We start from the raw sequence: 115,343 nt of genomic DNA, 5'->3' as shown, positions 1-115,343 counted from the left end.
ACTTTATTCGTATTTCCGGCCTTCGGGGCAAAGGCCTCAAGGCAATGCTGCTGGCTCCGGTGCGTATTTTTAACGCCTGGCGTCAGGCGCGCACCATCATGAAGCGCTTTAAGCCAGATGTGGTGCTGGGCATGGGCGGCTATGTCTCGGGTCCTGGCGGGCTGGCGGCGTGGTCGTTAGGCATTCCCGTTGTGCTGCATGAACAGAACGGTATTGCCGGTCTGACCAACAAGTGGCTGGCGAAAATCGCTACCAAAGTCATGCAGGCGTTTCCCGGTGCGTTCCCGAAAGCGGACGTGGTGGGGAACCCGGTGCGTGTGGATGTGCTGGCGCTCCCGCTGCCGGACGCTCGCCTGACGGGCCGTGAAGGGCCGGTTCGTGTACTGGTCGTCGGCGGTTCTCAGGGGGCGCGTGTCCTAAACCAGACGATGCCGCAGGTTGCCGCAAAGCTGGGGGATACCGTGACCATCTGGCACCAGAGCGGAAAAGGCGCTCAGCAGACCGTTGAGCAAGCTTACGCAGACGAAGGCCAGCCGCAGCATAAAGTTACAGAGTTTATCGACGACATGGCGGCAGCCTATGCCTGGGCCGATGTCGTGGTCTGTCGTTCAGGCGCGCTGACGGTGAGCGAAATCGCAGCCGCGGGTCTGCCGGCCCTGTTTGTGCCGTTCCAGCACAAAGACAGACAGCAGTACTGGAATGCGCTGCCGCTTGAGAAAGCCGGTGCCGCGAAGATATTTGAACAGCCACAATTTACCGCCGACGCGGTCGCCACCACCCTGGCGGGCTGGAACAGAGACGCACTGCTGGAGATGGCGCAACGCGCGCGCGCGGCCGCTATCCCTGATGCGACTGAACGGGTGGCAAAAGAAGTGAGCCTGGCAGCCCAGGCTTAACCCTCGCAGCGCGTGTTGCGCTGCACGAATTTTAAGTAGTCGATGGCGTTTAGAGAATGAATACACAACAACTGGCAAAACTGCGTTCAATCGTGCCCGAGATGCGTCGCGTCCGGCACATTCACTTTGTTGGCATCGGTGGTGCTGGCATGGGCGGTATTGCCGAAGTGTTAGCTAACGAAGGCTATCAGATCAGCGGGTCTGACCTGGCGCCAAACCCTGTTACGCAGCAGCTGGCGTCGCTTGGGGCGACTATCTATTTCAACCATCGTCCGGAAAACGTGCGCGATGCGAGCGTGGTGGTGGTCTCAAGCGCCATCTCCTCTGATAACCCGGAAATCGTTGCCGCGCACGAAGCGCGCATTCCGGTGATCCGCCGTGCAGAAATGCTGGCGGAACTGATGCGTTTCCGTCACGGCATCGCCATTGCCGGGACCCACGGTAAAACGACGACCACGGCGATGGTTTCCAGTATTTATGCGGAAGCGGGTCTCGACCCGACGTTCGTCAACGGCGGTCTGGTCAAAGCCGCGGGCGTACACGCGCGTCTGGGCCACAGTCGTTACCTGATTGCTGAAGCGGATGAGAGCGACGCGTCGTTCCTGCACCTGCAGCCGATGGTGGCGATTGTCACTAACATCGAAGCTGACCATATGGATACCTACCAGGGCGACTTCGAAAACTTAAAGCAGACCTTCATCAACTTCCTGCACAACCTGCCGTTCTACGGGCGCGCGGTGATGTGCGTAGACGATCCGGTGATCCGCGAGCTGCTGCCGCGCGTGGGTCGTCAAATCACCACTTACGGCTTCAGTGAAGACGCTGACGTCCGCGTGGAAGAGTACAAACAGATTGGTGCGCAGGGGCATTTCACTCTGGCGCGTCAGGACAAAGAGCTGCTGCACGTCACGCTGAATGCGCCGGGGCGCCATAACGCCCTCAATGCCGCAGCGGCAGTGGCCGTCGCGACGGAAGAAGGCATTGATGATGATGCGATTCTGCGCGCGCTGGAAAGCTTCCAGGGCACCGGTCGTCGCTTCGACTTCCTTGGTGAATTCCCGCTGGACGCCGTGAACGGTAAAACCGGCACAGCGATGCTGGTGGACGACTACGGCCACCATCCGACCGAAGTGGACGCCACCATTAAAGCCGCGCGTGCAGGCTGGCCTGACAAAAATCTGGTGATGGTCTTCCAGCCGCACCGCTTCACGCGTACGCGCGATCTGTATGACGATTTCGCCAGCGTCCTGTCACAGGTAGACACCCTGTTAATGCTGGACGTGTACGCCGCAGGCGAGACGCCGATTCCAGGGGCTGACAGCCGTTCTCTGTGCCGTACCATCCGTGGGCGCGGGAAAGTTGACCCTATTCTGGTTTCTGATCCTGCACAGGTGGCGGAAATTCTGGCACCGGTCCTGACAGGTAACGATCTGATTCTGATTCAGGGCGCGGGAAATATCGGCAAAATCGCCCGTACCTTAGCTGAAATCAAACTGAAGCCGCAAACCCAGGAGGATGAGCATCATGGCTGATAAGATTGCTGTCCTGTCTGGCGGCACCTCCGCCGAGCGCGAGGTTTCCCTGAACTCCGGCGCGGCTGTGCTGGCGGGCCTGCGTGAAGGTGGCGTCAATGCGCACCTGGTCGACCCAAAAGAGGTCGACGTGACGCAATTAAAAGCCATGGGCTTCGATAAAGTCTTTATCGCTTTGCATGGTCGCGGCGGTGAAGACGGCACCCTGCAGGGCCTTCTGGATCTGATCGGCATGCCATACACCGGCAGCGGCGTGATGGCCTCCGCTATCTCTATGGATAAACTGCGCAGCAAGCTGCTGTGGCAGGGCGCGGGGTTACCCGTTGCGCCATGGGTCGCGCTGACGCGTCGCGAATTTGAATTGGGCCTGCCGGATAGCGTTAATACACGCATTGCTGAACTGGGCTTACCGGTTATTGTAAAGCCCAGCCGGGAAGGCTCCAGCGTGGGAATGTCCAAAGTCGACAAAGCTGAAGATCTTTCGTCCGCTTTAGCACTGGCATTTCAACATGATGAAGAAGTTCTGATTGAAAAATGGCTCAGCGGGCCGGAATTTACCGTGGCGATGCTTGGCGAAGAAATTTTACCGTCAATTCGTATCCAACCGGCCGGAACCTTCTATGATTATGAGGCGAAGTATCTCTCTGATGAGACGCAATATTTCTGCCCTTGTGGTCTTGAAGCTGAGCGTGAAGCAGATTTACAGTCCCTGGTGCTTAAAGCCTGGCATGTTCTGGGTTGTCAGGGCTGGGGACGCATCGACGTGATGCAGGACAGTGATGGACAATTTTATCTGCTGGAAGCCAATACCTCTCCGGGAATGACCAGCCACAGCCTTGTGCCGATGGCCGCGCGTCAGGCGGGGATGAGTTTCTCGCAGTTAGTCGTACGCATTCTGGACCAGGCGGGCTGATATGTCTCAGGCTGCATTGAACACGCGCAACCGCGATGACGAGGACGAATACGCCTCTTCACGCCGCAGTAATGGAACGCGTCTTGCAGGCATCATTTTCCTGCTCGGGGTGCTGTGCACCGTGTTTATCAGCGGCTGGATGGTCCTGGGCTGGATGGAAGATGCGCAGCGGTTGCCGCTCTCTAAGCTGGTGGTCACCGGTGAGCGTCACTACACGCGTAACGACGATATTCGCCAGTCAATACTGGCGCTGGGCTCGCCTGGCACCTTTATGACGCAGGACGTCAACATTATCCAGAGTCAGATAGAACGTCTGCCATGGATAAAACAGGCGAGCGTAAGAAAGCAATGGCCTGATGAATTGAAGATTCATCTGGTTGAATATGTGCCCATTGCGCGTTGGAATGATCAGCACATGGTTGACGTCGATGGAAATTCCTTCAGCGTCCCGGCCGATCGTGTCAACAAGCAAAATTTACCGATGTTGTATGGCCCTGAAGGCAGCGAAAACGAAGTGTTACAAGGTTTTCGTGAAATGGGTCAGGTGCTGGCGAAGGACAGGTTTACGTTAAAAGATGCAGCCATGACGGCGCGCCGTTCCTGGCAGCTGACGTTAACGAATGGCATTAAGCTCAACCTGGGGCGCGGGGACACCATGAAGCGTCTGGCGCGTTTTGTTGAACTTTACCCGGTTTTACAGCAGCAGGCACAGACTGACGGCAAACGGATAAGCTACGTTGATTTGCGCTATGACTCAGGCGCAGCAGTCGGTTGGGTACCGGCTCCGGTCGAGGAACCTAATCAGCAACAGAATCAGGCACAGGTACAGGCAGAACAACAATGATCAAGGCGACGGACAGAAAACTGGTAGTTGGACTGGAGATTGGCACCGCGAAGGTTGCCGCTTTAGTAGGGGAAGTTCTGCCCGACGGTATGGTCAATATCATTGGCGTAGGCAGTTGCCCGTCCCGTGGTATGGATAAAGGCGGGGTAAACGATCTTGAATCGGTGGTCAAATGCGTTCAGCGCGCCATCGATCAGGCTGAACTGATGGCAGATTGCCAGATTTCTTCTGTCTATCTAGCCCTTTCTGGCAAGCACATTAGCTGCCAGAACGAAATCGGTATGGTGCCGATTTCCGAAGAAGAAGTGACGCAGGAAGACGTTGAAAACGTCGTGCACACGGCGAAATCCGTGCGTGTCCGCGACGAGCATCGCGTACTGCATGTCATTCCGCAGGAATATGCGATTGACTACCAGGAAGGGATCAAGAACCCGGTCGGTCTTTCTGGCGTACGTATGCAGGCAAAAGTGCACCTGATCACATGTCACAACGATATGGCGAAGAACATTGTAAAAGCCGTTGAACGTTGTGGCCTGAAAGTTGACCAACTTATTTTCGCCGGTCTGGCGGCAAGTTATTCCGTACTGACCGAAGATGAACGTGAACTGGGTGTCTGTGTGGTCGATATTGGTGGTGGTACAATGGATATCGCCGTCTATACCGGCGGTGCGTTGCGCCACACGAAAGTGATCCCTTATGCCGGGAACGTTGTGACCAGCGATATTGCTTACGCTTTTGGTACGCCGCCGAGCGATGCAGAAGCGATTAAAGTGCGCCACGGCTGTGCGCTGGGGTCCATCGTTGGCAAAGATGAGAGCGTTGAAGTGCCGAGCGTCGGTGGTCGTCCACCGCGTAGCCTGCAGCGCCAGACGTTGGCAGAGGTCATTGAGCCGCGCTATACCGAGCTGCTCAACCTGGTCAACGAAGAGATTTTACAGTTACAGGAACAGCTTCGTCAGCAGGGCGTTAAACATCATCTTGCGGCGGGGATTGTATTAACCGGCGGTGCAGCGCAAATTGAAGGTCTTGCGGCCTGTGCTCAGCGCGTATTCCATACGCAGGTGCGTATTGGTGCGCCGCTGAATATTACCGGTTTAACGGATTATGCTCAGGAGCCGTATTATTCAACGGCTGTGGGTCTGCTCCACTACGGGAAGGAATCTCATCTCAGTGGTGAAGCAGAAGTGGAAAAACGCGTCTCAGTGGGGTCGTGGGTCAAACGACTGAACAACTGGTTGCGAAAAGAGTTTTAATTTTTTTAAGAGACCGGAGAGAATTAGCGGTCTCGGGCGACAGGCACAACGGAGAGAGAAATTATGTTTGAACCTATGGAACTGACCAACGACGCGGTGATTAAAGTCATCGGCGTCGGTGGCGGCGGCGGTAACGCCGTAGAGCATATGGTGCGTGAACGCATTGAAGGTGTTGAATTCTTCGCAGTTAACACCGATGCGCAGGCACTGCGTAAGACGGCTGTAGGCCAGACTATCCAGATCGGCGGTGGTATCACCAAAGGGCTGGGAGCAGGGGCTAACCCGGAAGTCGGTCGCAATGCGGCTGAAGAAGATCGTGAAGCGCTGCGCGCTGCGCTGGAAGGTGCGGACATGGTCTTTATCGCAGCAGGTATGGGTGGCGGTACGGGTACCGGTGCAGCACCTGTTGTGGCTGAAGTAGCTAAAGATTTAGGTATCCTGACCGTTGCTGTCGTGACCAAGCCTTTCAACTTTGAAGGCAAGAAGCGTATGGCGTTCGCGGAGCAGGGTATCACCGAGCTGTCCAAGCATGTGGACTCGCTGATCACCATCCCGAACGACAAACTGTTGAAAGTTCTGGGTCGCGGTATCTCCCTGCTGGACGCATTCGGTGCAGCAAACGACGTGCTGAAAGGCGCGGTTCAGGGTATCGCTGAACTGATTACCCGTCCTGGCCTGATGAACGTTGACTTTGCAGACGTTCGCACCGTGATGTCCGAAATGGGCTACGCGATGATGGGCTCTGGCGTGGCAAGCGGTGAAGACCGTGCAGAAGAAGCGGCTGAAATGGCTATCTCTTCTCCACTGCTGGAAGATATCGATCTGTCTGGTGCGCGCGGCGTGCTGGTCAACATTACCGCTGGCTTTGACCTGCGTCTGGATGAGTTCGAAACCGTGGGTAACACTATCCGTGCGTTCGCCTCTGACAACGCTACCGTGGTAATCGGTACTTCCCTTGACCCTGAAATGAACGACGAGCTGCGTGTTACCGTTGTTGCGACCGGTATCGGTATGGACAAGCGTCCTGAGATCACCTTAGTGACCAACAAGCAGACTCAGCAACCGGTAATGGATCGTTACCAGCAGCACGGTATGTCTCCTCTGACTCAGGAGCAGAAACCGGCCGCGAAAGTGGTGAACGACCCAACGCCGCAAACGGCGAAAGAGCCAGATTATCTGGATATCCCGGCGTTCCTGCGTAAGCAAGCTGACTAAGAATTGGCTGGAATTTGGGGATTTGCGCTCTTTGTGCTAAACTGGCCCACCGTTAGTGATATACACTCTCGGTTGGATAGTTAATTTGGCGAGATTATACGATGATCAAACAAAGGACACTTAAACGTATCGTTCAGGCGACGGGTGTCGGTTTACATACCGGCAAGAAAGTCACGCTGACGTTACGCCCTGCGCCGGCCAATACCGGGGTCATCTATCGTCGCACCGACTTGAATCCACCGGTAGATTTTCCGGCCGATGCCAAATCTGTGCGTGATACTATGCTCTGTACTTGTCTGGTGAACGAGCATGACGTGCGGATTTCTACCGTTGAGCACCTGAACGCCGCCCTGGCGGGGCTGGGTATCGACAACATTATTGTTGAAGTCGATGCGCCAGAAATCCCGATTATGGATGGCAGTGCTGCACCGTTCGTCTATCTGTTGCTGGATGCCGGCATCGAAGAACTGAACTGCGCGAAGAAATTTGTACGCATCAAAGAGACCGTTCGCGTCGAAGATGGCGACAAATGGGCTGAATTCAAACCGTACAATGGTTTCTCGTTGGACTTTACCATCGACTTTAACCATCCGGCGATTGATTCCAGCACGCAACGCTATGCGATGAACTTCTCTGCCGATGCGTTTATGCGCCAGATCAGCCGAGCCCGTACGTTTGGCTTCATGCGTGATATCGAATATCTGCAGTCCCGCGGCCTGTGCCTGGGCGGCAGCTTCGATTGTGCCATCGTTGTTGACGATTATCGCGTACTGAACGAAGACGGCCTGCGTTTCGAAGATGAATTCGTTCGTCACAAAATGCTGGATGCTATCGGCGACCTGTTCATGTGTGGTCACAACATCATTGGTGCATTTACCGCGTTTAAATCCGGTCATGCACTGAACAACAAACTGTTGCAGGCCGTCCTGGCAAAACAGGAAGCCTGGGAATATGTGACCTTCGAAGACGAAGCTGAACTGCCGCTGGCTTTCAAAGCACCAAGCATGGTTCTGGCGTAACGGTTCAAACCGTTTCGTAAAAAACTCGACTGGTTAACCTGGTACTCTCTCCGACCAGGAAGACCAGTCGTTTTTATTTTTACCCTTCTTCGTTTGCCCCAGCGTTATCTCTCGTTTGTCTTACGCAGAAAATGTGCGCGTTAGCTGCATTCTTGACCGTTTTTCCCCGCGGCGGCACCTCATTCCTGCTGATGTATATTGGCTTTAGTGGTACTATCTGGGCGCTAAAAAGAATAACTGAACTCAGCCTCTGCGAGGCTGGCTTATTGGGTGGAGCAGGTGAGCGGAATACTGACGCGCTGGCGACAATTTGGCAGACGTTACTTCTGGCCGCATCTCTTATTAGGGATGGTCGCGGCGAGTTTCGGCTTGCCTGCGCTCAGCAACAGTGCCGAAGCGGCGACGCCCGCAAAAACCTCCACCACTAAACACGATTTCAACACGCGGGTTAACTTCACTAACCTCGCGTGGCTTGAAGCCAGTCGCCGCCCAAACTTCACCGTCGATTACTGGCACCAGCACGCTATCCGCACGGTTATTCGCCATCTGTCCTTCGCGATGGCACCGCAGGCCATGCCTGTTGCGGAAGAGGCGCTGCCGGTGCAGGCTCAGCATCTTGCCCTGCTGGACACGCTCAACGCGCTGCTCACGCAGGACAGCCAGCCGCCGGTCATGGTTCGTCAGACAGCGCAGCGTGCGTTTGTCTCGCCTGTTTCATTCTCTGTTTCAACCTGGATTAGCCAGGCTCACGGCATTCGTGCCGGGCCGCAGCGCCTCAGCTAAATTAACTTTTTCAATACCTTAATTTATCTGCCCATAATGGGGCGTTTGAGAATTTATTATGCTAATCAAATTGTTAACTAAAGTTTTTGGTAGTCGTAACGATCGTACCCTGCGCCGTATGCGTAAAGCTGTTGCCGTCATCAACGGTATGGAACCGGCGATGGAGAAGCTCTCTGATGACGAGCTGAAAGCGAAAACGGCGGAATTCCGCGCGCGTCTGGAAAAAGGTGAAACCTTAGAAAGCCTGATCCCGGAAGCGTTTGCTGTCGTGCGCGAAGCGAGTAAGCGCGTATTCGGCATGCGTCATTTCGACGTCCAGCTGCTGGGTGGTATGGTGCTCAACGAGCGCTGCATCGCGGAAATGCGTACCGGTGAAGGTAAAACCCTGACCGCAACGCTGCCGGCTTACCTGAACGCGCTGACCGGTAAAGGCGTTCACGTCGTTACCGTCAACGACTATCTGGCGCAGCGTGACGCCGAAAACAACCGTCCACTGTTCGAATTCCTCGGTATGACCGTCGGCATCAACATGTCCGGCCTGCCTGCGCCAGCCAAGCGCGAAGCGTATAACGCGGACATCACCTACGGCACCAACAACGAATACGGCTTCGACTACCTGCGTGACAACATGGCGTTCAGCCCGGAAGAGCGCGTCCAGCGTAAGCTGCACTATGCGCTGGTGGATGAGGTTGACTCCATCCTGATCGATGAAGCACGTACTCCGCTGATCATCTCCGGCCCGGCTGAAGACAGCTCCGAGATGTACCGTAAAGTCGACAAAATCATTCCACACCTGCTGCGCCAGGAGAAAGAGGACTCGGATACCTTCCAGGGTGAAGGTCACTTCTCCGTAGATGAAAAAGCGCGCCAGGTGAACCTGACCGAACGCGGTCTGGTGAAAATTGAAGAGCTGCTGGTCGCTGAAGGCATCATGGAAGAGGGCGAGTCCCTGTACTCCCCGAGCAACATCATGCTGATGCACCACGTGACCGCTGCACTGCGCGCCCACGCGCTGTTCACCCGCGACGTCGATTACATCGTTAAAGACGGCGAAGTGATCATCGTCGATGAACACACGGGCCGTACCATGCAGGGACGTCGCTGGTCTGACGGTCTGCACCAGGCTGTGGAAGCCAAAGAAGGTGTGGATATTCAGAATGAAAACCAGACGCTGGCGTCTATCACCTTCCAGAACTACTTCCGTCTGTATGAGAAGCTGGCGGGGATGACCGGTACTGCTGATACCGAAGCGTTTGAATTCAGCTCTATCTACAAGCTGGATACCGTGGTTGTTCCAACCAACCGTCCAATGATCCGTAAGGATATGCCGGACCTGGTGTACATGACCGAAGCGGAAAAAATTCAGGCGATCATCGAAGATATTCGCGACCGCACAGCCAACGGCCAGCCGGTTCTGGTGGGGACCATCTCCATCGAGAAATCCGAAGTGGTTTCTCACGAGCTGACGAAAGCGGGTATCAAACACAACGTTCTGAACGCCAAATTCCACGCCAAAGAAGCGGACATTGTTGCGCAGGCGGGTTATCCGGCTGCCGTAACCATCGCCACCAACATGGCGGGTCGTGGTACCGATATTATGCTGGGCGGTAGCTGGCAGGCTGAAGTGGCTGAGCTGGAAAACCCAACGCCAGAACAGATTGCGCAGATCAAAGCCGACTGGCAGGTTCGTCATGACGCCGTTCTGGCTTCCGGCGGTCTGCACATCATCGGTACCGAGCGTCATGAATCCCGTCGTATCGATAACCAGCTGCGTGGCCGTGCGGGTCGTCAGGGCGATGCCGGTTCATCCCGCTTCTACCTGTCTATGGAAGATGCGCTGATGCGTATTTTCGCCTCCGACCGCGTGTCCGGCATGATGCGTAAACTGGGTATGAAGCCTGGCGAAGCGATTGAGCACCCATGGGTCACCAAAGCGATCGCTAACGCACAGCGTAAAGTGGAAAGCCGCAACTTTGATATTCGTAAGCAGCTGCTGGAATATGATGATGTGGCTAACGATCAGCGTCGTGCGATCTACACCCAGCGTAACGAACTGCTGGACGTCTCCGACGTAAGCGAAACCATCAACAGCATTCGTGAAGATGTGTTTAAAGCCACCATCGACGCGCATATTCCACCGCAGTCTCTGGAAGAGATGTGGGATATCGAAGGCCTGCAGGAACGTCTGAAAAATGACTTTGACCTCGATCTGCCAATCAAAGAGTGGCTGGATAAAGAGCCTGAGCTGCACGAAGAGACCCTTCGTGAACGTATCTTTGAAACCGCGCTGGACGTCTACAAGCGTAAGGAAGAGGTTGTTGGCGCTGAAATGATGCGTCACTTCGAAAAAGGCGTGATGCTGCAGACGCTGGACTCCCTGTGGAAAGAGCACCTGGCGGCGATGGACTACCTGCGTCAGGGTATCCACCTGCGCGGCTATGCGCAGAAAGATCCGAAGCAGGAATATAAGCGTGAATCCTTCTCCATGTTTGCCTCTATGCTGGAATCACTGAAGTACGAAGTGATCAGCACCCTGAGCAAGGTTCAGGTGCGTATGCCTGAAGAAGTGGAAGCGATGGAGCAGCAGCGTCGTGAAGAAGCCGAGCGTCTGGCACAGATGCAACAGCTGAGTCATCAGACCGACGACAGCGAAGCCGCAGCGGCGATCGCCGCGCAGACCGGCGATCGTAAAGTGGGTCGTAACGATCCGTGCCCGTGTGGTTCCGGTAAAAAGTACAAGGCGTGCCACGGCCGTCTGAGCTAAGTTCATAAAAAAACAAAAAGGCGCAGAAATCTGCGCCTTTTTTATGGAAGTGACAATATGAAAATACTGCAAATTGCCGTCGGGATTATTCGCAACCCGCAAAACCAAATCTTTATCACCCAGCGCGCTGCCGACGCCCATATGGCGAACAAGTGGGAGTTTCCGGGCGGTAAAATCGAGTCAGGTGAAACGCCGGAAGAGGCGCTGGTTCGGGAGCTTCAGGAAGAGGTGGGGATCACGCCGCTTGGCGCAACGCTGTTTGATAAGCTTGAGTACCAGTTTCCTGACAGGCACATCACGCTGTGGTTCTGGCTGGTGGAAAACTGGGAAGGTGAACCCTGGGGAAAAGAGGGACAGCCGGGTAGCTGGGTGGAACTTCAGGCAGGTGATGCCGAAAAATTCCCGCCAGCTAATGAGCCCGTGATCCTGCGGTTAGTCGCACAACCGTAGGCCTGCCAGGCGAAGCGCCAGCAGGCTTTACAGATTACTGCTGGGTTTCGCTCCAGTCATCGCTGTCCGAGAGATCGCCTTCGCTTGGAATGCGTTTCTCTTCCGCCGCCCATTCGCCCAGGTCAATGAGCTGACAGCGTTTGCAGCAGAATGGGCGGAACGGACTGACTTCGCCCCAGACAACGGTTTTGCCACAGGTTGGGCAGCTTACGGTGGTGACATCAGACATCGGCACTCCTTAACAACAGGCCAGTTCAAAATCGAGACGTTCCGGCACGGTGCCATTTTCACTGTCCAGCGGCATAAAGCGAATCGCAAAGCGGCTTTTATGCCCGGAAATCTGCGGGTAAAGCTGTTCGCCAAGAGACAGGTTGAGACGCAGAAGATCGGCATCATCACCGTTATCCTGGAAGAAACCATTCAGGCTGGTTTGCTTGCGGAACGGCGCAGAGTTACGGATCAGATCGAGGATCAACGACAGCGTCTGGTGCATTGGATCCAGGCTTGCCAGCCAGCTGTTCACCTGTGCGTCACGCTGCGCCTGTGGCATATGTAGCCACATATGCAGCGTCGGCAGGTCGAAGCTACAGCAGCCGCCAGGGATGCTCAGACGCTGGCGCACCAGGCCAATCAGGCGGTCTTCACGCAAAAACTGCCCGACGCGCGGCGCGGCCATCAGGACGGCGCTGCTGCTTTTCAACTGCTGGCGGAGCGCGTCGATACGGCTCTGATCTACGCCGGGGACCTCTGTCCATGCCTGCAATTTACGCTGCTGGCGCTCCAGCTCTTTGAGTAATTCTGTGCGGACATCGCCGCGTTCAATCACATCCAGCAGATCGCCTACGTTGCGGAAGAAGTGCAGCGCCGTGGCATGATCGTTAACAGGCAGATGTTGTGAAAGTTGTTGAATAAGAAATTCGATGCGCAGCCAGGTACGCATTTTTTCGTTGAGCGGATGCTCAAAAAGGATGTGGGTCGACATTATGGTTTTTCCTGTGCAACGGCCTGCGCGGCGAACGTCAGATACTGCGCGTGCAGACGGGCAACATCCGATGCAATGGCATCTGGTGTGCCGTTATTATCAATAACATCATCCGCCACGGCAAGGCGCTGAGCGCGCGTAGCCTGAGCGGCAAGAATTTGTTCAGCATGCTCCCGCGAGACGCGATCGCGCGCCATGGTTCTCTGGATTTGCGTTTCAGGTGAGACATCAATCACCAGAACCCGATCGGCTTTCTTATGCAGCTGATTTTCAACCAGTAGCGGAACCACCCACAGTACATAGGGCGAGCGGGCTGCGGCTATCTGACGCTGAGTTTCCTGGTGGATGATGGGGTGGAGCAGGGCATTAAGCCAGGCTTTTTCCGCAGAATCAGAAAAAATGCATTCGCGAAGCTGACGGCGATTCAGTGTGCCATCGGCACTGATGACTGCCTGACCAAAATGTTCTGCGATGGCTTTTAGCGCGGGTGTATTGGGCTCTACCACCTGGCGGGCAATGATATCGGCATCAATAATCGTGATACCCAAACGAGAGAACGCGTCCGCAACGGTACTTTTGCCACTACCGATGCCGCCGGTTAATGCGACGATATACCCCATTAATTCAAATCCTGGGAATTATTCATTATTAAAATCAGTTGTTTAAAACTCTTAGGTGCGCCAGCAACTGTTTGGTCCTGTTTACCGGCTTTTTACCAGGTAAATTTATAGGATTGTAGCGTAAAAAAAGAGAATTTCGCAGTCTTGCGGAGCAGGTATTAGTGCGTATGATAACGTCACTGGAGTTGTGCTTTTAACATATTTGCCTCTAACCCCAGGAATCCGCACATGCGTATCGAAGAAGATCTGAAGTTAGGTTTCAAAGACGTTCTTATCCGCCCTAAACGCTCTACACTGAAAAGTCGCTCAGACGTTGAACTCGAACGTCAGTTCACCTTTAAGCATTCCGGTCAGACCTGGTCTGGCGTACCGATCATCGCCGCCAACATGGATACTGTGGGAACCTTTGAGATGGCAACCGCCCTGGCACAGTTCGACATTCTCACCGCCGTGCACAAACATTACAGCCCTGAAGAGTGGAATGCGTTTGTTGCGTCCGCGTCTGCTGACGTGGTGAAGCATGTGATGGTTTCTACTGGGACCTCCGATGCGGATTTCGAGAAGACGAAACAGATCCTGAACGCTAACCCGGCGCTCAACTTCGTTTGTATTGACGTTGCGAACGGTTACTCCGAGCACTTCGTGCAGTTCGTCAGCAAGGCACGTGAGGCCTGGCCGACGAAAACCATCATCGCGGGCAACGTGGTGACCGGTGAAATGTGTGAAGAGCTGATCCTTTCCGGTGCAGATATCGTGAAAGTGGGTATTGGCCCGGGCTCCGTGTGCACGACCCGCGTCAAAACCGGCGTCGGTTATCCGCAGCTTTCCGCCGTCATTGAATGCGCCGATGCGGCGCACGGTCTGGGCGGTCAGATCATCAGTGATGGCGGCTGTACCATGCCGGGCGACGTTGCGAAAGCCTTCGGCGGCGGCGCCGACTTCGTGATGCTCGGCGGTATGCTGGCAGGCCACGAAGAGAGCGGTGGTACCGTTGTTGAAGAGAACGGCGAGAAATTTATGCTGTTCTACGGCATGAGCTCTGAATCCGCGATGACCCGTCACGTCGGTGGCGTGGCAAAATACCGTGCGGCGGAAGGTAAAACCGTGAAGCTGCCTCTGCGTGGCCCGGTTGAATACACCGCGCGCGATATCCTCGGCGGCCTGCGCTCGGCCTGCACCTACGTTGGGGCATCCCGCCTGAAAGAGCTGACTAAACGTACGACGTTTATTCGCGTTCAGGAACAGGAAAACCGCGTATTCAACAGCCTGTAATGGCTTCTGCTGGCGCATGCCCGTGCGCCAGCGCTGTTCAGCACTACCCCGCGCTCATCGCATCCCCCAGATGGAAAATCGGCAGATACATTGCCACTACCAGCGTGCCGATGATGACCCCTGTCACAATCAGAAGCACTGGCTCGAGAAGTGCCGCCAGATTATCTGCCCGTTGAAAGGTCTGTTCCGTGTGGTGCCGGGCGAGATTTGCCAGCATGATGTCCAGCGCACCTGACATTTCACCGGTTCGTAAAAGCTGAATACACAGCGGGGTAAAGATGGCCGCTTTCTGAAAGGATGACCAGACGGGGAGACCTTTTTCAATGTCCTCCCGAACGCTGTGGAGTATCCCCCGCCAGTAACAACTTTCAACGGTCTCCTCTGCGCTCTCCAGACCCTGTAAAAAGGGGATACCTGCCTGCTGCGTGAGTGACAGCACGGTAAAGATGTGCCCCAGTTTTTGGCCTTTTGCCAGCGCGCCCATCACGGGCATGTGCATCAGCATGCGCTGCCAGCGAGGATTGTGCCGCAGTGCCCAGGCGGCGGCTAAGGGCGTTAATAACGCGACGAACAACGCGAGGGCATAGGACTGGATAAATGCGGCCATCCCCATGACCATTTGCGTCAGCATCGGGAGCGGCGTGTTAAACGTTTTGTAGATCGCGGCAAACTCGGGCAAGACCAGAATGACCATCGCCAGCACCACGAGTACGGCCAGCGTCAGGACGATCGCCGGGTAGCGTAGGGCCTTTTTCACCTTCTCTCTGAGCTGCTGCTGCGCTTTTTGCTGCTGCGCGAGCTGACGGCAGCACTCCTCCAGTTTCCCTGTGAGCTCACCGGTTTTCACCATAGAGACATGCAGTGGGCTAAACACCGCTGGCCACTTTTTTAGCGACTCAGAAAAGGGGGATCCCTCACTGAGCTCATCGGCAATGCTTTGCAGCAGCGCCTGCCACGGTTTTAACGGATGTTGCTCTGCCAGCATCTGCAGGCTGTGGGACAACGTCAGCCCCGCCTGCAGAAGCGTTGCGAGCTGGCGAAACATCTCGCAGCAGTGATGCGGCCGCCAGCGGTGCCGCTGAGCGCATCGGGTCAGCGCCAGAGGATGGAGATCGCTACGCATCAGCCTGGTGAAGGCGGCAGTGCGGTCTGTGGCCCAGAGTGTTCCGCTTCGGGGTTCTCCTTCTTTGGTGAGCGCTCGCCAGCGCCAGAGCTGATTAGCAGCCATCCGGCATTCCCAGCACGCGCACCAGCTCTTCGATCGTGGTCAGCCCTTGTTCTACGGCCATGCAGCCGTGCTCAAAAAGAGAAATCATTCCCGCCTGCCGGGCACTCGCCTCTATCACTTCGATTCCCGCCCCGCTGGCAATGGCCTGACGCAAGGCATTGTCGATCGCCAGCACTTCAAAAATGGCCACGCGGCCATAAAAACCGTGATAACAGCGATCGCAGCCGGTGGGCTGCCAGCGTGGAAGCGGTCTGGGCCATACGGAGCGCGGTAATTCAGCATGCTCGCTGGCTTCCCGGCGACAGTGCGGACACAAACGCCGGACCAGCCGCTGGGCAATCACCATCGACAGCGCGGAAGATATCATCCAGCGCGCGACGCCCATCTGCTCCAGACGAATCAGGGTTTCCGTCGTTGAGTTGGTGTGCAGCGTTGACAGTACCAGATGACCGGTCTGAGCGGCATTAATGGCAATTTCTGCCGTTTCGCCGTCACGGATTTCGCCGACCATAATGATGTCTGGATCCTGACGCAGCAGCGCCCTCAGCACGCTCTGGAATGTTAAACCCGCCCGGGGATTAATCTGCGTCTGGTTTAATCCCGCAAGGGGGATCTCAATGGGATCCTCTACGCTACAGATGTTGACGTCGGGGGTGTTACGCGCCTGCAGCGCGCTGTACAGCGTCACGGTTTTGCCGCTGCCGGTAGGGCCGGTGACCAGAATCAGCCCCTGCGGCTGGTGGAGGACCTCATTAAAACAGGCCAGTTGTTCTGCGCTCATACCAAGCGCTTTCGGCTCAAGAGCCTGCTGAACCTGATGCAGCAGACGCAGCACAATTTTCTCGCCGCCGCTGCAGGGAAGCGTCGCGATCCGAAACGAGACCGGCGCGTTTGCCAGCTCAATCGTAAACTGACCGTCCTGAGGTAAACGACGTTCTGCAATATCCAGGTTACCCAGCACCTTTAAACGTGCGCTGAACAGGCTGGCCAGCGAGGCGGAAAGCGGAGGCTGGGGGCAAAGCACCCCGTCGATGCGTAAACGGATCTGGCATGCGTGCTCCATCGGTTCGATATGAATGTCGGAGGCGCGCTGGTTGATTGCCAGCTGCAGCGTGTGGTTGAGGATATCCACCGTCGAGTGTGTTTGCGAAACAACGGGCAGATGCGATTGTGACGTTAGCTGCCGGTGTTTTTCCATGCGCTCAGCGCTCCAGCACTCAATATCAATCCGTTTCTGGGTCGCGAAGCGCAGCGCCTCCATGAGTTCAGCCGCGGGGCTGCCCACGACGGCGATGCTGACCATGTCACTGTCGCTGGTGAGCAGCAGAGCGTGATGGCGCTGACAAAGCGCCACGAGTTGATCGGTATTCATTATCCGCTCCTCAGTTATTGTCGAAGCGGAAAACGTCTTCGCAGGCCTGTTTCAGGGCGCTGTCCGCGCTGATGTTGCAGTCGCGCGTCCAGCCCGTCATACCGTTGCCGTCGCTCCACCGTGGCGTCATGGTTACCGTCAGCCCGTTAAGACTCTCCTGTCCTGTTAAGGTCACGGTCCCTTTCGCCACGCTCATTCCTGAAACGTAGCGTGTCGTGGTGGGGGAAGGGATACCGTTACTGCCGGCATCGCAGCTCTCCACGCCACCGTGATCCAGCGCGCAAAGCTCGATGGCCGTGCGGTAGGGAACGAAGGTTTGCAGCATATCGGTCAGCGCCGCCTTGCGCAGGTAGTTCTGATAGGCGGGAACGCCGATGGCGCTCAGGATCGCAATGATGCCAATGACTACCATTAGCTCAATGAGTGTGAAGCCTTGTTGTCTGTTCATATCTGCTCCTTATGCAAAGTTGCGCTACTTTGTCAGCGGGAAAGTGCAGAAACGAGGGACAAAAAAAGGAACGGGAGAGCGCATTCAGAGAATTTATGCCGCGTTGCAGGGAAGAACAGCGGATTTGCGAGCGGGGCTGAAATTCCCCTCTCAGGGCGGAGAGGGGAGAGGAATGACTATTTAAAACGCATCGAGAGGTCGAGAGCGCGAACGTGCTTGGTCAGTGCGCCGACGGAGATGTAATCCACGCCGGTTTCGGCAAATTCACGGATTGTTTCGAAGGTGACGTTTCCGGACACTTCGAGCTGGGCCCGGCCGTTGGTCAGTTTCACCGCCTCACGCATCTGCTCGGTTTCGAAGTTATCGAGCATGATGATATCGGCCCCGGCCTTAATCGCCTGCTCCAGCTCGTCCAGGTTTTCCACTTCCACTTCAACCGGCACATCAGGGTGCAGCCAGAAGGCCTTCTCCACCGCCTGACGCACGGAGCCCGAGGCAATAATGTGGTTCTCTTTAATCAGGAAAGCGTCGGACAGGCCCAGACGATGGTTTGCGCCGCCGCCGCAGAGCACCGCGTACTTCAGCGCGGTGCGCAGGCCCGGCAGTGTTTTGCGGGTATCCAGCAGCTGGGTTCGGGTACCGGCCAGCAGGTCAACGTAGCGACGCACTTCGCTGGCGACGCCGGAGAGCGTTTGTACAAAATTGAGCGCGGTACGTTCGCCGGTCAGCAAGACGCGGGAAGGACCGTCCAGCTCGAACAGCGGCTGGTTTGCCGTAATTGCATCGCCGTCTTCAACGTGCCAGATAATCTGCACATCATCACCCGCCAGCTGGGTAAATACCTCTTCGACCCAACGCTTGCCGCAAAACACGCCCTCTTCACGGGTGATAATGACCGCGTGCGAGCGTGTCTCTTTTGGCAATAATTGTGCGGTAATATCCTTTTCAGCGTTAACGTCACCGCCCAGATCTTCTTTCAAAGCATGGGAGACGCTTGCCGGAATATCCATATTAATACGTTCCAGAAGCGCTTCACGTCGGTGGTCCGGGTTGTAGCGGCGAGGCGGCATGATAAAACTCCAAATTGGTAACGAATCATAATATTGAAACATGCTACTCTGAACCGAGTCATTGCACCATACAGAAGGAGTTCCAGCATGTTGTTAGAAAACGGATGGCTGGTGGATGCGCGGCGTGTGCCCTCGCCGCACCACGATTGCCGCCCGGAGGATGAAAAGCCCACACTGCTGGTGGTTCATAATATTAGTCTCCTGCCGGGTGAATTTGGCGGCCCGTGGATCGATGCGTTATTCACGGGAACTATTGATCCCGATGCTCATCCCTTCTTTGCTGAAATTGCACATCTGCGCGTATCGGCTCACTGCCTGATTCGTCGCGATGGTGAAGTGGTTCAGTATGTTCCCTTTGATAAGCGCGCCTGGCATGCCGGCGTGTCGATGTATCACGGGCGCGAACGGTGCAACGATTTTTCTATCGGGATCGAAATGGAAGGCACGGATACTACGCCCTACACCGATTCACAGTATCAACGGCTAGCGGCAGTGACCCGCACGCTTATCGGACTCTACCCGGCTATCGCCGACAATATCACGGGACACAGTGATATTGCCCCGGAGAGAAAAACCGATCCCGGCCCGGCCTTTGACTGGCCCCGGTTTCGCGCCATGCTCACCGCGTCGTCAGAATAAGGAGATACCATGACGTTGTTTACCATGCTGCTGGTTATCATCGCTGAACGCCTGTTCAAGCTCGGCGAGCACTGGCATCTGGATCACCGGCTGGAGGTGTTATTCCGCCGTATCAAACATTTTTCCATGCTGCGCACGCTGCTGATGATGGCAGGGGTGATGGTCATTACGTTCCTGCTCCTGCGCTCGCTGTACGGACTCTTTTTCAACGTGCCGCTGCTGGTGGTGTGGATCCTGCTTGGAGTGCTGTGCATTGGCGCAGGCAAGGTGCGTTTGCACTATCACGCCTACCTGAAAGCCGCCTCCCGTGACGATGCCCATGCGCGCGGTGCCATGGCGAGCGAGCTGACGATGATCCACGGCGTGCCGCCTGACTGCGACGAGCGCGAATTCCTGCGCGAGCTGCAAAACGCGCTGCTGTGGATTAACTTCCGTTACTATCTTGCGCCGCTGTTCTGGTTTGTAGTGGGGGGGCCGTGGGGACCGGTACTGCTGATGGGGTATGCGTTCCTGCGCGCCTGGCAGACCTGGCTTGCACGTTATCTGACGCCGCATGAACGTTTGCTGTCCGGCATCGATGCCATCCTGCACGTTCTCGACTGGCTCCCCGTGCGTCTGGTGGGCGTAGTGTACGCGTTAATTGGACACGGTGAAAAAGCGCTTCCCGCGTGGTTTGCCTCGCTTACCGACCGCCATACGTCTCAGTACCAGGTGTTAACGCGTCTGGCGCAGTTCTCGCTGGCGCGCGAGCCGCATACAGACAAGATTGAAACGCCGAAGGCCGCTGTCTCCATGGCGAAGAAAACGTCGTTTGTGGTGGTGGTGATCGTGGCGCTGCTGACGATTTACGGCACGCTGGTGTAGGCCAGCGCGCCGCAAAGGCTAAAGCGTATCTGCGGGCGGGATGCCGAAATCAGGCATCCCGTTTTCATTCCAGCGGACAAGCTTCAGTCGGGTATGGCGATTCGGATCGTACAGCGGGTCGCCCTCAATTTCGGTGTAATTCCGCGCGTGATACACCAGCACATCTTCCCCTTCCGGCGTTTGCGTAAAGCTGTTGTGGCCCGGGCCGAACTGGCGGTTCTCATAGCTGGTAACGAACACTGGACGCGGGGATTTGTGCCAGTTTGCCGGGTTTTGCGGATCGGCATTCAGCTCTATCCACAGTAACCCCATGCAGTAGTTCTCGTCGGTGGCGCTGGCGGAATAGCTGATAAACAGCCGATCGCCGTGAACAAGTACCGCCGGGCCCTCGTTGACCCAAAACCCGCGACGCTCCCAGTCATACTCCGGCTTGCTGAGCATCACCGGCTCGCCTTTCAGCGTCCACGGGTTCTCCATTTCACACAGATAAAGATTGGAGTTGCCGGTGATATCCGGCGCTTTTTGCGCCCACAGATACCAGTGTTTCCCCTGATGAACAAAGGTGGTAGCGTCCAGAGCGAAGGTATCGAAAGGCGTTTTGATTTGCCCTTTATCCACCCACGCCCCGGTGAGCGGATCGCCGTCGGCACATTCAATGGCGAACATGCGGTGCTGGAACATTCCGAGCCCGTCGAGCGCCTGGGTGTGCGTCGCAGCAAAATAGATGTACCACTTCCCGTCGATGTGGTGCAGTTCCGGCGCCCAGATTAGCTGGCTCATCGGCCCGGTCTCGGGTTTGCGCCAGACCACTACTTCTTCGGCATGACGTAAGTCTTCCAGCGACGCTGCGCGGCGGATCGCCAGCCTGTCGTACTCCGGCACGGAGGCGATAAAATAATACTGCCCCTCGTGGCGTAAAATGTACGGATCTGCGCGTTGTTCAATAAACGGGTTTGGCCAGGTTTGCATTTGGCTTTCCTTATTTTGTCTCAGCGACTTTGAGTTCCTGATAATCATTCAGCTCGCGGTAGTTATTGCGACGCTTTTCCAGATCGGACTGGATCTGCTTCATGGTTTCGCGGTCCACTTTCAGCAGGCGCACCACGCCCGCAGTAACTAAGTATCCAATGCCGGGAATGACGGTAAAGAGCAGCACGATCCCATTGATGGCGTCCGCGCTCTGCGCTTTTGCGCCCGCGTCATAACCGTACCAGGAGAGCAGGAAGCCGACCATCGCCCCGGCAATCGCCAGCCCCAGCTTCAGGAAGAAGATGTTGCCGGAGAAGCTGATCCCCGTGATGCGCTTACCGGTCTTCCACTCGCCGTAGTCGTCCACGTCGGCCATCAGCGACCAGTGTAGCGGAGACGGGATCTGGTGCAGGATGTTCAGCAGGACGTAGAGCACCACGATGGTGACGGTGGCTTTCGGGTCGAAGAAATAAAAGGCGGTTGAGAAAATCGCCAGAACGATATTGGTCCAGAAGAAGACCTTCAGCTTGCACCAGCGGTCGGTCAGCACTTTTGCCAGCATGCTGCCGAGCATCATGCCGACCACGCCCAGGCTGATAAACAGCGTGGCGAAGTGGGTGCTCTGGCCCATCACCCAGGTGACGTAATACATGGTGGCCGCCATGCGGATAAAGCCCGGGCAGACGTTGCAGAGCGTCAGGAGCAGAATGCGTACCCACTGGTCGTTCTTCCACACGTCTTTCAGATCGTTTTTCAGCTCGTCGTTGCTCTGTACCGCCGGACGCACGCGCTCGCGCACGGTGGCGAAGCAGAACAGGAACATGCAGGTCCCAATCAGCGCCAGGACGGTCATCGCCATCTGGTAGCCTTTGGCTTTGTTATCCCCGCCAAACCAGTCAGCCATCGGCAGCAGCGTTAATGAGAGCAGCAGCGTGGCGATACCGACCAGCACGAAGCGATAAGACTGGCAGGCCACGCGTTCTTTTGGATCGTTGGTGATCACCCCGCCCAGCGAGCAGTAGGGAATGTTGATGGCCGTATAGGTCAAAGAGAGCAGGAAGTAGGTGACAAACGCATAGATAACTTTGCTGTTATAGCTCCACTCCGGCGTGGTGAACATCAGAATGCTGAACAGCGCGTAGGGGAAAGCGATCCACAGCAGCCATGGACGAAACCGACCATATTTACTGCGGGTTCGGTCAGCAATCGCGCCCATGATCGGGTCCGTTACGGCATCAATCACGCGCACGGAAAGCAGCAGCACGCCGACCAGTGCAGGGGCAAGGCCAAAAATATCCGTATAAAAATAGTTAACAAACAGCATGATGGCGCCGAAGATGATGTTGCATCCCGCGTCGCCCATCCCATAGCCGATCTTTTCTTTTACTGACAGTGTGTTGTTATCCATCGACAGCTCTCCGGTTTACGGTATGGAGAGAATTATTCGCTGGCAAAGGAATATATGCGTTGCAGTATCAGGGCGGTGATATGGATAAAAGCGCTGTGGGCGTGAAAGTGTGAGGGAGGTAACAACGCGCGGCACCCGCAAAAGCAGGCGCCGCGGAGAGGGGCTTAGTGTGCCTTCATGGCTTTACGGCTTTTCTGACTGAAGAGATAGCCCACGCCAAGGATCGCAATCCAGACCGGGATCAGGTAGACGGAAATCGCCATTCCCGGCGTGATCAGCATGATCACCAGCACGGCCGCCATGAACACCAGGCACACCCAGTTGCCCAGCGGATAGAGCAGGGCAGGGAAGCGCGTGGTGACGCCCTGCTGCTGTTTTGCGCGGCGGAACTTCATGTGCGCCAGGCTGATCATCGCCCAGTTGATGACCAGGGCAGAGACCACCAGTGCCATCAGCAGGCCAAATGCCGATTCCGGTGCCATGTAGTTAATGAGTACGCACAGCGCGGTCACGACCGCCGAAACCAGAATTGTGTTTACCGGCACGCCGCGTTTATCGACGTTGAGCAGCGCTTTTGGCGCGTTCCCCTGCTGGGCCAGGCCGAACAGCATGCGGCTGTTGCAGTATACGCAGCTGTTGTAAACGGAGAGCGCGGCGGTCAGCACCACGATGTTCAGGGCGTTCGCGACAAAGGTGTCGCCCAGCTCGTGGAAGATCAGCACAAACGGGCTGGTGTCGGCGGTCACGCGCGTCCACGGCAGCAGGGAGAGCAGCACGGCCAGCGAGCCCACATAGAAGATCAGAATGCGATAGATAACCTGGTTAGTGGCTTTTGGAATGCTCTGCTCCGGGTTGTCGGCTTCAGCGGCGGTGATGCCCACCAGCTCGAGGCCGCCGAAGGAGAACATGATAATGGCCATCATCATTACCAGGCCGGTCATGCCGTGAGGCAGGAATCCGCCCTGTTCCCAGAGGTTGCGCACGGTGGCCTGCGGGCCGCCGTTGCCGCTGAACAGCAGCCAGCCGCCAAAGATAATCATCGCCACTACGGCAATCACCTTAATAATGGCAAACCAGAACTCCATTTCCCCGAATACTTTTACGTTGGTCAGGTTAATGGCGTTAATAATGACGAAGAAAGCCGCTGCGGAGGCCCAGGTTGGGATCTCGGGATACCAGAACTGAATGTATTTCCCGACGGCGGTAAGCTCGGCCATGGCAACCAGAACGTACAGCACCCAGTAGTTCCAGCCCGAGGCGAAACCGGCAAAGCTGCCCCAGTATTTATAGGCAAAGTGGCTGAAGGAGCCTGCGACCGGCTCTTCAACCACCATTTCACCCAGCTGGCGCATGATGAGAAAAGCTATGAAACCCGCAATCGCGTAACCCAAAATAATGCCGGGACCGGCTGACTGGATAACGGATGCGCTGCCCAGAAACAGGCCGGTACCAATCGCACCGCCCAGTGCGATGAGCTGTATATGGCGGTTTTTAAGCCCGCGCTTTAGCTGATCGCCGTGCTGTTGAGCTTCCATTTGAAACCTCGTGTGTGGTTGTTATGTTCACGCTGTGCGTGTGTAATTATGAAAATCCATATTCTGTATTTATTTCTTTACGGTTAACGAGACCGAAAAAAGCGGGAATGACTTCCGTAAGCGCAAGAATAGTGGTAAGTGCCTGCGAATGCACCTGCTTTATGAAGGGGTGATGACGACTTGAATAAAAAGAAAGCATTTGTAAATCGGCCCGCTCATTCTTCCTCACCCAACCTATAGAATAGAAATGCGCCGTAAGTGGGCGAATTTTCATTATTTGCCTTGTTGAATCGCTTCAGATTGCAAAAACCCTCGTTTCATTATGGTTAAAACTCCCTCTTTGTGAGTAATCAACTCATTTGTGCAAAGTTACATTTCTGAAACGTTATTTCTGTAAGGTTGTTAAAATGTGCAGGGTTTACTGATTTCAATCAAAACCAATATGGACAGAAGGTGAATACTTTGTTACTTTAGCGATACGAAATAGAAATTGGTAAGACCAATTGACTCCGGGCAAAAAGGCGTAAGACAGGGAATATGGCCTACAGCAAAATTCGCCAACCAAAACTATCTGATGTGATTGAGCAGCAGCTGGAGTTTTTAATCCTCGAAGGGACTCTGCGCCCGGGTGAGAAACTTCCGCCAGAACGCGAGCTGGCAAAACAGTTCGACGTTTCACGTCCCTCTCTGCGTGAGGCGATTCAACGTCTCGAAGCAAAGGGCTTGCTGCTTCGTCGCCAGGGCGGCGGAACCTTTGTGCAAAACAGCCTGTGGCAGAGCTTCAGCGATCCGCTGGTAGAACTTCTCTCTGACCACCCAGAATCCCAGTTTGACCTGCTTGAGACCCGTCACGCGCTTGAAGGTATTGCGGCCTATTACGCCGCCCTTCGCAGCACTGATGAAGATCGCGTGCGTATCCGCGAACTGCATCAGGCCATTGAACGGGCACAGCAGTCCGGCGATTTAGACGCCGAGTCCAGCGCCGTCGTCCAGTATCAAATCGCCGTCACCGAAGCGGCCCACAACGTGGTGCTCCTCCATCTGCTACGCTGCATGGAGCCGATGCTGGCCCAGAACGTTCGTCAGAATTTTGAATTGTTGTATGCCCGTCGGGACATGCTCCCACTGGTAAGCAACCATCGCACCCGAGTATTCGAGGCGATAATGGCCGGGGAACCGGAGCAGGCGCGCGAAGCGTCGCACCGCCATCTGGCTTTCATTGAGGAAATCTTGCTGGACCGCAGCCGTGAACAATCGCGTCGCGAACGTTCATTACGCCGCATACAGCAACGAAAGGATTAAGCGCCAGGTACTTTTAGAGCGCGGCAACTAAACGCAGAACCTGTCTTATTGTGCTTTTGGTTGTTCAAATAGTTCGGGTTATATCGCGGCGGCAAGCGCGCGAATCCCCGGGAGCATAGCGAACTATGTGACCGGGGTGAGAAAGCGCAGCCAACAAAGAGATAACCCGAAATATTAAGAACAAAGAGCACAATGGGACAGGTTCCAGACAAATCAACGTATTAGATAGATAAGGAATACCCCCATGTCAGAACGTCTCCAAAATGACGTGGATCCGATCGAAACTCGCGACTGGCTACAGGCGATCGAATCGGTCATCCGTGAAGAAGGTGTTGAGCGCGCTCAGTATCTGATTGATCAGCTGCTTTCTGAAGCCCGCAAAGGCGGTGTGAAGGTTGCTTCAGGTGCAGGGGCTAGCAACTACGTAAACACGATTGCCGTCGAAGACGAACCGGAATACCCGGGCAATCTGGATCTGGAACGTCGTATCCGTTCTGCAATCCGCTGGAACGCCATCATGACCGTTCTGCGCGCATCCAAGAAAGACCTGGAACTGGGTGGTCACATGGCGTCCTTCCAGTCTTCTGCGACCGTTTACGAAGTGTGCTTCAACCACTTCTTCCGTGCAGCGAACGAGAAAGACGGCGGCGATCTGGTGTACTTCCAGGGCCACATCTCTCCGGGTATCTATGCACGTGCATTCCTGGAAGGTCGTCTGACTGAAGAGCAGATGAACAACTTCCGTCAGGAAGTTCACGGTAAAGGTCTGTCTTCTTACCCGCACCCTAAACTGATGCCTGAATTCTGGCAGTTCCCGACCGTATCTATGGGTCTGGGCCCAATCGGTGCGATCTACCAGGCTAAATTCCTGAAATACCTGGAACACCGTGGTCTGAAAGACACCTCTGAGCAGACCGTTTACGCCTTCCTGGGCGACGGCGAAATGGATGAGCCAGAATCCAAAGGTGCGATCACCATCGCAACCCGTGAGAAGCTGGACAACCTGTGCTTCATCATCAACTGTAACCTGCAGCGTCTGGATGGTCCGGTAACCGGTAACGGCAAGATCATCAACGAACTGGAAGGCATCTTCGCAGGTGCTGGCTGGAACGTGATCAAGGTCATGTGGGGCGGTCGTTGGGATGAACTGCTGCGTAAAGATACCAGCGGTAAGCTGATCCAGCTGATGAACGAAACCGTTGACGGTGACTACCAGACCTTCAAATCCAAAGACGGTGCCTACGTTCGTGAGCACTTCTTCGGTAAATATCCTGAAACCGCAGCACTCGTTGCTGACTGGACTGATGAGCAGATCTGGGCCCTGAACCGTGGTGGTCACGATCCGAAGAAAGTCTACGCTGCACTGAAAAAAGCGCGTGAAACCAAAGGTAAAGCGACTGTAATCCTGGCCCATACCATCAAAGGTTACGGCATGGGTGATACCGCAGAAGGTAAAAACATCGCTCACCAGGTTAAGAAAATGAACATGGACGGCGTGCGTTATATCCGCGACCGTTTCAACGTTCCAGTGACCGATGAGCAGGTAGAAAACCTGTCTTACATCACCTTCCCGGAAGGCTCTGAAGAGCACAAGTACCTGCACGAACGTCGTCAGGCGCTGAAAGGCTACCTGCCAGCTCGTCAGCCAAACTTCACCGAGAAGCTGGAACTGCCAGCGCTGGAAGACTTCTCTCAGCTGCTGGAAGAGCAGAACAAAGAGATCTCCACCACTATCGCTTTCGTTCGTGCCCTGAACGTGATGCTGAAGAACAAGTCGATCAAAGATCGTCTGGTTCCAATCATCGCCGACGAAGCGCGTACTTTCGGTATGGAAGGTCTGTTCCGTCAGATCGGTATCTACAGCCCGAACGGCCAGCAGTACACCCCGCAGGACCGTGAGCAGGTTGCATACTACAAAGAAGACGAGAAAGGTCAGATTCTGCAGGAAGGTATCAACGAGCTGGGCGCAGGCGCATCCTGGCTGGCTGCTGCGACCTCTTACAGCACCAACAACCTGCCGATGATCCCGTTCTACATCTACTACTCCATGTTCGGGTTCCAGCGTATCGGTGACCTGTGCTGGCAGGCAGGCGACCAGCAGGCTCGCGGCTTCCTGGTAGGCGGTACCTCCGGTCGTACGACTCTGAACGGTGAAGGTCTGCAGCACGAAGATGGCCACAGCCACATTCAGTCTCTGACTATCCCTAACTGTATCTCTTACGACCCGTCTTACGCGTACGAAGTGGCAGTCATCATGCATGACGGTCTGCAGCGCATGTACGGTGAAGCGCAAGAGAACATTTACTACTACATCACCACCCTGAACGAAAACTACCACATGCCGGCAATGCCAGCAGGTGCCGAGGAAGGTATCCGTAAAGGTATCTACAAACTCGAAACCCTCGAAGGTAGCAAAGGTAAAGTTCAGCTGCTGGGCTCCGGCTCTATCCTGCGTCACGTACGTGAAGCAGCGCAGATCCTGGCGAAAGACTACGGTGTGGGTTCCGACGTGTACTCTGTGACTTCCTTCACTGAACTGGCGCGTGATGGCCAGGATTGTGAGCGTTGGAACATGCTGCACCCAATGGAAACTCCACGCGTTCCGTACATCGCTCAGGTGATGAACGACGCGCCAGCGGTGGCGTCTACTGACTATATGAAACTGTTCGCTGAGCAGGTTCGTACTTACGTTCCAGCTGATGATTATCGCGTTCTGGGTACTGACGGCTTCGGTCGTTCTGACAGCCGCGAAAACCTGCGTCACCACTTCGAAGTTGATGCTTCTTACGTGGTTGTAGCAGCACTGGGCGAACTGGCTAAACGTGGCGAAATCGATAAGAAAGTGGTTGCGGACGCAATCACCAAATTCAACATCGATGCAGAAAAAGTTAACCCGCGTCTGGCGTAAGAGGTAAAAGAATAATGGCTATCGAAATCAATGTACCGGACATCGGGGCTGATGAAGTTGAAATCACCGAGATCCTGGTCAAAGTAGGCGACAAAGTTGAAGCTGAACAGTCGCTGATCACCGTAGAAGGCGATAAAGCCTCTATGGAAGTCCCGTCTCCTCAGGCTGGCATCGTTAAAGAGATCAAAGTCTCTGTTGGCGATAAAACCGAGACCGGCAAACTGATCATGATTTTCGATTCCGCCGACGGTGCAGCAGCAGCTGCACCTGCGCAGGAAGAGAAGAAAGCCGCTCCGGCCGCCGCTGCTCCAGCAGCTGCCGCGAGCGCGAAAGAAGTGAACGTGCCTGACATCGGCGGTGACGAAGTTGAAGTCACTGAAATCCTGGTGAAAGTGGGCGACACCGTTGCGGCTGAGCAGTCACTGATCACCGTAGAAGGCGATAAAGCCTCTATGGAAGTGCCGGCTCCGTTCGCGGGTACCGTTAAAGAGATCAAGATCAACACCGGCGACAAAGTGTCTACCGGGTCGCTTATCATGATCTTCGAAGTGGCGGGTGCTGCACCTGCACCTGCTGCTGCGCCTGCGCAGGCCGCTGCTCCGGCTCCGGCTGCTGCACCAGCAGCTGCTGGCGGCGCGAAAGACGTGAACGTACCGGACATCGGCGGTGACGAAGTTGAAGTGACCGAAGTGATGGTGAAAGTGGGCGACAAAGTTGCCGCTGAACAATCACTGATCACCGTTGAAGGCGACAAAGCTTCTATGGAAGTGCCAGCGCCGTTCGCGGGTACCGTTAAAGAGATCAAGATCAGCACCGGCGACAAAGTGTCTACCGGCTCTCTGATCATGGTCTTCGAAGTGGAAGGCGCTGCGCCTGCCGCAGCTCCGGCTGCCGCGGCTGCTCCAGCCCCTGCTGCTGCACCGGCTCAGGCTGCTAAACCAGCCGCTGCCCCTGCTGCTAAAGCAGAAAAATCTGAGTTCGCTGAAAACGACGCTTATGTCCACGCTACCCCGCTGATTCGTCGCCTGGCGCGCGAATTCGGTGTTAACCTGGCGAAAGTGAAAGGGACCGGCCGTAAGGGTCGTATCCTGCGCGAAGACGTTCAGACCTACGTGAAAGACGCGGTGAAACGCGCCGAAGCTGCACCAGCTGCAGCCGCTGGCGGCGGTATCCCGGGCATGCTGCCATGGCCGAAAGTGGACTTCAGCAAGTTCGGCGAAATCGAAGAAGTGGAGCTGGGCCGCATCCAGAAAATCTCTGGTGCTAACCTGAGCCGTAACTGGGTGATGATCCCGCACGTTACGCACTTCGACAAAACCGATATCACCGATCTGGAAGCCTTCCGTAAACAGCAGAACGCTGAAGCTGAGAAGCGCAAACTGGACGTGAAATTCACCCCAGTGGTCTTCATCATGAAAGCCGTTGCCGCTGCCCTTGAGCAGATGCCACGCTTCAACAGCTCCCTGTCCGAAGACGGCCAGAAGCTGACGCTGAAGAAATACATCAACATCGGTGTTGCGGTTGATACGCCAAATGGTCTGGTTGTTCCGGTCTTCAAAGACGTGAACAAGAAGAGCATCACTGAGCTGTCCCGTGAACTGACCGTGATCTCCAAGAAAGCGCGTGATGGTAAGCTGACTGCCGGCGAAATGCAGGGCGGCTGCTTCACTATCTCCAGCATCGGCGGCCTGGGTACCACCCACTTCGCACCGATTGTTAACGCGCCGGAAGTGGCTATCCTCGGTGTGTCCAAGTCCGCGATGGAGCCGGTGTGGAACGGCAAAGAGTTCGTGCCGCGTCTGATGATGCCAATCTCTCTGTCCTTCGACCACCGCGTGATCGACGGTGCTGATGGTGCGCGCTTCATCACCATCATCAACAACATGCTGAGCGACATTCGCCGCCTGGTGATGTAATCGAAAAGCCGGCCAGTCGGCCGGCTTTTTTCTGATAATCTCATGGTGTTTGTGAGGTTATTGGCGAAAGCGACAATTCGTGAGCCGTTTGTTGTTTCAAAATTGTTAACAATTTTGTAAACTGCGGGCGGATAGAACGACCCGGTGGACGACGGGTATAAATTAAGAGGTCATGATGAGCACAGAAATCAAAACTCAGGTCGTAGTACTTGGGGCAGGCCCGGCAGGTTACTCCGCAGCATTCCGTGCAGCGGATTTAGGTCTGGAAACCGTCATCGTAGAACGTTACAGCACCCTCGGCGGTGTTTGTCTGAACGTCGGCTGTATCCCTTCTAAAGCGCTGCTCCACGTAGCGAAAGTTATCGAAGAAGCCAAAGCGCTGGCTGAACACGGTATCGTCTTCGGCGAGCCGAAAACCGATATCGACAAAATTCGTACCTGGAAAGAGAAAGTTATCACTCAGCTGACCGGCGGTCTGGCGGGTATGGCCAAAGGCCGTAAAGTGAAAGTGGTAAACGGTCTGGGTAAATTCACCGGTGCGAACACCCTGGAAGTGGAAGGCGAAAACGGCAAAACCGTGATCAACTTCGACAACGCGATCATCGCGGCAGGCTCTCGCCCAATCGAACTGCCATTCATTCCGCATGAAGATCCACGCGTGTGGGATTCCACCGATGCGCTGGAGCTGAAAACCGTTCCTAAGCGTCTGCTGGTCATGGGCGGCGGTATCATCGGTCTGGAAATGGGTACCGTGTACCATGCGCTGGGTTCAGAGATCGACGTGGTTGAAATGTTCGACCAGGTTATCCCGGCTGCCGACAAAGACATCGTTAAAGTCTTCACCAAACGCATCAGCAAGAAATTCAACCTGATGCTGGAAACCAAAGTGACTGCCGTTGAAGCGAAAGAAGACGGTATTTACGTTTCCATGGAAGGCAAAAAAGCCCCATCCGAACCACAGCGTTACGACGCCGTGCTGGTGGCTATCGGTCGTGTGCCGAACGGTAAAAACCTCGACGCGGGCAAAGCTGGCGTGGAAGTGGACGACCGTGGCTTTATCCGCGTTGACAAACAGCTGCGCACTAACGTGCCGCACATCTTTGCTATCGGCGATATCGTCGGTCAGCCAATGCTGGCGCACAAAGGTGTTCACGAAGGTCACGTTGCCGCTGAAGTTATCGCCGGCATGAAGCACTACTTCGATCCGAAAGTCATTCCATCTATCGCGTACACCGAGCCAGAAGTGGCATGGGTGGGTCTGACTGAGAAAGAAGCGAAAGAGAAAGGCATCAGCTACGAAACCGCCACCTTCCCGTGGGCTGCTTCTGGCCGTGCTATCGCTTCCGACTGCGCTGACGGTATGACCAAACTGATCTTCGACAAAGAAACTCACCGCGTCATCGGTGGTGCGATTGTCGGTACCAACGGCGGCGAGCTGCTGGGTGAAATCGGTCTGGCTATCGAAATGGGCTGTGACGCTGAAGACATCGCGCTGACCATCCACGCTCACCCGACTCTGCACGAGTCCGTGGGCCTGGCGGCAGAAGTGTTTGAAGGCAGCATCACCGACCTGCCAAACGCGAAAGCGAAGAAGAAATAAGTTTCTTCAGATGAAAAAAAGCGGCCAATGGCCGCTTTTTTTATGCGCTGCGTTCAGGGGGCCACAGGCTGCCAGGTTTTATCAGGGCTATAGGCGGCTAGCGCCCGGGCTTTCTGCTCTGAATCACTGCCGAGATCGGACTGGTACACCTTGTCGTCCTGGTTTATCACAAAGCTCATTACGCCCGTCTGACCGTAGCTAACCGGCCAGGCCACCATCGCGAAACCGTTACTCTCCGGCAGGATGCGGAAGCGATAGCCGTGATAGCCGGTACCTGGCTCTTTCGGGCTAAATGCCGGGCCGAGCGGGCTGGGCGCTTCGCCGGGCGAGGCGGGCCAGTACAAACCGTCTTTTTTGCCTTTCGAGCTGACAATCTTCTGCGCGTATTTCTGGTTCATCGCAAAATAGCTTTGCTGAGCATCAACATAGGCATGTAAGGCTTCAATGGCGGCGAGCTCGTTACGCCCGATTTCGCGGGTCAGGATCTCTTCTGCCCCTTCTTTGATGTCGAACTGCCAGCCTGCAGAGGTTTTGATCACCGGGATGGGAAGCTGCCAGCCGCTGTCTCCGACAACCAGATGCGCCGTATCTCCTTCGACAACCGTGGTATGACGGACGTTCCAGTCGCGCAGGAAGCGATCGACGGCATCCGGATCAACGCCCTCAGGGGGCAGAAAATCGCGCCAGTTCTCTCCAAGCAGGTTGGTCATCGCGCTCTCATTTTGCTCACTGATGGCTTTGGTCAGCGCATCGGTTGCCTGAGCGGGGGTGCTAAAGGACTGCTGCGCCATCACCGGGGCCGAAAGCATAAATAACACCATTCCGCTGAGTAGTTTACGTTTCATGTCGGTTCCCTTAGCGATGTCGAATTTCACGGCGTTCAGCGCGTCCACCAGACGCCTGACGTGGCTGCTGCTGGCGCGCAGCGAGCTGTCTGCTTTGCGCACCGCGCTGCTGCTGCGCCTGCCAGTTCGCCGAGCGGCTGTCGTTACCGCTCAGCGCATTGGCCCGCGGCTGGCTGTTTCGCTGCTGCAGAGTGCGTTGCTGCGCGGGCTGTGAAGCCCGTTTCTCTTGTCTCTGCCCGGTGGTCTGGCGGTTTTCTCGCTGCTGCGCGGTGCTCCGCTTCGTCGTCTGCGGTTTGGTGTCGTAGCCGCGATAGTTATTGCGCTGCGAAATCTGCTTCAGCTGTTCGCCTGAGGCCTGACGCTGCACGTCTTTCGTTCCGGAGCGCGCCGTTTGCGGGAAGGTTTTACCCGTGGACTTCTCCATCTGGCTTAGCGCTGCCTGGCGCTGGCTATCGCGGTTAACCGGTTTTTGCTGCGTTGAACTTAGCCCTGCGGCCGCGTTGGTGGAGTGGAAGCGAGTGTTGAGCTGGTTAGTCGGATAGGGCACGCCTTCCCGATAGGCCGGGTTGTGCTGCCAGGTACGGTTAGCGTCCGTCAGGCGCTGTCCGCTGATTTTATTGAAGTTCTCGACGTTGATATTGATGTTGTTATCACCGTTGCGGTTATAGCCGCCATGATTATCCCAGTCGTCATGGTGATGATCCCAGTCATCGTCGTCATCCCAGTCGATGTTGCTGAAGATGGCATAGGTAGTGGCAACACCCAGGCTGAAGCCTAAACCGTTTACGAAGCTGCTGCCAAACTGCTCCCCGGGTGTAGGCGGGAGATAGGTGGGAGGATAGGCGGTGTTTGGCCAGGTCCCGTAAACCGTATTGGGGTTATAGGTGGGGACGTAAACAACCTGCGGATCGGCAGATTCAATTTTGATTACCGTTGGGGCGGGCGCGACCGTCGTTGTTGTCGTTGCCTCAGTGGCGCTGGTTTTCGCTGGCGCCGGTTTTGTCACGGTGGTGACCGTCTGCTGAGGGGTGGATTGTAGAGCGCCGGTCTTCTGCGCCAGCGCGCGCAGGCGCTGAACGGAATCCATCACGTCTTTCGGCTGCGCGAGAAACGCATCACCCAGATTTTGTACCCACGGCGGGTTTTCACCCATCAGGGACATAAGCTGAGGAAACGCGACCAGCGATTTTACGCTGGGATCCCAGGGCTGGCTGGCAACGGCCTGAATCGCGGCGTCCCCTTCCATTTTAGGGTTGTCTTTGGACCACTGCGCCGCCTGGATCACGTTGGCCGGATAGGTCGACGCCATTAAAATTTGCGACAGCAGGGCATCCGGGTAGAGCGCGATGGGAGCAACCCACTGATCGATTTGCGCGGCAGTGTAGGCTGGCGCGACAACAGGTGCGGGCTGGGCTGCGGCAGGCGCAGGTGCAGCCGGTTGTTGTGCGACGGGGGCCGGCGCGGCGGGCTCCGTGGCGCGGCCTTTGACAAACATGACGCCCGAGGCGGCAAACAGCCCGGCACTGCACACAAGGACGAGCAGATGTGGCTTAAAGGGCAACTTCATAAAATGACTCCAACGAGACAAGCGCTGTGCCGTGAGGCGTTACGGTTGGCGTGAGTATTATTCACCCGTCTTTTACAGTTTTGACTTTTATTGGGAAGCGTCCGGGACGTCCGGATAAAGAGTGTGAGTATTTATTACACAATTATATCTGATGAAGAAAAAACTGAAGCGTCACGGTGCAGAAGATACCGCAAAAAGATGCCCTGAATCCCCGCTACACCATGCTTAACGATTCAGCAAATTTTTTAATGTTGCTTTTTTGTAAACGGATTAACACTGTGCAGAAATCCTGCTATGCTGCCCGACGCGGTATCGGGCATTTACCCTACAAACTGCTGTCTCACAGGAGCGTGAAGAGAACGCCCGCCGCATATGACAATGAGAGCGAGGAGAACCGTCGTGCTAGAAGAATACCGTAAGCACGTAGCAGAACGTGCCGCCGAGGGAATTGTACCCAAACCTTTAGATGCAACCCAAATGGCCGCGCTCGTCGAGCTGCTGAAGAACCCGCCTAAGGGCGAAGAAGAATTCCTGTTAGATCTGCTGATCAACCGCGTACCGCCTGGCGTAGATGAAGCTGCCTACGTAAAAGCCGGATTCCTTGCTGCTATCGCCAAAGGCGAAGCCACCTCCCCACTGGTTACTCCTGAAAAAGCCATTGAACTGCTCGGCACCATGCAGGGTGGTTACAACATTCATCCGCTGATTGACGCGCTGGATAACGACAAGCTGGCACCAATTGCCGCTAAAGCGCTCTCTTCCACGCTGCTGATGTTCGATAACTTCTACGACGTAGAAGAAAAAGCCAAAGCAGGCAACGTCTATGCGAAGCAGGTGATGCAGTCCTGGGCCGATGCCGAATGGTTCCTGAACCGTCCTGCTCTGGCTGAAAAAATCACCGTTACCGTCTTTAAAGTGACCGGTGAAACCAACACCGATGACCTCTCTCCGGCACCGGACGCGTGGTCTCGCCCGGATATCCCTCTGCACGCTCTGGCGATGCTGAAAAACGCCCGTGAAGGCATTGAGCCGGATCAGCCGGGCAGCGTTGGCCCGATCAAACAGATCGAAGCTCTGCAGAAAAAAGGGTTCCCGCTGGCCTATGTGGGTGACGTTGTGGGTACCGGTTCTTCCCGTAAGTCCGCAACCAACTCCGTGCTGTGGTTCATGGGCGACGACATTCCGCACGTGCCAAACAAGCGCGGCGGCGGCCTGTGCCTCGGCGGCAAAATTGCGCCAATCTTCTTCAACACCATGGAAGATGCGGGCGCACTGCCGATCGAAGTGGACGTTTCTAACCTGAATATGGGCGACGTGATCGACGTTTACCCGTACAAAGGCGAAGTGCGCAACCACGAGACCAACGAGCTGCTGGCAAGCTTCGAGCTGAAAACCGACGTGCTGATCGACGAAGTGCGTGCCGGTGGTCGTATCCCGCTGATCATTGGTCGTGGTCTGACTACCAAAGCGCGTGAAGCGCTGGGTCTGCCGCACAGTGATGTATTCCGTCACGCGAAAGACGTTGCTGAAAGCAATCGCGGTTATTCTCTGGCACAGAAAATGGTGGGCCGCGCGTGCGGCGTAGCCGGTGTTCGTCCTGGCGCGTACTGCGAGCCTAAGATGACCTCCGTGGGCTCTCAGGACACCACTGGCCCAATGACCCGTGACGAACTGAAAGACCTGGCGTGCCTGGGCTTCTCTTCTGACCTGGTGATGCAGTCCTTCTGCCACACGGCGGCCTATCCGAAGCCGGTTGACGTGACCACGCACCACACGCTGCCAGACTTCATCATGAACCGCGGCGGCGTTTCCCTGCGTCCGGGCGACGGCGTCATCCACTCCTGGCTGAACCGCATGCTGCTGCCGGATACCGTGGGTACCGGCGGTGACTCCCATACCCGTTTCCCAATCGGTATCTCTTTCCCGGCGGGCTCCGGTCTGGTGGCGTTTGCTGCTGCGACTGGCGTGATGCCGCTGGATATGCCGGAATCGGTGCTGGTGCGCTTCAAAGGTAAAATGCAGCCGGGTATCACCCTGCGCGACCTGGTTCATGCCATCCCGCTGTATGCGATTAAACAGGGCCTGCTGACCGTTGAGAAGAAAGGTAAGAAAAACATCTTCTCTGGCCGTATCCTGGAAATTGAAGGGCTGCCGGATCTGAAAGTGGAGCAGGCGTTCGAGCTGACCGATGCTTCCGCCGAGCGTTCTGCGGCGGGCTGTACCATCAAGCTGAACAAAGAGCCGATTATCGAGTATCTGACCTCCAACATCGTGCTGCTGAAGTGGATGATTGCAGAAGGCTACGGCGACCGTCGTACGCTGGAGCGTCGTATCCAGGGCATGGAAAAATGGCTGGCCGATCCGCAACTGCTGGAAGCCGATGCTGACGCAGAGTACGCGGCGGTGATCGACATCGATCTGGCGGATATCAAAGAGCCAATCCTGTGTGCACCGAACGATCCGGACGACGCGCGTCCGCTGTCTGAGGTTCAGGGCGAGAAGATCGACGAAGTGTTCATCGGATCCTGTATGACCAACATCGGTCACTTCCGTGCTGCCGGTAAGCTGCTGGATACCCACAAAGGCCAGCTGCCAACCCGTCTGTGGGTGGCGCCGCCAACCCGTATGGACGCGGCTCAGCTGACCGAAGAGGGCTACTACAGCGTGTTTGGTAAGAGCGGTGCGCGTATCGAAATCCCTGGCTGTTCCCTGTGTATGGGCAACCAGGCGCGCGTAGCTGACGGTGCGACGGTGGTTTCCACCTCTACCCGTAACTTCCCGAACCGTTTAGGTACCGGTGCGAACGTCTTCCTGGCCTCTGCGGAGCTGGCGGCGGTTGCGGCGCTGATTGGCAAACTGCCAACGCCGGAAGAGTACCAGACCTTTGTGGCTCAGGTGGATAAGACCGCGGTGGATACCTATCGCTATCTGAACTTCGACCAGCTCTCTCAGTACACCGAGAAGGCCGACGGGGTTATCTTCCAGACGGCGGTATAAACAGCAAAACCGTCTCCATGAGACGGTTTTTTGTGTTTGCACCCTCTCCCACGGGAGAGGGACGGGGTGAGGGCATCAGGCCGCAGGGTCTTGCTCTCACCTTTTTATTTTCATTCCTCCCACCTCTCCCGCTTTTTTTCTTCCTCGCTGCTGCGATAATTACCTTAATGGCTTTGCAGAGGAAAACACTATGGATTACGAATTTCTGCGCGACATCACCGGAGTGGTGAAAGTGCATATGTCGATGGGCCACGAAGCCGTTGGACACTGGTTTAACGAAGAGGTGAAAGAAAATCTCGCACTTCTTGATGAGGTTGAACAGGCGGCAAATACGGTGAAAGGCAGTGAACGATCCTGGCAGCGCGCCGGGCATGAATATACGCTGTGGATGGACGGTGAAGAGGTCATGGTGCGTGCCAACCAGCTCGAGTTTTCAGGTGACGAGATGGAAGAGGGGATGAGCTACTACGACGAAGAAAGCCTGTCGATGTGCGGCGTAGAGGATTTCCTTCAGGTCGTGAACGCCTACCGTGACTTCATGAAACAGAAATAACAGCCCGGAGCATCCCTGCTCCGGCTTGCTCTTACACGGCCGGAATATTGCGGCCGTAGTAAATCTCGCGCATCTCTTTCCAGAGCAGGTCAGTAATCGCCTTACGCTCTTCTTCGCTCAAATCTTCCGGCTTCGTGTGGAACATGTAGTGCTTAAGGTCAAATTCCTTAAGTAACATCTTGGTATGGAAGATGTTTTCCTGATACACGTTCACGTCCATCATGTCGTACAGCGATTTCATGTCTTCGGACATAAAGTTCTGGATGGAGTTGATCTCGTGGTCGATGAAATGCTTCATGCCGTTGATATCACGGGTAAAACCGCGCACGCGATAGTCAATGGTGACGATGTCCGATTCCAGCTGGTGGATTAAATAGTTCAGCGCGTTCAGCGGGGAAATCACGCCGCAGGTCGACACTTCGATATCGGCACGGAACGTGCACAGCCCGCCTTCCGGGTGACTCTCCGGGTAGGTGTGCACGCAGATATGGCTTTTATCCAGGTGGGCCACGACCACTTCCGGCAGCGGGCCCGGATGTTCAGTTTTGTCGATAAGCTTCGGGTCGACCGGCTCTTCGCTGACCAGAATGGTCACGCTGGCGCCCTGAGGTTCATAATCCTGTCGGGCGATGTTCAGGATGTTTGCGCCGATAATGGAACAGGTTTCTGACAGGATCTCGGTCAGACGGTTGGCGTTGTAGAGTTCGTCGATATAGGCGATGTACCCATCGCGTTCTTCCGCTGTTTTGGCATAGCAGATATCGTAAATACAAAAACTCAGGCTTTTCGTCAGGTTGTTAAAGCCATGCAGTTTAAGCTTTTTCAATTAGCTCACCCCCTTAGTGGATAATGCGTCTTGCAGGTACTGCGGCAGAGCAAACGCTGCGGTATGGATAGCCGGATTGTAGTATCGGCACTGAAGACCGGCCTGATGGAAGCGGGCCTGAATAATTTCGGTGGAGAGATGGCGTAATACGTCGTTATCCGTTGCCCAGGCAAAGGTCATGATCCCGCCGTAGTACGTCGGAATGGCCGCCTGATAGAAGCTGACATCATCGAAATAGGTGCTGAGCTTACGATGGCTGTCGAGCGCTTCATCCTGCTGCAGGAAGCAGACGCCATTTTGTGCGACGAAGATCCCGCCCGGGTTCAGGCAGCGCTTGCAGCCTTCGTAGAAGGAGGAGGTAAACAGCGACGCGCCGGGGCCGATTGGGTCGGTGCAGTCGGAGATGATCACGTCAAAGGTCTGCGAGGTCTGGTTAACAAAGTTAACGCCGTCGTCAATCACCAGGCTAAAGCGCGGATCGTCATAGCTACCGGCATTGTGGTTGGGCAGATACTGGCGGCAGAAAGAGACGACGCCCGCATCGATTTCCACCATGGTGATGGTTTCGATGGAACGATGGCGGGAAACTTCACGCAGCATTGCACCGTCGCCACCGCCGATAATCAGGACATGCTTCGCGTGACCGTGCGCCAGCAGCGGGACGTGGGTCATCATCTCATGATAGATAAACTCGTCGCGCTCGGTGGTTTGCACAACACCGTCCAGCGCCATGACGCGGCCAAAGGCGGCATTCTCGAAGATGATCAGATCCTGGTGATCGGTTTTCTCATGATAGAGCACGTTATCAACGGCAAAGTACTGACCAAACTGGTCATGCAGTGTTTCATGCCACAACGTGTGGTCGGCCATAGCGAACTCCTCCTGTATTAACATCCGTTATGCTCACAAAAAATGAGCGAAACATGATAGCTAACTCTAACCGTGGTTGCACGGTCAGAGGTTCAACAGGGGCGTCGGGAAGGTTATTTCACGTAGGCGAGCAGGCTGAGCGAATCGCGAGCTAGCGCTTTGCATTTTTTGGCAGTGGGAATACCAATACCGCTTAAGTCACGGTAGCTGTCTTCACCGAGCGCCTTCATGTCGAAGCTGTCGTAGTTGCTGAGATCCCACTGGTTCTGCTGGGCAAAAAAGACCAGCGCGCGGCGAATTTGCCCGTTGGGTAAATTCTGGTAGCCACAATCATTTTTCAGGAATACAAAAACCGCCGTTAAATCGGCCATATCTTCCGCTTCATTTTCACTTAGCGCATAGCTGTTCGCACACATTGCCATCAGGCTTCCGAACAAAATTGTCCTGAAAAACGTCTTCATTGCTTCTACCACTTCTTCACGGAAAATTAACGTTAGCATACTTGATGCCAGTGCGACGATCTTTATTATTGCCGCTTGACTTGACCTTCCGGTAAGGGGAGGGTTTATGCTCAAAAGATCGCCTGCTGGAAATAAGGAAATGAACATGCAACGTCGTGATTTTTTAAAATATTCCGCTGTGCTGGGGGCTGCCAGCGCATTACCACTCTGGAGCCGCGCGGTTTTTGCGGCCGACAGACCTGCCTTACCCATCCCTGACTTACTGACCGCTGACGCCCGCAGCCGTATCCAGCTTGTGGTTCAGGCCGGTAAAACAACATTCGGTGCGCACAACGCCACGACGTGGGGCTATAACGGTAATTTGCTCGGTCCGGCGCTTCAGCTACGTAAAGGGAAAGCGGTGACGGTGGATATCCACAACACGCTCGCCGAAGAGACGACGCTGCACTGGCACGGGCTGGAAGTGCCGGGCGAGGTGGACGGCGGGCCGCAGGGCATTATCAAAGCGGGCGGTACGCGCAGCGTCACCTTTACGCCCGAGCAGCGCGCGGCGACCTGCTGGTTCCATCCGCATCAGCATGGCAAAACGGGCCATCAGGTGGCGATGGGGCTGGCGGGGCTGGTGCTGATTGAAGACGACGAGAGCCGCCTGCTGCGCCTGCCGAAACAGTGGGGCATCGACGACGTACCGGTGATTGTGCAGGACAAGAAATTCAACGCTGACGGGCAAATAGACTACCAGCTGGACGTGATGAGCGCGGCGGTAGGCTGGTTTGGCGACACGCTGCTGACCAACGGCGCCATTTACCCTCAGCATGCCGCGCCGAACGGCTGGCTGCGCCTGCGCCTGCTCAACGGCTGTAACGCTCGCTCGCTCAATTTCGCCACTAGCGATAAGCGTCCGCTGTACGTGGTCGCCAGCGATGGCGGCCTGCTGCCGGAGCCGGTGAAGGTAAGTGAGCTGCCGATGCTGATGGGCGAACGCTTTGAGGTGCTGGTGGATATCAGCGACGGCAAGCCGTTTGACCTCGTGACGATGCCGGTGAGCCAGATGGGGATGGCGGTCGCACCGTTTGATAAGCCGCATCCGGTGCTTCGTATTCAGCCGCTGTTAGTGACCGCATCCGGCACGCTGCCTGATACGTTAACCACTCTGCCAGCCCTCCCGTCGCTGGAGGGGCTTACGCAGCGCAAGCTGCAGCTCTCCATGAACCCGATGCTCGATATGATGGGGATGCAGGCGCTGATGGCGAAATATGGCGATAAGGCGATGGCGGGGATGCACCACGGGCAGATGATGGGCCACATGAATATGGACCACGGCAAAATGGGCGGCATGGGGAACATGAATCACGGCGACCATGGCTTTGATTTCCACAACGCCAACATGATCAACGGCAAAGCGTTCGACATGAACACGCCGATGTTTGCTGCGACAAAAGGTCAGCTTGAGCGCTGGGTGATTTCAGGCGAAGGGGACATGATGCTGCATCCGTTCCATATCCACGGCACCCAGTTCCGTATTCTCACAGAGAACGGCAAAGCGCCGGATGCGCATCGCGCGGGCTGGAAAGATACGGTGAGAGTGGAAGGCGGCGTCAGCGAGGTGCTGGTGAAGTTTGACCACGATGCGCCGAAGGAGTTTGCCTATATGGCACACTGCCACCTGCTGGAGCATGAGGATACGGGGATGATGCTCGGCTTTACCGTATAAAAAAAGCCGGGTGGTCGCAGGTGCGGCCTGATGCCCTCACCCTGACCCTCTCCCACAGGGAGAGGGAACAAACACAAAAACGGCAACCGAAGTTGCCGTTTTGCTTTTATTTGCCTTCGTCAGGCAACGCATACGCGACAATATAGTCGCCCATCTTCGTGCCAAACGAACCGTGACCACCCGCAGAGATGACAACGTACTGCTTGCCATTCACTTCATAGGTCATCGGCGTGGCCTGTCCACCAGCCGGCAGACGGCCCTGCCACAGTTTTTCACCGTTGGTCATGTTGTACGCGCGCAGGTAGTTGTCTGCGGTTGCCGCGATGAACAGCACGTTACCGGCGGTGGAAATTGGGCCACCCAGCATCGGCATACCCATATTGAACGGCACCGGAACAGGCATCGGGAACGGCATGCTGTCCTGTGGCGTACCAATACGTTTTTTCCATACGATCTGGTTAGTCTTCAGATCCAGACCGGAGATATAACCCCAGGCAGGCTGTTTACACGGCAGACCAAACGGAGACAGGAACGGGTTCAGCGTTACGCCAAACGGTACGCCGTACTGCGGCTGGATGCCGGCTTCGGTACCGCTGCCTTTCGCATCTTTCGGCTGCTCCATTGGGTTGCCCGGACCGCGCGGGATCAGGCGGGAAACGAACGGCAGCGCCATCGGGTTGGCAATCGCCACCTGACGGTTAGGGTCAACGGAGATCCCGCCCCATTCGAACATCCCCAGGTTACCCGGGAAGACCAGCGTGCCCTGCTCAGACGGCGGCGTGAAGATGCCTTCATAGCGCAGCTGGTGGAACATCACGCGGCACACCAGCTGGTCAAACATGGTGGCACCCCACATGTCTGCACCGCTGAGGTCTTTCTTCGGACGGAAGCTCAGGTCAGAGAACGGCTGGGTTTTGCTGACGTAATCGCCTTTCGCCGCGCCCTGCGGAACCGGTTTTTCCGGTGCAGGCACAACCAGCTTGCCGTTGCTGCGATCCAGCACGAAGATGTTGCCCGTCTTGGCCGGAGCGTAAATCACCGGAACGGTTTTGCCATCTACGGTAATGTCCGCCAGCGTCGGCTGTGACGGCATGTCCATATCCCACAGATCGTGGTGAACGGTCTGGTAGCTCCACGCCAGCTTGCCGGTGGTCGCATTCAGCGCCACGATAGCGCTCGCATAACGCTCCTGCTCCGGCGTGCGGTTACCGCCCCAGATATCTGGCGTGGTCACACCCATTGGCAGATAGACCAGGTCCAGCTTCGCGTCATACGCCGCCGGTGCCCAGGAGTTTGGCGAGTTAAAGGTAAAGGTGTGCTCGTCCGACGGGATCGCGTTTGGATCTTTCGCGCCCGGGTCGAAGGCCCACAGCAGTTTACCGGTGTTCACGTCGAAACCACGGATAACGCCGGAGGTTTCACGCGTGGAGAAGTTATCCGTTACCGAACCGGCAATCACGATGGTTTTATCGGTGATGATTGGCGGTGAGGTTGGCTCATACAGACCCGGCGTGGTGTCCGGCATGTTGGTCTGCAGGTTCAGGATACCTTTGTTGGCAAAGGTTTCACACAGCTTGCCCGTTTCGGCGTTGATGGCGAACAGACGGCCATCGTTCACCGGCAGCATGATGCGGCGAGGACAGTCGGCAATGACTTCCGGGCTCGCATTATCGGCGCGCGCTTCGTGGTAAGAGACGCCACGGCAGGTGACATGCTGGAAGGACGGGTTAGAGTTCAGCTGCGGATCGAAGTGCCATTTCTCTTTACCGGTGGCCGCGTCGAGCGCGAACAGACGCTGGTGCGCCGTACACAGGTAGAGCATATTGCCGACTTTAATCGGCGTCACTTCGTTGGTCAGCTCGCCCGGATCGTTCGGCATCTTCAGGTCACCGGTACGGAATACCCAGGCTTCCTTCAGGTTTTTAACGTTGTCCGCGTTGATCTGCTTCAGCGGGGAGTAACGTTGACCTTCCTGGTTACGACCATATGCAGGCCAGTCGCCGTCAGCGACCTGGGAGATAGCTGCCGCAGGCGTGGATTCTGCGTTCAGCGTACCGTTGATCTCCTGTGGGTCATTAAAACCGGCCCAGGTCAGAATACCACCGGTAATCAGCAGGGCAACAACCAGGCCCGCCACCGCACCGCTGGACGGCACAATCAGGCGACGCCAGACGAACGGCAGGATCAGCCAGATGCCGAAGAAGACCAGGATGTCGCTGCGCGGCGTCAGCGCCCAGAAGTCAAACCCGACTTCCCAGACGCCCCAGATCATGGTGGCAAGAAGGAGTGCGGCATACAGCCACAGTGCAGATTGTTTTCTACGCAACAGCAGGACGGTTACGGCAACCATAACCAGACCCGCAATCGGGTAGTACCAGGAGCCGCCTAACGCGACCAGCCAGACGCCACCGATTAACAGATACAGCGCGCAGAAGGCTGCGAATGCGGCTGTTAATGTCACCAGTAGACGCGGCTGTTTAGAGTTTGTTTCAGCCATAGAAAGTGTACTCATCAGTTTTTGTTAATAATTTGCTAGCAACTAATTATAGGTATTAACAAGTGTGATCGGAATCACAATATTTGCTTTTTATAACTCATACGCCAGGCTTATCCATTTGCTGATATAATGAGTGGCTTGCGTATCAGTGCTGGATATTAACTCATCCGTATTGAGAGATTTTCATTAAAATCATTTGGTTAGTAATATGAAACATACTGTTGAAGTGATGATCCCGGAAGCCGAGATCAAAGCGCGTATCGCCGAACTGGGTCGTCAAATCACCGAACATTACAAGGACAGCGGCAGCGAAATGGTGCTGGTCGGTCTGTTGCGCGGCTCTTTCATGTTCATGGCAGACCTGTGCCGTGAAGTGCATGTGCCCCATGAGGTCGATTTTATGACCGCCTCCAGCTACGGCAGCGGCATGTCCACCACCCGTGATGTGAAAATCCTGAAAGATCTGGATGAAGATATTCGTGGCAAAGATGTGTTGATCGTTGAGGACATCATCGACTCCGGCAACACGCTGTCAAAAGTGCGCGAGATCCTGAGCCTGCGCGAGCCAAAATCTCTGGCGATTTGTACGCTGCTGGACAAACCTGACCGTCGTGAAGTGCAGGTGCCGGTAGAGTTCGTGGGCTTCTCGATTCCTGACGAATTCGTCGTCGGTTACGGCATTGACTACGCGCAGCGCTATCGTCATCTGCCGTATGTTGGGAAAGTGGTACTGCTGGACGAGTAATGGCGGGCTAATGCCTCATCCCGGCCCTCTCCCACAGGGAGAGGGAGAACATCCCCGGCTTTATTTATGGTTTACATGCTTAAGCTGAAGGTTGGCAATCCCCGAACGGTAACGCTGCTCCAGCGTTTCGCGGTTGGTGGCGGTCACTTCCAGATTGCGCAGCAGGCCATCGTGAATACCATACGCCCAGCCGTGGATAGAGACCTTCTGCCCGCGTTTCCACGCTGATTGCATGATCGTTGAGTGGCCCAGGTTATACACCTGCTCCATCACGTTGAGTTCGCAAAGGGTATCCATACGACGCTCCTGCGGCATTTCGCCCAGCAGTGAGCTATGTTTGAACCAGATATCGCGGATGTGCAGTAGCCAGTTATCAATGAGCCCCAGTTCCGTGTTTTCCACCGCCGCCTGCACGCCGCCGCAGCCATAATGGCCGCAAATGATGATGTGCTCGACTTGCAGAACGTCCACGGCATACTGAACAACAGAAAGACAGTTGAGATCGGTGTGAATCACGAGATTGGCGACATTACGGTGAACAAACAGTTCGCCGGGTTCAAGGCCGGTCAGGCGCTCCGCCGGTACGCGGCTGTCGGAACATCCAATCCAGAGAAAGCGTGGGTTCTGAGCCTGCGCGAGTTTTCCAAAAAATCCGGGGTCTTCCTCCACCAGCATTTTTGACCATAGTGCATTGTTGCTGATGAGTGTATCTATGTTGTTCATGGAGGTTAGCGACCTGTAACCGAGTAATTGCGTTGCGCTACTATAGGGTAACCCGACTTTTAATGAAACCACACAACGTGTGTCAGAACTGAAGGTAAGTGAATTTCATGGCAATTGCACTGGAGCTTGAGCAGCTTAAAAAAACCTATCCGGGCGGCGTTCAGGCGCTGCGCGGAATAGATCTTAAAGTAGAGGCCGGTGATTTTTACGCGCTTCTGGGGCCGAACGGGGCGGGGAAATCGACCACCATTGGGATTATCAGCTCGCTGGTCAATAAAACGTCCGGCCGGGTGAGCGTCTTTGGGTACGACCTGCAAAAAGATGTGGTGAACGCCAAGCGCCAGCTGGGGCTGGTACCGCAGGAGTTCAACTTCAACCCGTTCGAGACGGTGCAGCAAATTGTAGTTAACCAGGCGGGCTATTATGGCGTTGAGCGTAAAGAGGCCCTCGAGCGTAGCGAAAAATATCTTAAGCAGCTCGATCTGTGGGAAAAGCGTAACGAACGCGCGCGCATGTTGTCCGGCGGGATGAAGCGCCGCCTGATGATCGCCCGTGCGCTGATGCATGAGCCAAAACTGCTGATCCTCGATGAGCCGACTGCGGGTGTCGATATCGAACTTCGTCGCTCCATGTGGGGCTTCCTGAAAGATCTCAACGATAAAGGCACCACCATTATTCTGACCACCCACTACCTGGAAGAGGCTGAAATGCTGTGCCGCAACATCGGCATCATTCAGCACGGCGAGCTGGTGGAAAACACCTCGATGAAGAATCTGCTCTCCAAGCTGAAATCAGAAACCTTCATTCTCGATCTGGCGGCGAAAAGCGCGCTGCCAAAACTTGAAGGTTACAACTATCGTCTGGTGGATACCTCGACGCTGGAAGTGGAAGTGCTGCGCGAGCAGGGGATTAACAGCGTGTTCTCACAGCTGAGCGCGCAGGGGATTCAGGTTTTAAGCATGCGTAACAAAGCGAACCGACTGGAAGAGCTGTTTGTCTCTCTGGTACATGACAAACAAGGAGACAAGGCATGACGCATCTTTACTGGGTCGCGCTGAAAAGTATCTGGGCGAAAGAGATCAACCGCTTTATGCGTATCTGGGTGCAAACCCTGGTGCCGCCGGTCATCACGATGACGCTCTATTTCATCATCTTCGGTAACCTGATTGGCTCCAGGATTGGTGAGATGCACGGCTTTACCTATATGCAGTTTATTGTGCCCGGCCTGATCATGATGGCGGTGATCACTAACGCTTACGCCAACGTAGCGTCGTCGTTCTTCAGCGCCAAGTTCCAGCGCAATATTGAAGAGCTTCTGGTCGCGCCTGTGCCGACGCACGTCATCATCGCGGGCTACGTCGGCGGCGGAGTGGCACGCGGGCTGTGCGTGGGGATCCTGGTCACGGCGATTTCGCTGTTCTTCGTGCCGTTCCAGGTCCACTCGTGGCTGTTTGTCGCGCTGACGCTGCTCCTGACGGCGATCCTGTTCTCGCTGGCCGGTCTGCTGAACGCCGTGTTCGCCAAAACGTTTGACGATATCAGCCTGATCCCGACCTTCGTGCTGACGCCGCTGACCTATCTCGGCGGGGTGTTCTACTCCCTGACGCTGCTGCCACCGTTCTGGCAGGCGCTGTCGCACCTGAACCCGATTGTCTACATGATCAGCGGCTTCCGCTTTGGTTTCCTCGGCATCACCGATGTGCCGCTGTTTACCACGGTGGCGGTGCTGGTGGTGTTTATCATCGCCTTCTACCTGCTCTGCTGGTCGCTGATTCAGCGTGGACGCGGGCTGCGCAGCTAATCTTTTGCCCGGCGACGCTCTGTTTGCCGGGCACTTTCTTTGACAGTTATCACCGTACGCTAACCTTCACTTCGCTAAACTACTTGCCTGCTAAGGAGGGAGTTATGCTGGGATGGGTTATCACCTGCCACGATGAACAGGCGCAGGACATGCTGGATAAGCTTGAAGCCAGATTTGGCCCGCTGGTGCAATGCCGGGCGGTAAACTACTGGCGCGGGTTGAGCACCAACATGCTTAGCCGCATGATGTGCGATGCCCTGCATGAAACGGACACCGGTGATGGCGTGATTTTTCTTACCGATAAATCGGGCGCGGCGCCTTACCGCGCAGCCGCGTTGCTGAGCCATAAGCACGCGTGCTGTGAAGTGATCTCGGGTATTAACCTCTCCCTGCTGGCGTTAATGTATCCGCAGCGTGGATCCTTAAGCAGCGCTGAGTTTCGCCAGGCCATCGTGGCGCAGGGCGTTCCGGGCGTCAGCAGCTTGTGGCATCAGCAGCAAAAAAATCCTCCTTTCGTCCTGCTCCACGATTTGTATAAGAATTAAACGTGGGTATTGATGTCTCATTTGTTACAATAGCGGCAGTTTTCCGCACCGATTAAGACACCATGCTACCGCGCACTCTTTTCTTGCTATTGATGCTCATTTCCGGCGTCAGCTCAGCCAGTTTACTCAGCCAGCAAACGCTGCCTGCCCAGTACATGCAAACCACCGAAGACGCGGCGATCTGGGCGCAGGTGGGGAACAGCGTGATCAACGTCGGTAACGTGCGCGCCGGGCAAATCCTGGCCGTTGTGCCCGCGGCGGCGGACTACTACGAATTTCGCTTCGGTTTTGGCACGGGGTTTATCGACAAGGGACACCTGGAGCCGGTTCAGGGGAAACAGCGCGTCGAGGACAGCCTCGGGGATCTCAATAAGCCCCTGAGCAATCAGAACCTCATTACCTGGAAAGACACGCCGGTGTATAACGCGCCGTCGAGCGGCAGCGCGCCGTTCGGCACATTAAGCGCCAATCTGCGCTATCCAATACTGAACAAACTGAAAGACCGGCTGAATCAGACCTGGTTCCAGATCCGCATCGGCAATCGTCTGGCGTGGATCAGCAGCCTGGACGCGCAGGAAGATAATGGACTTCCAATTCTGACCTACCATCATATTTTGCGTGATGAAGAAAACACGCGCTTTCGACATACGTCCACAACGACCAGCGTACGTGCGTTCAACAACCAGATGGCCTGGCTACGCGATCAGGGCTATACCACCCTGACGATGTACCAGCTTGAAGGGTACGTGCGTAACAAAATGAACCTGCCAGCAAAATCGGTGGTGATTACCTTTGACGACGGCCTGAAATCGGTCAGCCGCTATGCCTATCCTGTGCTGAAAGAGTACGGCTTCAAGGCTACCGCGTTTATTATCTCTTCCCGCATAAAAGGCCATCCGCAGAAGTGGGATCCTAAATCGCTGCAGTTTATGAGCGTGCAGGAGATTAAGGGGATTCAGGATGTGTTCGATATTCAGTCTCACACCCACTTCCTGCACCGCGTGGATGGGTATAAACACCCGATTTTACTGAGCCGCAGCTATCACGTGATTTTGTTTGATTTTGAACGCTCGCGTCGCGCGCTGGCGCAGTTTAATCCACGCGTGCTCTATCTTTCCTATCCGTTTGGCGGCTACGACAATAAAGCGATAAAGGCGGCGAATGACGCCGGTTTTCATCTGGCGGTGACGACGGTGAAAGGGAAGGTGAAGCCGGGGGATAATCCGTTCTTGCTGAAACGCCTGTACATCTTAAGAACGGATTCGCTGGAGACCATGTCGCGGCTGATCAGCAATCAGCCGCAGGGATAGTGCTTAAGCAACCTGAACCGGAATCGCCTTCGCGGTACGTTTCATGTCGTTGTCGCCTTCAAAGTAGGCAACTTTCGGCTGCCAGCGGCGAGCCTCTTCATCAGACATCATCACGAAGCTGGCGATAATCACAATATCGCCCACGTCCGCGCAGTGCGCTGCCGCGCCGTTAACGGAGATGATTTTAGACCCGCGCTCGGCGGCGATGGCGTAGGTTGAGAAACGTTTGCCGTTGTTAACGTTCCAGATATCAATCGCTTCGTTTTCAAGGATGCCCGCAGCATCAAGGAAATCCTGGTCGATGGCGCAGGAGCCTTCATAGTGCAGGTCGGCCTGGGTGACTTTCACACGGTGAAGCTTACCTTGCAGCATTTTGCGAATCATTACGTTTACCTTTCATCTTCCGGGTAGAGAAACCTACGCCAGTTCAACCACTTTGTTGTCGATTAGGCGGGCCTGACCAAGCCATGCCGCCACCAGAATGACCGCACGTTTGCTGGTCTGTGTTAGCTCCAGAAGCGTGTCGGCATCGCGAATTTGAATATCATCAGCGCGGAAGCCTTTATCGTTCAGCGCCTGCTCAGCCAGAGCAATAATCTCTTCGGCAGTTAACTCTTTTGCCAGCAGCTGTTCTGCCATGGTGTTCATGACCTTGCTTAATCCCGGCGCGATTTTACGCTGGTCCGCGGTCAGGTAGCCATTTCGCGAGCTGAGCGCCAGACCGTCTTTGGCGCGTACAATCGGTACGCCGACAATCTCGATATCGTAGCCCATATCCGCAACCATCTTGCGGATCAGCGCCAGCTGCTGGAAATCTTTCTCACCGAAGCAGGCTACGTCCGGCTGCACCAGGTTGAACAGCTTGCTGACGATGGTCGATACGCCGCGGAAATGACCCGGGCGGCTTGCGCCTTCCAGCATGGTAGAAATGCCCGGTACGTCAACGTAAGTGGCCTCCTCGGTACCCTGAGGATAGACATCCGCCGGTGCCGGAGAGAAGACAATATCCGCATGGCGTTTTTTGAGCTTCTCGCAATCTTCCTGCAGGGTGCGCGGATAGCGTGCCAGATCGTCGGCGCGGTCAAACTGCATTGGGTTAACGAAGATACTGACCACCACGATATCTGCACGGGCTCTTGCTTCGTCAACCAGCTTCATATGGCCGTCATGCAGGTTGCCCATGGTCGGGACCAGTGCGATACGTTTACCTTCCTGACGCGCGCGACGGATATGCTGGCGCAGCAGCGGCAAGGTTTCAATGATTAGCACAACGAGACTCCTTAATGGAAACTGTGTTCTTCACCCGGGTAAACACCGGATTCAACGTCGGCAATATACTGCCTGACCGCAGCGCGCATGTCGCCCGCTTCGGTGAGGAAATTTTTGGCAAACTTCGGAATATGCCCGCCGGTGATGCCAAAGGCGTCGTGCATCACCAGGATCTGACCGTCGGTCACGTTGCCCGCGCCAATACCAATCACCGGAATCGACAGGGCTTCAGTAATACGCTTCGCCAGCTCAACCGGCACGCACTCCAGCACCAGCAGCTGGGCGCCTGCGGCCTCCAGCGCCAGGGCATCATCAAACAGCGTCTGGGCGGCGTCACCGCGGCCCTGCACTTTATATCCACCAAAGATGTTGACGGACTGCGGCGTCAAGCCCAAATGGCCGCACACCGGCACGGCGCGCTCGGTGAGCATCTTCACCGTATCCACCAGCCAGGCGCCGCCTTCAATTTTGACCATGTTAGCGCCAGCACGCATAACCGCTGCCGCGTTTTCGAATGCCTGCTCCGGCGTGGCATAGGCCATAAACGGCAGATCGGAAAGCAGCAGGCAGGCTGGAGCCCCGCGGCGCACCGCACGCGTATGGTAAGCGATATCCTCAACCGTGACCGGCAGGGTGGAATCATGTCCTTGTACCGTCATCCCTAACGAATCTCCGACCAGCATGACGTTGATACCCTCTTCGGCAAAGAGTTTTGCGAAGCTGTAGTCATACGCGGTGATGGTGGCGAAGCGTTTTTTTTCCTGTTTGCATTTCTGCAGTAAGGAGATGGTGGTTGGTTTCATACTGTTTCCTGATAGCCCAAAAGCGAATCTTTGCGCATTCTAACAGTAACATTCGGGGGAACAATGATTTTAGGTAACCGATTAGCCACAATTATTTTGAGGTTAATCGGCAGGGGAACCGGATCACCAGCGGGCGGGTCTTTCCGCGTTGAGGTTGTCCAGAATGGTCCTGAGTGGGATGCCATCCGGGAAGATGAGATCGGGGGCGACTTCAAACAGCGGCCAGAGCATAAACCCGCGATTTTTCATGTCGTAATGCGGAACGGTGAGACGTTCAGTGTTAATGGTCTCGTGACCAAACAGCATAATGTCGAGGTCCAGCGTGCGCGGTCCCCAGCGTTCTTCTTTGCGTACGCGGCCCTGCTGCAGTTCGATGCGCTGGGTGTTATCCAGCAGCGTTTCGGCATCAAGGGCAGTTTCCAGCACCGCGGCGGCATTGAGATAATCAGGCTGATCCTGCGGGCCCAGCGGTGGCGTGCGGTAGAAAGAGGAGACCGCCACAATCCTGCTTTGCGGGATCTCCCCAAGCGCCTGTAGGGCAGCGTTCACCTGCTCCAGCGGAGAGGCTAAATTGCTGCCGATGGCGATATACGCGAGGGTCATGCTGTCCCTTCACGACGCGGCGCGCGTTTGCGCGGGCGACGATGGCGGCGACGCGGTTCCGGCTCTTCATCCAGACCGGTGAGCATATCTTTTTGCTCCGGCGGGGCGGAAACCTGGAATTCGGCCCACCACTGCGCCAGGCGCTGCAGCTCCTGGTTGCGTTCAATTTCAGCACGCAGCGACAGCAGATCGAAGGCGGCGCGGAATTTTGGATGCTCCATCAGCTTCCAGGCGCGTTTGCCCTGACGACGGGACATGCGCAGCTGAAGCTGCCAGATATCGCGCACCAGCGTGGTAATGCGTTTTGGAATAGCGAGCGTACGGCACCCTTCGTCCAGCACGTCGTTTGCGGCCAGCGCGAAGGCGTCATAGTAGGCAAGCCCGCTCTCCTGGGTAATTCTCTGTGCCGTTTCCAGCAGCGGATACCAGAACATTGCCGCAAACAGGAACGCCGGATTCACGCGCATGTCGTTGCGAATACGGGTATCGGTATTCTTCAGCACCTGCGCAATCATTCGCTCCATTGGGCTGTCACCGCTTTCGGTGAAGTAGCGGGTAATGGTCGGGAACAGGGGCTGGAACAGATTGTATTCGCGCAGCAGATTGTAGGTTTCAAAGCCGTGGCCGGCCTGCAGCAGCTTCAGCGCCTCTTCGAACAGGCGGGCAGGCGGCACGTCGTTAATCAACGTCGCCAGGCGCGGAATCGGCTCTGCCGTTTCCGGGCTGATGCGCATATTGAGCTTGGCTGCGAAACGCACGGCGCGCAGCATACGGACGGGATCTTCGCGATAGCGCGTTTCCGGCGTGCCGATCAGACGGATCAGACCTTCTTTCAGGTCCTGCATGCCGCCGACATAATCGCGCACGGTGAAATCCGCCACGCTGTAATAAAGGCTGTTGATGGTGAAGTCGCGACGCTGGGCATCTTCTTCGATGGAGCCGAAGATATTGTCGCGCAGCAGCATGCCGTTCTGGCCGCGCTGTGACGTGGTGCGATCGGATGCGCCTGCTTCGTGGTGGCCGCGGAAGGTCGCCACTTCGATAATTTCCGGCCCAAACATCACGTGAGCCAGACGGAAACGGCGGCCAACGAGACGGCAGTTGCGGAATAGTTTGCGCACCTGCTCAGGCGTGGCGCTGGTCGTCACGTCGAAATCTTTTGGTTTTTTGCCCAGCAGTAAATCACGCACTCCACCGCCCACGAGGTAGGCCTCGTAGCCCGCTTTATTCAGACGATAGAGCACCTTGAGGGCATTTTCACTGATATCTTTGCGGGAAATAGTGTGCTGCTCACGCGGAATAACCGACATGTGTGGCTCTGCAATAGCATCGTTCGCCATGCTCTCTTCGCGGCTTAGCACTTTACGGCAAAAATTAGCGACTCGGGTAAAAATGGTACACCTCGTAGTGTGTTTTGTTATGAAAAAAGCGGCTAATCATAGCTCAGCGCAACGCATTTGAGAATGCTGGATTTTTGGCACTGCCGAGAGCGTCCAGTTGGCAACGGCCATTTTCAGCAGTTCGTCAATACGCAGATCCTGCCATTCGTTGGTTACATTCTGGTTGAGAAATCGCAGCGCGTCGATCAAAACAGGACGCGGATCGCCGTCTGGCAGGGCCGGGGCGTGGTTCTGCTTTGACAATTTAAAGCCCTGCGCATTGACTGCCAGCGGCAGATGAATGTAGTCCGGCGCCGTCCAGCCAAACTGGTGATATAGCGATATTTGTCGCACGGTCGGTTCGACCAGATCCGCCCCGCGCACAATTTCCGTCACGCCCTGAAAACGATCGTCGACGACCACGGCCAGGTTATAGGCGAAAAGGCCGTCACGACGGTGAATAATAAAATCCTCACGTGCCAGACGTTCATCGGCATGAATCTCACCGGAGAGGAGATCGTTAAAGCGCGTCACCGGGGAGCGCTGCTTTATACGTACGGCGGCATTTTCCGGGGGAAGGTTGAGCGTACGACAGTGGCCATCATAAACCCCTCCCACGCTCTGGATACGCGCGCGGGTGCAGGTGCAGTTATAGGAAAGCCCCCGATCGCGAAGCCAGGCCAGACGTTCCCGATAGGCATCGTGACGTTTTGACTGCCAGAGAACCTCGTCATCCCAGTGAAGACCGTAATGTTCCAGCTGACGCAGAATAGTGTTTGCAGCACCGGGAACTTCACGCGGGGGATCAATATCTTCAATGCGGACAAGCCATTTGCCCTGACGGGCGCGAGCCTGCAGGTAGCTGCCGAGCGCGGCAATTAATGAGCCGAAGTGTAATTCACCGGAAGGAGATGGCGCGAAGCGCCCAATATAGTGTGATTCAGACATATCAACAGTAACAAGGCGGGAGAGACTCCCGCCTTTAGAGTGTGTAAACAGCGCTGGTATTAACCGGCCATCTGTTTTTCGCGGATTTCGGCCAGCGTTTTACAGTCGATGCACAGATCGGCGGTTGGACGCGCTTCCAGGCGACGAATGCCAATTTCAACACCGCAGGATTCGCAGTAGCCAAAATCTTCGTCTTCGACTTTTTTCAGCGTTTTCTCGATCTTTTTGATCAGTTTGCGTTCGCGGTCACGGTTACGCAGTTCGAGGCTGAACTCTTCTTCCTGAGCGGCACGGTCTACCGGATCCGGGAAGTTGGCAGCTTCATCCTGCATATGAGTAACGGTGCGATCGACTTCATCCCTGAGTTGATTACGCCATGCTTCAAGAATACGCTTGAAGTGCGACAGCTGGGCTTCGTTCATATACTCTTCGCCCGGCTTCTCTTGATACGGCTCCACCCCAGCGATGGCGAGAATACTCAGGGACGATGTTTTACGGTTTTGCCCTTCTTGCATGTTGCTTCTCCTTAACACGCACTATCGATCCCCGTGTTGGGGGAAAAATCAGGTCGCTATAAATAGCAGATGCTTTTCCGTATGGCAATTATCTAAACGTAACACTTGACAAGCCTGTGAGGAAAAGCGTATTTGCGCACGCGGCCAGAACACTTATTCGACAATCGTCTAATCCCTTATAAGACAATGGGAAGAGAGGATCTCAGAGTCATATTATCGGCAGAAAGTTCCGCTTTATAAGCGAAAACCTCTACCCCCTGCTTTTGTGCCTCATTCAACAATTGCGCGTATTTAGGATCAATATGGCGGGCAGGGGAGAAACGTTCAATGGCTGAATGCAACACCGCAAACAGCAATACGGCGCGTTTGCCCGCCGCCGCAACACTCATTAGCTCTCGCAGATGCTTCTGGCCACGTAGCGTTACCGCATCCGGGAAGTAGCCATTTTCCTGTTCCGCTAACGTCACTGATTTCACTTCAATATAGCACTCAGGCCTGTCTTCCGCCTGTAACATGAAGTCAATTCTGCTGCCTTCATCGCCATATTTCACTTCACTTTTATGCGTGCCATATCCCACCAGTTCGGGAATGGCACCAAGGGTCAGCGCTTCCTTAACAAGCTGATTTGCACGCAGGGTGTTAACGCAAATAAATGCCCCGTTTTGGGTTTCGGTCATTTCCCAGGTATGGGCATATTTGCGTTTACTATTTTCTGATGTGGAATACCAGACCCTGTCACCTGGCGTCGCACACCCCGTCATGGCGCCGGTATTGGGGCAGTGCAGGGTGAGCTGAACCCCTTCGGGGGTGATCACATCGGCGAGGAAGCGTTTGTAGCGTTGGATAAGCGTAGCGTGCTGCAGGGGAGGACTAAACTTCATCGGAATTCCTTTCGGTGTTGCCCAGCGTCCAGCGCTGTAGCGGAGTATAGCGGGTGCGTCCCTGTGCAAAGACGGATTCGTAGAGCGCGAATCCGTTGACCGGAAAGGCCCAGTGAAAACCCGGCGGCGGGATAGCAACGGCCTGGCCGGCATCGCGCAGCAGCGTGATGTGTGGATGAAACGGCTGCGGGCTCTGATAACAGCCGCTGCGCGCCGCCTGGGCACGCAGCATGTTCGCCAGCTGCAATAATCCGCGCGGCGGCTGGCGCGTTCCCAGCCAGACCACGCGCGAACGCAGCCACTGACCCGCGTCGTCGAGTTGCAGCGTAAATTCCGGCTGGGCAATACGCCCGGCCATGGCGGCTAACGCCCGCTGTTTTTCGGTGCTGACGTCGCCCAAAAAGGCCAGCGTCAGGTGCAGGTTGGCCGCCGCGACAGGACGGCCTGCTTCCGGCGGGAAGTTGTCGGCACGCCAGCGAACAATTTGACGTTGTATCGTGGTGGGCAATTCAATGGCAAAAAACAGCCGTTTCGACTCAGGCATACGGAGGACTCGGTAATGATATGCGCCGATGCTACAATGTACGCCGACTAATGTTAACCCTCTGGAGCTGTTAGTGTCCTCATTGCCGGTCGCCGTCATTCTTCCTGAGCTTCTCGCTGCCTTACACCATGCCCCGCAGGTTTTGCTGAATGCCCCTACGGGCGCGGGCAAGTCTACCTGGCTGCCGCTGCAGATTCTGAAAGACGGAAACATCAGCGGGAAAATTATCCTGCTGGAGCCGCGCAGGCTGGCCGCGCGCAACGTGGCGCAGCGTCTGGCGGAACTGCTGAATGAAAAACCGGGCGAAACGGTAGGTTACAGGATGCGTGCCGAGACCTGCGTTGGCCCGACCACGCGTCTTGAAGTGGTCACCGAGGGTATTCTCACCCGCATGCTGCAAAACGATCCTGAGCTGACCGGCGTCGGGCTGGTGATCCTCGATGAATTCCACGAGCGCAGCCTGCAGGCGGATCTGGCCCTCGCGCTGTTGCTGGACGTGCAGCAGGGGCTGCGCGACGATCTCCGGCTGCTTATTATGTCGGCCACGCTGGATAACGAGCGGCTACGACAGGCATTACCCGATGCGCCGGTCATCAGCTCAGAAGGGCGGGCGTTTCCGGTTGAACGCCGCTATCAGCCGCTTCCCTCCCATCAGCGTTTTGACGAGGCCATCGCCATTGCCACCGCTGAGCTGCTGCGCCAGGAAGCGGGTTCCCTGCTGCTGTTTTTGCCCGGCGTGGGCGAAATTCAGCGCGTGCAGGAGCAGCTTTCTGCCCGCGCAGGCGCCGATGTGCTGCTTTGTCCGCTCTACGGCGCGTTGTCGTTACAGGATCAGCGTAAAGCGATTGTTCCTGCACCGGCGGGGCAGCGCAAGGTGGTGCTGGCAACCAACATTGCTGAGACCAGTTTGACCATTGAAGGGATTCGCCTGGTGGTGGATAGCGCGCAGGAGAGGGTGGCAAGCTTTGACCCGCGCACCGGGCTGACTAAACTCCTGACGCAGCGCATCAGCCAGGCGTCGATGGTGCAGCGCGCGGGCCGCGCGGGGCGTCTTGAGCCGGGCATCTGCCTGCATTTGACCAGCGCGGAGCAGGCTGAACGCGCCGCACAGCAAAGCACGCCGGAAATTTTACAAAGCGATTTGTCTGGTCTGGTGATGGATCTGCTCCAGTGGGGCTGCCCGAACCCTGAGCAGCTCACCTGGCTTAATCCTCCTCCTGTCGTAAACCTCACCGCTGCGCGCACCCTGCTGACCCAGCTCGGCGCGCTGGAAGGCGAGCGTCTGACGGCGCGCGGCCAGAAAATGGCGGCGCTGGGCAACGATCCGCGTCTGGCCGCGATGCTGGTGGCCGCGCAAGGGGATGATGAAATTGCCACGGCGGCAAAACTGGCGGCTATTCTTGAGGAGCCGCCTCGCGGTGGCAGCAGCGATCTGGGGCAGGCGTTTTCGCGCAGCCAGGGGAACTGGCAGCAGCGGGCGCAGCAGTTGTGTAAACGCCTGAATAGCCGGGGAGGTGCGCCTGACAGCGATAAGATTGCCTTCCTGCTGGCCCAGGCCTTCCCGGACAGGATCGCACGTCGGCGCGGGCTGGACGGTCGCTACCAGCTGGCAAACGGCATGGGGGCGATGCTGGACAGCGATGATGCGCTGACGCGTCACGAGTGGCTGATCGCCCCGCTGTTGCTGCAGGGCAGCCATTCTCCGGATGCGCGTATCCTGCAGGCGATTGCCGTAGAAATTGACGCCCTGACGCGTGCCTGTCCGCAGCTGCTTCAGCAATCTGATACCGTGGAATGGGATGACGCCCAGGGCACGCTGAAGGCCTTTCGTCGCAGCCAGATTGGTAAGTTGACGTTAGGAACGAAGCCGCTGGCGAAGCCGTCGGAAGACGAGCTTCACCAGGCGATGCTGAACGGAATTCGGGAAAAAGGGCTGAGCGCCCTGAGCTGGACGCCGGAAGCGGAGCAGTACCGTATTCGTCTGCACTGCGCCGCGAAGTGGCTACCGGAATACGGTTGGCCTGCGGTGGATGACGAGACGCTGCTCGCTACGCTTGAGCGCTGGCTACTGCCGCAAATGAGCGGCGTACACTCTCTGCGAGCCCTTAAGGCGCTTGATGTTAAGACCGCGTTACAGAATTTACTGGACTGGTCATTACGTCAACGTCTGGATAGTGAACTGCCAGGGCATTACACTGTGCCGACCGGAAGCAGGATTGCCATCCGTTATCATGAGGATAATCCGCCGGCGCTGGCGGTTCGGATGCAGGAGATGTTTGGTGAAGCCACCACGCCGTCCATTGCGGAAGGGCGTGTGCCGTTAGTGCTTGAGCTGCTGTCGCCTGCGCATCGTCCATTACAAATCACCCGAGATCTGGGGGCGTTCTGGGCGGGAAGCTACCGTGAAGTGCAGAAAGAGATGAAGGGGCGATATCCCAAACATGTCTGGCCGGACGATCCGGCGAATACGGCGCCGACGCGGCGAACGAAGAAATATTCGTAAGTTAGGTGAAAGAGGGGAGTGCGGCCTGATGCCCTCACCCCGGCCCTCTCCCACAGGGAGAGGGAGAAAACAAATTTTGAGAGATTTCTTCTTTCACAGGCCTGTGAAAGAAAAGAAAATCTGGCCTTTGCGCCTGAAAGTTGCGGAGAAAAAGCATGGCGGGGAATGACCGCGAGCCAATAGGACGTAAGGGAAAACCAGCGCGTCCGGCGAAAGAAAAGGTAAGCCGTCGTCGCCTCAGAGATGAGGACTATGACGATGACTATGAAGACGATTATGAGGATGAAGAACCGATGCCGCGTAATGGAAAAGGCAAAGGGCGTAAGCCTCGGGGCAAACGCGGCTGGTTCTGGCTGCTGCTGAAGCTGTTTATTGTTTTTGTCGTGCTGATGGCGATTTACGGCGTGTATCTGGATCAGAAGATCCGCAGCCGTATCGACGGTAAAGTCTGGCAGCTACCTGCGGCAGTGTATGGCCGTATGGTGAACCTTGAGCCAGATATGTCCATCACCAAGAACGAGATGGTCAAACTGCTGGAAGCCACCCAGTATCGTCAGGTGTCTAAAATGACCCGTCCTGGCGAATTTACCGTGCAGTCCAACAGCATTGAGATGATCCGTCGTCCGTTTGATTTCCCGGACAGCAAAGAGGGGCAGGTGCGCGCGCGTCTGACCTTTGACGGCGATCGTCTGGACACCATCGAGAACATGGATAACAACCGTCAGTTCGGTTTCTTCCGCCTCGATCCGCGTCTGATCACCATGCTTTCGTCAGCAAACGGCGAGCAGCGCCTGTTCGTGGCGCGTAACGGCTTCCCGGATTTGCTGGTCGATACCCTGCTGGCAACCGAAGACCGTCACTTCTACGAGCACGATGGCATCAGCCTCTACTCGATTGGTCGTGCGGTGCTGGCTAACCTCACTGCCGGTCGTACCGTGCAGGGAGCGAGTACGCTGACTCAGCAGCTGGTGAAAAACCTGTTCCTCTCCAGCGAACGCTCTTACTGGCGTAAAGCGAACGAAGCCTACATGGCCGTGCTGATGGATGCGCGCTACAGCAAGGATCGTATCCTTGAGCTGTACATGAACGAGGTGTACCTCGGTCAGAGCGGCGATAACGAAATCCGCGGCTTCCCGCTGGCGAGTCTGTACTACTTTGGCCGTCCGGTGGAAGAGCTGAGCCTGGACCAGCAGGCGCTGTTGGTGGGTATGGTGAAAGGGGCGTCCATTTATAACCCGTGGCGCAACCCGAAACTGGCGCTGGAACGTCGTAACCTCGTTCTGCGTCTGCTGCAACAGCAGCAGGTGATTGACCAGGAGCTGTACGACATGCTGAGCGCGCGTCCGCTTGGCGTTCAGCCGCGCGGCGGCGTGATCTCGCCTCAGCCAGCGTTTATGCAGCTGGTGCGTCAGGAGCTGCAAAGCAAGCTCGGTGATAAGGTGAAAGATCTCTCCGGCGTGAAGATCTTCACCACCTTTGACTCCGTGGCGCAGGATGCGGCCGAAAAAGCGGCTGTGGAAGGCATTCCGGCGCTGAAGAAACAGCGTAAGCTCTCCGATCTTGAAACCGCGATGGTGGTGGTTGACCGTAACACCGGCGAAGTGCGCGCGATGGTGGGTGGTGCCGAGCCGCAGTTTGCAGGCTACAACCGTGCGATGCAGGCGCGTCGCTCAATCGGCTCTCTGGCAAAACCGGCAACCTACCTCACAGCCCTGAGCCAGCCAAATCAGTATCGCCTGAATACCTGGATTGCGGATGCGCCGATCTCCCTGCGCCAGCCTAACGGCCAGGTCTGGTCACCGCAGAACGATGATAAACAGTTCAGCGGCCAGGTCATGCTGGTGGATGCGTTGACCCGTTCCATGAACGTGCCAACGGTGAACCTGGGCATGTCGCTGGGACTGCCGGCGATTGTCGACACCTGGCAAAAGCTGGGCGTGGCGAAAGATCAGCTGCATCCGGTGCCGGCGATGATCCTCGGTGCGCTTAACCTGACGCCGATTGAAGTGGCGCAGGCGTTCCAGACCATTGCCAGCGGGGGCAACCGCGCGCCGTTGTCTGCCCTGCGTTCGGTGATAGCCGAAGATGGCTCCGTGCTGTATCAGAGCTTCCCGCAGGCAGAACGTGCCGTTCCTGCTCAGGCCGCCTATATGACGCTGTGGACGATGCAGCAGGTCGTGCAGCGCGGTACTGGGCGTCAGCTGGGGGCGAAGTATCCGGGTCTGCATCTGGCGGGTAAAACCGGGACCACCAACAACAACGTCGATACCTGGTTCGCCGGTATTGATGGTCGTGAAGTGGTGATTACCTGGGTAGGCCGCGACAACAACCAGCCGACCAAGCTGTACGGCGCGAGCGGGGCGATGTCGATTTACCAGCGCTATCTGGCCAATCAGTCTCCTGTGCCGCTGAATCTGGTTGCGCCGGAAGATATCGTCGATATGGGCGTGGACAGCTCCGGTAACTTCGTCTGCGGCGGCGGAATGCGTACGCTGCCTGTCTGGACCGCAAACCCTGACTCGCTGTGCCAGCAAAGCCAGCCAGAACAGCCAACGGGTAACCCGTTTGACCAGTCTTCTCAGCCACAGCAGCCGCAGCAGCAACAGCCGCAGCAGCAGAATGAGAAGAAAGACAGCGACGGTGTCGCGGGCTGGATTAAAGACATGTTCGGCGGTAACTAAGCTTTTAAAGCCCTCTTCCCCGGAAGGGGGCTTTTTTTACCCGTAGACCTCATTTCGTTAACCCTAGCTTTAATTCTGATTAACCCTTCGTTTTCTCTTGATGATTTCTTAAACCCTTAATTCTCATAGGGCCGCTTACTGCTTGCTATGCAACCAGCGTTTCGCATATTATTCTGGCGCTCATAATAATAATTCTCGTTTACGTTATCATTCACTTTCACATCAGAGATTCAACATGGCGCTTTCCAATACTGCTCAGCCAATGAACACGTCGCTGCGTAAGCTCGCGGTCGTCGTCGCCACAGCGGTTGCCGGCATGTCTGCTTATGCTCACGCGGCCGAAACCCCGAAAAAAGAAGAAACCATTACGGTAACCGCAGCTCCTGCGGCACAGGAAAGTGCCTGGGGGCCAGCTGCGACCATCGCCGCACGGCAATCCGCGACCGGAACCAAAACGGATACCCCTATTCAAAAGGTTCCGCAGTCTATTTCTGTGGTCACGGCCGAAGAGATGGCGCTGCATCAGCCGCGCTCGGTGAAAGAAGCCCTGAGCTACACGCCGGGCGTTGCGGTAGGCACGCGCGGCGCGTCTAACACCTATGACTATTTGATCATTCGCGGCTTCGCGGCCGATGGCCAGACGCAGAATAACTACCTCGACGGCATGAAAATGCAGGGGAACTTCTATAACGACGCGGTGATTGACCCTTATATGCTTGAGCGCGCCGAGATCATGCGCGGTCCGGTTTCCGTTCTGTACGGCAAAAGCAGCCCGGGCGGTTTGCTGAACATGGTCAGTAAGCGCCCAACAACCGAGCCGCTGAAAGAGATCCAGTTCAAAGTCGGCACGGATAGCCTGTTCCAGACCGGGTTTGACTTTAGCGATGCGATCGACGACGACGGCGTTTACTCTTACCGTTTAACGGGCGTTGCGCGTTCTAATAATTCCCAGCAGGAAGGTAAGGGCGAGCAGCGTTACGCCATCGCGCCATCGTTCTCCTGGCGTCCGGATGATAAAACCACCTTCACGTTCCTCTCCTATTTCCAGAACGAACCTGAAACGGGCTACTATGGCTGGCTGCCAAAAGAGGGAACGGTTGATCCGCTGCCGAACGGCGATCGTCTGCCGACGAACTTCAACGAAGGCGCGAAGAACAATACCTATTCCCGTAACCAGAAAATGGTGGGATACAGCTTCGACCACGAGTTCAACGATACCTTTACCGTGCGTCAGAACCTGCGCTATGCGCAGAATAAAACTTCCCAGAACAGCGTCTACGGCTACGGCATGTGTTCCGACCCGCTCTACTCGAGTAATCCGGCATCCAGCCCTTGCGCGAGCGTTCCTCAGTCGCAGTGGGGTCATACACTGACTCGCCAGTATGTGATCGATAACGAGAAGCTGGAAAACTTCACTGTTGATACGCAGTTGCAGAGCAAGTTCGCGACAGGTTCACTCGATCATACTCTGCTTACTGGGGTGGATTTCATGCGCATGCGTAATGACATCGACTCGTGGTTCGGCTATGCCGGTTCCGTTGCGCCATCTGATATCTATAACCTCGATCGTAGCGATTTCGATTTCGGTTCACATCCTGGACCGTCAGGTGCCTATCAGGTGTTGAACAAGCAAAAACAGACCGGCGTTTACGCTCAGGATCAAATTGAGTGGGACAAAGTCCTGGTAACCCTGGGCGGTCGTTATGACTGGGCCGATCAGGAATCCTACAACCGCGTGACGAACACCACCTCCAAACGTGATGATACCCAGTTCACCTGGCGCGGTGGCGTTAACTACTTGTTTGATAACGGTGTAACCCCGTACTTTAGCTATAGCGAGTCGTTTGAACCGGCTTCTCAGACCGGAGCGAACGGCAACGTCTTTGCACCGTCTAAAGGCAAACAGTACGAAGCGGGCGTGAAATACGTGCCGAACGATCGTCCGATCGTCGTCACCGGTGCGTTGTACCAGCTGACCAAAACCAACAACCTGATGGCGGACCCGGCGGGCTCCTTCTTCTCGGTTCAGGGCGGTGAAATCCGCGCGCGTGGCGTAGAACTGGAAGCGAAAGCGGCCCTGTCTGCAAGCGTCAACCTGGTGGGTTCTTATACCTATACCGATGCGGAATACACCACGGACACCACCTACAAAGGCAACACGCCTGCTCAGGTGCCAAAACACATGGCGTCGTTGTGGGGCGATTACACCCTGTTTGACGGTGCGCTGTCTGGTCTGACGCTGGGCACCGGGGTGCGTTACACCGGCTCAAGCTATGGCGATCCGGCGAACTCCTTCAAGGTGGGCAGCTATACCGTTGTCGATGCGCTGGTCAGATACGATCTGGCACGCGTTGGCATGGCTGGCTCAAACGTGGCGCTGCACGTGAACAACCTGTTCGATCGTGAGTACGTTGCCAGCTGCTTCAATACCTACGGCTGCTTCTGGGGTGCTGAACGTCAGGTTGTTGCCACCGCGACCTTCCGCTTCTAATCTCTCTTCGGGCACGGTTCGCCGTGCCCTTTTTATTTAAGTTGGCTGATATGCAGGATATTCAAACGCAACCCGACACCACCTTTACGCTCAACCATCTCTCCTTTCGCGTACCCGGGCGCACGCTGCTGCATCCGCTCTCTCTGACGTTTCCGGCCGGTAAAGTGACGGGACTGATTGGTCACAACGGTTCCGGTAAATCCACGCTGCTCAAGATGCTGGGGCGCCATCAGCCGCCTTCAGAAGGCGATATTCTGCTGGATGACCAACCGCTGGAGAGCTGGAGCAGTAAAGCCTTTGCCCGCAAAGTGGCCTATCTGCCGCAGCAGCTGCCGCAGGCGGAAGGGATGACGGTGCGTGAGCTGGTGGCGATTGGGCGTTATCCGTGGCACGGTGCGCTTGGGCGCTTCGGCGTCGCCGACAGAGAGAAGGTGGAAGAGGCGATTGCGCTGGTCGGGCTAAAACCGCTGGCGCACCGTCTGGTGGATAGCCTGTCCGGCGGCGAACGTCAGCGCGCGTGGATCGCGATGCTGGTGGCGCAGGACAGCCGCTGTCTGCTGTTGGATGAACCGACCTCTGCGCTGGATATCGCCCATCAGGTCGACGTCCTGGCGCTGGTGCATCGCCTGAGCCAGCAGCGTGGCCTGACGGTCATTGCGGTCCTGCACGATATCAACATGGCCGCGCGCTATTGTGACTACCTCGTCGCGCTGCGCGGGGGCGAGATGATTGCCCAGGGGACACCGGCCGAGCTGATGCGCAGCGAAACGCTGGAACATATTTACGGTATTCCGATGGGTATTCTGCCTCACCCGGCCGGGGCTGCACCGGTGAGCTTTGTCTACTGATGCTGAATAACACACGCATTAGCCGCCGTCGCCTGCTGACGGCGATGGCGCTCTCGCCGCTGCTGTTAAAAATGAATACGGCGCGTGCCGCCGCCGTCGATCCGCACCGTATTGTGGCCCTGGAGTGGCTGCCGGTCGAACTGATGATGGCGCTCGGCGTCACGCCCTATGGCGTGGCGGACATTCCTAACTATAACCTCTGGGTGAACGAGCCAAAGCTGCCGGACTCGGTAATCGACGTCGGCCTGCGAACGGAGCCAAACCTTGAGCTGCTCACCCAGATGAAACCCTCGTTCCTGTTCTGGTCAGCGGGCTACGGCCCGTCAGAGGAGACTATGGCGCGCATTGCGCCAGGACGTGGATTTGCTTTCAGCGACGGTAAAAAACCGCTGGCCGTGGCGAAAAACTCGATTAACGAGATGGCGCATTTCCTCAACCGCGAAGCGGAGGCCAAAAAGCATCTCGACGAATTTGATGCCCTGATAGACTCGCTGAAGCCGCGCTTTGCTCACCGGGGCGATCGTCCGCTGCTGATGGTGACGCTGCTGGATGCCCGCCATATGCTGGTCTTCGGTAAAAACTGTCTGTTCCAGGAGGTGCTGGACAGCTTCGGCATTCGCAATGCCTGGGAAGGGGAGATGACCTTCTGGGGCAGTACCGCCGTGGGTATCGATCGTCTGGCGGCGTTTCGCGATGTGGACGTGCTCTGTTTCGACCACGGTAACGAACGCGACATGCAAACCCTGATGGCGACCCCGCTCTGGCAGGCGATGCCGTTTGTACGCGAGAAGCGCTTCCAGCGCGCCCCGGCGGTCTGGTTCTACGGTGCGACGCTGTCGGCCATGCATTTTGCCCGCGTGCTGGATAACGCCCTGGGAGGTAAAGCATGAGTACGCGTATCGCCCGCTTCCCGGCGCTGCTGTTATCCCTGCTTTTTCTGGTTGCGCTGGTATTAACCGGATTCAACCTCTCCGCGGCCTTACCACGCGCGCAGTGGGGGGCCGCTCTGGCCTCGCCGGATATCGACAATATTCAGCAGATGCTGTTCCACTACAGCCTGCTGCCGCGTCTGGCGATCTCCCTTTTGGTCGGGGCCGGCTTAGGGCTGGTGGGCGTGCTGTTCCAGCAGGTTTTACGTAACCCGCTGGCAGAGCCAACCACGCTCGGCGTCGCGACCGGCGCGCAGCTTGGGATCACCATCACCACGCTGTGGGCGCTGCCGGGAGCGTTAACCTCGCAGTTTGCGGCACTCGCGGGGGCGTGCGTGGTGGGCGCGCTGGTCTTTGGCGTGGCCTGGGGCAAGCGCCTTTCTCCTGTAACGCTTATTCTGGCCGGGCTGGTGGTGAGCCTGTACTGCGGGGCGATTAACCAGCTGCTGGTGCTGTTCCATCACGATCGGCTGCAAAGCATGTTCCTGTGGAGTACCGGCACGCTCACCCAAACCGACTGGAGCGTTGTCCTGCACCTGTGGCCGCAGCTGGCTGGCGGCGTCGTGCTGACGCTGCTGCTCCTGCGCCCTCTGACGCTCATGGGGCTGGATGATGGCGTGGCGCGAAACCTGGGGCTGGCGCTGTCGCTGGCTCGTCTGGCGGCGCTGACGCTGGCGATTGTATTAAGCGCCCTGCTGGTCAACGCGGTCGGCATCATCGGGTTTATCGGCCTGTTTGCGCCGCTGCTGGCGAAAATGCTCGGGGCGCGTCGCCTGCTGGCGCGTCTGATGCTGGCGCCGCTGATTGGGGCCCTGATCCTCTGGCTTTCCGATCAGCTTGTTCTCTGGCTGGCGCAGGTCTGGAGGGAAGTGTCCACCGGCTCGGTGACCGCGCTTATCGGGGCGCCGCTGCTGCTGTGGCTGCTCCCGCGCCTGCGCAGCATGAGCGCACCGGCGATGGACGCCGGCGATAAAGTTTACGCTGAACGTCGGTCGGTGCTGTGGTTTAGCCTTGTCGGTCTGGCGGTGCTGATTATCGCTTCGTTTGCGGCGCTCTCATTTGGACGCGATGCCGTGGGCTGGCACTGGGCGACGGGGGATTTACTCAATGAACTGGTGCAGTGGCGCTGGCCGCGTATCTTCGCTGCGCTGATCGCAGGGGTAATGCTGGCGGTGGCGGGGTGCATTATTCAGCGTCTGACCGGCAACCCGATGGCAAGCCCGGAAGTGCTCGGGATCAGCTCTGGCGCCGCCTTTGGCGTGGTGCTGATGCTGTTCTTTGTGCCGGGGAATGCGTTTGGCTGGCTGATGCCTGCCGGCAGTATCGGCGCGGCAGTCACGCTGATGATTATCCTTATTGCCGCCGGTCGCGGCGGATTTTCACCGCACCGCATGCTGCTGGCCGGGATGGCGCTCAGCACCGCATTTACCATGCTGCTGATGATGCTGCAGGCAAGCGGCGATCCGCGTATGGCGAAGATCCTGACCTGGATTTCCGGCTCAACGTACAACGCCACCGGCAGCCAGGTGGTCTGGTCCGGGATCGTGATGCTCGTGCTGCTGGCGATGGTGCCGCTGTGCCGCCGCTGGATGACCATTCTGCCGCTCGGCGGCGAAACCGCGCGCGCGGTGGGAATGGCGCTGACGCCAGCGCGTGTGGCCCTGCTGCTGCTGGCGGCGTGCCTGACGGCTGTGGCAACCCTGACGATTGGACCGCTGAGTTTTGTCGGGTTAATGGCGCCGCACATTGCCAGAATGATGGGGTTCCGCCGGACGATGCCGCATATCGTGATGTCGGCCCTGACGGGCGGAGTGATGCTGGTGTTTGCGGACTGGTGCGGAAGAATGGTGCTGTTCCCGTATCAGATCCCGGCGGGTCTGCTGTCGACCTTTATCGGTGCGCCGTACTTTATTTATCTGTTGAGAAAGCAGAGCCGGTAATAAAAGTAAACGGCAATCTTTAGATTGCCGTTTTAGTGTTTGCTCCCTCTCCCCGTGGGAGAGGGTTGGGGTGAGGGCATCAAGCCGCACATCTTACAGCTTCGCAAACACCTTGCGCGCCGCGTCGATGGTGTTGTTGATATCTTCTTCGCTGTGCGCCACGGACATAAAGCCCGCTTCGAACGCGGACGGCGCCAGGTACACGCCTTCGTCCAGCATCAGGTGGAAGAAGCGCTTGAAGCGTTCAACGTCGCACTTCACCACGTCCTGATAGCAGGTCACGGTTTTCGCATCGGTGAAGAAAATCCCGAACATGCCGCCCACGTGGTTGACCACCAGAGGGATACCGGCCTCTTCTGCGGCTTCCAGCAGACCGTTTGCCAGCTGCGTGGTCAGGTCGGTCAGGGTTTCGTGAATACCCGGCTGTGCCACCTCGGTCAGGCAGGCAAAGCCCGCCGCCATGGCGATGGGGTTACCGGAGAGCGTGCCCGCCTGGTAAACCGGACCGGTTGGCGCCAGGGCTTCCATCACGTCCTTACGACCACCGAATGCGCCGACCGGCATGCCGCCGCCGATGATTTTGCCGAGGCAGGTCAGGTCCGGCACGACGTCGTAGTAAGACTGGGCACCCGCCAGCGCGACGCGGAAGCCGGTCATGACTTCATCGATGATCAGCAACGCGCCGAACTCATCGCACAGGGCGCGCAGGCCCGGCAGGAAGTCAGGCTGCGGTGGGATGCAGTTCATGTTGCCGGCAACCGGCTCAACGATGATGCAGGCGATCTCCTGCGGATACTGCTCGAACGCCGCGCGAACGGTAGCAATATCGTTGTAGGTGCAGGTCAGGGTATGCTTCGCGAAATCTGCCGGTACGCCAGGCGAGTTCGGCTGGCCGAGCGTCAGCGCGCCGGAACCGGCTTTCACCAGCAGGCAGTCCGCATGACCGTGGTAGCAGCCTTCAAACTTGATGATTTTATCGCGACCGGTAAAACCGCGCGCCAGGCGGATGGCGCTCATGGTGGCTTCGGTACCGGAGTTCACCATACGCACCATGTCCATGGTAGGCACCAGCTCGGTCACCAGCTCCGCCATTTTCACTTCCATTTCGGTTGGCGCACCGAAGCTCAGGCCGCGCTGGGCGGCTTCAATCACCGCGTTACGAATGGCAGGGTGGTTGTGACCCAGCACCATCGGTCCCCAGGAACCTACATAATCGATATAGGCTTTGCCATCGACATCATACAGATACGCGCCGTCAGCACGTTCGATAAACAGCGGCGTACCGCCCACGCCGGTGAAGGCGCGCACAGGTGAGTTCACGCCACCCGGAATAAGCTCGCGGGCTGCACTGTAGAGGTTTTCAGACTTGCTCATGGCGTCGTTCCTGGTTCGAATAAAATGGTTAAGCCCACTATTCTATGTGATTCGAGGAAGGTTATGAAATTTTTAGCCGGGCAATGCTTTAAGATTTGTTAAGTAATTTTCAGGAGACGGTGGGGCCGTCTCTGGTAAAATCCTTGCGGCTTTTTGTGTGACAAATAAGAACAGGACATGAAATCAGATTCTCCGTCTTTTGAAGAACAACAGTTTACGCGCGCCCAGCACCGAATCAGCATTCGGCGGCTGCTCAATCGCGATAAAACGCCGCTGGCGATCCTGCTGGCCGCTGCCGTGGTGGGTACTCTCGCGGGCCTGGTTGGCGTGGCGTTTGAAAAAGCGGTTAATGCCGTACTCAACTGGCGAGTGGGCACCGTGGCCGGTTTCGCCGACAGCGAATGGCTGGTCTGGGTGTGGGCATTCGGGCTGTCCGCGCTGTTTGCCATGGTGGGGTATTTTCTGGTGCGTAAATTCGCGCCGGAGGCGGGGGGATCGGGCATCCCGGAAATTGAGGGCGCGCTCGAGGAGCTGCGTCCGGTGCGCTGGTGGCGGGTGATTCCGGTTAAGTTCATCGGCGGCATGGGGACTCTGGGCGCGGGAATGGTGCTTGGACGGGAAGGACCCACGGTACAGCTGGGGGGGAACGTCGGCCGCATGGTGGGCGATCTGTTTCGGATGCGAAGCGCCGAAGCGCGCCATACGCTGCTGGCAACCGGCGCGGCGGCGGGGCTTTCCGCCGCGTTTAACGCGCCGCTGGCGGGCATTTTGTTCATTATTGAAGAGATGCGCGCGCAGTTCCGCTACAACCTGATCTCAATTAAAGCGGTGTTTACCGGCGTCATTATGTCGAGCATCGTGTTTCGCATCTTTAATGGCGAGGGCGCGGTCATTGAGGTGGGTAAACTCACCAACGCGCCGGTCAATACCCTGTGGCTTTACCTGATCCTCGGCATGATTTTTGGCGTGGTGGGGCCGCTGTTTAACACCTTTATCCTGCGCGCCCAGGATATGTTCCAGCGCATTCACGGCGGAAATACCACAAAATGGGTGCTGATGGGTGGTCTGCTGGGCGGCATGTGTGGCGTACTCGGGTTTATCGAGCCGAATGCCGCAGGCGGTGGGTTCGGGCTGATTCCCATTGCGGCGGCGGGGAATTTCAGCGTGGGTCTGCTGCTGTTCATGTTTATCTCCCGGGTTATCACGACGGTACTGTGCTTCTCTTCCGGCGCGCCCGGGGGGATTTTTGCCCCGATGCTGGCGCTGGGCACGCTGCTGGGGACTGCGTTTGGTATGGCGGCTGAAGTGGGCTTTCCCGCCTATCACCTTGAAGCCGGGACGTTTGCGGTGGCCGGAATGGGCGCGCTGCTGGCCGCGTCCCTGCGTGCGCCGTTGACTGGCATCGTGCTGGTGCTGGAGATGACGGATAATTACCAGCTCATTTTGCCAATGATCATTACCTGTCTCGGCGCGACACTATTAGCCCAGTTCCTGGGTGGAAAACCGCTATACTCCACCATCCTTGCGCGTACCCTGGCAAAACAAGAGGCGGAGCGGGCCGCCGCGCAGAATACTTGAATGAATTACCAGGGTATTAGATAATGACATAAAGAATTGGGTGAATTTTGCCCAATAGCAGTATTCATGGGAGCATAAGATGAGTGATGACGTAGTAGCTGTACCGCTCGAATTTACCGAAGCAGCAGCCAACAAAGTGAAAAACCTGATTGCCGACGAAGACAATCCGGATCTGAAACTGCGTGTTTATATTACCGGTGGCGGCTGCAGCGGCTTCCAGTATGGTTTTACCTTTGACGATCAGGTTAACGATGGCGATATGACTATCGAGAAACAGGGCGTCGCGCTGGTGGTTGACCCGATGAGCCTGCAATATCTGGTAGGCGGTTCGGTGGATTACACTGAAGGTCTGGAAGGTTCACGCTTTGTTGTGACTAACCCGAACGCAACCAGCACCTGCGGATGTGGTTCGTCGTTCAGCATCTGATGACCAAAAAACGGTAACCTGGCGGTTACCGTTTTGCTTTTACCTTCCGTTATCATCCAGCGCAAACGTCGGTAGCTTCAGATGCCAGCGTATCGCCGCTAAACGTATCACCAGCGTGACCACCATCCCCAGCATCGCGGCATTTTCCAGCGGGAGGGCAAAGGTGTAGTACGCGGTAGCGTGAACAATCCCGCCCACAATGCAGGCCGTTGCGTAAATTTCAGTACGCAGGATCATCGGCACTTCACGCGCCAGAATGTCGCGTATGATCCCACCGCCCACGCCGGTTAATACGCCCATGCAGATTGCCACCATCGGACCGGTACCGGCATTAAACGCCTTATTGACGCCAATACCAACAAACACGGCCAGACCGACGGCATCCAGTACCGGCAATATCCACTTGGGTAAGCGGCGAGGCTGGCGAACCAGTACAATGGTTAACAGGCAGGTGACCATAGCAACCACCAGATCGGTAGGATCTTTCACCCAAAACACCGGGCCATTCGCCAGCGCCATATCACGGATAGTCCCGCCGCCGACGGCGGTCACGACGCCCAGCACCAGCACGCCAAACGGATCCATGCGTAGTTTTCCGGCGAGCAGAACGCCGGAGATAGCAAAAACGGCTGTGCCAAGAATATCCAGCCAATAAACGAGCATCGTTAAATCCTCGAAAAGGGTCTTATGTTAGTGACTCTCTGCCAGCGCGGCACAGAGCTGTTTTGCGGCGAGGATAATACGCGGGCTGGCGCGTTCAAACCAGTCGCTGTTGAGTGGGATCACCGGAATTTTTAGCTGCTTTTGCCAGAATTGTTCAATTTTAGGAATCTCGCTCGCATTTCCGACCACGACGATGGCCTGCGGCTGGCGCGCCAGAACCTGCTCGCGGCTCACCTGAGGCCACGGCACCCGGCTGGCGGAAAAGATGTTTTCACCGCCGCAGACTTCCAGCACCTGGTTCTGAATCGACCCTTTTCCGGTGGTGAACAGCGGCTGGCTGCCAAACTGCAGGAAGATGCGCTTTTTAACAGGGGTATCGTATCGGGATTTCAGCGCAGCATAGTCACTGAGCATCTGTTTCGCTGCGCTCTCGGCTTTTTTGGGGGTTGGGCTATAAGGGGCGAGAGAACGTAGCGCCTGAGCGACTTGTTCAATGCTGACGGCATCAATCCACATCACTTTTATGCCAAGCGAGGTGAGCTGGTTGACCTGCCGCTCGGCGTTGCCGCCGCGCCAGGCCAGCACGAGATCCGGTTTAAGCGCCACGATGCGCTCAAGGTTCATCCCCTGCCAGGTTGCCACCTGTTCAATACCCGCGGCTTGCGGTGGGTAATCCGAATAGCTACTCACGCCAACGGGCGTGATCCCGGCGGCAAACGCCAGTTCCGTGTTCGCGGGAGAGAGGGTAATCACGCGCGGTAACGCATTGAGCCACAGCGGTGCGAGAAGAAGCAGGGCGGCCAGCGCCCTGAAGGTATGTTTAGCCACGTGCCAGATTCTGCACCAGGCGTTCCACCATCACGGTGGACTGTTTTGCCGCAACGGTCAGGAACTCGTCGAAGCTGATGTGGGACTGCTGGTCTGCCACGTCAGAGATGGCGCGAACCACCACGAAGGGGACGCTGAAGTTATGGCAGACATGAGCGATCGCTGTCGCTTCCATCTCAACGGCAACCGCCTGAGGGAAGTTATGACGGATTTTCGCCAGCCCAACGGAGCCGTTGATGAAGGCATCACCGCTGACAATCAGACCGCGTACCGCGTTGAGGTTGAGTTCTGCGATGCAGGTCTCTGCCGCCGCAATCAGTTTGTCGTCAGCTTTAAAACCAGCAGGACAGCCCGGTAGCTGACCGTACTCGTAACCAAACGCGGTGACGTCGGCATCGTGGTAACGCGCTTCGTCGGAGACAACGATATCGCCCACTTTCAGCGTCGGCGCCAGGCCGCCCGCAGAGCCGGTATTCACGATAACGTCCGGCTTGCAGCGCTCAAGCAGCAGGGTTGCACCCAGCGCAGCAGCCACTTTACCGATGCCTGATTTCAGCAGAGCCACGTCAACACCGTTCAGCTGGCCGGTGTAGATCTCACAACCCCCCAGAGAGAGGGTCTGACGGTTCTCAATTTTGTCACGCAGCAGCGTAACTTCTTCTTCCATTGCACCAATAATGCCGATTTTCATAGATTTACTCGCGATGTGCCTTGTTAAGATGCATAGTCTATCATGCGGTTAAGGGGAAACGCATTCTCACGCGGGGGAGCACATGTCACCAATCGATTTTCGCACCAAAATTAACTGGCACCGACGTTTCCGTTCGCCGCAGGGCGACAAGAGCGAACATGGGATCCTGCGTATCTTCGAAAGCGATCGCGGGCGGATCATTAACTCGCCAGCCATCCGACGTCTGCAGCAAAAAACTCAGGTGTTCCCGCTGGAGCGTAACGCCGCGGTGCGCACGCGCTTAACCCACTCCATGGAAGTGCAGCAGGTCGGGCGCTATATTGCCAAAGAGATTTTGAGCCGTCTCAAAGAGCAGCGTTTACTGGAAACCTATGGTCTGGACGAGCTGACGGGGCCCTTCGAGAGCATCGTTGAGATGGCCTGCCTGATGCACGACATCGGCAACCCGCCTTTCGGCCACTTTGGTGAGGCGGCTATCAATGACTGGTTTAAGCAGCGGCTTTTCCCTTCGGATGCGGTAAGCCAGCCCCTCAGCGATGACCGCTGCATCGTACGCGATTTGCGCCTGCGTGAAGGTGAAGAGGGGCTGAACGATCTGCGCCGCAAAGTGCGCCAGGATTTATGTCACTTCGAGGGCAACGCGCAGGGGATCCGGCTGGTCCACTCCCTGATGCGCATGAACCTGACCTGGGCCCAGGTCGGCTGCATTCTGAAATATACGCGTCCCGCGTGGTGGATGGGGGATACGCCCGCGTCCCACAGCTATTTAATGAAAAAACCGGGCTATTACCTTTCTGAAGAGGCCTATATTGAGCGGTTACGTAAAGAACTTTCATTGACTGCAAATGGCCGCTTTCCATTGACCTGGATTATGGAAGCCGCCGATGATATTTCCTATTGTGTGGCCGATCTGGAAGATGCCGTGGAGAAAAGAATCTTCAGCGTCGAGGAGCTTTATCAGCATCTTTATGCAGCCTGGGGAACTCATGAAAAAGGCTCGCTGTTTGAGCAGGTTGTCGAAAATGCCTGGGAAAAATCGCGCTCAAATACATTAAGCCGCAGTACGGAAGACCAGTTCTTTATGTATTTGCGGGTCAATACATTAAATAAACTGGTGCCGTATGCGGCGTCGCGTTTTATTGATAATTTGCCGCTCATTTTCAGCGGGGAATTCAACCACGCGCTGCTGGAAGATGACAGCAGTTTCAGCCAGCTCCTTGAGCTTTATAAACATGTGGCGATGCGGCATGTATTCAGCCACCCGGATGTTGAACAGCTAGAGCTGCAGGGCTATCGGGTAATCAGTGGGTTACTGGAAATTTATTCCCCGTTGCTTCAGCTGTCGGTCGATGAATTCAGCGAACTGGTGGAACACGAGCGCGTGCGCAGAATACCTATCGAATCGCGGCTTTATCAAAAACTCTCTACCCGGCATCGTCTGGCGTATGTCGAAGCAATTAGCAAGCTGGAGCGCCATTCTCCACAGTGGCCGGTGATGGAATATTATTATCGCTGCCGTCTTATCCAGGACTATATCAGCGGCATGACTGATTTGTATGCCTGGGATGAATATCGCAAGCTCATGGCGGTGGAATAATCCCGGAGTTTTGTAAAGACGGCCAATAAATTTTTACCTTTTCCATAAACTTATCGCCGGAACTAAGCGGTATAAAACGAATCTGAGTTACACAGCAATTTTGCGTTACCTGTAAATCGAGATTGAGAAACATGAAAAAAACCACATTAGCAATGAGTGCACTGGCTCTGAGTTTAGGTTTAGCGCTGTCTCCTGTGACTGCTACTGCAGCCGAGACCGCGTCGTCGGCAGCAACCGCGCAGCAGATGCCAAGCCTGGCACCGATGCTCGAAAAAGTGATGCCATCGGTGGTGAGTATTAACGTTGAGGGCAGCACGACCGTCAATACGCCGCGTATGCCGCGTAACTTCCAGCAGTTCTTCGGCGACAACTCGCCGTTCTGCCAGGACGGTTCGCCATTCCAGAGCTCTCCGTTCTGTCAGGGCGGCGGTGCCGGGGATGACAGCCAGGGCGGCGGCCAGCAGCAGAAATTCATGGCGCTTGGCTCGGGGGTAATTATTGATGCGGCGAAAGGCTACGTCGTCACTAACAACCACGTTGTCGATAACGCGAACAGCATTAAGGTTCAGCTGAGCGATGGCCGTAAGTTTGACGCCAAAGTGGTCGGCAAAGACCCGCGTTCTGACATCGCGCTGATCCAGATTCAGGATCCGAAAAACCTGACGGCGATTAAAATTGCCGACTCCGACGCGCTGCGCGTGGGCGACTATACCGTGGCGATCGGTAACCCGTTCGGTCTGGGTGAAACCGTGACCTCGGGTATCGTCTCTGCGCTGGGTCGTAGCGGCCTCAACGCTGAGAACTATGAGAACTTCATCCAGACGGATGCGGCGATCAACCGCGGTAACTCCGGCGGTGCGCTGGTGAACCTGAACGGTGAGCTGATCGGTATCAACACCGCTATCCTTGCCCCGGACGGCGGCAACATCGGTATCGGTTTTGCTATCCCGAGTAACATGGTGAAAAACCTGACCGCGCAGATGGTGCAGTATGGCCAGGTGAAACGCGGCGAGCTGGGTATCCTCGGTACGGAGCTGAACTCCGAACTCGCTAAGGCGATGAAGGTTGACGCCCAGCGCGGGGCATTCGTCAGCCAGGTGATGCCGAATTCGTCTGCGGCGAAAGCGGGCATTAAAGCGGGGGATGTAATCACCTCCCTGAACGGTAAACCGATCAGCAGCTTTGCCGCCCTGCGTGCCGAAGTGGGCTCGATGCCGATTGGCAGTAAAGTGACCCTCGGCCTGCTGCGCGACGGTAAGCCGGTTAACGTGAGCCTGGAGCTGCAGCAGAGCAGCCAGAATCAGGTGGATTCCAGCACCATATTCAGCGGGATTGAAGGTGCCGAGATGAGCAATAAAGGCGCAGACAAAGGCGTGGTGGTGAACAACGTGAAAGCGAATTCACCGGCAGCCCGTATCGGCCTGAAAAAAGGCGATGTGATCATGGGCGCTAACCAGCAGCCGGTGAAAAACATCGCTGAACTGCGCAAAATTCTCGACAGCAAGCCTTCCGTGCTGGCGCTGAATATCCAGCGTGGTGATACCTCTCTTTATCTGCTGATGCAGTAATCCTCAGAAGCCCCTGTTCGCAGGGGCTTTCTCGTTTCTGTGATTCTTGCCACAACTCCATACTTCTCCCTCTCTCTTTGTGCATTAGCACAATGCAGCCGTCGCTGAACTTCCCTATGCTTGAGCTCTGCTCACGGGAGGGTTACATGGCTGGCTGGCATCTTGATACCAAAATGGCGCAGGATATCGTGGCGCGCACCATGCGCATCATTGATACCAATATCAACGTAATGGATGCCCGCGGGCGTATTATTGGCAGCGGCGATCGCGAGCGTATTGGGGAATTGCACGAAGGCGCGCTGCTGGTGCTGTCTCAGGGGCGAGTCGTGGATATCGACGATGCGGTAGCGAAACACCTGCACGGCGTACGCCAGGGCATCAATTTACCGCTGCGCCTTGAAGGCGAAATTGTGGGGGTAATTGGCCTCACCGGCGAGCCCGAGTTACTGCGAAAATACGGTGAGCTGGTCTGTATGACGGCGGAGATGATGCTGGAGCAGTCGCGCCTGATGCACCTGCTTGCCCAGGACAGCCGCCTGCGTGAAGAGCTAGTGATGAACCTTATTCAGGCGGAAGAGCATACGCCTGCGCTCAGCGAATGGGCGCAGCGTCTGGGGATCGATCTCAACCAGCCGCGCGTGGTGGCGGTCATTGAGGTGGATAGCGGCCAGCTTGGCGTGGACAGCGCGATGGCCGAGCTGCAGCAGCTGCAAAATGCGCTGGCGACGCCGGAGCGCGATAACCTGGTGGCGATAGTCTCCCTGACGGAAATGGTGGTCCTCAAGCCGGCGCTCAATGCGTTCGGCCGCTGGGATGCCGACGATCATCGTCGTCGCGTGGAGCAGCTGATCTCCCGGATGGAGGAGAACGGTCAGCTGCGTTTTCGCGTTGCGCTGGGCAACTACTTTACCGGGCCGGGCAGTATCGCCCGCTCCTGGCGTACCGCGCGCACCACCATGATGGTGGGCAAGCAGCGGATGCCGGAGAGCCGCAGCTATTTCTATCAGGATCTGATGCTGCCGGTGCTGCTCGACAGCCTGCGCGGGGGCTGGCAGGCCAATGAGCTGGCGCGGCCATTAGCGCGTCTGAAAGCCATGGACAACAACGGCCTGCTGCGCCGGACGCTGCAGGCGTGGTTCCGCCATAACGTGCAGCCGCTGGCGACCTCAAAGGCGCTGTTTATTCACCGCAATACGCTTGAGTATCGGTTAAACCGGATTTCAGAGCTGACGGGGCTGGATCTGGGAAACTTTGACGACAGGCTGCTGCTGTATGTGGCGCTTCAGCTGGACGAACAGAGATGACTGAGTGCGGTCTGGTGCACTTACCCCATCCCTCTCCGACGGGGAGAGGGCGCAAACACTAAAAACGGCAATCAAGGATTGCCGTTTTGCTTTTATTTCCGCGTTAATTTCTCAAGATCCGCTTCAATCTCGCTGATCTTATTTGTTACAACGCTTTCAAGGTGACGCAGATCGTCAAGGATCTTACGCTTGAGATCGACTTCGGTGCGGTCGCGCTGGCAGATCTGATCGAGTTCATCGATCACATAGCGCAGGTTAGGGCTGATTTCCTGTACTTCTTTGTAGCCCTGTCCTACACCGTCAGCCACAACGGTCTTACGCTGGCGTGGATATTTAAACTTCACGCTTTTGGCGAAAAACTCTCCTTTGTCCTTGTGAAAATAGATTTTCAGAATATCGTTATTGGCTTCCTGACGGAGGCTGTAACGATCAATTTCATCAGGATTGGTAATGCCCAGACTTTTCAGATTATCGTACATAGCGGTACCCTTGATCTCAACATAACCTTTGAATAATTAACGAAAAAATCTATTTTCGCCACCCTCAGATATAAAAAAAGCGGGGTTGCCCCCGCTTTTTGTTATACCCGATTAATCAATGGTGCGCAGCAATTCGTTGATGCCCACTTTACCGCGCGTTTTCGCATCCACTTTCTTCACGATAACCGCACAGTACAGGCTGTATTTGCCATCTTTTGACGGCAGGTTGCCGGAAACCACCACGGAGCCCGCCGGAACGCGACCGTAGTGAACTTCACCGGTTTCACGGTCGTAAATACGGGTGCTCTGACCGATGTAAACGCCCATGGAGATCACGGAGCCTTCTTCAACGATCACGCCTTCAACCACTTCAGAGCGCGCGCCGATGAAGCAGTTGTCTTCGATAATGGTCGGGTTAGCCTGCAGTGGCTCCAGAACACCCCCGATGCCCACGCCGCCGGACAGGTGAACGTTTTTACCGATCTGCGCGCAGGAACCGACGGTCGCCCAGGTGTCGACCATGGTGCCTTCGTCAACGTAGGCACCGATATTCACGTAGGATGGCATCAGCACGGTGTTACGTGCGATGAACGCACCCTGGCGAACCGCCGCAGGCGGTACCACGCGGAATCCTTCTTTCTGGAAACGCGCTTCGTCGTAGTCAGCGAATTTCATTGGCACTTTATCGAAGTAGCGGCTTTCTGCTCCGTCGATAACCTGGTTATCGTTGATGCGGAAAGAGAGCAGCACGGCTTTCTTCAGCCATTGATGAGTGACCCACTGACCGTCGATTTTTTCTGCCACGCGCAGCGCGCCGGAATCCAGAAGGGAAATCACCTGGTTTACCGCTTCACGGGTCACGGTATCCACATTTGCCGGGGTAATCTCGGCGCGACGCTCAAAAGCGGACTCAATAACGTTCTGTAACTGCTGCATTGTTTACTCTTTCCATTTCACTAAAAAACATATCACCCTTTATCGTTTGGATTGAGGGCTGCTGTCAACCGTTGTTGCACTTCAAGCTGCAGGTCATTATTAAGGGCACGCCGGTCCGCTGTCGCGATTATAAATAAATCTTCTACTCGCTCGCCAATCGTTGTAATTCGGGCCCCGTGGAGCGAAATTCCCAGATCGGCAAAAACCTGGCCGACGCGAGCAAGCAGCCCCGGCTGGTCGAGCGCGATCAGCTCCAGGAACGATTTACGGTCGGTGTGGGTCGGCAGGAAATTGACCTCGGTATCGACGGTAAAGTGGCGCAATTTCGCCGGCTGGCGACGCGGCTGCGGGGGCTGCCAGCTGCGCTGGGTAATCGCCTGTTCCAGACCGAAACGTATCCCTTCATGCCTGTCCGACGAGAGCGGGCTGCCGTCCGGCTCAAGCACGATAAAGGTGTCCATCGCCATGCCGTCGCGGGTGGTGAAAATCTGCGCGTCGTGAACGCTCAGGTTACGCCTGTCCAGCTCGGCGCAGACCGCAGCAAACAGATAAGGTCGGTCCGGGCTCCAGATGAAAATCTCCGTCCCGCCGCGGGTGGCCTGCGGGCTCAGCAGGATCATCGGCTGGGATAGATCGTGCTTGAGCAGATGCCGCGCGTGCCACGCAAGCTGGTTTGGGCTATGGCGGACAAAATAGTTGGCGCGGCAGCGGGCCCAAATCTGATGCAGTGCCTCTTCATCAATGTTATCCATCCGCAGCAGCGCCAGCGCCTGCAGCTGGTGATGGCGCACGCGTTCGCGCATGTCCGGGGTGTTTTGCATCCCGCGACGCAGCTGTTTTTCGGTGGCGAAGTACAGCTCGCGCAGCAGGCTCTGCTTCCAGCTGTTCCACAGGGTCTCGTTGGTGGCGCAGATATCGGCCACCGTCAGGCAGACCAGATAGCGCAGACGGTTTTCCGTCTGAACCTCTTCAGCGAACTGCTTTATCACTTCCGGATCCTGAATGTCACGACGCTGCGCGGTAACCGACATCAGCAGGTGATGGCGCACCAGCCAGGCCACCAGCTGCGTTTCACGCGAGTTCAGGCCGTGCAGTTCGGCAAATTTCAGCACGTCCTGCGCGCCCAGCACCGAGTGGTCACCGCCGCGACCTTTGGCGATATCGTGGAACAGGGCGGCAATCAGGATCAGTTCCGGATGGGTCAGGCGCGGCCACAGCTCCACGCAGAGCGGGTGGCGGGAGCGCGTCTCTTCTTTCGCAAAGCTTTCCAGCTTGAGCATCACGCGGATCGTGTGTTCATCCACCGTGTAGGCGTGGAACAGATCGAACTGCATTTGCCCGACAATGTGCGACCACTGCGGCATATAGGCCCACAGCACGCTGTGGCGGTGCATTGGCAGCAGGCCGCGGCTGACGGCGCCCGGGTGGCGGAGCATGCTCAGGAACAGCGAACGCGCTTCCGGGATATAGCACAGCGGCTGCGTCAAATGACGGCGCGCATGGCGCAGATGGCGCAGGGTGGTGGAGTAGATGCCTGTGATGGTGCTGTTGCGCACCATGGTATAGAACATCCGCAGAATCGCTTCCGGCTCGCGGATGAACAGCGTTTCGTCGCGCAGGTCGATAAGCGTGCCGCGCAGCTGGAATTCGTCATCAATCGGGCGCGGTTTTTCGTCCGCCGTCAGGGCCAGAATGGCCTCGTCGAACAGCTGCAACAGCATCTGGTTCAGCTCGGTCACCCGGCGTGTGACGCGGAAGAAATCCTTCATCATGTGCTCAACCGGCTCGTTGCCTTCGCCCTGATAATTCAGACGCTGAGCCACGCTGAGCTGGCGGTCAAACAGCAGGCGGTTATCGTAGCGGGTGACTTCCAGATGCAGGGCAAACCGGATGCGCCACAGCAGGTGCAGGCACTCGTTCAGCTCGTTACGCTCGGCCTCGGTTAAAAAGCCGAAGCCGACCATCTCGTCCATCGAGGTGGCGCCAAAATGACGGCGGGCGACCCACTGCAGGGTGTGGATGTCGCGCAGGCCGCCGGGGCTGCTTTTAATATCGGGTTCAAGATTATAGCTGGTGCCGTGGTAGCGCTGGTGGCGCTGATTTTGCTCCTCGACCTTCGCGGCGAAGAACTTTTCTGACGGCCAGAAGCCGTCGCTGAAGATGTGTTTTTGCAGCTCCAGGAACAGAGCGACGTCACCAATCAGCAGGCGGGTTTCAATCAGGTTGGTGGCGACGGTCAGGTCCGATAACCCTTCCAGCAGACACTCTTCCAGGGTGCGCACGCTGTGGCCGACTTCCAGCTTTACGTCCCAGAGCAGCGTCAGCAGTTCGCCAATTTTTTGCGCCTGTTCGTCCGGCAGCTTTTTGCGGCTTAGGATCAGGAGATCGATATCGGAAAGCGGATGCAGCTCACCGCGGCCATAGCCTCCGACAGCAACCAGCGCAACGTCGCTGATTTGCCCAAATCCGTAATCGATCCACAGGCGCTGCAGCAGCTGGTCGATAAATTCAGTGCGCGCCTCAATGAGTTGCTCAGCCGACACGCCTGCGTCGAAGGCGCTGCCCAGCCAGCGATGGAAAACATCCATATGGGCTTTAATATGCGCGCAGGTCAGCTCGTGCGACGGCCAGACGCCCGGGTTATCGGGCTGGTCGGGGAGGGTGGGAAGTGCTGTGTTAGCATACTGTTCGGGTAAAAGATTACTCATCGTGCGCCACCCATAAGAAAAAGCTATAGCCATTAAAAAAGCCGGCATTTGCCGGCTTTTTTATCATTCATCGTGCGTCAGTATCGCCGGGATGGTGTCATCCTTGCGCAACGTCATAATTTCGCAGCCGTTGTCTGTTACCACAATAGTATGCTCGTACTGCGCAGACAAGCTTCTGTCTTTGGTTTTCACCGTCCAGCCGTCTTTCATGGTTCGGATGCGATAGTCACCCGCGTTGACCATCGGCTCAATGGTAAAGGTCATGCCTTTTTGCAGCACCACGCCGCCGTCGTCTGCATCATAGTGCAGGACCTGCGGTTCTTCATGGAAGACGCGACCAATGCCGTGACCGCAGTACTCGCGCACCACGGAGAAACCTTCTGCTTCGACAAACTTCTGGATTGCCGCACCGATGGTACGCAGGCGAATACCCGGCTTCACCATTTTCAGTGCCAGGTAGAGGCTCTCTTGCGTCACTTTGCACAGACGCTCGCCAAGAATAGTCGGCTTGCCAACGATGAACATTTTTGAAGTGTCACCGTGGTATTCGTCTTTAATGACGGTCACGTCGATGTTAACGATGTCGCCGTCTTTCAGCAGTTTTTCATCGTCCGGAATACCGTGACACACCACTTCATTAATAGAGATGCAGACGGATTTCGGAAAACCGTGGTAGCCGAGGCAGGCGGAAACCGCGTGCTGCTCGTTTACGATATAGTCGTTACAGATACGGTCCAGCTCACCGGTGCTGACGCCCGGCTTCACGAACGGCTCGATCATTTCCAGCACTTCCGCGGCCAGACGACCGGCGACGCGCATCTTTTCAATTTCTTCAGGTGTCTTAATAGAGATAGCCATGTAATCTGTCCATCGGTGTCGATTTTTTCGACAATACTAGTCTAAGTGTCGTCAATGGTATCAGTCAGGCACGCTCCGTGCCAAATTGAGAATCATTAACAGCACACTCCGCCAACAACTGTTGGTTTCTGGTCGTGTTTTGTGGTATAAAGCGCGCCGGACTTCCGATCCATCTCAGATACACAGGCTGGACGGAAGCGACAAATCTCACTTTGTGTAACAACACACACGTATCGGCACATATTCCGGGGTGCCCTTCGGGGTCGGTAATATGGGATACGTGGAGGCATAACCCCAACTTTCAATATAGAGGTTTTAAACATGGCAACTGTTTCCATGCGCGACATGCTCAAGGCTGGTGTTCACTTTGGTCACCAGACCCGTTACTGGAACCCGAAAATGAAGCCTTTCATCTTCGGCGCACGTAACAAAGTTCACATCATCAACCTTGAGAAAACTGTACCAATGTTCAACGAAGCCCTGGCTGAGCTGAACAAGATCTCTTCCCGTAAAGGTAAGATTCTGTTCGTTGGTACTAAGCGCGCTGCAAGCGAAGCTGTGAAAGATGCTGCTAACAGCTGCGACCAGTTCTTCGTGAACCATCGCTGGTTGGGCGGCATGCTGACCAACTGGAAAACTGTTCGTCAGTCCATCAAACGCCTGAAAGATCTGGAAACCCAGTCTCAGGACGGTACTTTCGACAAGCTGACTAAGAAAGAAGCGCTGATGCGCACTCGTGAACTGGACAAGCTGGAAAACAGCCTGGGCGGTATTAAAGATATGGGCGGCCTGCCAGACGCGCTGTTCGTAATCGATGCAGACCACGAGCACATCGCAATCAAAGAAGCTAACAACCTGGGTATCCCGGTATTCGCTATCGTTGATACCAACTCCGATCCGGACGGTGTTGACTTCGTTATCCCGGGTAACGACGACGCAATCCGTGCTGTTAGCCTGTACCTGAGCGCTGTAGCTGCTACCGTTCGTGAAGGCCGTTCCCAGGATCTGGCTTCTCAGGCGGAAGAAAGCTTCGTAGAAGCTGAATAATAAGGTTTTACCCCTTATTAGTACCGTGTATGAATAGGGGCCCATTACCGGCCCCTTTTTTCAATTTACACTGTTTGGCCCCCGGCCGGGCAGTTCACATCTCCCGAGGATTTAAGAATGGCTGAAATTACCGCATCCCTGGTAAAAGAGCTGCGCGAGCGTACTGGCGCAGGCATGATGGATTGCAAAAAAGCGCTGACTGAAGCGAACGGCGACATCGAGCTGGCAATCGAAAACATGCGTAAATCCGGTGCGATCAAAGCAGCTAAAAAAGCAGGCAACGTTGCTGCTGACGGCGTGATCATCACTAAGATCGACGGCAACTACGGCATCATTCTGGAAGTTAACTGCCAGACTGACTTCGTTGCTAAAGATGGTGGTTTCCAGGCATTTGCTAACAAAGTTCTGGACGCAGCTGTTGCTGGTAAAATCACTGACGTTGAAGTTCTGAAAGCACAGTTCGAAGAAGAACGTGTTGCGCTGGTTGCTAAAATCGGTGAAAACATCAACATCCGTCGCGTATCTTCTCTGGAAGGCGACGTTCTGGGCTCTTACCAGCACGGTGCACGTATCGGTGTTCTGGTTGCGGCTAAAGGCGCTGACGAAGAGCTGGTTAAACAGCTGGCAATGCACATCGCTGCAAGCAAGCCAGAATTCGTTAAGCCAGAAGACGTGTCTGCTGAAGTGGTAGAGAAAGAGTACCAGGTTCAGCTGGACATCGCGATGCAGTCTGGTAAGCCAAAAGAAATCGCAGAGAAAATGGTTGAAGGCCGCATGAAGAAATTCACCGGCGAAGTTTCTCTGACTGGCCAGCCATTCGTAATGGACCCAAGCAAGTCTGTTGCTCAGCTGCTGAAAGAGCACAACGCTGACGTAACTGGCTTCATCCGCTTCGAAGTGGGCGAAGGCATCGAGAAAGTTGAGACTGACTTCGCAGCAGAAGTTGCTGCAATGTCCAAGCAGTCTTAATGATTGAAAAGGAGCCGCCTGAGGGCGGCTTCTTTTTGTCACCCGTCACAGGAAATCAGACAGGCTCCAGTATCGCTGTGCTGATTTGCGGCATATCATGTCGCCAGAATTAACCCCATCTTAATCGTTGACAGTCTCAGGAAAGAAACATGGCTACCAATGCAAAACCCGTGTACAAACGCATTCTGCTTAAGCTGAGTGGCGAAGCGCTGCAGGGATCGGAAGGCTTCGGTATTGACGCAAGCATCCTTGATCGCATGGCACAGGAAATCAAAGAACTGGTCGAACTGGGCATCCAGGTTGGCGTGGTCATTGGCGGTGGCAACCTTTTCCGTGGTGCTGGTCTGGCGAAAGCGGGGATGAACCGCGTTGTGGGCGACCACATGGGTATGCTGGCAACCGTGATGAATGGCCTGGCAATGCGTGACGCGCTGCATCGCGCTTATGTGAACGCCCGCCTGATGTCCGCAATTCCGCTGAATGGCGTTTGCGATAATTACAGCTGGGCGGAAGCCATCAGCCTGCTGCGCAACAACCGCGTGGTGATCCTCTCCGCCGGTACGGGTAACCCGTTCTTTACAACCGATTCCGCCGCCTGCCTGCGCGGTATCGAGATCGAAGCCGATGTGGTACTGAAAGCGACCAAAGTAGACGGCGTGTTTACTGCCGACCCGGCAAAAGATCCTTCTGCCACCATGTACGATCAGCTGAGCTACAGCGAAGTGCTGGATAAAGAGCTGAAAGTGATGGATCTTGCCGCCTTTACGCTGGCTCGCGACCACAAACTGCCGATCCGTGTCTTCAACATGAACAAACCTGGCGCACTGCGTCGCGTGGTCATGGGCGAAAAAGAAGGCACTTTGATCACGGAATAATTTCCGTTGACGATAAATACAGGTAAGATTCCGCTTTATTTTGTAGTGGTATCTTACCCGGGCGCGCCTTTGGCGTTGTCATGAATTAAACGCGACTATACTTAGCACACCTGTAGCGCTGTGCTGGCGGATAGTCTGCCTGAGACAAGTTTTCAAGGATTCGTAACGTGATTAACGACATCAGAAAAGATGCTGAAGTACGCATGGACAAATGCGTAGAAGCGTTCAAAAACCAAATCAGCAAAATCCGTACTGGCCGTGCTTCCCCAAGCCTGCTGGATGGCATCATCGTAGAATATTACGGTACGCCAACCCCTCTGCGCCAGTTGGCGAGCGTGACGGTTGAAGATACCCGTACGCTTAAAATCAACGTCTTCGACCGCTCTATGAGCCCGGCCGTTGAGAAAGCGATTATGGCCTCTGACCTCGGACTGAACCCAAGCTCTGCGGGCGCAGACATCCGCGTTCCACTTCCTCCGCTGACGGAAGAACGTCGTAAAGATCTTATCAAAGTGGTTCGTGGCGAAGCTGAGCAGGGTCGTGTATCCGTGCGTAACGTACGTCGCGACGCGAACGATAAAGTGAAAGCGCTGCTGAAAGAAAAAGAGATCAGCGAAGATGACGATCGTCGTTCTCAGGACGACATTCAGAAAATGACCGACGCGGCCATCAAGAAAATTGATGCGGCGCTGGCAGAAAAAGAAGCGGAACTGATGCAGTTCTGATTTCTGTCGTACACTGATAAACGCCGTTCAGAAGGACTTCGGGTCTTGCTGGCGGCGTTTTGCTTTTATCTGGTCTAACTTTTTTCGGGCATCTCATGAAGCATTTAACACTCCTCGGCTCAACCGGCTCTATCGGTTGCAGCACTCTCGACGTCGTTCGCCATAATCCTGAACTTTACACCGTGACAGCGCTGGTGGCCGGTAAGAATGTGCAGCGAATGGTCGAGCAGTGCCTGGAGTTTGCGCCCCGCTATGCGGTGATGGATGACGAAGAGAGCGCGCGTCTGCTGAAAGCACAGCTGCGTGAAAAGGGCAGTCGAACCGAGGTGCTGAGCGGCCAGCAGGCGGCATGCGAGATGGCGGCGCTGGATGAGGTGGATCAGGTCATGGCGGCCATTGTCGGCGCGGCAGGGCTGCTGCCGACGCTTGCTGCGATTGATGCCGGTAAGGATGTTCTGCTGGCCAATAAAGAGTCGCTGGTCACCTGCGGACGCCTGTTCATGGAGGCGGTGAAGCAGCGTGGGGCGCGTCTTTTGCCGGTCGACAGCGAACACAACGCGATTTTTCAGAGTTTACCGCAACCTTTTCAACAGAACCTGGGGTACGCTGACCTGGAGCAGAATGGCGTGGTGTCTATCCTGCTTACCGGGTCTGGTGGCCCGTTCCGTGAAACGCCACTGTCTGAACTGCGTGCAATGACACCCGATCAGGCGTGCCGTCATCCGAACTGGTCGATGGGGCGTAAAATCTCCGTTGATTCTGCCACCATGATGAACAAAGGTCTGGAATACATTGAAGCGCGCTGGCTGTTTAATGCGTCAGCGAAACAGATGGAAGTACTGATTCACCCGCAATCGGTGATTCACTCGATGGTGCGTTACCAGGATGGCAGCGTGCTGGCACAGCTGGGCGAGCCGGACATGCGTACGCCAATTGCCCATTCAATGGCGTGGCCAAATCGAGTGAAATCCGGCGTGAAGCCGCTTGATTTCTGCAAGCTAAGTTCCCTGACGTTCAGTGAACCAGACTATGACCGCTATCCTTGTCTGAAGCTTGCGATGAATGCCTTTGACCAGGGGCAGGCGGCGACGACGGCACTTAATGCAGCCAATGAAATTACCGTTGAGGCATTTCTGAATCAGCAAATTCGTTTCACCGATATCGCATCGCTTAATTTATCGGTACTGGACATGATGGATTTGCGCGAACCACAAAGCGTGGAAGAGGTGCTGGCGGTGGATGCAGCTGCGCGTAATATTGCGCGCCAACAGGTGACACGTCTCGCAAGCTGGTGATAAAGCAAGCACTAGTCGTCGTGCTATTTGTTAGCGTTGGGCTTCAGTGATATAGTCTGCGCCACCTGATCGCAGGTATTTGACTTAATGTGGTCAGGTGAGCCGTGGTTTGACACGGCTTTTTTATGTATAGGCTTCAGTATTCCTGAGTACCGTTAAATCCTTTTCAGGGACAAAAAACGCGTTATGTTGTCTGCGAATCAACCAATAAGCGAAAATTTGCCAGCTCATGGCTGCCGTCATGTAGCAATCATTATGGATGGCAATGGCCGCTGGGCGAAAAGACAAGGGAAGATACGAGCCTTTGGGCATAAAGCGGGGGCGAAATCCGTTCGCCGCGCCGTTTCTTTTGCCGCCAACAACGGCATTGATGCGTTAACGCTCTATGCTTTTAGCAGTGAAAACTGGAATCGTCCTCTGCAGGAAGTGACTGCGTTGATGGAATTGTTTGTGTGGGCGCTAGACAGCGAAGTAAAAAGCCTGCACCGCCACAACGTCCGCCTGCGTATCATTGGCGATACCAGTCGTTTTAACTCACGTTTGCAGGAACGGATTCGTAAAGCAGAAGCGCTGACGGAGAACAATACCGGTCTGACGCTGAATATTGCGGCGAATTACGGCGGACGCTGGGATATTATCCAGGGCGTTCGGCATCTGGCCGAACAGGTTCAGGAAGGGCTGTTGAGACCCGACCAAATTGATGAAGAGGCGCTGAGCAAGCAAATCTGCATGAATGAACAGGCACCTGTGGATTTGGTAATTAGGACAGGGGGGGAGCATCGCATAAGTAACTTTTTGATATGGCAAATTGCCTATGCCGAACTTTACTTTACGGATGTTCTTTGGCCCGATTTTGATGAACAAGACTTTGAAGGTGCGCTGCATGCCTTTGCCAATCGAGAGCGTCGTTTCGGCGGCACCGAGCCTGGTGGCGACAACGCCTGATGGGGGTAGCTTTTGCTGAAGTATCGCCTGATTTCCGCTTTTGTATTAATACCCATTGTCATTGCGGCGCTGTTTTTACTGCCCCCGGTGGGATTCGCTATTGTCACGCTGGTGGTGTGCATGCTGGCCGCGTGGGAATGGGGACAGTTTAGCGGCTTTACCTCGCGCACTCAGCGAGTATGGCTTGCGGTACTTTGTGGCTTTATCCTGGCCATAATGCTGTTTACGTTGCCTGAATATCACCATGATATTCACCAGCCCCTGGTTGCCGGTTCCTTGTGGATATCGTTGGCCTGGTGGGTTGCAGCGCTGCTGCTGGTTCTTTTTTATCCGGGGTCCGCGGCATTATGGCGTAATTCAAAAGTGCTGCGACTGATTTTTGGCTTGCTCACCATTATTCCTTTTTTCTGGGGTATGGTTGCGCTGCGGGCCTGGCACTACGACGAAAACCACTACAGCGGTGCGATCTGGCTGCTTTATGTGATGATTCTGGTCTGGGGGGCTGACTCCGGGGCCTATATGTTTGGTAAACTGTTTGGCAAACATAAGCTGGCACCGAAGGTTTCTCCGGGCAAAACCTGGCAAGGATTCATCGGCGGCCTGTTTACGGCAGCGATCATCTCCTGGGGCTACGGCGTCTGGGCGAATCTTGAAGTGGCACCGTCAATACTGCTGGTGTGCTCGATTTTTGCTGCGCTTGCCTCCGTGCTCGGTGATTTAACCGAAAGTATGTTTAAGCGTGAAGCAGGGATTAAGGACAGCGGACACCTGATTCCAGGGCATGGCGGTATACTGGATCGCATTGATAGCCTGACAGCGGCTGTTCCAGTGTTTGCGTGTTTGCTTTTACTGGTATTCGGGACGATTTAACGGAAGGTTTTATGCTGAGCATTCTCTGGAATCTGGCGGCGTTCATTGTTGCACTGGGTGTACTGATTACCGTGCATGAATTTGGCCATTTCTGGGTTGCTCGCCGCTGTGGCGTGCGCGTAGAGCGATTTTCCATCGGTTTTGGGAAATCACTCTGGACGCGCACCGACCGCCACGGCACGGAATTTGTCATCGCCCTTATCCCGCTGGGCGGCTACGTCAAAATGCTCGACGAACGCGTCGAGCCTGTCGCTCCTGAGCTGCGACACAGCGCATTCAACAATAAAACCGTTGGACAACGCGCTGCCATCATCGCTGCCGGACCGGTAGCCAACTTCATCTTTGCGATTTTTGCTTACTGGCTGGTGTTTATCATCGGCGTCCCTGGTGTACGTCCTGTGGTAGGTGAAATTGCCCCCAACTCCATCGCGGCGAGTGCGCAAATTACATCCGGGATGGAACTTAAAGCGATTGATGGCATCGAAACCCCTGATTGGGATGCCGTGCGACTGCAGCTGGTAGCCAAAATTGGCGATCCGCAGACCACCATCAGCGTATCGCCGTTTGGTTCAGATACGCGTCAGGACAAAGTACTTGATTTACGTCACTGGCGTTTCGAGCCAGACAAAGAGGATCCCGTCGCTGCGCTGGGCATTCGTCCACGCGGCGCGCAGATCGAGCCGGTATTAGCCGAAGTACAGGCAAATTCGGCGGCGAGCAAAGCAGGTTTGCAAGCGGGCGACAGGATCGTTAAAGTCGATGGTCAGCCATTAACAGAGTGGATGACCTTTGTTACTCTGGTGCGCGATAATCCGGGAACGTCTCTCGCGCTGGAAGTTGAAAGGCAGGGCAGTCCGCTTTCGCTGACGCTGATCCCGGATACGAAGTCGGTCGGCAAAAAGGCAGAAGGGTTTGCAGGCGTTGTGCCAAAAGTGATCCCGCTGCCAGATGAGTACAAGACAATACGCCAGTATGGGCCGTTCAGCGCCATCCTTGAAGCCACGGATAAAACATGGCAACTGATGAAGCTGACGGTCAACATGTTGGGGAAATTGATAACCGGTGATGTGAAACTGAACAACCTCAGTGGGCCAATTTCGATTGCTCAGGGGGCTGGGATGTCAGCGGAATTCGGGGTGATTTACTATCTCATGTTCCTCGCGCTCATTAGCGTGAATCTTGGGATAATCAACCTGTTCCCGCTTCCCGTTTTAGACGGGGGTCATCTGCTGTTTTTAGCGATTGAAAAGCTAAAAGGCGGACCGGTATCCGAGCGAGTTCAAGACTTTAGTTATCGCATTGGCTCGATTTTGCTGGTGCTGTTAATGGGGCTTGCACTTTTCAATGATTTCTCTCGGTTGTAAGAGAGTGTTAGGAAGAACGCATAATAACGATGGCGATGAAAAAGTTGCTCATAGCGTCGCTGCTGTTTAGCAGCGCCACCGTATACGGTGCTGACGGGTTCGTAGTGAAAGATATTCATTTCGAAGGCCTCCAGCGTGTCGCCGTTGGTGCGGCCCTCCTCAGTATGCCTGTACGCCCCGGCGATACGGTCAATGATGATGATATCAGTAACACCATCCGTGCTCTGTTTGCCACTGGCAACTTCGAGGATGTCCGCGTCCTGCGCGATGGTGATACGCTGCTGGTGCAGGTAAAAGAACGTCCAACGATCGCCAGTATCACTTTCTCCGGCAACAAGTCGGTGAAAGATGACATGCTCAAGCAGAACCTTGAAGCATCGGGTGTTCGTGTGGGTGAATCCCTGGACCGTACAACCCTTTCAGACATTGAAAAAGGTCTGGAAGACTTCTATTACAGCGTCGGTAAATACAGCGCCAGCGTGAAAGCGGTTGTCACTCCGCTGCCACGTAACCGTGTTGACCTGAAGCTTGTCTTCCAGGAAGGTGTTTCTGCGAAGATCCAGCAGATCAACATTGTCGGCAACCACGCGTTCAGCACCGACGAACTGATCTCCACCTTCCAGCTGCGCGATGAAGTGCCATGGTGGAACGTGGTAGGCGATCGCAAATACCAGAAACAGAAACTGGCGGGCGACCTTGAAACCCTGCGCAGTTACTATCTCGATCGTGGCTATGCGCGTTTCAACATCGACTCGACTCAGGTCAGTCTGACTCCGGACAAGAAAGGCATCTACATTACGGTTAACATCACTGAAGGCGAGCAATACAAGCTTTCTGGTGTTGAAGTGAGTGGTAACCTGGCGGGGCATTCTGCTGAAATCGAATCGCTGACCAAAATTCAGCCGGGCGACCTGTACAGCGGTTCCAAAGTAACCAAAATGGAAGACAGCATTAAGAAGCTGCTCGGCCGCTATGGTTATGCCTATCCGCGCGTACAGACTCAGCCGGAAATCAATGACGCGGATAAAACCGTTAAGCTGCACGTGAATGTTGATGCGGGCAACCGTTTCTACGTGCGTAAGATCCGCTTCGTTGGTAACGACACCTCCAAAGATTCCGTTCTGCGTCGCGAAATGCGTCAGATGGAAGGCGCATGGTTGGGAAGCGACCTCGTTGATCAGGGTAAAGAGCGTCTGAACCGTCTGGGCTATTTTGAAACGGTGGATACCGATACCCAGCGCGTACCGGGCAGCCCGGATCAGGTTGATGTCGTATATAAAGTGAAAGAGCGCAACACCGGTAGCTTTAACTTCGGTGTGGGCTACGGTACTGAAAGCGGCGTCAGCTTCCAGGTCGGCGTGCAGCAGGATAACTGGCTGGGTACGGGTTACTCTGTCGGTATTAACGGCACCAAAAACGATTACCAGACCTACTCTGAGTTCTCTGTGACTAACCCATACTTCACCGTAGACGGTGTGAGCCTGGGCGGTCGTATCTTCTATAACGACTTTAAAGCAGATGACGCGGACCTGTCTTCATACACCAACAAGAGTTACGGTGTAGACGGTACGCTTGGCTTCCCGGTTAACGAATACAACACCCTGCGTGCAGGCTTGGGCTACGTGCATAACGACCTGTCCAACATGCAACCGCAGGTGGCAATGTGGCGTTACCTGGACTCTATTGGTCAGTCGGCAAGTAAGTCCAGTGATAATAACGGTTTCGCTGCGGATGACTTCACCTTTAACTACGGCTGGACCTATAACCGCCTTGACCGTGGTTACTTCCCAACGGAAGGTTCTCGCGTCAACCTGAACGGTAAAGTTACCGTGCCGGGTTCCGATAACGAGTTCTATAAGGTCACGCTGGATACTGCGTCCTACTTCCCAATCGATGACGATCACAAGTGGGTGGTTCTGGGTCGTACCCGTTGGGGCTATGGCGATGGTCTGGGCGGCAAAGAGATGCCGTTCTATGAAAACTTCTATGCGGGTGGTTCCAGCACCGTTCGTGGCTTCCAGTCCAATAACATTGGTCCGAAAGCGGTCTACTACGGCGGGAACGACAAAGACAACTGCGATAAGTCTTCCTCCTCCGAAGTCTGTAGCTCTGATGATGCGGTGGGCGGTAACGCGATGGCGGTGGCCAGTCTGGAGTTCATCACACCAACGCCATTTATCAGTGATAAATACGCGAACTCTGTCCGTACGTCCTTCTTCTGGGATGCCGGTACGGTATGGGATACCAACTGGCAGAATACGGCTCAGATGCGTGCGGCAGGTGTTCCAGATTATAGCGATCCGAGCAATATTCGCATGTCTGCCGGTATCGCATTACAATGGATGTCACCGCTGGGGCCGTTGGTCTTCTCTTACGCCCAGCCGTTTAAGAAATATGATGGAGATAAGTCGGAGCAATTCCAGTTTAACATTGGTAAAACCTGGTAATAATCCGCAGCAAAGGAATGCGTTGGCAGTGTAGCGCTGACAACTGGCGATCGGTAAAACGGTCGCCTTGCCACGCAAAGAACGGTACCTTCTGGTGCCAATGGGATGGTAAGGAGTTAATTGTGAAAAAGTGGTTATTAGCTGCAGGTCTCGGTTTAGCGATGGCAACTTCTGCTCAGGCAGCAGACAAAATTGCAATCGTCAACATGGGTAATTTGTTCCAGCAGGTTGCACAGAAAACGGGTGTTTCTGCGACTCTGGAAAACGAATTCAAAGGCCGTGCAAGCGAACTGCAGGGTATGGAAAACGATCTTCAGTCCAAAATGCAGCGTCTGCAGCGTGATGGTTCTACCATGAAAGCAAGCGACCGCAGCAAGCTGGAAAAAGACGTAATGGCTCAGCGCCAGACGTTCTCCCAGAAAGCGCAGGCTTTCGAGCAGGATCGTCAGCGTCGTTCTAACGAAGAACGTGGCAAGCTGGTGACTCGCATTCAGACTGCTGTTAAAGCAGTGGCTGCCGATCAGAGCATCGATCTGGTTGTTGATGCGAACGCCGTCGCTTTCAACAGCAAAGATGTTAAAGACATCACTGCTGATGTTCTGAAACAGGTTAAATAAGTAATGCCTTCAATTCGACTGGCTGATTTAGCTCAGCAGTTGGATGCAGAATTACACGGTGATGGCGATATCGTCATCACCGCTGTTGCGTCCATGCAATCTGCTAAAGCTGGCACGATTACCTTCATGGTAAGCCCTAAGTACCGTGAGCAACTGGCTCAATGCCAGGCGTCAGCTGTTGTTCTGACGCAGGACGATCTTCCATTTGCCACTGTAAGCGCGCTGGTAGTGAAAAACCCCTACCTGACGTATGCACGCATGGCTCAAATTCTTGATACCACGCCGCAGCCGGCCCAGAACATTGCTGCCAGCGCAGCGATTGATCCGACGGCTAAGCTGGGTAACAACGTCGCCGTTGGCGCGAATGCGGTTATCGAATCCGGCGTTGTGCTGGGCGATAACGCCGTCATTGGCCCGGGTTGCTTCGTTGGGAAAAATACGAAAATCGGCGCCGGGACCCGTTTATGGGCCAACGTGTCCGTTTATCATGATGTTGAAATTGGCGAAAATTGCCTCGTCCAGTCCAGTACCGTCATTGGTTCTGATGGCTTTGGTTACGCTAACGATCGCGGTAACTGGGTTAAGATCCCGCAGCTTGGTCGCGTTATTATTGGCGATCGCGTAGAGATCGGCGCCTGTACCACCATTGACCGTGGCGCGCTTGACGACACGATCATTGGCAATGGTGTTATCATCGATAACCAGTGCCAGATTGCGCATAACGTTGTGATTGGCGACAATACCGCGGTTGCGGGTGGCGTCATCATGGCAGGCAGCCTGAAAATTGGCCGTTATTGCATGATTGGCGGTGCGAGCGTGATTAATGGCCATATGGAAATATGCGACAAGGTCACCGTGACGGGGATGGGCATGGTAATGCGTCCTATCACTGAACCTGGCGTCTACTCCTCAGGCATTCCGCTACAACCCAACAAGGTATGGCGTAAAACAGCAGCTCTGGTGATGAACATTGATGATATGAGCAAGCGCCTCAAGTCTCTTGAGCGTAAGATCGATCAACAAGATTAAGCGTCATCCGTTGAACGCTATTTTTCCCGGCCTGTCGGCTTTCTAATAAACCGGCAGGCCGTGTTATTATTGTTATCAGTATATTTTGACAGGAAGAGTATTTTGACTACTGACACTCATACTCTGCATATTGAAGAGATTTTAGAACTTCTGCCGCACCGCTACCCGTTTCTGCTGGTAGACCGTGTGCTGGATTTTGAAGAAGGTCGTTTTCTGCGCGCAGTGAAAAATGTTTCCGTGAACGAGCCGTTTTTCCAGGGGCACTTCCCTGGTAAGCCTATCTTCCCGGGTGTGTTGATTCTGGAAGCAATGGCTCAGGCTACCGGTATTCTGGCGTTTAAAAGCGTCGGCAAACTGGAGCCAGGTGAGCTGTATTACTTCGCGGGTATTGATGAAGCGCGCTTTAAGCGCCCTGTCGTGCCTGGTGATCAGATGATCATGGAAGTCACTTTTGAAAAAACGCGTCGTGGCCTGACTCGCTTCAAAGGCGTAGCGCTGGTTGACGGCAAAGTTGTTTGTGAAGCGACGATGATGTGTGCTCGTAGCCGGGAGTCCTGATACGTGATTGATAAATCCGCCTTTATTCATCCTACCGCTATTGTGGAAACCGGTGCCATCATTGGTGCTAACGTCCACATTGGCCCGTTTTGTATTGTTGGACCCCATGTCGAAATTGGTGAGGGTACAGTACTGAAATCTCACGTTGTCGTGAATGGTCACACGACCATTGGCTGCAATAATGAGATCTATCAGTTCGCTTCCATCGGCGAAGTTAACCAGGATCTGAAATATGCTGGTGAGTCGACCCGTCTGGAAATTGGCGATCGTAACCGTATTCGCGAAAGCGTCACCATTCATCGTGGAACAGTACAGGGTGGTGGGTTGACGAAGGTGGGCAGCGATAACCTGTTTATGGTTAATGCGCATATTGCGCACGACTGTACTGTGGGTGACCGCTGTATTCTTGCCAACAACGCAACGCTGGCGGGACACGTATCGGTTGATGACTTCGCAATTATTGGCGGCATGACCGCAGTCCATCAGTTCTGCATCATTGGTGCGCACGTGATGGTTGGCGGATGCTCCGGTGTGGCGCAGGACGTCCCACCGTATGTGATTGCGCAGGGCAACCATGCCACGCCGTTTGGCGTGAACATCGAAGGCCTCAAGCGTCGTGGTTTTAGCCGCGAAGCGATTACTGCTATCCGCAACGCGTACAAACTGCTGTACCGTAGCGGTAAAACGCTGGAAGAGGCGAAGCCGGAAATTGCCGAGCTGGCGAATAAGCACCCGGAAGTGAACGCGTTCATGGAATTCTTTGACCGGTCAACAAGGGGTCTGATTCGTTAATGGTCGACAGTCGTCCGCTTACGATAGCCCTGGTCGCCGGAGAAACCTCCGGCGATATTCTTGGTGCCGGTCTCATCCGCGCCCTTAAGGCGCGTGTACCCAATGCTCGCTTTGTCGGCGTTGCTGGCCCGCTGATGCAGGCCGAAGGCTGTGAAGCCTGGTATGAAATGGAAGAGCTCGCCGTGATGGGCATCGTTGAGGTGCTGGGGCGGCTACGCCGTTTACTGCACATCCGTGCCGATCTCACCCGTCGCTTTACCGAACTCAAACCCGATGTGTTTGTCGGTATCGATGCACCTGATTTCAACATTACCCTCGAAGGGAATCTGAAAAAGCAGGGCATTAAAACCATTCACTACGTCAGTCCGTCCGTCTGGGCGTGGCGACAGAAACGCGTTTTCAAAATCGGACGGTCCACCAACCTGGTGCTGGCTTTCCTGCCTTTCGAAAAAGCGTTTTACGACAGATTTAATGTTCCGTGCCGTTTTATCGGTCATACCATGGCGGATGCGATGCCATTGGATCCGGATAAAAACGCGGCGCGCGACGCGCTGGGCATCCCGCATGATGTGCACTGTCTGGCACTGCTGCCAGGCAGCCGTGGTGCAGAAGTGGAGATGCTGAGCGCCGATTTCCTCAAAACAGCGCAAATTCTTCGCCAGACCTATCCGGATCTTGAAGTGGTTGTTCCGCTGGTGAATGCCAAACGCCGCGAGCAGTTTGAGCGCATCAAAGCGGAAGTCGCCCCGGATCTTCACGTCCGTCTTCTGGACGGGAAAGGGCGGGAAGCGATGTATGCGAGCGATGCCGCGCTGCTGGCCTCCGGCACGGCGGCGCTGGAATGCATGCTGGCGAAATGTCCTATGGTGGTCGGTTATCGTATGAAGCCGTTCACTTTCTGGCTGGCAAAACGTCTGGTGAAAACGGATTATGTCTCCCTGCCAAACCTGCTTGCCGGGCGCGAGCTGGTGAAAGAGCTGCTGCAGGATGAGTGCCAGCCGCAGGCGCTTGCCGATGCACTGCTGCCGCTGCTCGCCAACGGCAAGACCAGCCACCAGATGCACGATACCTTCCGCGAACTGCATCAATTGATCCGCTGTAATGCTGATGAGCAAGCGGCTGATGCGGTGCTGGAGCTAGCAAAATGATGGAATTTGTTTATCCTCACACTCGCCTTGTGGCGGGCGTGGATGAAGTAGGTCGTGGTCCGTTAGTGGGGGCCGTGGTGACCGCAGCGGTGATCCTCGATCCGGCTCGGCCGATCGTCGGGCTGAAAGACTCTAAAAAATTGTCTGAAAAGCGCCGTCTGGCGCTGTTTAGTGAGATTCAGGAGAAGGCGCTGGCCTGGAGCCTGGGGCGCGCTGAACCGCATGAAATAGACGAGCTGAATATTTTGCATGCCACGATGCTGGCGATGCAGCGAGCGGTAGCAGGCCTGAAAATTTCACCGGAATATGTCCTGATTGACGGCAACCGCTGTCCGGCATTGCCCATGCCTTCAATGGCGGTCGTAAAAGGCGATAGCCGGGTCGCAGAAATTAGCGCAGCTTCTATTATTGCCAAAGTGACGCGCGACGCCGAAATGGCCGCGCTGGATCTCACTTACCCTCAGTATGGTTTCGCCCAGCATAAGGGGTATCCCACACCTTTCCATCTGGAAAGGCTGGCTGAACATGGCGCAACCGAACACCATCGGCGCAGTTTTGGCCCGGTGAAACGCGCGCTGGGACGGGTGTCCTGAATCAATACGCAAGCAATTAAGTAACGCGGAATCTGAAGATGGCTGAACCACGTTTCGTACACCTGCGGGTGCATAGCGACTACTCCATGATCGATGGGCTGGCGAAGACCGGGCCGCTGGTAAAAAAGGCGGCCTCCCTTGGCATGCCCGCGCTGGCGATCACCGATTTTACCAACCTGTGTGGCCTGGTGAAGTTCTACGGAACGGCGCACGGCGCGGGGATGAAGCCTATCGTCGGCGCAGATTTTCATGTGCAGAGCGATCTCATCGGCGATGAAATGACGCAAATCTCCGTGTTGGCGATGAACAACACGGGCTATCAAAACCTCACTCTGCTTATCTCAAAAGCCTATCAGCGCGGATATGGTGCGCTGGGCCCGTGGATCGACAGGGACTGGCTGGCGGAGCTGAACGAAGGGCTGCTGCTGATCTCTGGCGGCCGCATGGGGGATGTCGGTAAATGCCTGCTGCGCGGCAATAGCGCGCTGGTGGATCAATGCGTCTCGTTTTATGAAGAGTATTTCCCGGATCGTTATTATCTGGAGTTGATCCGCACCGGTCGCCAGGACGAAGAGAGCTATCTGCATGCGGCGGTCGCACTTGCGGAAGAACGCGGTCTGCCCGTTGTCGCGACAAACGATGTGCGGTTCCTCGAGCCGGGAGATTTTGACGCTCACGAAATTCGCGTTGCGATCCACGATGGCTTCACGCTCGACGATCCGAAACGGCCGCGTAATTACTCCGCTCAACAGTACATGCGCAGCGAGGAGGAGATGTGTGACCTCTTCTCCGATATCCCCGAAGCGCTGGAAAACAGCGTGGAGATCGCCAGGCGCTGTAACGTTACCGTCCGCCTCGGCGAATATTTCCTGCCGCAGTTCCCGACGGGTGACATGACCACGGAAGATTTCCTGGTCGTGAAATCTAAAGAAGGTCTGGAAGAGCGTCTGGAATTCCTGTTCCCGGATGAGGCCGTTCGCAAAGAGAAGCGGCCGCCGTATGATGAACGCCTGGATATTGAACTCCAGGTTATCAACCAGATGGGCTTCCCGGGCTACTTCCTGATCGTAATGGAGTTTATCCAGTGGTCGAAGGATAACGGCGTACCGGTCGGACCGGGACGTGGCTCCGGTGCGGGCTCTCTGGTGGCGTATGCGCTGAAAATTACCGACCTCGATCCGCTGGAATTCGACCTGCTGTTCGAACGTTTCCTTAACCCGGAACGTGTTTCCATGCCCGACTTTGACGTCGACTTCTGCATGGAGAAACGCGACCAGGTGATCGAGCACGTCGCCGATATGTACGGCCGTGATGCGGTATCGCAGATTATTACCTTCGGTACGATGGCGGCGAAGGCGGTTATCCGCGACGTCGGCCGCGTGCTGGGCCACCCGTACGGGTTTGTCGATCGCATCTCTAAACTGGTGCCGCCCGATCCGGGCATGACGCTGGCAAAAGCGTTTGAAGCCGAACCTCAGCTGCCGGAAATCTACGAAGCTGACGAAGAAGTGAAAGCGCTGATCGACATGGCGCGCAAGCTGGAAGGCGTGACGCGTAACGCCGGTAAGCATGCGGGGGGCGTGGTTATCGCCCCGACCAAAATTACCGACTTCGCGCCGCTCTACTGCGATGAAGCGGGTGAGCATCCGGTTACTCAGTTTGATAAGAACGACGTGGAATACGCCGGGCTGGTGAAGTTTGACTTCCTCGGCCTGCGTACGCTGACGATCATCGACTGGGCGCTGAAGATGATCAACCCGCGCCGGGAAAAGCAGGGCCTTGAGCCCATAGACATTGCCGCCATCCCGCTGGATGACAAGAAAAGTTTCGACATGCTGCAGCGCTCGGAGACGACAGCCGTCTTCCAGCTTGAATCCCGCGGCATGAAAGACCTGATTAAACGTCTGCAGCCCGACTGCTTCGAAGATATGATCGCGCTGGTCGCCCTGTTCCGTCCGGGCCCACTGCAGTCAGGGATGGTAGATAACTTTATCGACCGTAAGCACGGCCGCGAAGAGATTTCCTATCCGGACGTTCAGTGGCAGCATGAAAGCCTGAAGCCGGTGCTGGAGCCCACCTACGGCATCATCCTGTACCAGGAACAGGTTATGCAGATCGCCCAGGTGCTTTCCGGTTATACCCTCGGCGGCGCGGACATGCTGCGTCGTGCGATGGGTAAGAAAAAGCCGGAAGAGATGGCCAAGCAGCGCTCCATCTTTGAAGACGGGGCAAAGAAAAACGGCGTAGACGGCGAGCTGGCGATGAAAATCTTCGACCTGGTGGAGAAATTCGCCGGGTACGGATTTAACAAATCCCACTCCGCCGCCTATGCTTTGGTGTCGTATCAAACGCTGTGGCTGAAAGCGCACTATCCTGCTGAATTTATGGCGGCGGTAATGACGGCCGATATGGACAACACCGAGAAGGTGGTTGGCCTGGTGGACGAGTGCTGGCGCATGGGGCTTAAGATCCTGCCGCCGGATATTAACTCAGGGCTCTACCACTTCCACGTCAATGACGACGGAGAGATCGTTTACGGGATCGGCGCGATCAAAGGCGTGGGCGAAGGCCCTATCGAGGCGATCATCGAAGCGCGTAACAACGGCGGGTACTTCCGCGAGCTGTTCGATCTTTGCGCCCGTACCGATACCAAAAAACTGAACCGTCGCGTGCTGGAAAAACTGATCATGTCCGGCGCGTTTGACAGGCTGGGACCGCACCGCGCCGCGCTGATGAATTCCCTCGGCGACGCCCTGAAAGCGGCGGATCAGCACGCAAAAGCGGAAGCCATTGGTCAGGCGGATATGTTCGGCGTACTGGCGGAAGAGCCAGAGCAGATCGAGCAGTCTTATTCCAACTGCCAGCCGTGGCCAGAACAGGTGGTACTGGATGGGGAGCGTGAGACGTTAGGCTTGTACCTGACGGGACACCCGATCAACCAGTACATCAAAGAAATTGAGCGCTATGTCGGCGGCCATAGGCTTAAAGACATGCATCCGACAGAACGTGGTAAAATCACCACGGCTGCGGGGCTCGTGATTGCCGCAAGGGTTATGGTCACCAAGCGCGGCAATCGTATCGGCATCTGTACGTTGGATGACCGTTCCGGGCGTCTGGAGGTGATGTTGTTCACCGACGCGCTGGATAAATACCAGCAATTGCTGGAAAAAGACCGCATACTTATCGTCAGCGGACAGGTCAGCTTTGATGACTTCAGTGGGGGGCTTAAAATGACCGCCCGCGAAGTGATGGACATTGACGAAGCCCGGGAAAAATATGCTCGCGGGCTTGCTATCTCGCTGACGGACAGGCAAATTGATGACCAGCTTTTAAACCGACTCCGTCAGTCTCTGGAACCCCACCGCTCGGGGACAATTCCAGTACATCTCTACTATCAGAGGGCGGATGCACGTGCGCGATTGCGCTTTGGTGCAACGTGGCGTGTCTCTCCGAGCGATCGTTTACTGAACGATCTCCGTGGCCTCATTGGTTCGGAGCAGGTGGAACTGGAGTTTGACTAATACAGGAATACTATGAGTCTGAATTTCCTTGATTTCGAACAGCCGATTGCTGAGCTGGAAGCGAAAATCGATTCTCTGACAGCGGTAAGCCGTCAGGATGAAAAACTGGATATTAACATCGACGAAGAAGTGCATCGTCTGCGCGAGAAAAGCGTAGAGCTGACGCGCAAAATCTTTGCCGATCTCGGCGCATGGCAGGTGGCCCAGCTGGCCCGCCATCCACAGCGTCCGTACACCCTGGATTATGTCCGCCTGGCGTTTGACGAATTTGACGAACTGGCAGGCGATCGCGCATACGCTGACGATAAAGCTATCGTTGGTGGTATCGCGCGTCTGGACGGACGCCCGGTGATGATCATTGGTCATCAGAAAGGTCGTGAAACCAAAGAGAAAATCCGTCGTAACTTCGGTATGCCAGCACCAGAAGGCTACCGTAAAGCCCTGCGTCTGATGGAGATGGCTGAGCGTTTCAACATGCCAATCATCACCTTCATCGACACCCCGGGTGCATACCCTGGCGTGGGCGCGGAAGAGCGCGGTCAGTCTGAAGCCATCGCGCGCAACCTGCGCGAGATGTCTCGTCTGAAGGTGCCGGTCATCTGTACCGTTATCGGTGAGGGTGGTTCCGGCGGTGCGCTGGCGATCGGCGTGGGTGATAAAGTGAATATGCTGCAGTACAGCACCTATTCCGTTATCTCCCCGGAAGGCTGTGCGTCCATTCTGTGGAAGAGCGCTGACAAAGCGCCGCTGGCTGCAGAAGCAATGGGTATCATTGCGCCACGCCTGAAAGAGCTTAAGCTGATCGATTCCATCATCCCGGAACCGCTGGGTGGTGCGCATCGTAAGCCGGAAGTGATGGCGGCTTCTCTGAAAGCGCAGCTGCTGGCCGATCTGGCAGACCTGGACGTGCTGAGCAAAGAAGATCTGCTCAACCGCCGCTACCAGCGCCTGATGACCTACGGTTACGCGTAAGCTTCACAATTATCTGAAAAGCCGCACATTGTTGCGGCTTTTTTTATACCTGCGGTTTAGCCGGACTATGCTTAGCTAATGTTTTTAAAGGAGGAAGCCCATGAATATCATTGCCATTATGGGGCCACACGGCGTCTTTTATAAAGATGAGCCGATTAAGGAGCTTGAGCACGCCCTGCAGTCGCGCGGGTATCAGCTAATCTGGCCGCACAACAGCGCCGACCTGCTGAAGTTCATCGAGCATAATCCGCGTATCTGCGGCGTGATCTTCGACTGGGATGAATATGACCTCGAACTGTGCAGCGATATCAACAAGCTGAACGAATATCTCCCGCTGTACGCGTTTATTAATACCCACTCAACCATGGACGTCAGCGCCAATGATATGCGTATGGCGCTGTGGTTCTTTGAATATTCCCTCGGCGTGGCGGAAGATATTGCGACCCGAATTCAGCAATACACGAATGAATATCTCGATAACATCACTCCGCCCTTTACCCGCGCGCTCTTTACCTACGTGAAGGAGGGGAAATATACCTTCTGTACGCCAGGCCATATGGCGGGGACGGCCTACCAAAAAAGCCCGGTGGGCTGCCTGTTCTATGATTTCTTCGGTGGCAACACGCTGAAAGCGGACGTGTCGATTTCAGTCACCGAACTAGGTTCTCTGCTGGATCACACCGGCCCGCATCTGGAAGCCGAAGAGTATATCGCTCGCACTTTTGGGGCCGAGCAGAGCTATATGGTGACCAACGGCACCTCGACCTCAAACAAAATCGTCGGGATGTACGCTGCGCCTGCGGGCAGCACCCTGCTGATTGACCGTAATTGCCATAAGTCGCTGGCTCACCTGCTCATGATGAGCGACGTCGTACCGCTCTGGCTGTCGCCCACGCGTAACGCGCTCGGTATTCTTGGCGGCATTCCGCGCCGGGAGTTCACCCACGAAGCCATTGAAAGTAAGGTCGCGGCAATTCCTGGCGCAAGCTGGCCTGTCCATGCGGTGATCACCAACTCCACCTACGACGGTCTGCTGTACAACACGAACTGGATCAAAAAGACGCTTGACGTGCCGTCGATCCACTTCGACTCCGCGTGGGTGCCGTACACCAATTTCCACCCGATTTACGCGGGGAAAAGTGGAATGAGCGGTGAACGCGTGCCGGGTAAAGTGTTCTTCGAAACGCAGTCGACGCATAAAATGCTGGCGGCGTTTTCCCAGGCTTCGCTTATTCACATCAAAGGCGAGTACGACGAAGACACATTCAACGAAGCCTTTATGATGCATACCACCACCTCACCGAGCTATCCGCTGGTGGCCTCCATTGAAACGGCCGCGGCGATGCTGCGCGGCAACCCGGGCAAACGTCTCATCAACCGTTCGGTGGAGCGTGCGCTGCATTTCCGCAAAGAGGTTCAGCGGCTGAAAGATGAAGCCGACGGCTGGTTCTTTGATATCTGGCAGCCGGAAGAGATTGATGAAGCAGAATGCTGGCCCGTCTCGCCCGGCGAAGACTGGCATGGCTTCCGGGATGCCGATAGCGACCATATGTTCCTCGACCCGGTAAAAGTGACGATCCTGACGCCGGGTATGGATGAGCAGGGCATAATGAGCGAGGAAGGTATTCCGGCCGCGCTGGTCGCGAAATTCCTTGATGAACGTGGCGTGGTGGTGGAGAAAACCGGTCCCTATAACCTGCTTTTCCTGTTCAGCATCGGGATCGACAAAACCCGGGCGATGGGATTGCTGCGCGGGCTGATGGAGTTTAAGCGCGCCTACGATCTCAACCTGCGGGTGAAGAACATGCTGCCGGATCTCTACGCGGAGGATCCTGACTTCTATCGTAATATGCGCATTCAGGATCTGGCCCAGGGGATCCACAGGCTGATCCGTCAGCACGATCTGCCGCGTCTGATGCTTCAGGCGTTCGATGTCTTACCCGAGATGAAGTTTACCCCGCACAAGGCATGGCAGCGCCAGGTGAAAGGGGAGGTCGAAACCGTCGAGCTGGAAAACCTGGTCGGGCGCGTATCGGCCAACATGATCCTGCCTTACCCGCCGGGCGTTCCGCTCCTGATGCCGGGAGAGATGATTACCGAAGAGAGTCGGGCCGTGCTCGATTTCCTGCTAATGCTCTGTTCGGTAGGGCGCCACTATCCCGGTTTTGAGACGGATATTCACGGTGCGAAGCGCGACGAGAACGGCGTTTACTGGGTGCGAGTCCTAAAATAAGGGTGACCGCTTGCCAGGCGCGGGTTTTCGGTTGTAACGTTCAGGCATCATAAAAAGGAGAAGCTATGCTGGGTTTAAAACAGGTTCATCATATTGCGATCATTGCGACCGATTACGCGAAAAGCAAGGCCTTCTACTGCGACATCCTGGGCTTTACGCTCATGAGCGAGGCCTACCGCGAGGAGCGTGACTCCTGGAAGGGCGACCTGGCGTTAAACGGGCAGTATGTGATTGAACTGTTCTCTTTTCCTTTTCCGCCTGCGCGTCCGTCCCGGCCGGAAGCCTGTGGCCTGCGTCATCTTGCCTTCAGCGTCGATGACCTGGATAGCGCGGTAAAACATCTGGAAGCGCACGGCGTGACGTGTGAAGCGATCCGCGTCGATCCGTTCACCGACAAGCGCTTTACCTTTTTCAACGATCCGGACGGCCTGCCGCTGGAGCTTTATCAGCAGTAATCTTCGTCCTGTGTGATAATGCCCGCTCAGTTCGGGCATTTTTTATGTGTAATTCCCTATGACCTTACCCGCTATCGCACACGCCGTTTCACCGTACCGCCAGCTGCTGGTGGGGTTTAGCGGTGGCCTGGATTCTACCGTGTTGCTGCATCGCCTTAAGCTTTGGCGCGATCGGGAACCTGACGTCCAGCTACGGGCGATGCATATTCATCACGGATTAAGTCCTCACGCAGAGGAGTGGGTGGCGCACTGCGAAGCCTTGTGTGCAGCCTGGTCGATCCCGCTCATCGTTGAGCGCGTTATGCTTACGGAGGAAGGACTGGGCATCGAGGCGCAGGCACGTAAAGCCCGCTATGCCGCGTTTGCCGGGGCATTACGTACTGGAGAAGCGCTGGTCACGGCCCAGCATCTGGACGATCAGTGCGAAACCTTTCTGCTGGCGCTTAAGCGGGGCAGCGGGCCGGCGGGGCTTTCTGCCATGCCGGCGCGTTCGGCATTTGCCGGCACAACGTTACTGCGCCCGCTGCTTGGCGAGACGCGTGCCTCACTGGAAGCCTGGGCGCGAGAGCATCAGCTGAGCTGGATCGAAGATGAGAGTAACCAGGATGACGGCTATGATCGTAACTTCCTGCGTCTGCGCGTCCTCCCGCTATTGAGCGAGCGCTGGCCGCATTTCGCCGACGCGACGGCAAGAAGCGCCATGCTGTGCGCCGAACAGGAATCGCTGCTGGATGAGCTGTTAAGTGACGAGCTGGCTGAACTGATTTCTAAAGACGGAGCGCTGGCGATCGCCCCGATGCAAGCGATGAGCCCGGTGCGTCGCGCCGCACTGATAAGGCGCTGGCTGGCCTCTCATCACGCCGCGATGCCGTCGCGGACAATGCTGAGCCGTATCTGGGACGAAGTCGCACTGGCGCGGGATGATGCTTCTCCGTGCGTCCACCTGAACGGGTTTGAGGTTAGACGCTATAAGGGGGAGCTCTGGTGGATAAAATCCATGCCCTCGCAGACCAATGTCGTGCTCGACTGGTTTTCTCCTGACGCGCCCCTGATATTGCCCTGTGAGGCAGGACGCGTTTCTCTCTTGTCGTCTGGTCATGTGCGGCTGCCGAAGCCCGATGAACCGGTCACCGTGCGCTTTAAGGCTGGCGGCATGCTGCATATCGTCGGGCGCAACGGGGGCCGGAAGCTGAAGAAAATATGGCAGGAGTGTAACGTGCCGCCATGGCTGCGCGACACCACGCCGCTGCTGTTCTACGGTGAAACGCTTATCGCTGCGGCAGGGGTTTTCATCACGGAAGAGGGGTGGTCAGAAGAGGGTGTCCGTTTTGAGTGGCAAAAAGCGTAACGGGCAGCCAGGCTGCCCGTTAGTGTCATCAGGATTCGCTCACCACGACGGTGCCGATTTGCGGGTGGCTGAAGCTGGCTATTTTGTCCAGACGCAGCTCACGCGTCGCACCGGCGTCTTCCACTATCAGGTATTCCACATTTTTGCGTGAAACCAGATCGCTGGCTTTCGCCTTCAACACTTCGCCATCTTTTAGCTCCAGCGTCAGTAATAAATGATGCTGGCAGGCGAGTTCGAGGTTGTCATAGTCATCACAATTGATGGGTTGATAAGTATCATTCATCGACATAATCGCTCACCAGTAAATTCGCCGCAGCATACGCTGCTTTTTCCCTGACCGACTCTGAAAGGCTCTCATCAGAGGCCACTTCATTAAGCACTTTCAATACACAGCCCAACGCGTCCGGGACATACCCCAGATCTCCGCTGGCGATTTCCGCATACCGTTTGCGAATTAACTCACAATAATTATTCACATCCCCTCCCGCCAGCGCACTGACTTACTGTGAGATATCATTAAGCCTACGAAGATAAACTCGGTTTAGCAAGGTGACTATACCATACTCATTTAAGCAATATCAGCGCCTTGATAGCGGTGTATTTATCACCTCATAACAGCCTTTTGCCGCGGTTTTCGCTACAATGTGCGCCTGATTCGAATGGAGTTCTCTCATGGCGCTGAAAGCGACAATTTATAAAGCAGTGGTCAATGTGGCCGATCTGGATCGCAACCAGTTCCTCGACGCGTCGCTTACGCTGGCACGCCACCCCTCCGAAACCCAGGAGCGCATGATGCTGCGCCTGCTGGCATGGATTAAGTATGCCGACGAACGTCTGCAGTTTACCCGTGGGTTAAGCGCAGAAGACGAGCCTGAAGCCTGGCTGCGCAACGATCATCTGGGTATCGATTTGTGGATCGAACTCGGCCTGCCGGACGAGCGCAGAATTAAAAAGGCCTGCACCCAGTCCGCTGAAGTGGCCTTATTCGCTTATAATCAGCGCGCTGCGGAGATTTGGTGGCAGCAAAACAAGAGCAAGTGCGGACAGTTTAAAAATCTCACGGTCTGGTATCTGGATGATGAGCAGCTGGCGCAGTTGAGCGAGTTCGCCAGCCGGACCATGGTTTTGCAGGCGACGATTCAGGATGGCGCCATCTGGCTCTCTGACTCTCAGAATAATCTGGAAATTCATTTAACGGCGTGGCAACCCGCGTCATGATCGTCTTGTCCCGAAACGTCAGCATTCCTGACAACGAGCTGGAGATCACCGCCATCCGTGCGCAGGGGGCTGGCGGGCAGCACGTCAACAAGGCGTCGACGGCTATCCATTTGCGTTTTGACATTCGGGCCTCAAGCCTGCCAGAGTATTATAAAGAAAGCCTGCTTGCCGCCAGCCATCACCTGATCACCAGCGATGGCGTGATTGTGATCAAAGCCCAGGAGTACCGCAGCCAGGAGCTCAACCGGGAAGCGGCGATAGCCAGGCTGGTGGCGGTCATCAAAGAGTTAACGACGGTACAAAAAAGCCGCCGGGCAACGCGGCCAACCCGCGCATCGAAAGAGCGTCGGTTGTCCTCGAAGGCCCAAAAATCCACAGTGAAAGCACTACGCGGTAAAGTTCGTCGCCCGACAGAGTGACGAAAGGGAACACACTTTTCATAAGGAATTCATTGTGAAAAAAGTATTATGGTCAGCGCTGGCAGCGAGTACGCTTTTTGCGCTTTTTGGGTGTAACAACCGCTCCGAAACGCAGGTTTTACAACCCACGCAAACGGAAGAATTAAAACCAATGCAGCAGAGCTGGCGCGGCGTATTGCCTTGCGCGGACTGCGAAGGCATTGAAACGTCGCTGTTCCTGCAAAAAGACGGCACCTGGGTGATGAACCAGCGCTATCAGGGCGCAAAAGAGCCTTCTTCTTTTGCAACTTATGGAACATGGGCGCGTACGGCGGAGAAGCTGGTCCTGACGGATACCACCGGTGAGAAAACCTTTTTCCGCGCTAAAGGCGAGGGGATGGAGATGCTTGACCGCGAAGGCAACCCGATTGAATCCCAGTTCAACTACACGCTGGCGCCGGTAAAAGCGGCTCTGCCTGCCACGCCGATGGCAATGCGGGGGATGTACTTCTATATGGCGGATGCGGCGATCTTTACCGACTGCGCAACCGGCAAGAAGATTAGCGTGGCAAACAATGCGCAGCTTGAACGTGATTACGCTGTGGCGCGCGGTAATGACAGCAAGCCGATATTGCTGACGGTGGATGGTCACTTTACGCTGGAGCCAAACCCGGATAGCGGAGAGATGGTGAAAACGCTGGTGGCGGATAAAGACGCGAAGTTTGTAGCGGGTAAAGACTGTAACAGTAAATAAGCTGACGCTGTGCCATTAAAAAACCCCGCCTGAGCGGGGTTTTTTGTTTAGCCTTTGATGGCTTTCACCAGGTAATCAAGAATGTCGCCGGTCTTGATCATCTGTTTTTCGCCGCTGCGACGGTATTTGTATTCAATCTCATCGCTGTCGAGGTTACGGTCGCCGATGACGACGGTGTGCGGAATACCGATCAGTTCCATATCGGCAAACATCACGCCCGGACGCTCTTTACGGTCATCCATCAGCACTTCGATACCCTGAGCGCGCAGCTCGGAATACAGCTTCTCGGCCAGTTCCTGCACGCGGTAAGACTTGTGCATGTTCATTGGCAGAATGGCCACCTGGAACGGCGCAATATTGTCCGGCCAGACGATGCCGCGTTCGTCGTAGTTCTGCTCAATCGCCGCAGCCACCACGCGCGTCACCCCGATACCGTAGCAACCCATGGTCAGGATCTGGTTACGGCCATCTTCACCCTGAACAGCCGCGTTCAGCGCGCGAGAGTATTTATCGCCCAGCTGGAAGATGTGACCGACTTCGATGCCGCGCTTAATCATCAGGGTACCCTGGCCGTCCGGGCTTGGATCGCCTGCAACCACGTTACGGATGTCAGCCACTTCCGGCGTCGCCACGTCGCGATCCCAGTTGATGCCGAAGTAGTGTTTACCGTCGATGTTCGCACCGGCGGAGAAGTCGCTCATTGCAGCAACCGTGCGGTCAATAACAACCGGCACCGGCAGATTGACTGGACCCAGTGAACCTGGACCCGCATTCACGACGGCGCGGATTTCCGCTTCCGTTGCGAACGTCAGCGGGCTGGCTACCTGCGGCAGCTTTTCGGCTTTTACTTCGTTCAGCTCATGATCGCCACGCACCAGCAGGGCAACCAGCGGGTAAGCGCTGCCTTCGGTGGATTTTACCAGCAGCGTTTTCACGGTTTTTTCGACAGGCAGATTGAATTGCTCAACCAGCTCGGCAATGGTTTTCGCGTTTGGCGTATCAACCAGCGTCATTTCTTGCGTTGCCGCGCCGCGCGGCTCTTTTGGTGCCAGCGCTTCTGCAAATTCGATGTTCGCTGCGTAGTCTGAAGAGTCAGAGAAGATCACATCGTCTTCACCGCTCTGCGCCAGTACCTGGAACTCATGAGAGGCGCTACCGCCGATGGAGCCGGTATCAGCCTGCACAGCGCGGAAATCCAGACCCATGCGGGAGAAGATTTTGCTGTACGCCGCGTACATTGCGTCGTACGTCTCTTGCAGGGATTCCTGAGAGGTATGGAAAGAGTAGGCATCTTTCATCAGGAATTCGCGAGAGCGCATGACGCCGAAACGTGGGCGAACTTCGTCACGGAACTTGGTCTGGATCTGGAAGAAGTTCAGCGGCAGCTGTTTGTAAGAGCTCAGCTCGTTACGAATCAGGTCGGTAATGACTTCTTCATGCGTTGGGCCGAGAACGAACGGACGCTCGCCGCGATCGACGAAGCGCAGCAGTTCAGGACCATATTGCTCCCAACGGCCGCTCTCCTGCCACAGGTCAGCGGGCTGAACCACAGGCATGGACACCTCGATAGCACCGGCGTTGTTCATCTCTTCACGCACGATGTTTTCGACTTTTTTCAGGACGCGCACGCCGGTCGGCAGCCAGGTGTATAACCCGGAGGCCAGCTTGCGGATCATCCCGGCGCGCAGCATCAGCTGATGGCTGATCACTTCGGCGTCGGCAGGCGTCTCCTTCAGAGTGGAGAGCAGATATTGGCTAGTACGCATGTTGTTACGGTTCCATTTCGACGATTGGAACAGGCTGAAACACCAGCCTGACACAAAAAAAGTGGTTTAGTTTACCAGTGTGGCAAAGATGCCAAAAGAGAGGAGAACAAAATTACCTGGGTTCAAGGGCAAACACTTCAAAACCTGCCCCGGTGACGCGCCAGCGAACGTTGAAATCAAGCAGCAAGACGGCGTACGTTTTTCCTTCTTCCTCTTCTTTACGGTAGGCTGGACGCGGGTCCTGTGCCAGAACTTCGGTGATGAAATCCCGTAAGCGAGGATAGCGTTTCTCCAGCTGACCGAGCTGCGCGGTTATCTCTGGCGTAAAATACACAGGCATGTCCGCCTGCGGCGCGTCCTGAGCATAACTTGCACGCGCGTCCGGGAGCGCTTCGGCGAAGGGCAAATAGGGTTTTATGTCGATTACCGGCGTGCCGTCTACCAGGTCGAGGCTACCTAACTCAAGTATCACCCGATTTTTCTGGCAGCGTATGCCTTTCAGTTCAACCAGCGACATTCCAATCGGGTTTGGGCGGAAGGTCGAGCGCGTCGCAAACACGCCCATTCTCGCATTTCCGCCAAGACGAGGAGGGCGCACGGTAGGTCGCCAGCCGCCTTCCATCGTCTGGTGAAACACGAACACCACCCATAAATGGCTGAAAGCCTCGAGCCCGCGTACCGCATCGGCCTGATTGTAAGGCGCAATCAGGTGAAGCTCACCGCTTCCGCTGGTGACCAGACCGGGCTGGCGGGGGACGGCGAACTTCTCTTTATAAGGAGAGTGGATAACGCCTATCTGCTCGAACTGAAATGCACTCATTTCGCCGTGATGTTCAGTGCAGAACCGATGCAAACCGCCTGACGGTAGCAGCCCGGCGTGCCGCTGGTGACTTCGCAGCTGTGCAGCAGGACCGCGTTAGCTTTCATTTTTGCGGCATTAATCTGCATGCGTTTACGCGCTGTCGGAATATTCGGTGGTGAGTCCTGATTGGTCGCCTGGCAGGATTCGCCGCTCACTTCGCCCAGTTCACGGAACGGTTTACCGACGAGTTCGTCCGCTTTCGTGATAATGCGAACCGGCGCAGGGCGAACCACTTTCGGTTTCGCAGGCTCGGTCTTTGGCGGGGTTGCCGTGCTTTGAACAGGTTCAACGGGAGATCTGCTTAGCATAGAACAGCCGCTCAGCATGAGTGCTAAAAGACAGATCGGTAAAGCACGCATAATAGTTCCTCAATGGATAATCAAAACGTCAGATATTGAATCAGTTGACTGCACAAATGACAAGACGGGCATAAGCCCGTCCTGATGATATTACACTGAGGTGAGATTACCAGCCTTTAACAGCGCCGCCGTTAAACACTTTGTTGGCTTCCTGGTAAACTTCATCTGACTGATAGGCCTGAACGAATTTCTTCACGTTTTCCGCGTCCTTGTTGTCTTCGCGAGTCACGATCAGGTTAACGTACGGGGAGTCTTTATCTTCAATGAAGATACCGTCTTTGGCTGGCGTCAGGCCAATCTGGCTGGCGTAAGTGGTGTTGATAACGGCCAGAGCAATCTGCGCATCGTCCAGAGAACGTGGCAGTTGCGGTGCTTCCAGCTCAACGATTTTCAGATTTTTCGGGTTCTCGGTGACGTCCAGAACGGTTGGCAGCAGGCCAACACCGTCTTTCAGTTTGATCAGGCCCACTTTCTGCAGCAGCAGCAGGGAACGGCCAAGGTTAGTTGGGTCGTTAGGGACGGCAACCTGAGAGCCTGGCTGCAGTTCGTCCAGTGATTTAATTTTCTTAGAGTAACCGGCAATTGGATAAACGAAGGTGTTACCGACACCCACCAGTTTATAACCGCGATCTTTGATCTGCTGATCGAGATATGGCTTATGCTGGAAGGCGTTAGCGTCGATATCGCCTTTGCTCAGCGCTTCGTTCGGCAGAACGTAATCGTTAAAGGTTACCAGCTCCACGTCCAGGCCATATTTCTCTTTCGCCACTTTCTGAGCAACTTCCGCAACCTGCTGTTCTGCACCCACGATAACGCCCACTTTAATGTGGTTTGGATCTTTTTCGTCCTGACCGCAACCCACCAGTGCCAGAGAGCCGATCAGCGCGCCTACTGCTGCGAAGGTCTTTAATTTAAACGCCATGTTTTATCCTTAACTCGTAGAGTTTGTGTTGTGTGTAACGTTATTTGTGAGTAACAGCCCGGACGATGCGATCGCCGGAGAACTGGATTAAATAAACCAGAACAACCAGCAATACCAGTACGGTATTCATCACGGTCGCGTTATATCCAATATAGCCGTACTGGTAACCAATCTGACCTAAACCGCCAGCGCCAACTGCGCCACCCATTGCGGAATAACCGACCAGCGTGATGAGCGTGATGGTTGCCGCGTTCACCAGGCCTGGCAGTGCTTCCGGGAGCAGAACTTTGCGGACGATCTGCATCGGCGTTGCGCCCATCGCGCGTGAGGCTTCGATCAAACCGGTTGGAATTTCCAGCAGGGCGTTTTCCACCATACGGGCGATAAACGGCGCAGCCCCCACGGTCAGCGGAACAATGGCCGCTTGCAGTCCGATAGACGTTCCGACGATCACGCGGGTAAACGGAATCATCCACACCAGCAGAATAATGAAGGGAATAGAACGGAAGATGTTCACCAGCGCGGAGAGCGTACGGTACAGTTTCGCGTTCTCAATGATTTGACCCGGACGCGTCACGTACAGCAATACGCCGACGGGCAGGCCAATCACAAAACCAAAGAAGCCAGAGACAAAGGTCATTGCCAGCGTTTCCCAAACGCCGCGAACCAGCAGCCACATCATCGGCTCAGACATAACCCAGTACCTCTACTTTTACATGGTGTTCCTGCAGCCAGGCAATCGCGGCCTGGGTTTCTTCTTGTGTGCCGTGCATTTCTGTCAGCATGATGCCGAACTTCACGCCACCGGCGTAATCCATCTGCGCGCTGATGATGTTGTTGTTCACGTTAAAGCGACGCGCGGTTTCGGAAAGCAGGGGAGCGTCAACGGACTGACCGGTGAACTCCATGCGCAGCATCGGGACGCTGTCTTCAGTGGATTCGGTTTTCAAACGCTCCAGATAATCTTCCGGAATATCCAGATGCAGCGTGGACTGGATGAACTGCTGTGCCAGTGGCGTCTTCGGATGCGAGAACACTTCACTTACCGTGTCCTGCTCGATCAGTTCACCGTTGCTGATGACCGCCACGCAGTCGCAGATGCGTTTCACCACGTCCATCTCATGTGTAATAAGGAGGATCGTCAGGCCCAGGCGACGGTTAATGTCTTTCAGCAGTTCCAGAATCGAACGCGTGGTTGCCGGATCCAGTGCGCTGGTGGCTTCATCGCACAGCAGTACCTTAGGATTACTTGCCAGCGCGCGGGCAATGGCCACACGCTGTTTTTGCCCGCCGGACAGATTTGCCGGGTAGCTATCATGCTTGTCGCCCAGACCCACGAGGTCGAGCAGCTCGGTGACGCGACGCTTCACTTCTTCTTTCGGCGTGTTATCCAGCTCAAGCGGTAAGGCAACGTTGCCGAACACGGTGCGGGAAGCCAGCAGGTTAAAGTGCTGGAAGATCATGCCAATCTGACGACGCGCTTTGGTGAGTTCTTTCTCTGAGAGGGCGGTAAGTTCCTGGCCGCCAACTTCTACGCTGCCCTGGGTTGGGCGCTCAAGCAGGTTAACACAACGAATCAGCGTGCTTTTACCTGCACCCGATGCGCCAATGACGCCATAAATTTGACCAGCAGGAACATGCAGGCTGACGTTGTTCAGCGCCTGAATGGTTCGGTTCCCCTGCTGGAACACTTTGGTGATATTGGAAAGTTTAATCATTAGATTATTTTTATCGTATGTAAGTTAGCCGTGGCATTTTCTTCTGCCAGATACGGGTGATGACCGTAAACAAAACGGATGTTAAGGCATCCAGACGTCTAAATCAATCCAACTCTGTACGATGAGCACTTTATTGCGCTGCGATTCATGAGATACTAGTCGAACATGCCTTTTTCAGGAGCAAACCGGTGGCAAAATCAGTACCCGCAATTTTTCTCGATCGTGACGGCACTATTAATGTGGATCACGGTTATGTCCATGAGATTGATGAATTCGAGTTTATCGAGGGCGTAATAGATGCCATGCGCCAGCTGAAAGAGATGGGTTATGCGCTGGTGGTTGTGACGAACCAGTCCGGTATTGCACGCGGTAAATTCACCGAAGCGCAGTTCGAGACGCTGACGGAATGGATGGACTGGTCGTTGGCCGACCGCGGTGTGGATCTCGACGGCATCTACTATTGTCCGCACCACCCGCAGGGAACCGTTGAAGCGTATCGCCAGACCTGTGACTGCCGTAAGCCACATCCCGGGATGTTCATCTCTGCACAGGAGTTCCTGCACATCGATATGGCTGCTTCTTATATGGTGGGCGATAAACTGGAAGACATGCAGGCAGCAGCAGCTGCGGGCGTAGGAACCAAAATATTAGTTCGCACCGGTAAGCCAGTGACGCCAGAAGCAGAAAATGCAGCGGATTGGGTGATTAATAGTCTGGCCGATCTGCCAAAAGAGATTAAAAAGCACCAAAAATAGCCTTTTTGGCGAAAAGATGAGCGGTTGAAATAAAAATGCATTTTTCCGCTTGTCATTCCTCGGCGGCCCCCTATAATGCGCCTCCATCGACACGGCGGATGTGGATCACTTCACACAACAAGCGGTTCGACTGAAGAGAAAAAATCCTGAAATAACGGGTTGACTCTGAAAGAGGAAAGCGTAATAT

At 55.6% G+C, this 115,343-nt stretch carries 103 protein-coding genes (1 of these 103 running past the window's edge); 60 read left to right on the top strand and 43 right to left on the bottom strand.

All coding sequences use genetic code 11. The features are described from left to right. The 10 genes from murG to mutT all read left to right on the top strand — a co-directional run. Positions 1 to 896 carry the 3' portion of an undecaprenyldiphospho-muramoylpentapeptide beta-N-acetylglucosaminyltransferase gene (gene murG / locus ACOTZB_RS09440; RefSeq protein WP_029741228.1) on the top strand. 169 nt of this gene lie to the left of the window's left edge, so 896 of the gene's 1,065 nt are visible here — the last part of the coding sequence; its start codon lies off the left edge, out of view; it ends in the stop codon at positions 894 to 896. Positions 897 to 952: 56 nt separating this feature from the next. Continuing rightward, entirely contained in the window at positions 953 to 2,428 is a 1,476-nt protein-coding gene (gene murC / locus ACOTZB_RS09435) for a UDP-N-acetylmuramate--L-alanine ligase (RefSeq protein WP_421626980.1), read from the top strand. Next, positions 2,421 to 3,341, top strand: a complete 921-nt coding sequence (locus ACOTZB_RS09430; protein ID WP_029741229.1) for a D-alanine--D-alanine ligase — start codon at positions 2,421 to 2,423, stop codon at positions 3,339 to 3,341. Before murC ends, ACOTZB_RS09430 begins: the two co-directional genes overlap by 8 nt. Position 3,342: 1 nt before the next feature. After that, complete coding sequence (gene ftsQ / locus ACOTZB_RS09425) at positions 3,343 to 4,185, top strand: cell division protein FtsQ (RefSeq protein ID WP_213329246.1); 843 nt, start codon at positions 3,343 to 3,345, stop codon at positions 4,183 to 4,185. After that, positions 4,182 to 5,438: a cell division protein FtsA gene (ftsA, locus tag ACOTZB_RS09420; RefSeq protein ID WP_023334508.1), complete on the top strand. Its 1,257-nt coding sequence runs from the start codon at positions 4,182 to 4,184 to the stop codon at positions 5,436 to 5,438. The genes ftsQ and ftsA overlap by 4 nt, the downstream gene beginning before the upstream one ends. Positions 5,439 to 5,501: 63 nt before the next feature. Further along, positions 5,502 to 6,653: a cell division protein FtsZ gene (gene ftsZ / locus ACOTZB_RS09415; RefSeq protein WP_008501978.1), complete on the top strand. Its 1,152-nt coding sequence runs from the start codon at positions 5,502 to 5,504 to the stop codon at positions 6,651 to 6,653. 101 nt (positions 6,654 to 6,754) lie between these two features. Further along, positions 6,755 to 7,672 (top strand): UDP-3-O-acyl-N-acetylglucosamine deacetylase, encoded by a 918-nt coding sequence (gene lpxC / locus ACOTZB_RS09410; protein ID WP_008501977.1) that lies wholly within the window; start codon positions 6,755 to 6,757, stop codon positions 7,670 to 7,672. Between the two features lie 279 nt (positions 7,673 to 7,951). Then, entirely contained in the window at positions 7,952 to 8,455 is a 504-nt protein-coding gene (secM, locus tag ACOTZB_RS09405; RefSeq protein WP_161785592.1) for a secA translation cis-regulator SecM, read from the top strand. Between the two features lie 58 nt (positions 8,456 to 8,513). Further along, positions 8,514 to 11,219, top strand: a complete 2,706-nt coding sequence (secA, locus tag ACOTZB_RS09400; protein ID WP_023310402.1) for a preprotein translocase subunit SecA — start codon at positions 8,514 to 8,516, stop codon at positions 11,217 to 11,219. 57 nt (positions 11,220 to 11,276) lie between these two features. Next, positions 11,277 to 11,669 (top strand): 8-oxo-dGTP diphosphatase MutT, encoded by a 393-nt coding sequence (gene mutT, locus ACOTZB_RS09395; RefSeq protein WP_421626979.1) that lies wholly within the window; start codon positions 11,277 to 11,279, stop codon positions 11,667 to 11,669. 34 nt (positions 11,670 to 11,703) lie between these two features. On the opposite strand, the gene yacG is transcribed toward mutT, so the two are convergent. Genes yacG through coaE form a run of 3 tightly spaced genes read right to left on the bottom strand, consistent with a single transcriptional unit; the run spans position 11,704 to position 13,271 of the window. Continuing rightward, positions 11,704 to 11,898, bottom strand: coding sequence for a DNA gyrase inhibitor YacG (gene yacG / locus ACOTZB_RS09390; protein ID WP_023310404.1), 195 nt, complete (start codon positions 11,896 to 11,898; stop codon positions 11,704 to 11,706). Between the two features lie 9 nt (positions 11,899 to 11,907). Beyond that, complete coding sequence (zapD, locus tag ACOTZB_RS09385; protein ID WP_421626978.1) at positions 11,908 to 12,651, bottom strand: cell division protein ZapD; 744 nt, start codon at positions 12,649 to 12,651, stop codon at positions 11,908 to 11,910. Beyond that, a complete protein-coding gene (coaE, locus tag ACOTZB_RS09380) occupies positions 12,651 to 13,271 on the bottom strand; it encodes a dephospho-CoA kinase (protein ID WP_193805039.1) in 621 nt (206 codons plus the stop codon). The genes zapD and coaE overlap by 1 nt, the downstream gene beginning before the upstream one ends. 228 nt (positions 13,272 to 13,499) lie before the next feature. On the opposite strand from coaE, the gene ACOTZB_RS09375 reads away from it, so the two are divergent. Then, positions 13,500 to 14,543: a GMP reductase gene (locus ACOTZB_RS09375; protein WP_023310407.1), complete on the top strand. Its 1,044-nt coding sequence runs from the start codon at positions 13,500 to 13,502 to the stop codon at positions 14,541 to 14,543. Positions 14,544 to 14,586: 43 nt separating this feature from the next. Here the strand turns inward: ACOTZB_RS09375 and hofC are convergent, their stop codons facing one another. From hofC to nadC, 4 genes are all read right to left on the bottom strand, one after another. After that, complete coding sequence (gene hofC / locus ACOTZB_RS09370; protein WP_421626977.1) at positions 14,587 to 15,771, bottom strand: protein transport protein HofC; 1,185 nt, start codon at positions 15,769 to 15,771, stop codon at positions 14,587 to 14,589. Further along, positions 15,761 to 17,143: a type II secretion system protein GspE gene (gspE, locus tag ACOTZB_RS09365; protein WP_421626976.1), complete on the bottom strand. Its 1,383-nt coding sequence runs from the start codon at positions 17,141 to 17,143 to the stop codon at positions 15,761 to 15,763. Before gspE ends, hofC begins: the two co-directional genes overlap by 11 nt. A gap of 10 nt (positions 17,144 to 17,153) precedes the next feature. Then, entirely contained in the window at positions 17,154 to 17,591 is a 438-nt protein-coding gene (gene ppdD / locus ACOTZB_RS09360) for a prepilin peptidase-dependent pilin (protein WP_047060126.1), read from the bottom strand. Positions 17,592 to 17,767: 176 nt separating this feature from the next. Next, entirely contained in the window at positions 17,768 to 18,661 is an 894-nt protein-coding gene (gene nadC / locus ACOTZB_RS09355) for a carboxylating nicotinate-nucleotide diphosphorylase (RefSeq protein ID WP_115876431.1), read from the bottom strand. An 87-nt stretch (positions 18,662 to 18,748) separates the two neighbouring features. Here nadC and ampD point away from each other — a divergent pair, with 87 nt between their 5' ends. Then, positions 18,749 to 19,300 carry a 1,6-anhydro-N-acetylmuramyl-L-alanine amidase AmpD gene (gene ampD, locus ACOTZB_RS09350; protein WP_421626975.1) on the top strand — a complete coding sequence of 184 codons (552 nt, stop codon included), beginning with the start codon at positions 18,749 to 18,751 and terminating at the stop codon, positions 19,298 to 19,300. A 9-nt stretch (positions 19,301 to 19,309) separates the two neighbouring features. After that, positions 19,310 to 20,164: a beta-lactamase regulator AmpE gene (ampE, locus tag ACOTZB_RS09345; RefSeq protein WP_421626974.1), complete on the top strand. Its 855-nt coding sequence runs from the start codon at positions 19,310 to 19,312 to the stop codon at positions 20,162 to 20,164. A gap of 18 nt (positions 20,165 to 20,182) precedes the next feature. Here the strand turns inward: ampE and ACOTZB_RS09340 are convergent, their stop codons facing one another. From ACOTZB_RS09340 to ACOTZB_RS09325, 4 genes are all read right to left on the bottom strand, one after another. Beyond that, the gene (locus ACOTZB_RS09340; RefSeq protein WP_421626973.1) at positions 20,183 to 21,133 is read right to left on the bottom strand and encodes a family 43 glycosylhydrolase; all 951 of its coding nucleotides are present in this window, start codon (positions 21,131 to 21,133) and stop codon (positions 20,183 to 20,185) included. A gap of 10 nt (positions 21,134 to 21,143) precedes the next feature. Continuing rightward, positions 21,144 to 22,541, bottom strand: a complete 1,398-nt coding sequence (locus ACOTZB_RS09335) for a glycoside-pentoside-hexuronide (GPH):cation symporter (RefSeq protein WP_421626972.1) — start codon at positions 22,539 to 22,541, stop codon at positions 21,144 to 21,146. 164 nt (positions 22,542 to 22,705) lie between these two features. After that, entirely contained in the window at positions 22,706 to 24,076 is a 1,371-nt protein-coding gene (gene aroP / locus ACOTZB_RS09330) for an aromatic amino acid transporter AroP (RefSeq protein WP_421626971.1), read from the bottom strand. Between the two features lie 46 nt (positions 24,077 to 24,122). Next, on the bottom strand, positions 24,123 to 24,350 hold the full coding sequence (locus ACOTZB_RS09325; RefSeq protein WP_126328840.1) for a hypothetical protein: 228 nt from the start codon (positions 24,348 to 24,350) through the stop codon (positions 24,123 to 24,125). A gap of 263 nt (positions 24,351 to 24,613) precedes the next feature. Between ACOTZB_RS09325 and pdhR the strand changes: the two genes are divergently transcribed. From pdhR to lpdA, 4 genes are all read left to right on the top strand, one after another. After that, complete coding sequence (pdhR, locus tag ACOTZB_RS09320) at positions 24,614 to 25,378, top strand: pyruvate dehydrogenase complex transcriptional repressor PdhR (RefSeq protein WP_008501960.1); 765 nt, start codon at positions 24,614 to 24,616, stop codon at positions 25,376 to 25,378. A gap of 244 nt (positions 25,379 to 25,622) precedes the next feature. After that, a complete protein-coding gene (gene aceE, locus ACOTZB_RS09315) occupies positions 25,623 to 28,286 on the top strand; it encodes a pyruvate dehydrogenase (acetyl-transferring), homodimeric type (RefSeq protein WP_257258722.1) in 2,664 nt (887 codons plus the stop codon). Between the two features lie 14 nt (positions 28,287 to 28,300). After that, on the top strand, positions 28,301 to 30,202 hold the full coding sequence (gene aceF, locus ACOTZB_RS09310; RefSeq protein ID WP_421626970.1) for a pyruvate dehydrogenase complex dihydrolipoyllysine-residue acetyltransferase: 1,902 nt from the start codon (positions 28,301 to 28,303) through the stop codon (positions 30,200 to 30,202). A gap of 175 nt (positions 30,203 to 30,377) precedes the next feature. Further along, on the top strand, positions 30,378 to 31,802 hold the full coding sequence (lpdA, locus tag ACOTZB_RS09305; RefSeq protein ID WP_003856313.1) for a dihydrolipoyl dehydrogenase: 1,425 nt from the start codon (positions 30,378 to 30,380) through the stop codon (positions 31,800 to 31,802). Positions 31,803 to 31,855: 53 nt separating this feature from the next. Here lpdA and ACOTZB_RS09300 read toward each other — a convergent pair whose 3' ends face one another. Further along, entirely contained in the window at positions 31,856 to 32,647 is a 792-nt protein-coding gene (locus tag ACOTZB_RS09300; RefSeq protein WP_421627199.1) for a DUF2950 family protein, read from the bottom strand. Positions 32,648 to 32,657: 10 nt separating this feature from the next. Next, the gene (locus ACOTZB_RS09295) at positions 32,658 to 34,214 is read right to left on the bottom strand and encodes a DUF3300 domain-containing protein (RefSeq protein ID WP_421626969.1); all 1,557 of its coding nucleotides are present in this window, start codon (positions 34,212 to 34,214) and stop codon (positions 32,658 to 32,660) included. 399 nt (positions 34,215 to 34,613) lie between these two features. Between ACOTZB_RS09295 and acnB the strand changes: the two genes are divergently transcribed. Next, positions 34,614 to 37,211, top strand: a complete 2,598-nt coding sequence (gene acnB, locus ACOTZB_RS09290) for a bifunctional aconitate hydratase 2/2-methylisocitrate dehydratase (RefSeq protein ID WP_421626968.1) — start codon at positions 34,614 to 34,616, stop codon at positions 37,209 to 37,211. Between the two features lie 190 nt (positions 37,212 to 37,401). Next, entirely contained in the window at positions 37,402 to 37,764 is a 363-nt protein-coding gene (yacL, locus tag ACOTZB_RS09285; RefSeq protein WP_337279749.1) for a protein YacL, read from the top strand. Between the two features lie 31 nt (positions 37,765 to 37,795). On the opposite strand, the gene speD is transcribed toward yacL, so the two are convergent. From speD to ACOTZB_RS09270, 3 genes are all read right to left on the bottom strand, one after another. After that, positions 37,796 to 38,590, bottom strand: coding sequence for an adenosylmethionine decarboxylase (speD, locus tag ACOTZB_RS09280; protein ID WP_032649781.1), 795 nt, complete (start codon positions 38,588 to 38,590; stop codon positions 37,796 to 37,798). After that, on the bottom strand, positions 38,591 to 39,460 hold the full coding sequence (gene speE, locus ACOTZB_RS09275; RefSeq protein ID WP_023310424.1) for a polyamine aminopropyltransferase: 870 nt from the start codon (positions 39,458 to 39,460) through the stop codon (positions 38,591 to 38,593). Positions 39,461 to 39,573: 113 nt separating this feature from the next. Further along, the gene (locus ACOTZB_RS09270; RefSeq protein ID WP_014882582.1) at positions 39,574 to 39,921 is read right to left on the bottom strand and encodes a YacC family pilotin-like protein; all 348 of its coding nucleotides are present in this window, start codon (positions 39,919 to 39,921) and stop codon (positions 39,574 to 39,576) included. Positions 39,922 to 40,066: 145 nt separating this feature from the next. On the opposite strand from ACOTZB_RS09270, the gene cueO reads away from it, so the two are divergent. Then, positions 40,067 to 41,635 carry a multicopper oxidase CueO gene (gene cueO / locus ACOTZB_RS09265; protein ID WP_421626967.1) on the top strand — a complete coding sequence of 523 codons (1,569 nt, stop codon included), beginning with the start codon at positions 40,067 to 40,069 and terminating at the stop codon, positions 41,633 to 41,635. A gap of 106 nt (positions 41,636 to 41,741) precedes the next feature. Here cueO and ACOTZB_RS09260 read toward each other — a convergent pair whose 3' ends face one another. Continuing rightward, positions 41,742 to 44,132: a glucose/quinate/shikimate family membrane-bound PQQ-dependent dehydrogenase gene (locus ACOTZB_RS09260; protein ID WP_047060113.1), complete on the bottom strand. Its 2,391-nt coding sequence runs from the start codon at positions 44,130 to 44,132 to the stop codon at positions 41,742 to 41,744. A gap of 208 nt (positions 44,133 to 44,340) precedes the next feature. Between ACOTZB_RS09260 and hpt the strand changes: the two genes are divergently transcribed. Beyond that, a complete protein-coding gene (gene hpt, locus ACOTZB_RS09255) occupies positions 44,341 to 44,877 on the top strand; it encodes a hypoxanthine phosphoribosyltransferase (RefSeq protein ID WP_008501948.1) in 537 nt (178 codons plus the stop codon). Positions 44,878 to 44,937: 60 nt separating this feature from the next. Here hpt and can read toward each other — a convergent pair whose 3' ends face one another. After that, positions 44,938 to 45,600 carry a carbonate dehydratase gene (gene can / locus ACOTZB_RS09250; protein ID WP_008501947.1) on the bottom strand — a complete coding sequence of 221 codons (663 nt, stop codon included), beginning with the start codon at positions 45,598 to 45,600 and terminating at the stop codon, positions 44,938 to 44,940. Between the two features lie 107 nt (positions 45,601 to 45,707). Here can and ACOTZB_RS09245 point away from each other — a divergent pair, with 107 nt between their 5' ends. The 4 genes from ACOTZB_RS09245 (at position 45,708) to ACOTZB_RS09230 (ending at position 49,256) form a co-directional block, all read left to right on the top strand. Beyond that, complete coding sequence (locus ACOTZB_RS09245) at positions 45,708 to 46,634, top strand: ABC transporter ATP-binding protein (RefSeq protein ID WP_003856300.1); 927 nt, start codon at positions 45,708 to 45,710, stop codon at positions 46,632 to 46,634. Next, complete coding sequence (locus tag ACOTZB_RS09240) at positions 46,631 to 47,401, top strand: ABC transporter permease (RefSeq protein WP_023310428.1); 771 nt, start codon at positions 46,631 to 46,633, stop codon at positions 47,399 to 47,401. The genes ACOTZB_RS09245 and ACOTZB_RS09240 overlap by 4 nt, the downstream gene beginning before the upstream one ends. A 104-nt stretch (positions 47,402 to 47,505) precedes the next feature. Beyond that, the gene (locus tag ACOTZB_RS09235) at positions 47,506 to 47,946 is read left to right on the top strand and encodes a PTS sugar transporter subunit IIA (protein ID WP_421626966.1); all 441 of its coding nucleotides are present in this window, start codon (positions 47,506 to 47,508) and stop codon (positions 47,944 to 47,946) included. Positions 47,947 to 48,008: 62 nt separating this feature from the next. Further along, the gene (locus ACOTZB_RS09230) at positions 48,009 to 49,256 is read left to right on the top strand and encodes a polysaccharide deacetylase family protein (RefSeq protein WP_047651503.1); all 1,248 of its coding nucleotides are present in this window, start codon (positions 48,009 to 48,011) and stop codon (positions 49,254 to 49,256) included. 3 nt (positions 49,257 to 49,259) lie between these two features. Here ACOTZB_RS09230 and panD read toward each other — a convergent pair whose 3' ends face one another. From panD to thpR, 9 genes are all read right to left on the bottom strand, one after another. Next, on the bottom strand, positions 49,260 to 49,640 hold the full coding sequence (gene panD / locus ACOTZB_RS09225; RefSeq protein WP_006810068.1) for an aspartate 1-decarboxylase: 381 nt from the start codon (positions 49,638 to 49,640) through the stop codon (positions 49,260 to 49,262). 33 nt (positions 49,641 to 49,673) lie between these two features. Continuing rightward, on the bottom strand, positions 49,674 to 50,525 hold the full coding sequence (gene panC, locus ACOTZB_RS09220) for a pantoate--beta-alanine ligase (protein WP_111964013.1): 852 nt from the start codon (positions 50,523 to 50,525) through the stop codon (positions 49,674 to 49,676). A gap of 11 nt (positions 50,526 to 50,536) precedes the next feature. Further along, positions 50,537 to 51,328 (bottom strand): 3-methyl-2-oxobutanoate hydroxymethyltransferase, encoded by a 792-nt coding sequence (gene panB / locus ACOTZB_RS09215; RefSeq protein ID WP_014882600.1) that lies wholly within the window; start codon positions 51,326 to 51,328, stop codon positions 50,537 to 50,539. A gap of 123 nt (positions 51,329 to 51,451) precedes the next feature. Then, positions 51,452 to 51,931, bottom strand: a complete 480-nt coding sequence (gene folK, locus ACOTZB_RS09210) for a 2-amino-4-hydroxy-6-hydroxymethyldihydropteridine diphosphokinase (RefSeq protein WP_421626965.1) — start codon at positions 51,929 to 51,931, stop codon at positions 51,452 to 51,454. Then, on the bottom strand, positions 51,928 to 53,325 hold the full coding sequence (gene pcnB / locus ACOTZB_RS09205; RefSeq protein ID WP_421627198.1) for a polynucleotide adenylyltransferase PcnB: 1,398 nt from the start codon (positions 53,323 to 53,325) through the stop codon (positions 51,928 to 51,930). Before pcnB ends, folK begins: the two co-directional genes overlap by 4 nt. Positions 53,326 to 53,367: 42 nt before the next feature. Further along, positions 53,368 to 54,258, bottom strand: coding sequence for a tRNA glutamyl-Q(34) synthetase GluQRS (gluQRS, locus tag ACOTZB_RS09200; RefSeq protein WP_421626964.1), 891 nt, complete (start codon positions 54,256 to 54,258; stop codon positions 53,368 to 53,370). Between the two features lie 59 nt (positions 54,259 to 54,317). Then, positions 54,318 to 54,773 (bottom strand): RNA polymerase-binding protein DksA, encoded by a 456-nt coding sequence (dksA, locus tag ACOTZB_RS09195; protein ID WP_001155232.1) that lies wholly within the window; start codon positions 54,771 to 54,773, stop codon positions 54,318 to 54,320. Between the two features lie 176 nt (positions 54,774 to 54,949). Beyond that, positions 54,950 to 55,654 carry a DNA/RNA nuclease SfsA gene (gene sfsA / locus ACOTZB_RS09190; protein WP_047646650.1) on the bottom strand — a complete coding sequence of 235 codons (705 nt, stop codon included), beginning with the start codon at positions 55,652 to 55,654 and terminating at the stop codon, positions 54,950 to 54,952. Continuing rightward, positions 55,644 to 56,198 carry an RNA 2',3'-cyclic phosphodiesterase gene (gene thpR, locus ACOTZB_RS09185; protein ID WP_421626963.1) on the bottom strand — a complete coding sequence of 185 codons (555 nt, stop codon included), beginning with the start codon at positions 56,196 to 56,198 and terminating at the stop codon, positions 55,644 to 55,646. The genes sfsA and thpR overlap by 11 nt, the downstream gene beginning before the upstream one ends. A gap of 73 nt (positions 56,199 to 56,271) precedes the next feature. Here thpR and hrpB point away from each other — a divergent pair, with 73 nt between their 5' ends. The 6 genes from hrpB to fhuB all read left to right on the top strand — a co-directional run bounded on the left by hrpB (position 56,272) and on the right by fhuB (position 67,590). After that, positions 56,272 to 58,701, top strand: coding sequence for an ATP-dependent helicase HrpB (gene hrpB, locus ACOTZB_RS09180; protein ID WP_421626962.1), 2,430 nt, complete (start codon positions 56,272 to 56,274; stop codon positions 58,699 to 58,701). 155 nt (positions 58,702 to 58,856) lie between these two features. After that, positions 58,857 to 61,382, top strand: coding sequence for a bifunctional glycosyl transferase/transpeptidase (mrcB, locus tag ACOTZB_RS09175; RefSeq protein ID WP_069303675.1), 2,526 nt, complete (start codon positions 58,857 to 58,859; stop codon positions 61,380 to 61,382). A 235-nt stretch (positions 61,383 to 61,617) separates the two neighbouring features. Then, a complete protein-coding gene (gene fhuA, locus ACOTZB_RS09170) occupies positions 61,618 to 63,873 on the top strand; it encodes a ferrichrome porin FhuA (RefSeq protein WP_421626961.1) in 2,256 nt (751 codons plus the stop codon). 50 nt (positions 63,874 to 63,923) lie between these two features. Then, positions 63,924 to 64,721 (top strand): Fe3+-hydroxamate ABC transporter ATP-binding protein FhuC, encoded by a 798-nt coding sequence (gene fhuC / locus ACOTZB_RS09165; protein WP_033144663.1) that lies wholly within the window; start codon positions 63,924 to 63,926, stop codon positions 64,719 to 64,721. Continuing rightward, a complete protein-coding gene (gene fhuD / locus ACOTZB_RS09160) occupies positions 64,721 to 65,611 on the top strand; it encodes a Fe(3+)-hydroxamate ABC transporter substrate-binding protein FhuD (protein WP_033144664.1) in 891 nt (296 codons plus the stop codon). Before fhuC ends, fhuD begins: the two co-directional genes overlap by 1 nt. Continuing rightward, on the top strand, positions 65,608 to 67,590 hold the full coding sequence (gene fhuB, locus ACOTZB_RS09155) for a Fe(3+)-hydroxamate ABC transporter permease FhuB (RefSeq protein WP_421626960.1): 1,983 nt from the start codon (positions 65,608 to 65,610) through the stop codon (positions 67,588 to 67,590). The genes fhuD and fhuB overlap by 4 nt, the downstream gene beginning before the upstream one ends. 93 nt (positions 67,591 to 67,683) lie before the next feature. Here fhuB and hemL read toward each other — a convergent pair whose 3' ends face one another. Continuing rightward, positions 67,684 to 68,964: a glutamate-1-semialdehyde 2,1-aminomutase gene (gene hemL / locus ACOTZB_RS09150; protein WP_421626959.1), complete on the bottom strand. Its 1,281-nt coding sequence runs from the start codon at positions 68,962 to 68,964 to the stop codon at positions 67,684 to 67,686. Positions 68,965 to 69,141: 177 nt separating this feature from the next. On the opposite strand from hemL, the gene clcA reads away from it, so the two are divergent. Both clcA and erpA read left to right on the top strand, forming a co-directional pair. Beyond that, positions 69,142 to 70,542: a H(+)/Cl(-) exchange transporter ClcA gene (clcA, locus tag ACOTZB_RS09145; RefSeq protein ID WP_421626958.1), complete on the top strand. Its 1,401-nt coding sequence runs from the start codon at positions 69,142 to 69,144 to the stop codon at positions 70,540 to 70,542. A gap of 79 nt (positions 70,543 to 70,621) precedes the next feature. After that, a complete protein-coding gene (gene erpA, locus ACOTZB_RS09140) occupies positions 70,622 to 70,969 on the top strand; it encodes an iron-sulfur cluster insertion protein ErpA (protein WP_047651481.1) in 348 nt (115 codons plus the stop codon). 39 nt (positions 70,970 to 71,008) lie between these two features. Here erpA and ACOTZB_RS09135 read toward each other — a convergent pair whose 3' ends face one another. From ACOTZB_RS09135 to mtnN, 3 genes are read right to left on the bottom strand one after another with little or no spacing between them, the layout of a single operon-like run. After that, positions 71,009 to 71,632 (bottom strand): TRIC cation channel family protein, encoded by a 624-nt coding sequence (locus tag ACOTZB_RS09135; RefSeq protein ID WP_023310447.1) that lies wholly within the window; start codon positions 71,630 to 71,632, stop codon positions 71,009 to 71,011. A 27-nt stretch (positions 71,633 to 71,659) separates the two neighbouring features. Further along, positions 71,660 to 72,460 (bottom strand): vitamin B12 ABC transporter substrate-binding protein BtuF, encoded by an 801-nt coding sequence (gene btuF, locus ACOTZB_RS09130; protein WP_421626957.1) that lies wholly within the window; start codon positions 72,458 to 72,460, stop codon positions 71,660 to 71,662. Further along, positions 72,453 to 73,151, bottom strand: coding sequence for a 5'-methylthioadenosine/S-adenosylhomocysteine nucleosidase (mtnN, locus tag ACOTZB_RS09125; RefSeq protein ID WP_014882620.1), 699 nt, complete (start codon positions 73,149 to 73,151; stop codon positions 72,453 to 72,455). Before mtnN ends, btuF begins: the two co-directional genes overlap by 8 nt. A gap of 82 nt (positions 73,152 to 73,233) precedes the next feature. Here mtnN and dgt point away from each other — a divergent pair, with 82 nt between their 5' ends. The 3 genes from dgt to cdaR all read left to right on the top strand — a co-directional run bounded on the left by dgt (position 73,234) and on the right by cdaR (position 77,620). Continuing rightward, a complete protein-coding gene (gene dgt, locus ACOTZB_RS09120; protein WP_421626956.1) occupies positions 73,234 to 74,748 on the top strand; it encodes a dGTPase in 1,515 nt (504 codons plus the stop codon). Positions 74,749 to 74,879: 131 nt separating this feature from the next. Beyond that, positions 74,880 to 76,316 (top strand): serine endoprotease DegP, encoded by a 1,437-nt coding sequence (gene degP / locus ACOTZB_RS09115; RefSeq protein WP_126328822.1) that lies wholly within the window; start codon positions 74,880 to 74,882, stop codon positions 76,314 to 76,316. A 146-nt stretch (positions 76,317 to 76,462) separates the two neighbouring features. After that, positions 76,463 to 77,620: a DNA-binding transcriptional regulator CdaR gene (cdaR, locus tag ACOTZB_RS09110; RefSeq protein ID WP_126328821.1), complete on the top strand. Its 1,158-nt coding sequence runs from the start codon at positions 76,463 to 76,465 to the stop codon at positions 77,618 to 77,620. A 92-nt stretch (positions 77,621 to 77,712) separates the two neighbouring features. Here cdaR and ACOTZB_RS09105 read toward each other — a convergent pair whose 3' ends face one another. From ACOTZB_RS09105 to map, 4 genes are all read right to left on the bottom strand, one after another. After that, positions 77,713 to 78,099 carry a DUF3461 family protein gene (locus ACOTZB_RS09105; RefSeq protein ID WP_014168696.1) on the bottom strand — a complete coding sequence of 129 codons (387 nt, stop codon included), beginning with the start codon at positions 78,097 to 78,099 and terminating at the stop codon, positions 77,713 to 77,715. 111 nt (positions 78,100 to 78,210) lie between these two features. After that, positions 78,211 to 79,035 (bottom strand): 2,3,4,5-tetrahydropyridine-2,6-dicarboxylate N-succinyltransferase, encoded by an 825-nt coding sequence (gene dapD / locus ACOTZB_RS09100; RefSeq protein ID WP_008501915.1) that lies wholly within the window; start codon positions 79,033 to 79,035, stop codon positions 78,211 to 78,213. A gap of 32 nt (positions 79,036 to 79,067) precedes the next feature. Continuing rightward, the gene (gene glnD / locus ACOTZB_RS09095; RefSeq protein ID WP_029741204.1) at positions 79,068 to 81,743 is read right to left on the bottom strand and encodes a bifunctional uridylyltransferase/uridylyl-removing protein GlnD; all 2,676 of its coding nucleotides are present in this window, start codon (positions 81,741 to 81,743) and stop codon (positions 79,068 to 79,070) included. A 63-nt stretch (positions 81,744 to 81,806) separates the two neighbouring features. Continuing rightward, on the bottom strand, positions 81,807 to 82,601 hold the full coding sequence (gene map / locus ACOTZB_RS09090) for a type I methionyl aminopeptidase (protein ID WP_023310454.1): 795 nt from the start codon (positions 82,599 to 82,601) through the stop codon (positions 81,807 to 81,809). A gap of 321 nt (positions 82,602 to 82,922) precedes the next feature. Between map and rpsB the strand changes: the two genes are divergently transcribed. The 20 genes from rpsB to tilS all read left to right on the top strand — a co-directional run bounded on the left by rpsB (position 82,923) and on the right by tilS (position 106,404). Then, positions 82,923 to 83,648, top strand: coding sequence for a 30S ribosomal protein S2 (gene rpsB, locus ACOTZB_RS09085; protein WP_003856207.1), 726 nt, complete (start codon positions 82,923 to 82,925; stop codon positions 83,646 to 83,648). Between the two features lie 117 nt (positions 83,649 to 83,765). Beyond that, positions 83,766 to 84,617 carry a translation elongation factor Ts gene (gene tsf / locus ACOTZB_RS09080; protein WP_014882627.1) on the top strand — a complete coding sequence of 284 codons (852 nt, stop codon included), beginning with the start codon at positions 83,766 to 83,768 and terminating at the stop codon, positions 84,615 to 84,617. Between the two features lie 149 nt (positions 84,618 to 84,766). Next, a complete protein-coding gene (gene pyrH, locus ACOTZB_RS09075; protein WP_008501910.1) occupies positions 84,767 to 85,492 on the top strand; it encodes a UMP kinase in 726 nt (241 codons plus the stop codon). Positions 85,493 to 85,659: 167 nt separating this feature from the next. Continuing rightward, positions 85,660 to 86,217, top strand: coding sequence for a ribosome recycling factor (gene frr, locus ACOTZB_RS09070; protein ID WP_003856180.1), 558 nt, complete (start codon positions 85,660 to 85,662; stop codon positions 86,215 to 86,217). Between the two features lie 95 nt (positions 86,218 to 86,312). Continuing rightward, positions 86,313 to 87,512: a 1-deoxy-D-xylulose-5-phosphate reductoisomerase gene (gene ispC, locus ACOTZB_RS09065; protein WP_348940151.1), complete on the top strand. Its 1,200-nt coding sequence runs from the start codon at positions 86,313 to 86,315 to the stop codon at positions 87,510 to 87,512. A gap of 186 nt (positions 87,513 to 87,698) precedes the next feature. Next, positions 87,699 to 88,457, top strand: coding sequence for a (2E,6E)-farnesyl-diphosphate-specific ditrans,polycis-undecaprenyl-diphosphate synthase (gene ispU, locus ACOTZB_RS09060; RefSeq protein WP_047651476.1), 759 nt, complete (start codon positions 87,699 to 87,701; stop codon positions 88,455 to 88,457). Between the two features lie 12 nt (positions 88,458 to 88,469). Beyond that, positions 88,470 to 89,327: a phosphatidate cytidylyltransferase gene (gene cdsA / locus ACOTZB_RS09055; RefSeq protein WP_023310457.1), complete on the top strand. Its 858-nt coding sequence runs from the start codon at positions 88,470 to 88,472 to the stop codon at positions 89,325 to 89,327. A gap of 11 nt (positions 89,328 to 89,338) precedes the next feature. Beyond that, on the top strand, positions 89,339 to 90,691 hold the full coding sequence (rseP, locus tag ACOTZB_RS09050) for a sigma E protease regulator RseP (RefSeq protein ID WP_023310458.1): 1,353 nt from the start codon (positions 89,339 to 89,341) through the stop codon (positions 90,689 to 90,691). A 29-nt stretch (positions 90,692 to 90,720) separates the two neighbouring features. Then, positions 90,721 to 93,138 carry an outer membrane protein assembly factor BamA gene (gene bamA, locus ACOTZB_RS09045; protein WP_421626955.1) on the top strand — a complete coding sequence of 806 codons (2,418 nt, stop codon included), beginning with the start codon at positions 90,721 to 90,723 and terminating at the stop codon, positions 93,136 to 93,138. Positions 93,139 to 93,260: 122 nt separating this feature from the next. Next, positions 93,261 to 93,755, top strand: coding sequence for a molecular chaperone Skp (gene skp / locus ACOTZB_RS09040; protein WP_045907838.1), 495 nt, complete (start codon positions 93,261 to 93,263; stop codon positions 93,753 to 93,755). Between the two features lie 3 nt (positions 93,756 to 93,758). After that, the gene (gene lpxD / locus ACOTZB_RS09035) at positions 93,759 to 94,784 is read left to right on the top strand and encodes a UDP-3-O-(3-hydroxymyristoyl)glucosamine N-acyltransferase (RefSeq protein ID WP_047651471.1); all 1,026 of its coding nucleotides are present in this window, start codon (positions 93,759 to 93,761) and stop codon (positions 94,782 to 94,784) included. Between the two features lie 102 nt (positions 94,785 to 94,886). Continuing rightward, positions 94,887 to 95,342 carry a 3-hydroxyacyl-ACP dehydratase FabZ gene (gene fabZ, locus ACOTZB_RS09030; protein WP_010426706.1) on the top strand — a complete coding sequence of 152 codons (456 nt, stop codon included), beginning with the start codon at positions 94,887 to 94,889 and terminating at the stop codon, positions 95,340 to 95,342. A 3-nt stretch (positions 95,343 to 95,345) separates the two neighbouring features. After that, entirely contained in the window at positions 95,346 to 96,134 is a 789-nt protein-coding gene (gene lpxA, locus ACOTZB_RS09025) for an acyl-ACP--UDP-N-acetylglucosamine O-acyltransferase (RefSeq protein ID WP_023310462.1), read from the top strand. Then, positions 96,134 to 97,282 (top strand): lipid-A-disaccharide synthase, encoded by a 1,149-nt coding sequence (lpxB, locus tag ACOTZB_RS09020; protein WP_023334578.1) that lies wholly within the window; start codon positions 96,134 to 96,136, stop codon positions 97,280 to 97,282. The genes lpxA and lpxB overlap by 1 nt, the downstream gene beginning before the upstream one ends. After that, complete coding sequence (rnhB, locus tag ACOTZB_RS09015; protein ID WP_421626954.1) at positions 97,279 to 97,875, top strand: ribonuclease HII; 597 nt, start codon at positions 97,279 to 97,281, stop codon at positions 97,873 to 97,875. Before lpxB ends, rnhB begins: the two co-directional genes overlap by 4 nt. A gap of 38 nt (positions 97,876 to 97,913) precedes the next feature. Then, the gene (gene dnaE, locus ACOTZB_RS09010; protein ID WP_126328817.1) at positions 97,914 to 101,396 is read left to right on the top strand and encodes a DNA polymerase III subunit alpha; all 3,483 of its coding nucleotides are present in this window, start codon (positions 97,914 to 97,916) and stop codon (positions 101,394 to 101,396) included. 12 nt (positions 101,397 to 101,408) lie between these two features. After that, complete coding sequence (gene accA / locus ACOTZB_RS09005) at positions 101,409 to 102,368, top strand: acetyl-CoA carboxylase carboxyl transferase subunit alpha (RefSeq protein ID WP_008501895.1); 960 nt, start codon at positions 101,409 to 101,411, stop codon at positions 102,366 to 102,368. Positions 102,369 to 102,468: 100 nt separating this feature from the next. Continuing rightward, positions 102,469 to 104,601: a lysine decarboxylase LdcC gene (locus ACOTZB_RS09000; protein ID WP_047651467.1), complete on the top strand. Its 2,133-nt coding sequence runs from the start codon at positions 102,469 to 102,471 to the stop codon at positions 104,599 to 104,601. A 65-nt stretch (positions 104,602 to 104,666) separates the two neighbouring features. Beyond that, positions 104,667 to 105,056: a VOC family protein gene (locus tag ACOTZB_RS08995; RefSeq protein ID WP_029741193.1), complete on the top strand. Its 390-nt coding sequence runs from the start codon at positions 104,667 to 104,669 to the stop codon at positions 105,054 to 105,056. 58 nt (positions 105,057 to 105,114) lie between these two features. Next, entirely contained in the window at positions 105,115 to 106,404 is a 1,290-nt protein-coding gene (gene tilS / locus ACOTZB_RS08990; RefSeq protein WP_421626953.1) for a tRNA lysidine(34) synthetase TilS, read from the top strand. 28 nt (positions 106,405 to 106,432) lie between these two features. Here the strand turns inward: tilS and rof are convergent, their stop codons facing one another. Next, the gene (gene rof / locus ACOTZB_RS08985; RefSeq protein ID WP_008501890.1) at positions 106,433 to 106,693 is read right to left on the bottom strand and encodes a Rho-binding antiterminator; all 261 of its coding nucleotides are present in this window, start codon (positions 106,691 to 106,693) and stop codon (positions 106,433 to 106,435) included. Beyond that, positions 106,680 to 106,880: a YaeP family protein gene (locus ACOTZB_RS08980; protein ID WP_008501889.1), complete on the bottom strand. Its 201-nt coding sequence runs from the start codon at positions 106,878 to 106,880 to the stop codon at positions 106,680 to 106,682. Before ACOTZB_RS08980 ends, rof begins: the two co-directional genes overlap by 14 nt. 196 nt (positions 106,881 to 107,076) lie before the next feature. Between ACOTZB_RS08980 and ACOTZB_RS08975 the strand changes: the two genes are divergently transcribed. Genes ACOTZB_RS08975 through nlpE form a run of 3 tightly spaced genes read left to right on the top strand, consistent with a single transcriptional unit; the run spans position 107,077 to position 108,774 of the window. Beyond that, positions 107,077 to 107,622 (top strand): YaeQ family protein, encoded by a 546-nt coding sequence (locus tag ACOTZB_RS08975; protein ID WP_023310470.1) that lies wholly within the window; start codon positions 107,077 to 107,079, stop codon positions 107,620 to 107,622. Further along, positions 107,619 to 108,041 carry an alternative ribosome rescue aminoacyl-tRNA hydrolase ArfB gene (gene arfB / locus ACOTZB_RS08970; protein ID WP_023310471.1) on the top strand — a complete coding sequence of 141 codons (423 nt, stop codon included), beginning with the start codon at positions 107,619 to 107,621 and terminating at the stop codon, positions 108,039 to 108,041. Before ACOTZB_RS08975 ends, arfB begins: the two co-directional genes overlap by 4 nt. A 34-nt stretch (positions 108,042 to 108,075) precedes the next feature. Further along, positions 108,076 to 108,774: an envelope stress response activation lipoprotein NlpE gene (gene nlpE, locus ACOTZB_RS08965; RefSeq protein ID WP_421626952.1), complete on the top strand. Its 699-nt coding sequence runs from the start codon at positions 108,076 to 108,078 to the stop codon at positions 108,772 to 108,774. Between the two features lie 47 nt (positions 108,775 to 108,821). On the opposite strand, the gene proS is transcribed toward nlpE, so the two are convergent. From proS to metN, 6 genes are all read right to left on the bottom strand, one after another. Next, positions 108,822 to 110,540: a proline--tRNA ligase gene (gene proS / locus ACOTZB_RS08960; protein ID WP_214577018.1), complete on the bottom strand. Its 1,719-nt coding sequence runs from the start codon at positions 110,538 to 110,540 to the stop codon at positions 108,822 to 108,824. 112 nt (positions 110,541 to 110,652) lie between these two features. Further along, positions 110,653 to 111,360 carry a tRNA (N6-threonylcarbamoyladenosine(37)-N6)-methyltransferase TrmO gene (gene tsaA, locus ACOTZB_RS08955; protein ID WP_421626951.1) on the bottom strand — a complete coding sequence of 236 codons (708 nt, stop codon included), beginning with the start codon at positions 111,358 to 111,360 and terminating at the stop codon, positions 110,653 to 110,655. Next, a complete protein-coding gene (rcsF, locus tag ACOTZB_RS08950; RefSeq protein WP_008501883.1) occupies positions 111,357 to 111,761 on the bottom strand; it encodes an Rcs stress response system protein RcsF in 405 nt (134 codons plus the stop codon). Before rcsF ends, tsaA begins: the two co-directional genes overlap by 4 nt. A 106-nt stretch (positions 111,762 to 111,867) precedes the next feature. After that, a complete protein-coding gene (gene metQ, locus ACOTZB_RS08945) occupies positions 111,868 to 112,683 on the bottom strand; it encodes a methionine ABC transporter substrate-binding lipoprotein MetQ (protein ID WP_421626950.1) in 816 nt (271 codons plus the stop codon). Positions 112,684 to 112,723: 40 nt separating this feature from the next. Next, positions 112,724 to 113,377, bottom strand: a complete 654-nt coding sequence (locus tag ACOTZB_RS08940) for a methionine ABC transporter permease MetI (RefSeq protein WP_003856130.1) — start codon at positions 113,375 to 113,377, stop codon at positions 112,724 to 112,726. Further along, positions 113,370 to 114,401, bottom strand: coding sequence for a methionine ABC transporter ATP-binding protein MetN (gene metN, locus ACOTZB_RS08935; protein WP_421626949.1), 1,032 nt, complete (start codon positions 114,399 to 114,401; stop codon positions 113,370 to 113,372). The genes ACOTZB_RS08940 and metN overlap by 8 nt, the downstream gene beginning before the upstream one ends. Before the next feature lie 188 nt (positions 114,402 to 114,589). Here metN and gmhB point away from each other — a divergent pair, with 188 nt between their 5' ends. Then, positions 114,590 to 115,156, top strand: coding sequence for a D-glycero-beta-D-manno-heptose 1,7-bisphosphate 7-phosphatase (gmhB, locus tag ACOTZB_RS08930; protein ID WP_008501879.1), 567 nt, complete (start codon positions 114,590 to 114,592; stop codon positions 115,154 to 115,156). Positions 115,157 to 115,343: the final 187 nt, after the last annotated feature.

It is taken from the genome of Enterobacter cloacae complex sp. SHL020 (genome assembly GCF_049236945.1).
Lineage (GTDB): Bacteria > Pseudomonadota > Gammaproteobacteria > Enterobacterales > Enterobacteriaceae > Enterobacter > Enterobacter dykesii.
Note: the sequence above shows the minus strand (reverse complement) of the source record. Positions and strands in the feature narration are given on the sequence as shown.

What these genes read in the sequence shown, in the direction of transcription:
- murC (WP_421626980.1), top strand. Translation starts at nt 953, where the DNA reads ATGAATACACAACAACTGGCAAAACTGCGTTCAATCGTGCCCGAGATG.
- ACOTZB_RS09430 (WP_029741229.1), top strand. Translation starts at nt 2,421, where the DNA reads ATGGCTGATAAGATTGCTGTCCTGTCTGGCGGCACCTCCGCCGAGCGC.
- ftsQ (WP_213329246.1), top strand. Translation starts at nt 3,343, where the DNA reads ATGTCTCAGGCTGCATTGAACACGCGCAACCGCGATGACGAGGACGAA.
- ftsA (WP_023334508.1), top strand. Translation starts at nt 4,182, where the DNA reads ATGATCAAGGCGACGGACAGAAAACTGGTAGTTGGACTGGAGATTGGC.
- ftsZ (WP_008501978.1), top strand. Translation starts at nt 5,502, where the DNA reads ATGTTTGAACCTATGGAACTGACCAACGACGCGGTGATTAAAGTCATC.
- lpxC (WP_008501977.1), top strand. Translation starts at nt 6,755, where the DNA reads ATGATCAAACAAAGGACACTTAAACGTATCGTTCAGGCGACGGGTGTC.
- secA (WP_023310402.1), top strand. Translation starts at nt 8,514, where the DNA reads ATGCTAATCAAATTGTTAACTAAAGTTTTTGGTAGTCGTAACGATCGT.
- mutT (WP_421626979.1), top strand. Translation starts at nt 11,277, where the DNA reads ATGAAAATACTGCAAATTGCCGTCGGGATTATTCGCAACCCGCAAAAC.
- yacG (WP_023310404.1), bottom strand. Translation starts at nt 11,898, where the DNA reads ATGTCTGATGTCACCACCGTAAGCTGCCCAACCTGTGGCAAAACCGTT.
- zapD (WP_421626978.1), bottom strand. Translation starts at nt 12,651, where the DNA reads ATGTCGACCCACATCCTTTTTGAGCATCCGCTCAACGAAAAAATGCGT.
- coaE (WP_193805039.1), bottom strand. Translation starts at nt 13,271, where the DNA reads ATGGGGTATATCGTCGCATTAACCGGCGGCATCGGTAGTGGCAAAAGT.
- ACOTZB_RS09375 (WP_023310407.1), top strand. Translation starts at nt 13,500, where the DNA reads ATGCGTATCGAAGAAGATCTGAAGTTAGGTTTCAAAGACGTTCTTATC.
- hofC (WP_421626977.1), bottom strand. Translation starts at nt 15,771, where the DNA reads ATGGCTGCTAATCAGCTCTGGCGCTGGCGAGCGCTCACCAAAGAAGGA.
- gspE (WP_421626976.1), bottom strand. Translation starts at nt 17,143, where the DNA reads ATGAATACCGATCAACTCGTGGCGCTTTGTCAGCGCCATCACGCTCTG.
- ppdD (WP_047060126.1), bottom strand. Translation starts at nt 17,591, where the DNA reads ATGAACAGACAACAAGGCTTCACACTCATTGAGCTAATGGTAGTCATT.
- nadC (WP_115876431.1), bottom strand. Translation starts at nt 18,661, where the DNA reads ATGCCGCCTCGCCGCTACAACCCGGACCACCGACGTGAAGCGCTTCTG.
- ampD (WP_421626975.1), top strand. Translation starts at nt 18,749, where the DNA reads ATGTTGTTAGAAAACGGATGGCTGGTGGATGCGCGGCGTGTGCCCTCG.
- ampE (WP_421626974.1), top strand. Translation starts at nt 19,310, where the DNA reads ATGACGTTGTTTACCATGCTGCTGGTTATCATCGCTGAACGCCTGTTC.
- ACOTZB_RS09340 (WP_421626973.1), bottom strand. Translation starts at nt 21,133, where the DNA reads ATGCAAACCTGGCCAAACCCGTTTATTGAACAACGCGCAGATCCGTAC.
- ACOTZB_RS09335 (WP_421626972.1), bottom strand. Translation starts at nt 22,541, where the DNA reads ATGGATAACAACACACTGTCAGTAAAAGAAAAGATCGGCTATGGGATG.
- aroP (WP_421626971.1), bottom strand. Translation starts at nt 24,076, where the DNA reads ATGGAAGCTCAACAGCACGGCGATCAGCTAAAGCGCGGGCTTAAAAAC.
- ACOTZB_RS09325 (WP_126328840.1), bottom strand. Translation starts at nt 24,350, where the DNA reads ATGAAAATTCGCCCACTTACGGCGCATTTCTATTCTATAGGTTGGGTG.
- pdhR (WP_008501960.1), top strand. Translation starts at nt 24,614, where the DNA reads ATGGCCTACAGCAAAATTCGCCAACCAAAACTATCTGATGTGATTGAG.
- aceE (WP_257258722.1), top strand. Translation starts at nt 25,623, where the DNA reads ATGTCAGAACGTCTCCAAAATGACGTGGATCCGATCGAAACTCGCGAC.
- aceF (WP_421626970.1), top strand. Translation starts at nt 28,301, where the DNA reads ATGGCTATCGAAATCAATGTACCGGACATCGGGGCTGATGAAGTTGAA.
- lpdA (WP_003856313.1), top strand. Translation starts at nt 30,378, where the DNA reads ATGAGCACAGAAATCAAAACTCAGGTCGTAGTACTTGGGGCAGGCCCG.
- ACOTZB_RS09300 (WP_421627199.1), bottom strand. Translation starts at nt 32,647, where the DNA reads ATGAAACGTAAACTACTCAGCGGAATGGTGTTATTTATGCTTTCGGCC.
- ACOTZB_RS09295 (WP_421626969.1), bottom strand. Translation starts at nt 34,214, where the DNA reads ATGAAGTTGCCCTTTAAGCCACATCTGCTCGTCCTTGTGTGCAGTGCC.
- yacL (WP_337279749.1), top strand. Translation starts at nt 37,402, where the DNA reads ATGGATTACGAATTTCTGCGCGACATCACCGGAGTGGTGAAAGTGCAT.
- speE (WP_023310424.1), bottom strand. Translation starts at nt 39,460, where the DNA reads ATGGCCGACCACACGTTGTGGCATGAAACACTGCATGACCAGTTTGGT.
- ACOTZB_RS09270 (WP_014882582.1), bottom strand. Translation starts at nt 39,921, where the DNA reads ATGAAGACGTTTTTCAGGACAATTTTGTTCGGAAGCCTGATGGCAATG.
- cueO (WP_421626967.1), top strand. Translation starts at nt 40,067, where the DNA reads ATGCAACGTCGTGATTTTTTAAAATATTCCGCTGTGCTGGGGGCTGCC.
- ACOTZB_RS09260 (WP_047060113.1), bottom strand. Translation starts at nt 44,132, where the DNA reads ATGGCTGAAACAAACTCTAAACAGCCGCGTCTACTGGTGACATTAACA.
- hpt (WP_008501948.1), top strand. Translation starts at nt 44,341, where the DNA reads ATGAAACATACTGTTGAAGTGATGATCCCGGAAGCCGAGATCAAAGCG.
- can (WP_008501947.1), bottom strand. Translation starts at nt 45,600, where the DNA reads ATGAACAACATAGATACACTCATCAGCAACAATGCACTATGGTCAAAA.
- ACOTZB_RS09245 (WP_003856300.1), top strand. Translation starts at nt 45,708, where the DNA reads ATGGCAATTGCACTGGAGCTTGAGCAGCTTAAAAAAACCTATCCGGGC.
- ACOTZB_RS09240 (WP_023310428.1), top strand. Translation starts at nt 46,631, where the DNA reads ATGACGCATCTTTACTGGGTCGCGCTGAAAAGTATCTGGGCGAAAGAG.
- ACOTZB_RS09235 (WP_421626966.1), top strand. Translation starts at nt 47,506, where the DNA reads ATGCTGGGATGGGTTATCACCTGCCACGATGAACAGGCGCAGGACATG.
- ACOTZB_RS09230 (WP_047651503.1), top strand. Translation starts at nt 48,009, where the DNA reads ATGCTACCGCGCACTCTTTTCTTGCTATTGATGCTCATTTCCGGCGTC.
- panD (WP_006810068.1), bottom strand. Translation starts at nt 49,640, where the DNA reads ATGATTCGCAAAATGCTGCAAGGTAAGCTTCACCGTGTGAAAGTCACC.
- panB (WP_014882600.1), bottom strand. Translation starts at nt 51,328, where the DNA reads ATGAAACCAACCACCATCTCCTTACTGCAGAAATGCAAACAGGAAAAA.
- folK (WP_421626965.1), bottom strand. Translation starts at nt 51,931, where the DNA reads ATGACCCTCGCGTATATCGCCATCGGCAGCAATTTAGCCTCTCCGCTG.
- gluQRS (WP_421626964.1), bottom strand. Translation starts at nt 54,258, where the DNA reads ATGTCTGAATCACACTATATTGGGCGCTTCGCGCCATCTCCTTCCGGT.
- dksA (WP_001155232.1), bottom strand. Translation starts at nt 54,773, where the DNA reads ATGCAAGAAGGGCAAAACCGTAAAACATCGTCCCTGAGTATTCTCGCC.
- sfsA (WP_047646650.1), bottom strand. Translation starts at nt 55,654, where the DNA reads ATGAAGTTTAGTCCTCCCCTGCAGCACGCTACGCTTATCCAACGCTAC.
- thpR (WP_421626963.1), bottom strand. Translation starts at nt 56,198, where the DNA reads ATGCCTGAGTCGAAACGGCTGTTTTTTGCCATTGAATTGCCCACCACG.
- mrcB (WP_069303675.1), top strand. Translation starts at nt 58,857, where the DNA reads ATGGCGGGGAATGACCGCGAGCCAATAGGACGTAAGGGAAAACCAGCG.
- fhuA (WP_421626961.1), top strand. Translation starts at nt 61,618, where the DNA reads ATGGCGCTTTCCAATACTGCTCAGCCAATGAACACGTCGCTGCGTAAG.
- fhuC (WP_033144663.1), top strand. Translation starts at nt 63,924, where the DNA reads ATGCAGGATATTCAAACGCAACCCGACACCACCTTTACGCTCAACCAT.
- fhuD (WP_033144664.1), top strand. Translation starts at nt 64,721, where the DNA reads ATGCTGAATAACACACGCATTAGCCGCCGTCGCCTGCTGACGGCGATG.
- fhuB (WP_421626960.1), top strand. Translation starts at nt 65,608, where the DNA reads ATGAGTACGCGTATCGCCCGCTTCCCGGCGCTGCTGTTATCCCTGCTT.
- hemL (WP_421626959.1), bottom strand. Translation starts at nt 68,964, where the DNA reads ATGAGCAAGTCTGAAAACCTCTACAGTGCAGCCCGCGAGCTTATTCCG.
- clcA (WP_421626958.1), top strand. Translation starts at nt 69,142, where the DNA reads ATGAAATCAGATTCTCCGTCTTTTGAAGAACAACAGTTTACGCGCGCC.
- erpA (WP_047651481.1), top strand. Translation starts at nt 70,622, where the DNA reads ATGAGTGATGACGTAGTAGCTGTACCGCTCGAATTTACCGAAGCAGCA.
- ACOTZB_RS09135 (WP_023310447.1), bottom strand. Translation starts at nt 71,632, where the DNA reads ATGCTCGTTTATTGGCTGGATATTCTTGGCACAGCCGTTTTTGCTATC.
- mtnN (WP_014882620.1), bottom strand. Translation starts at nt 73,151, where the DNA reads ATGAAAATCGGCATTATTGGTGCAATGGAAGAAGAAGTTACGCTGCTG.
- dgt (WP_421626956.1), top strand. Translation starts at nt 73,234, where the DNA reads ATGTCACCAATCGATTTTCGCACCAAAATTAACTGGCACCGACGTTTC.
- degP (WP_126328822.1), top strand. Translation starts at nt 74,880, where the DNA reads ATGAAAAAAACCACATTAGCAATGAGTGCACTGGCTCTGAGTTTAGGT.
- cdaR (WP_126328821.1), top strand. Translation starts at nt 76,463, where the DNA reads ATGGCTGGCTGGCATCTTGATACCAAAATGGCGCAGGATATCGTGGCG.
- ACOTZB_RS09105 (WP_014168696.1), bottom strand. Translation starts at nt 78,099, where the DNA reads ATGTACGATAATCTGAAAAGTCTGGGCATTACCAATCCTGATGAAATT.
- dapD (WP_008501915.1), bottom strand. Translation starts at nt 79,035, where the DNA reads ATGCAGCAGTTACAGAACGTTATTGAGTCCGCTTTTGAGCGTCGCGCC.
- glnD (WP_029741204.1), bottom strand. Translation starts at nt 81,743, where the DNA reads ATGAGTAATCTTTTACCCGAACAGTATGCTAACACAGCACTTCCCACC.
- map (WP_023310454.1), bottom strand. Translation starts at nt 82,601, where the DNA reads ATGGCTATCTCTATTAAGACACCTGAAGAAATTGAAAAGATGCGCGTC.
- rpsB (WP_003856207.1), top strand. Translation starts at nt 82,923, where the DNA reads ATGGCAACTGTTTCCATGCGCGACATGCTCAAGGCTGGTGTTCACTTT.
- tsf (WP_014882627.1), top strand. Translation starts at nt 83,766, where the DNA reads ATGGCTGAAATTACCGCATCCCTGGTAAAAGAGCTGCGCGAGCGTACT.
- pyrH (WP_008501910.1), top strand. Translation starts at nt 84,767, where the DNA reads ATGGCTACCAATGCAAAACCCGTGTACAAACGCATTCTGCTTAAGCTG.
- ispC (WP_348940151.1), top strand. Translation starts at nt 86,313, where the DNA reads ATGAAGCATTTAACACTCCTCGGCTCAACCGGCTCTATCGGTTGCAGC.
- ispU (WP_047651476.1), top strand. Translation starts at nt 87,699, where the DNA reads ATGTTGTCTGCGAATCAACCAATAAGCGAAAATTTGCCAGCTCATGGC.
- rseP (WP_023310458.1), top strand. Translation starts at nt 89,339, where the DNA reads ATGCTGAGCATTCTCTGGAATCTGGCGGCGTTCATTGTTGCACTGGGT.
- bamA (WP_421626955.1), top strand. Translation starts at nt 90,721, where the DNA reads ATGGCGATGAAAAAGTTGCTCATAGCGTCGCTGCTGTTTAGCAGCGCC.
- lpxD (WP_047651471.1), top strand. Translation starts at nt 93,759, where the DNA reads ATGCCTTCAATTCGACTGGCTGATTTAGCTCAGCAGTTGGATGCAGAA.
- lpxB (WP_023334578.1), top strand. Translation starts at nt 96,134, where the DNA reads ATGGTCGACAGTCGTCCGCTTACGATAGCCCTGGTCGCCGGAGAAACC.
- rnhB (WP_421626954.1), top strand. Translation starts at nt 97,279, where the DNA reads ATGATGGAATTTGTTTATCCTCACACTCGCCTTGTGGCGGGCGTGGAT.
- dnaE (WP_126328817.1), top strand. Translation starts at nt 97,914, where the DNA reads ATGGCTGAACCACGTTTCGTACACCTGCGGGTGCATAGCGACTACTCC.
- accA (WP_008501895.1), top strand. Translation starts at nt 101,409, where the DNA reads ATGAGTCTGAATTTCCTTGATTTCGAACAGCCGATTGCTGAGCTGGAA.
- ACOTZB_RS09000 (WP_047651467.1), top strand. Translation starts at nt 102,469, where the DNA reads ATGAATATCATTGCCATTATGGGGCCACACGGCGTCTTTTATAAAGAT.
- ACOTZB_RS08995 (WP_029741193.1), top strand. Translation starts at nt 104,667, where the DNA reads ATGCTGGGTTTAAAACAGGTTCATCATATTGCGATCATTGCGACCGAT.
- tilS (WP_421626953.1), top strand. Translation starts at nt 105,115, where the DNA reads ATGACCTTACCCGCTATCGCACACGCCGTTTCACCGTACCGCCAGCTG.
- rof (WP_008501890.1), bottom strand. Translation starts at nt 106,693, where the DNA reads ATGTCGATGAATGATACTTATCAACCCATCAATTGTGATGACTATGAC.
- ACOTZB_RS08975 (WP_023310470.1), top strand. Translation starts at nt 107,077, where the DNA reads ATGGCGCTGAAAGCGACAATTTATAAAGCAGTGGTCAATGTGGCCGAT.
- arfB (WP_023310471.1), top strand. Translation starts at nt 107,619, where the DNA reads ATGATCGTCTTGTCCCGAAACGTCAGCATTCCTGACAACGAGCTGGAG.
- proS (WP_214577018.1), bottom strand. Translation starts at nt 110,540, where the DNA reads ATGCGTACTAGCCAATATCTGCTCTCCACTCTGAAGGAGACGCCTGCC.
- tsaA (WP_421626951.1), bottom strand. Translation starts at nt 111,360, where the DNA reads ATGAGTGCATTTCAGTTCGAGCAGATAGGCGTTATCCACTCTCCTTAT.
- rcsF (WP_008501883.1), bottom strand. Translation starts at nt 111,761, where the DNA reads ATGCGTGCTTTACCGATCTGTCTTTTAGCACTCATGCTGAGCGGCTGT.
- metQ (WP_421626950.1), bottom strand. Translation starts at nt 112,683, where the DNA reads ATGGCGTTTAAATTAAAGACCTTCGCAGCAGTAGGCGCGCTGATCGGC.
- ACOTZB_RS08940 (WP_003856130.1), bottom strand. Translation starts at nt 113,377, where the DNA reads ATGTCTGAGCCGATGATGTGGCTGCTGGTTCGCGGCGTTTGGGAAACG.
- metN (WP_421626949.1), bottom strand. Translation starts at nt 114,401, where the DNA reads ATGATTAAACTTTCCAATATCACCAAAGTGTTCCAGCAGGGGAACCGA.